This window comes from Clostridium sp. D43t1_170807_H7 (assembly GCF_015555905.1).
Classification (GTDB): domain Bacteria; phylum Bacillota; class Clostridia; order Clostridiales; family Clostridiaceae; genus Clostridium.
In genome coordinates, this window is sequence record NZ_JADNLK010000007.1 from 1 (window position 1) to 115,343 (window position 115,343).

The following is a 115,343-nucleotide window of genomic DNA, read 5'->3' on the forward strand; positions in this document are numbered from 1 at the left end:
CTACTATTAGCTCTATGCTTTTTGGCATACTATAAATTAAATTCCCGAAGGGAGCGTGGCGAAAGCCACTTTTTTTACTATATAGAATAAATATGATAAGATTAAAATAAACTAAAAGCAAATCGATAAAAAATGGAGGTAAATATGTTTAATTTATATACATTAGATAATGGCTTAAGGGTTGTAACAGAATATATTGAGCATGTTAATTCTATAAGTGTAGGAATAATGGTTCAAAATGGTTCAAGAAATGAAAGTAAAGATGTTAATGGTATTTCACATTTTATAGAGCATATGTTTTTTAAGGGGACAGATAAAAGAAGTGCAAAGGAAATAGTACAAGAAATAGAAAATATAGGTGGACAAATTAATGCTTATACAAGTAAAGAAACTACTTGTTATTATATAAAAGCATTAAATACTCATGTTGATTTATGTCTAGACGTAATTTCTGATATGATATTAAATTCAAAATTCGATGAAGAAGAAATTGAAAAAGAAAAAGGTGTAGTTATTGAAGAAATAAATATGAGTCAAGATAATCCAGAAGATGTATTAGATGAAATACATTCAGAAGCTATCTTCGGAGATAATTCTTTATCATATCCTATTTTAGGTACACCTGATAGAATAAGATCATTTACTAGAAAGAAGATTAAAGATTATATTAGAACACATTATACGCCTTATAACTCTGTACTTAGTATTTGTGGAAAGTTTGATGAAAAGGAATTAAGAAAGCTTATTGAAGAGTATTTTGGAAAGTGGAGTAAAGATGATATATATAATCCAACATATGAATCTATTATATTAAAGCATGATAGTAAGTATACAGAAAAACAAATAGAGCAAGTTCATATAAATCTAGGTTTAAATGGATTACCATATGCTGATGATAAATCTTATTCATTAGTATTATTAAATAATATATTTGGTGGCGGTGCATCATCAATACTTTTCCAAAAGGTTAGAGAAGAATTAGGATTATGTTATAGTGTTTATTCTTATATGCAACCTTATCTAGGTGTTGGAACAATGAATATATACACAGGATTAAGTAATAAGTATTGTGATAAGGCCATAAGTGTTATTAATGAGCATTTACATGATTTTGCTAATAAAGGTATAAGTAAAGAATTATTAGAAATTAATAAAGAAAAAATTAAAGCAAGTTATATATTAGGTTTAGAAAGCACTTCATCTAGAATGTTTGCTAATGCAAAATGTTTCTTATTACAAAATAAAATTAAAACACAAGAAGATGTAATTAAGAGAATTAACAAAATAGATAATGATGACATAAACTATGTATTGGAGAGATGCTTTAAGCCAGGAATAATAAGCACTGCTTTTGTTGGGCAAGGTATAGAAGCTGATAAATTAAATTCAATTATAAATAACTCTAAAGTTGCATATAAGAGTTCTACTGATGAAAAATTTATATTGTAAGTTTGGCCTATAGTTGATATATTATTTAAGGAGAGGAAAGCGCTAGTTGGATTTTTATAGTATATGTAAAGTAATATATTACTTATTGAATGCATAATATTATGTATAACAAGGAGGTAATTATTATGAAGGATTTTGAATATTACGAAAAAAAGCCAGAAAGTCAACTTAGAAACTTAAGTGAGTTAGAAAGATATGAAATTTTTAACTTAGAAAGTGCAGAAAAGTATGATAGCGCTCAAAATATTGATTTTATAATTGACGAAGAAGGATATCTTAAATTCCTGGTTGTTGGTATTAGTGCAAATAAGTTTAGCTTCTTTGGTAGCAAAGAATATGTTGAAATACCATGGGAATGTGTAACAAAAGTTGGAACTAATGTCATAGTAATCTCTGCTGAGGAAGGAAAGATAAAAAGAGCGAGAGCTTAAAAAACTTAAGGGGGAGATTCCTTGAATATAATAGTGCAAAAGTTCGGAGGAACATCTGTATCTACAGAGGAAAGAAGAAAACAAGTAATAAAAAAAATAGGGAAAGCAATTGAAAGTGGATTAAAACCAGTAGTAGTAGTTTCAGCTATGGGAAGAATGGGAGAGCCATATGCAACAGATACCCTATTATCACTTGTAGATAATAATTTTAAAAATAATAACAAAAGTGCTCAAGATTTATTAATGTGTTGTGGAGAAATAATAAGTTCAGTAGTATTATGTAATGATTTATATAAGCATGGAATAACTGCAGTTCCGCTAACTGGAGGTCAAGCAGGAATTATAACAAATAGTGTCCACACTGATGCACAAGCTATTGATGTAGATACTCATAATATAATAAAAATTCTAGAGTCAGGAAAAGTACCAGTAGTAACAGGATTCCAAGGAGTTACTAAAGATGGTTTTTTCACAACTTTAGGAAGAGGTGGAAGTGATACTTCTGCATGTATATTAGGAGTTGCATTAAAGGCCAAAGAAATAGATATATATACTGATGTTGATGGTATAATGACAGCAGATCCAAGAATGGTAGAGGATGCATCTCTTATAAATGAAATGACATATAATGAGGTATTCCAATTAGCGGATCAAGGCGCAAAGGTTATTCATCCAAAAGCTGTTGATTTAGCTAAAAAGGGAAATGTACCATTAGTTATTAAGAATACTATGAATGATTCAAAGGGTACTATGATTAAGAGTAATGTTTCAGAAGAAGAAAAGAGATTGATTTCTGGAATAACTCATTTAAATAATAGAATTCAGGTAAGAGTAAGATTATCCGATAATAAAGGTAAAGGATCTTATAGAAATCTTTTAGAATTATTAGCTAAAAATCATATAAGTTTAGATTTAATAAACATTTTCCCAGAACATCAAATGTTCACTATTGATGCTACTGAAAAAGATAAACTTTCAGAGATAATGAGTAAAGCTGAAATTAAGTATACAACTATTGAAGATTGTAGTACTATAGCTATTGTTGGTGCTGGAATGAATGGAGTTCCAGGGGTTATGGCAAGAATAATAAATACTCTAACAAGTAATGATATTGAAGTATTACAAACAACAGATTCAAATATGACTATTTGGTGTTTAATTAATACTAAAAAAGTTCCTGAAGCAGTAAGATTACTTCATAGTGAATTTGGTTTAGGTAAATAGTGAATAAGAAAAGGCTCTTTAGTAAAGTATAATTTATTTTATTAAGGGGTCTTTACTTTTATACATAGTTTATATTTTAATTATATTAATAAATAGTTATAGTGTTTTAATATATAATAATTTCATATATAATATAAAATATATTTATTTTATGTAAAAAGGAGTAGTATCATGGAATTAAAGTTTGATGAAAAAGCAAAAAAAGCTCTAAAAGATTTAGTAAATGAAAGTTCGGAAGAGTATATAAGAATAAAGGTTTTCTATGGTTGTGGTAGACCAGCTTATGAATTATATTGTGATTTTAAGAGTGATGAAGACGTTGAAGAGGTAATAGAAGGAATTAAGTTTGTTGTAAATAAAAAAGATGTTAGAGCTTGTAATAACCTTCAAATTAAGTATGATAAAGAAGTTTATAATAAGGGATTTTATATCAAAGATTTAGATTAATTTAAAAGCTATGCAAAATATTTTGCATAGCTTTTAAGTTTTTATAAATATTATTTTCAAAAATGGGAAAAATAATGTAAAAAGGTTAGAGGTGATAAAAATGAGTGAAAAAATAGTTAAAGAATTAAATAAGTTTCTAACAGGAATTCATATGGGAGGGGCTACCTTTAAGGATTATTTAGATAAAGCACAAAATTTAGAACTTAAAGGTAAATTAAGAGAAATTATAGAGTCATTTAAGATACATGAAGAAGCCATAACTCATAGAATAGAAAAGTTAGGAGGAAATGCAAGTGATTCACTAGGTATAAGGGGAAATATAGCAGAAGCCTTTGAAAGAATAAAACTTATACCTGTTGATACTGATGCTGAAGTGTGCGAACATGCAATAAAAGCTATGAATATGGGAATAAAAAATGCAAATAAATTTATGGAAGAAAATAAAAATATGGAAGAAAGCATAATGAATGATATAAGGGGTGTAATAAAAGATTATGATAATCATTTAGAGGTTTTAAACAATTTGAAAACTAAGTTATGCAAATATTGATGAAATTTTTAAAATATGATATATACTTATTAAGAGAAATTATAGATTGTGAGGAAATTTTATGAAGAAAATATTTGGAATTTTAAGTATTTTATCGATTTTTGCTTTTTTATCTTTGGGATGTACTAAGAAGGTTGAAATGGTTAGAGCAAATACACCAGAAGAGGCAATTAATTTATTTAATACCTATAACTTAGAGAATAATGTAGAAGAAATGGTTAAGTTATATTCAAATGAATATATAGATTATATTGGATATGATGCAAATCAAATAATAAAGGTAATGAAAAAAAATAGAAAAGATTTAAATATAAAATCTTCAACAGTAAAAAGTATAGAAGATGTAAATGAAAATTTAAAAAAAGCAGTAGTAACTATTTCAGCGGTAGTAGATGATGAGGATACTACAGAAGATTATGTATATGCATTAATAAAAGAAGATAATGGATGGTCGGTTTCACCAGATGGTATTACTGAGTGTATAGAATTTGATGTTCCAATGAGTAAAGAAAAAGAATTGAATTTAAATTTAGCTAAAGAGGCAGTTCAATTTGATGGAGCACTAATAAGAGTTAATTTATATAATGATACTAGTAATTCATATGTTTTTGGTACAACAGACGAAAAAACTGAAATTATAGTAGAGACAACAGAAGGAACATTTACAAGTATAGTAGAAGAGCCACAAAAAATAGAGAAAAAGGCAAGAAATTATTTTATAGCAAAGATAGAAAATTTAAAGGGTGACATAACAAAGGTTACAGTAACATCATTATTTGATCTTGATAAAGATGGAAATGCAATTTTAGATACAAAGAAAGATATAACAGCATATAGTAAATAAAATAAATACCAGTAGCTTTTTAGCTACTGGTATTTATTTTGTTATTTTCTATGGCAGGTATTTTATTTAAAATTTCATAGTATTTATTGATCATTCCTAAGTTTATTACATTATCAATAATGCTATAATGTTTTTTAAAAGGAATAGCCTTAAGAAAATCACTGCAATTTACAAGACAATTTGAAATATAGAAATCAATTTCATTAATGCATGATAAAATTAATTCATCAAAGTTTAATGAATTTAAATTGAATAATACATTATAAGGATTGAAATTATTAGTGTTAAGATCATCTTTCAAATCATCAAGGGCATCTATTAAATAAATCCATTTTCCAATAAAATATCCAAGGCTATATAGATTTTCACGTAATATATCAGAATCCTCTTCAAATTTATAAGGGAAGTTACTTAAAATACTTCCCATTATATCACTAAAAGGATGTGTGATTTCGTCTAAAGAAGAAAATTTTTTTGACTTCTCAAGATTTGATAAGATGTCTATATTATTTGATATTTTATTGGAGATATTTTCTAATTCAAGTAAGCTTTTTTTGGAAGATGAAGAAAGGAGAAATTTAAAAAGTTTACTTTTTACACTTTTGTCATCCTTTATGTTATCTTTTAGTTTATAATCAAAAAGAAGTACACTTAAATTAGAGCAATAATTTAAAGCATTTGTCTGCTTTGTTATTATAATGTTCCTATTAGGGTGTCTTAAGCATTTAATGGAGTCAAAGATTAGTGGATTACTGTAAAGTCCATCTAATAAAAATCCTATAAAGGTTAAATCGTAATTTAAACAAAATCTTGGAATATTACCATATTCTCTTTTAATTTCATTGCATAATCCACAATAATAGCTTCTAAAGTATTCAAATTCCTTAAACTTCAGTTCGCTTTTAAGAGGTGTAACATAGCCAAACATTAAACTTCTCCTTTATTAAGATAAAAGTATTTAAACAGATACTAGCACATTCCGCCGCCACCAGAATTACCACACATATTCATTCCGTTTCCGCCGCCCATTAAGCTTTGCATAAGCAAGTTTTGCATAGGATTTCCACCACCCATCATATTAGCAATATTGCCCATAGGATTAGCATTGTTAGCAGCATTATTTGCAGCGTTCATTCCATTAGTAGAGTTAGTACTAGCACCACTCATAGGATTAGCACCACCCATAGGATTACCACCATTAGCGTTCATAAACATATTTAAAATGTTAGGATCTATTCCACCACCGTTGCCAGAACCGCCACACATGTTGTTTGTTTGGCCACCACCACCACACATATTATTGTTATTATTAGCACTGTTATATTGCATTGTTCTAGCATAATTTGCTTTCATCTTTCTAACCTTTTTGACAAGTACCATTAAAGCTTCTTGATACTCCTCATTATTAGGGTTTAATTCTGCAGCTGTCTTTAAATGATTTACGCCAGCTTGAAACCATCCTTTTTTTAATAATACAAAACCTTTTAGATAATTCCATTCAGGTGAAGTTTTATCAGATATTAGATTAAGCTGTGTTTCTGCTGATAAAAATTGTTTGTTTTCAATTAGGTTTCTTATATCTTTATACTTAAAATTGTTACTTAATATTGTATAAGCTTCGTTTATTTCTGAAAGTTTATCCTCTGCAAGTGGTTCTTCAGGAGAACCATTAAAATCATTTATACTATAGGTGTTTGCCAATGATTCATAAGCATCTTTAATTTCATCCAATGAAGCATTTGGTCTTATGCCAAGCACTTTATAAGGGTTCATAAACAAATCTCCTTAGAAAAGATTATTGAATTATTATAATATATTCAGAGTACTTTAAATAAGTGATTCATATGAATTAATAGAATTGAATATTAAATACAATCAATTAAATCTCCACCCATACATTCACAGCATTGATCTAAACATATTAAATCGCAGCAGCTAAAGTTACCACAGTCACAACAACAGTCATCACAGCAACAACAAGCACAACCACGATTACGTCTTCTGTAACCATTATTATAATAGTCATCAGAGTAGTGTCTATGTCTACGCATTAAAGTGATTAAGCTTTCTTTATATAAAGTATTATTAGGAGAAAGAGAAACTGCTATTTTTAGATGATTTAAAGATTCATCAAACCAAGCCTTTTTTTCTAATAGGAGGCTATAAAGATAATGATAATCAGCATTTTTATCTATATAGGAATTTAATAAGCTTTCGGCTGAGGAAAAATCTCTTTTATTTATTAAATTACTAATAGTAGTAAATGAATTATTGTTAATAGAATATGAATTATTCATAATACTCACTCCCTTAAGTTATAATATATAAATATATTACTATAAAAGTAATATTGTATTTATTATATACAATATTAAAAAATAAATCATTATTTAGAAAAATTTATGGGATAATATTTACTATTACATAATAATTATGATAGAATTATAAAAAATAATTTAAAAGGAGATAATTATGGAAAAATTATTTTTACAATATCCTAAATGTACTACTTGTAGAAAAGCTAAGAAGTTTTTACAAGAAAATAATGTAACCTTTAATGATAGAGACATAACTATAGATAATCCTACAGTAGAAGAATTAGAAAAGTGGATAGATTTAAGTGGATTAGAAATTAAAAAATTCTTTAATACTTCAGGTGTTTTATATAAAGAAATGAAGCTAAAAGATAAAATTAAAGATATGTCTAGAGAAGAAATGATAAAACTACTTGCTACAGATGGAAAGCTTGTTAAAAGACCACTTTTAATATGTGAAGACAAAGTATTAGTAGGATTCAAGGAAGAACAATATAAGGAAATATTATAAATTTGAAAAAATAGAGATAAAAATAATCTATTGGGTAATATTAATTCAATAGATTATTTTTTTGTTTTAAGATTTGTTTTAAGAAGAATAGATTATTGTGGTAAAATACTTATTAGTGGCTTTTTTGCTAATAGCTTAAATTTGCTTATAAAAAGCTAAGAAGATATATTTATAAAATAAATAGTTTCATTTAATGAGGTGGAAAAATTGGACGTAACACAGTTAAATACTTTAATAATAAAAAAGGATATAAATAACCGTCTACACAGAGGGATGAGGTGTTATAAGGAAGCATTAGTATTAGATGTTAAGTCTATGGCGGATAGAGAATATGGCTCTTTAGATATTTATGGCAAAGTAATGTCAGAAAGTGATATTAGTGTTTATAATACAAACCTATCTTTTGACATAAAAAAAGGTGATTTAATTTATACAGAATGTAATTGTAGTGACTTTGAAAATAACTGTGATTTTAACTCTACATACATATGTAAGCATATTGGTGCTACATTTTATAAATTTGCAGAAGCTGTAGAAGAAAAGAAGAAATTAAAAAATGATTGTTGTAAAAACATAGCTGAGAATGAAGAGATAGATTATTCTGAAGTTATTTTAAAAGAAATAGATAAAATTATTAGACATAAAAAGGAGAAAGTTAATTTAAAAATAAATATTAGTAAAAAAAGTCTGAGTAAAAGTAATTTTTATTATGAATTAGATTTAAGGATAGGAACAAAGAGATACTATGTTGTAAAGAATATAGTAGATTTAATAAATGCTAGAAAAAATAATAAAATATTGTCTTATGGAAAAGAATTTAAATATGATCCTACAATACATTATTTTTCAGATGATGATGAGAGAGTTCTAAATTTTATCGAAGAGTATGTATCTCTAAATGAACCATTTGAAAAGGAGTATTCGATACAAAGAATTACTAATAATGTTTTTGGAAGTAATAAAACATTATTTATTCCGCAGAGTGCATTAAGAAGATTTTTAAATAATATTAAAAATGAAAGTATTTCATTAACTGATGATGATGATGTAATTGAAGGTGTTGATATATTAAGAGAAGATTTACCTATAAAATTTAATATAAAAGAAGAAGATAATGAAATAAAGCTATCATCTACTAAGGAGTTACCAAAACCTATGACTTATAAAGGTGATGTTTATTTATATAATAGTAAATTATATCTTCCTACTTTTAAACAAATAAAATATTATAAGTCAATAAATGATATTTTAAGTAAGGAAAGTAGTATTTCATTTAAAAATAAGAATAAACAAAAGGTAATAAACAAGGTAATACCATTATTAGAACTTATAAGTGATGATATATATATTGATGAAGATTTAAATAGAAATATAATTAGAGAAGATTTAAAATTAGAAGTTTATTTTGATAGGGAAAGAAATAAAACTTGGGCAGAGGTTAAGGCGAGTTATGGAGATATAAGCTTTAATATGTTAAAAGGTCCTAAAGATGATGAATATGTAATTAGAAATATAAATGAAGAAGAGAAAATTGAAAATGTGCTAAATAATCTATCATTTTATAGAAATAATGATAAGTTTATTTTTAATGGTAATGATGAAAAACTTTTTGAGTTGCTTTCTGAAGATTTAACGGACTTAAAAGAAAAAGCTACTATATTTTATTCAGATAGATTTAAGGAAAGAAGAATTTATGGAGCTACATCTATTAATGCAGCAATTTCAGAAGGTAGTGGAAATTATTTAGATTTTACTTTTAATATTGAAAATGTAAATGAAGATGAATATAAGAAGATAATTGAAGCCTTTAAAGAGAATAGAAAATTCTTTAAATTAAAAGATGAGAGTTTTATTGATTTTAGAGATGAAGAGGTTAGGAATTTATTTAATCTTGTTGATAGTTTAAGTGATGATACTAATGTAAAATCTAATGAAATAAAAGTTCATAAGAGCAAATCTATATTTTTAAATGAGTGTTTAAAAGATAATAGTTTATTATTTATTGAAGGAAAAGATATTGTAAAACATATTGCAAATAAGATAGAGAATTTAGAAGAAATAGATTATCAAGTTCCTAAAGAATTAAAAGCAACCTTAAGAGATTATCAATTAACTGGATTTAAGTGGTTTAAAACATTAAGCCATTATGAGTTTGGTGGTATATTAGCTGATGAGATGGGATTAGGAAAAACAATACAAACTATTGCATTTTTATTATCAGAAAAAAATAAAAAAAGTATTATAGTTACTCCAACATCATTAATATACAATTGGAGAAGTGAATTTGAAAAATTTGCACCTACTATGAAAATAAAGGTTGTTCATGGAAATAAAGAAGAGAGAGAATTTACTAAAGAGGAAATAAAAGATATAGATGTATTAATAACTACTTATGGAACATTGAGAAATGATTACAATCTATATGATGATATAACTTTTGATTTTTGTATAATAGATGAAGGACAAAATATTAAAAATCCATTATCTCAAAGTAGTGAGGTAGTTAAAGAGTTAAAAGCAAAAGTAAAATTTGCATTAACAGGTACGCCAATCGAAAATAATTTAATTGAGTTATGGTCGTTATTTGATTACATTTTACCAGGATACTTATATTCTAAGAGAAAGTTCCAAGATAAGTTTATAAAGGTTAATAAAGGTTCTGAAGAACTAAAAAAACTTATTAGACCATTTATATTAAGAAGATTAAAAAATTATGTAATGAGTGAGTTGCCAGAGAAGATTGAAAAGAGATTCTTAATTGAAATGACAAAAGAACAGAAGAAAGTATATAAGGCATATGTAGATGATGTTAAGGTAAAAATGAAAGAAAAAGACTTTACAACTGATAAAATAACTATTTTTTCTTATTTAACTAAATTAAGGCAGCTTACATTAGATCCATCTATACTAATAGAAGGATATACCGGAGGTAGTGGTAAAATAGATGTTGCTGTAGATCTTATACAAAACTTTATTAAAGAAAAGCATAAAATGCTTTTATTTTCACAATTTACATCTGTACTGGATAGTATAAAAAAAGTATTAGAAGCAGAGGGAATAGAGTATTTCTATTTAGATGGTTCAACTAAGGCATCTGAAAGAGTACAGTTAGTTAATGAATTTAATGAATCAGATAAGATAAAAATATTCTTAATTTCATTAAAGGCTGGGGGAACAGGTCTTAACTTAACATCAGCTGATGTAGTAATTCATTTTGATCCATGGTGGAATCCTGCAATTGAAGACCAAGCAACGGATAGAGCACATAGATTTGGTCAAAAAAATGTTGTGGAAGTAATTAAGCTTATTGCAAAAGGAAGTATAGAGGAAAAGATAATAAAACTTCAGGAAAGTAAGAAGGAAATAATAAATAAAATAATGAGTGGAAATTATACTAATGGTGGATTCTTAAGTTCACTAAGTGCTGATGAAATCAAAGAACTCTTTAATTAAAAATAGGATACACATCAAATGTGTATCCTATTTGTTTATTATTCAACTGTTACTGATTTTGCAAGATTTCTTGGTTTATCAACATCGCAACCTTTTTGTTTTGCAATATAGTAAGAAATTAATTGAAGAGGAACAACACTTACAAGTGGAGTTAATATATCAATAGTTTTTGGAATATAAACTATTGAATCAACAACTTCTTTTGAAGTAGTATCACCTTCATTTACAACTGCAAATATATTTCCACCTCTTGTAGAAACTTCTCTTACGTTACTAATCATTTTGTCTTTTAAAGCTTCTTGAGTTAAAAGAGTAATTACAGCTGTATTCTTTTCTATTAAAGCAATAGGTCCATGCTTTAATTCTCCACCAGCATAAGCATCACAATGGATATAAGATATCTCTTTAAGTTTTAAAGAACCTTCCATAGCTACTGCATAATCAAGACCTCTTCCTAAGAAGTACATATCTTTATGATTATAGTGAGAAGAAGCAAATTTTTGAAGCTCATCCTTCATTCCTAAAGCTTTCTCAATTTTATTTGGTATTTCTAATAATTCACCTTTAATTTCTTCAATTTCATCCTTTGACATAGTACCCTTTAATGAAGCAAAATATAATCCTAAAATATAAAATGCAGCTAATTGAGTAACATATGCTTTTGTTGAAGCAACTGCAATTTCAGGACCTGCTAAAGTATAAAATACATCATCAGCTTCTCTTGAAACAGAAGAACCAACAACGTTAGTAATAGCTAAAACTCTAGCACCTTGATTCTTAGCATCTCTAAGAACAGCTAAAGTATCAGCAGTTTCTCCAGATTGAGATACAACTATTAATAAAGTTTTATTTGTTATCATAGGATTTCTATATCTGAATTCAGATGCTATATCAATTTCAACTGGGATTTTAGCAAACTTTTCGATTACTGTTTTACCAACAACTCCAGCATGATAAGCAGTACCACAAGCTACTACATAGATTTTATCAAAGTTTTCTAACTGTTCTTTAGTAAATGAAATATTATCTATTGTTATTTCTTTTCCTAATGCTATTTTACCAGATAGAGTATCTTTAACGGCTTTTGGTTGTTCATGAATTTCTTTTAACATGAAATCTTCAAATCCACCTTTTTCAGCTGCATCTATATTCCAAGTAACATGATAAATTTGTTTTTCTATTTTTTCACCTTCTTCATTTCTAAGTTCAACACCATTTTCAGTAAGAATTGCAAATTCTTTATCTTCTAAAAGATACACTTCTCTAGTATGGTTTAAAACTGCAGGAATGTCTGAAGCTATAAAACTTTCATCTTCTCCAAGACCAACAATAAGAGGGCTATCCTTTCTAACTGCAACTATTTTGTCAGGTTCATTTTTAGCAACAACTCCAATAGCAAAACTTCCTTCAAGTTTAGAAGTTGCTTTAACTACAGCTTCAAATAAATCTCCTTCATAATAATAATCAACTAAGTTTGGTATAACTTCAGTATCAGTTTCAGAGAAGAATGTATAACCTTTTGAAGTTAACCATTCTCTTAATTTCATATAGTTTTCTATAATACCATTGTGAACAACACTAATAGTAGCATTTTCTGTAGTATGAGGATGTGAATTAACATCTGATGGTTCACCGTGAGTAGCCCATCTAGTATGACCAATTCCTATATGACCTTCAATAGGAGCTTCATTTAAGCTATTAGCTAAATTATTTAAACGACCTTTAAATTTTCTAACATTAATTCCATTATTAAGAATTGCAACTCCAGCAGAGTCGTAACCTCTATATTCTAATTTTGATAAACCTTCTACTAATAAAGTAGACGCTTGTCTTTTTCCAACATAACCAACTATTCCGCACATAATAAATCTTCCTTCCAATTTTAAAATTATTTTTTTATTTAATCTCTATTGTGACAAGATATTCTAGCATTAAAAAAGGTATACTAATACTAGGACATCAAAAAACACAATGAAGGTTTTAACACCAAACTAGGATTGTCCTATAAATCACTTTATAGTTTTACTAGTCGTTAACGGTAGTGCGATACCGTGGGGCACCCGCCGAAGAATTCGATTCTCCCCATCCTCGTCAACTTAAGTGAGACCCCAAATCTTCGATTTGGTTGGTCGAACTTACTCCTACGTCTAGTAGGAGTTTCCTTTTTACCAATAATCTTCGATTTGGTTGGTCGAACTTACTCCTACGTCTAGTAGGAGTTTCCTTTTTACCAATAATCTTCGATTTGGTTGGTCGAACTTACTCCTACGTCTAGTAGGAGTTTCCTTTTTACCAATAATCTTCGATTTGGTTGGTCGAACTTACTCCTACGTCTGGTAGGAGTTTTCCTTTTACTTAAGTTCTGGCGCTTTTATGAAATTATTATCTGGCATTTTACTATAAGAATCACTTCCTTTACTAATTATTTAGTATACCACTACATTATTTTATCATAAAAATAAAATTTGTCTATATCTTAATGCAAAAAATGTAATTTAATACTTATATTGTAATATAAGATAATATTATTATATGCAAATATAAAATTAAAGTAGATAAAAATAATAAAAGTATGAAATTTGTATAGGTTATACCATATAAGAATTTTTTGAAAAAACAATATTTTTATGGATAAGGTGTAAATCAAATGTATAAATTCAATAATATCTGTCAAAAATACATAAGAGAATTTTAAAATTATAGGAGGTAATGTGAAGTGTCAAATTTAGAAATGAATAAAAGACTTATAGATGTTCCAAATAGTGCAAAAAAAGCAAGAAGAAATGGTAAGGTTCCAGGTGTATTATACGGTAAGAAAATTAATAACTTATTATTTGAAGTTGGAGAATTAGAATTATGCCATGAAATAGCTGTTAATGGAGAACATGGTGTATTAGAATTTAATTTAGATGGAGAAACTCATAAGGGGTTAATAAAGGAAGTACAAAGAGACCCTGTTACTAATAAAATAATTCACTTAGATTTAGAAGAATTAAAAGGAAAGAATAAGATAGTTTCATCAGTTCCTATTCACTATATAGGAGAAGAGTATCTAAATAAAAAGGGAATTGTATTGCAAAAGGAGAAGGATAGTGTAAAGGTAGAATGTTCAGTAGAAGCATTACCTAAATACATTGACTTTAATATTGGAACAGGAAATGTTGGATCAGTTTATAAATTTGGTGATTTAGAAGTTGCATCTGAAATATCTGTTTTAGATGATTTAAATTCTGTTATTGCTTCAGTAAGTTATGAACGTAAAACAGTTGAAGAAAATAATGAATTAGCTCAAGAAGACGATGCAAAAGAAGTAGCACAATAATAAAAATAAACTAAAAATAATAGATATAGATAAATTTTCTTATATCTATTATTTTTTTATTTAAATTTTTTTTAGTTTGGTATATAATAACTAAAGTGTAGACTATTGAAAATGTTTAGGAGGGATAATATGGATTATAAAGAGAGATACAATGAGTGGTTAAACTCGAAGGTAATATCAGAAACAATAAAAGATGAATTAAGAAATATTAGTGATGAAAAGGAAATAGAAGATAGATTTTATAAGGAATTAGATTTTGGTACTGGTGGACTAAGAGGAGTAATAGGTGCCGGAACTAACAGAATGAATGTATATACAGTTTCAAAAGCAACACAAGGGTTTGCGAACTATTTAAATAAATCTTTTGAATCACCAAAGGTAGCTATTGCCTATGATTCAAGAAATATGTCAAAGGAATTTGCAGAAGCTGCTGCATTAACTCTTTGTGCAAATAATATAAAAGTATTTTTATTTGAAAGCTTAAGACCAACTCCAATGCTTTCATTTACAGCTAGACATTTAAATTGTCAAGGTGGAATAGTAATAACTGCATCACATAATCCAAAGATATATAATGGATATAAAGTTTATGATGAATTTGGTGGTCAAGTTACAGACGAAAAGGCTGGAATTATTATAGGTGAAGTTAATAGTATAGTAAACTATGAAGATATAAAAACTATTTCTGTAGAAGATGCTTTAAAAGATAACCTTTTAGAGTATATTGGAGAAGAAGTAGATAAAGCTTATATTGAAGAAGTTAAAGGGCTTACAATAAGAACTGAATTAGTAAAAGAAAATGCTAAAGATTTAAAAGTTATATATACTCCAATACATGGAAGTGGTAATATGCCAGTAAGAAGAGTATTAGCTGAATTAGGATATGAAAACGTAGAAGTAGTTAAAGAGCAAGAAATGCCAGATGGTAACTTCCCAACAGCTTCTTATCCAAATCCAGAGAACCCACAAGTTTTTGAGTTAGCTCTTGATATGGCTAAAACAAGCAATCCAGATATTATTTTTGGGACAGACCCAGACTGTGATAGAATTGGTGTTGTAGTAAAAGAAAATAGTGGAGAGTATAAAGTTTTAACTGGTAACCAAACAGGTCTTTTATTAACAGATTATATATTATCAGCTCTTAAGGAAGAAGGAAAATTACCTTCAAATGGAGTTATAATTAAGACTATAGTAACAACAGAAGGTGCTAGAGCAATAGCTGATTACTATGGTGTTGAAATCATGGATGTATTAACAGGATTTAAATACATTGGTGAAAAAATTAGACAATTCCAAGAAGCTGGAGATAAGAAATACTTATTCGGATTTGAAGAAAGTTATGGTTATTTAGCTGGTGAATTCGTTAGGGATAAGGATGCTGTAATAGCTTCAATGTTAATAGCTGAAATGACTCTTTACTACAAAGAACAAGGTAAGAGCCTTTATGAAGCATTAATCGAACTTTACAATAGAATTGGATTCTTCAAGGAAGATTTAATTTCAATTGAATTACAAGGAAAAGAAGGTCAAGAAAAGATAGGTAAGTGTTTAGATTCTTTAAGAAGTACTGCATTAACAGAAGTTGATGGAGTTAAGGTTGTAACAAAACTTGACTATAAGTTAAGTAAAGAAGAAAACTTAACTAATAATACAGAAAGTGTTATTAACTTACCTAAGTCTAATGTATTAAAATATATATTAGAAGATGGTTCTTCATTTGTTGTTAGACCTTCAGGTACTGAGCCAAAAATGAAAATTTACTCAGCTGTTAAAGGTGAAAGCTTAGTAAATGCTGAAGAAAAGCTAGCAAGATTCAATGAAAAAGTTATGGAAATAATTAACGAAAAGTTAGCATAATATAAGAAAAAGCTATCGGGAAACTGATATGCTCCCTTTATAGTAGACAGTTAAAATAATAAAAACTGTTACTATGAAGGGAGCATTTTATTATTTTAGTATTTAATTTGAAAGTTTCATGTTAATACTGTATTATGAATAATGAAATAATTTACTAAAGGAGTGTAACTTATGGATTATAAGGTAAAAATTAAAGAAAGATTAGGTAAGTTATTATTTTTAGAAATGAATAAAGATGGATTTAAAGAAAATATAGGAATACCATCATATGTAACTTTTAAAAATAAAGATTTATATTTGCCAATAAGTTCTGAATATATTAGTTCTAATATAAATGATGAAATAAAAATTAAGAATCTTCCAATATATTATTTTATAGAAGGTATGTTTATTGCTATAGGAAGTGATGAAAATTTAAGATTTAATGATGATTATGAACTTATATTAGATTATATAAAGGATACTGAAAGTTGCATTAAGTCACTTATAAGCAAGAGAATAGAAGAAAAAAGATACTTAGATGCATATCTTTTATTAAAAGGATATTATACATATTCTAAAGACCTAGAGGTTATGAAAAAAATATTACTTGTAGGGGAAACTATTAAGGAAGAAGAAAGTAGCTTTAAAGATATATTACTTGAAGATATAGATTATTGTATATCAAATAAGCTAAAAATAGCTGAACCATATTTATATAAAGCTATAGTTTTAAAAGATGAAGGTGATTTTAAAGGCGCTAAGGTTGCTATAAATGAGTATTTTAACAATGGTGGAAAAGTAACTCCAGAAGTTGAAATAATAAATAATGATATAAATAATATATCAGATTATGAAAATGCTATAGAATTATTAGCTGAAGATCCAGCTAAAAGTATAGAAATATTACTTAGACTAGGTGAAGAATTTGAAGAAAATCCACTTATTTATTATTATTTAGGAATTGCTTTTAGAAAATTAGAGAATTATCATAAGGCTATTTACTATTTAAAAGAAAGTGTAAAGAGAGAAAGTGGAATACTTGAAGTTATAGTTGAACTTGGATTAAACTATGCATGTATTGGTGAATTTGAAGAGGCAATTAAATACTTTAAAAAAGCATTTGAAGCATCAAGAGATGTTGAGATATGCACTAATATTATAATGTGTTATTTAAATCTTAATGATTTAGAAAATGCTAAATTACATTTAGATATAGCAAAAAATTTAAATCCGGAAGATGAAATAGTTAAACAATTAGATACTATGATAAATAAAGGATAATGAAGGATGAGTTTATATGGGGAAAAAAGATAACTTCAAAAGTATAGATATATTAGGATATAATATTTTTTCTGAAGATATAGAAAAGTGTGTAAAGACAGTATTTTCTTATGATAAGGTTCATATAGTATCTGGAAATCCAGAGGTTTTATATACAGGGTTAAATAATAAGGAGTTATTTGATAATTTTACATCTAAATCTTCTTTAATAATACCTGATGGTGTTGGAACACAAATTAGTGGAAAAATTTTAAAAACTCCTGTACAAGAGAAAATTGCTGGAATTGAACTTATGAAAAAAATAATTGCTGAGTGTGAAAAGAATGGAGAAGGTATTTATTTATTAGGAGCAAGTGAAGAGAATTTAAAGGATTGTGCTGCTAATATAATGAGGGACTATCCTAAAATTAATATTGTTGGATATCATAATGGATTTTTTGACTTAGATAATCCAAAAGAAATATTAGAAGATATAAAAAGTAAAAAACCACTAGCATTATTTGTTGCAATGGGATGTCCAAGACAAGAAAGATTTATTATAAAGTATATGGATCAGCTTCCATGTAAAATATATATGGGAGTTGGAGGAAGCTTTGATGTAATTGCTGAGAAGGTAAATAGAGCTCCAAAGTGGATGATTAATATAGGAATGGAATGGGCTTATAGAGTTGCCAAAGAACCTTGGAGAATTAAAAGACTTGGAAGTATTCCTAAGTTTATATGGACTGTTGCAAAGAGTAGAGGTAATAAATAATGAAAGGTAACAAAATATTTAAAGCAGCCTTTTTAGTTATGATAATTAGCATTCTAAGTAGATTTTTAGGGCTATTTAGAGATATGTTAGTTGGATATCAGTTTGGTGTTAGTATTTACACTGATGCTTATAAAGCGGCGGTATCTGTGCCAGAAACTGTTTTTACTATTATAGGGCTTGCAATATCAACAGTATTTATTCCAATGCTTAGTAAAGTTAAGTATGAGAAGAATAAAGATGAAATGTTTAAGTTTTCTAATAATATTATTTCTATATTATTAGTTATTTCAATAATTGCTTTTGCTTTAGGGTTTGTATTTACAGAACAAATAGTTGCTTTTATGTTTAATGGATTTAGTGAAGAAAAATTTACTCTTACAGTTTTTTTAACAAGAATAACTTTATTTAACCTTTTATTTCTATCAATAAATGCATGTTATACTGCAATGCTACAGGTATGTGAGGATTTTGTTATTCCTTCAATTTTAGGTATGTTCTTTAATGCACCAATGATAATTTACTTATTATGCTTTAATGATATTAGTATTGTTGGCTTAACTATTGCAAATGTTATTGGAAACTTTTTAAGAGTTGCAGTTCAGCTTCCAGTTTTATATAAGCATGGATATAGATTTAAATTATTTATTAATCTTAAGGATGATAGAATAAAGAAAATATTAATATTAATTATACCTGTAATAATTGGTTCAGGTGCAAATTCATTAAATATGGTAGTTGATATGAAAGTTGCATCATCTTTAGGAGATGGAGCTGTTAGTGGTTTAGATTTTGCACAAAAGATAATAGTTTTTGCAAATACTGCAATAACAACATCTATCGTATCTGTTATGTATCCTCTTATGGCCAATAAATTAAATGAAGGGGATAACAAAGGATTTTCTCTGTATTTAACAAAGTCTATTTCTATAATTGCTTTGTTGTTAGTACCTATTTCTATTGGATTTATATTATTAAACAAAGAAATTATAAGTGCTTTTTATGAGAGAGGTAAATTTAATGATGTAGCTGTAGGAATTACAGCAAGTGCGTTTTTAGGTTATTCTTTGGTACTGCCATTTACAGGCGTAAGAGATATTTTAAATTCATCATTATTTTCAATGCAAAAAACTAAGATAACAACAATTAATGGAGTAATTGGAGTAGTTGTAAATATTATTTTAAGTATTACTTTATCAAAAGTATTTGGTATATTTGGTGTAGCAATAGCTTCCACAATATAGTCAATGGTAACAGCAATATTATTATTTATTTCTACTAGAAAGTTTGTTGGACATTTTGATGTTTTTCCGCTGATAATAAAATTATTAAAAATATTATTATCAGCAATAATAATGCTTCTCGTGCTTACATTATTAAATAATATGATTAATTTAAACAATGCAATATTAACTATTTTAATTAATGGTGTAGTAGGAGCTATTATTTATTTTATAGCTTGTAAAATATTAAAAATTGAAGAATTTAATGAAGTAATAGATATGATAAAAAACAAAGTATCTAAAAAAGGGATTTAGGAGGGAAATATGAAAATATTATTTATAGCGTGCTATTCACCATTAATTAATAACTCAGCATCTATTGAAACTTTACAATACTTAAATAATTTAGCTAAGATTGATGGAAATGAGGTTCATCTTTTAACTGTAAATTTCCCTAAAAATTCAATTTATTATGATGAGTATATATTAAGTATGTTAGATAAAAAAATTAAGATGCATATAATTTCTGGTGGGAAAATATTTGAAAAAATAATGCCTAAGAAATCTCTTAACACAGAAGTAGTCAATGTAGCTAAAAGCAATAAAAGTTTTGTAAAAACCTTACTTAAAAAGGGTAAGTCAATTGTAGCTGTACCAGATATGTATTTTAATTGGGCTAAGTCTGCAAGTAAATATGGTATTGAATTGATAAAAAGAGAAAATTTTGATGTTATGTTTTCAATGCATGAACCACCATCAAGTCATATTTGTGCTCTTAAGATTAAAGAAGAATTTAAAGATTTACCATGGGTTACTTATTGGAGCGATCCATGGCTTAAAGATTCAACTAGAGCTAATATAAGTAAGGCAAGAAGAAAATTTGAAGGTTCATTTGAAAAGAAAATTGTTGAACTTAGTGATAGATTTATTTTTGTGACTAAAGCAAATAGAGATGATTATGTAAGTTCATATAATATTCCTATGGAGAAAACTTTCATAGTAACAAGAGGTTATGATGAAAAGCAATATAGTGAAATTAAAAAATATGCTAAACCTAAGCTTATAAATAAAGATAAAATTAATTTTGTTTATGCAGGAGAAATTTTCTCGAAGCTTAGAGATGTTAATCCTTTTATAGGAGCATTAAATAATATTAAAGAAAATAATATTGAGCTATATAATAAATTAAATGTTATGTTCTTTGGGAATATTGATGATGAAGAAATAAAAAATAAGTTAATGAATGTTGAAAATGTTAATGTTTCGCCTAGAATTCCTTATGATGAAGCATTAGGATACATGCTTAATAGTGAAGTATTATTATTATTTGGAAATAAAAATTCAAAACAAATTCCAGCTAAAATCTATGATTATTTTGGAGCAGATGGTCTTATTTTTGTTATTCTTGGAGATGAAAATGATCCTATAAAAGATGTAGTAGAAAATAAGGAAAAATGTATTGTTGTAAATAATAATGTTGATGAGATTGTAAATGGAATTAATAAAATAGTTTCTATGATTGAAAATGATGAAAAGTATGGACCTATTAAAGAATATAAATGGCAATATATTTCTAAAAGACTTAACGATATTTTAAAGGGGTAATTATTATGCACGTAATGTTTATACCTTCTTGGTATGATAATAATAGAAATAAAGTTCATGGTAGTTTTTTTAGGGAGCAAGCAACAAAGCTTCAAGAAAGTGGAGTAAAGGTTACAGTTGCATATAATGAAATTTGGCCATTGACATTAATGGGAAAAGTAAAAGAGAAAAGTGGTTTATCTTTTAATGTTGAAAAAGGATTAAGAACTTATAGATATAAAAATTATAACTTTATACCTAAACATCCTTTAATGTTTAATATTTTTGATAAAAGAATGGAGAAATTATATAAAGAAGTTGTTAAAAATGAAGGAAAAGTTGATGTTATACATGCACAATCATCACTATGGGGTGGAATAAGTGCAGCTTATGTAGCAAAAAAATATAATATTCCTTTAGTTATTACTGAACATTCTTCTGTAAAAAGAGGCCAGTATGTTAGAGAAAGTTATTATAAAAGAATAGTTAATTCTTATAAAAGTGCAGATACTATAATAGCAGTTGGAAATGGACTTAAAAAAGAAATAGAAGAATTAACATATAGAAAAGATATAAAGGTCATAGGTAATTTGGTTGATTTATCCCTTTTTAATATAAGAGATATTAAAAAAGATAGTGATGAATTTATATTCTTTAGCGTTGCATTTTTAGAGGGAGAAAAAGGATTTGATACTTTGATTAAGGCCTTTTCAAAAAAGTTTAAAGGTGAAAATGTAAGGTTAGTTATTGGCGGAGATGGAAGTCAAAGAGAGTGGCTAGAAGGTATAGTAAAAAGTGAAAATATAGAAGAACAAGTGACATTTACAGGTGCATTATCTAGAGAAGAGGTAGCAAATTGGATGAATAAGTGCGATGCTTTTGTTTTACCTTCAAGGTATGAAACTTTTGGAGTAGTATATATTGAAGCATTGGCTAGTGGAAAGCCTGTAATAGGAACATTTAATGGTGGAGCAGAGGATATAGTAAATCAAGATGTCGGGATATTAGTTGAGATAGATAATATAAAAGACCTAAGTGATGCTATGGAATATATGAGAAAAAATAATAAAGGGTATAAACCAGAGAAATTAAGAAAATATTGTACTGAAAAGTTTAGTGCAAATGTTATAATAAAAAAAATAATAAATGTCTATAAAGAAGTAATAAAATAAAGGGGTGTTAGAATGGATTTTAAAGATTATTCAATAGACAAGTTTTTATATGAATTAAAGACAGATTTATCATCGCCAGGAGGTGGAAGTACTGCAGCGTTAGTTTCTGCTTTAGCAGGAGCATTAAATTCTATGGTATACTCATTTACTGTAGATAAAAAAGCTTTTGAAAAGCTAGATGACAATAACAAAGAAAAAATGATAAAATTAAAAGAAAAATGTGATCAGTTTATAAGCAAAAGTGTTTCTTATATGGAAGCTGATAGAGATACCTTTACAGCGTTAATGGATACATTTAAATTACCAAAAGATACTGATGAAGAAAAAAGATATAGATCACAAATGATTAAAGAAAGAACAATAGCGGCAATGGAGTCACCATTAAATTTAGCTAAGGATTCTTTAGAATTTTATGATAATATAAATTTTGCAATCGAATTTGGAAATAAAAATTTAACTTCAGATGCTATAGTTGCAGCGATACTTCTACATGGTGCTATAGAAAGTGCTATAGTAAATGTATTTGTTAATTTTAATAGTTTAGGAAACAAAGAAGGATATGAAAATATACCTACTGAGTGTAAAGAAATAATAGAATCATCACTTGTTAAAAAGACAGAGATAGTAAAATCTTTTGGAATATAAAAGATAAAAGTCATAATAAATAAGTTTTTTACATCTTATTTATTATGACTTTTTTATTTGAAATACTTAGGATAATCATACAGTAAATAGATTATTGATAGTCTGGAAGTTCATCAAGTGATTTGAATTCATAACCATCAGCTTTGATTTGTTCTATTACAGTTTTTAAAACAGCGGTATTAGTTTTAGAAACTGCATGTATAAGCATTATACAACCAGGATGGACACCATTTGTAATCTTTTTGATTGCTTCCTCCTCGCTAGGTTGATTATCTATAATCCAATCTTTATATGCAAAACTCCAAAAAATTGTTTTATAGCCTAAATCTTTAGTTTTCTTTAGAGAGTTTACTGAATATTTTCCCATAGGAGGTCTAAAGAACTTAGGCATATCACTACCAACTATTTCTTTATAAGCTGCTTCAACATCTGTAAATTCAAGTTTAAATTTTTCAGGATCAGTTATAGTTGCCATTGATGGATGATGATTTGAGTGATTACACACTAAGTGACCTTCAGCAGCCATTCTTTTTATAATCTCTGGATTTTGAGTTATATAAGGTTTAACTACAAAGAAGGCTGCTGGAACATTTTCCTCTTTTAAAACATCTAATATTTTTGGTGTATAACCATTTTCATAGCCTTCATCAAAAGTTAAATAAATAACCTTTTCGTTAGTATCACCTAAATAATAAGCATCATATTTAGATAAAAGTCCTGTAGCTTCTTTAGGGCATTCTGGTAAGGTATCTTTACCTCTGTTCACAAAATACCAATTTAATTCTGAATCGTCTGAGGTTGAAGCTAAAGAGTGGCTAAAAGCGATTGAAGAGAAACAGCTTATTGACAAAATTAAAGCTAGCATGAAAACAAATAACTTATTTTTTCTCATTCTAAATCCTCCCTTTCATAAGTTATATTAATATGTTTTGTATATGAAGAAATATTACACGTGGAAAAAAGAGGGGATTTATATGAAAAATATTGAAGGAAAGTAAAGGGAAAATATTGACAAATGGAAACAATAGGAATATACTGGTAAAAGAATAAATTATTTAGGAGGTAGGAATATGTTAAATATTAAATTTAGAAATTATAAAGAAAATAAAATAAATAAGAATAACCCTATCTCTATAGTTTTATATAACTAAAAATAGTTTGTATAAAATTAAATAAAATTTTTTTACTTAGTAAATAGAGGTCGTGGTTATTAGCTATGGCCTTTTTGTATATTTTTGTAAAAGTATATTTAATCATATTATGATGATAAAAAGCCATGGTATATCCATGGCTTTTTTTATTATAAAAGGAGGTAAAACTATGGAAAATGGAGATTTAAAAAGTGGATGACCGTTAAATTTAAAACTAAAGGGGGAGTCAGTAATGACTAAGGTATTTAAGTACGTATTAAAGTATAAGGGCACATTGATTTTTGGAACTATATCAATGCTTATTGTTATTGGTGTTGATTTATTAATTCCATATATGCAACAAATATTTATAGATGATGGAATTATTGCTGGAAATGAAAAAAGCATATTTTTTGTTCTAGGAGAGATATTATGTATTTCAGTAATTAAAGCAATATTTGGGTATAATAAAGAGTTTAAATATGACCTATTGAGTACTTGGGTTCATCAAGATATTAAAAATGATCTTTTTACTCATATTCAAAAATTAGAATTTAAATATTTTGATGAAATGAATACAGGAGAGCTGATGTCAAGAATTGGAGAAGATGCAGAAAACATATGGCAAACTATAGGTTATGGACTAAGGCTTTTCGTTGAAAATATAATTTATTTTGTTATATCAACAATAATCTTATTTTATCTAAATTGGAAATTAGCTTTGGCATGTTTTATAGTTATGATTCCAATTGGATTAATTGCAGTACAACTTGAAAAGAAATTTGGTAAATGTTATGAAGAAATAAGTGATAAGACTGCTGAAATAAATACTACTGCACAAGAGGATATAGCAGGTATAAAGCTAGTTAAAGCCTTTTCAAGAGAAAAATATGAGATAAGTAGATTTTTAAAATTAAATAAATCTTACTATGATTTAAATATGAATCAAGCAAAAGTAATAGGAAAATATTTTCCTAAGATGGAGTTTCTAACTAATATTTCATTAGTAATAATGATAGTTTTAGGTGGATATTTAGTTATGAATGAAGAGATGTCAGTTGGAGTTTTAGCAGCTTTTGGTGGATATATATGGAACCTTATATGGCCCATGAGAATGCTAGGAGAACTTATAGATTTAATCTCAAGAAACTTAGCTTCTGCTAAAAAGATATTTGAAATTATAGAAAGAGAGCCTGAAATAAAAAACGGTTCGTCAAAGGATACAAATATTAAGGGTGATATTAAATTTGAAAATGTTAGCTTTAGCTATAATGAAGAATTAGTATTAAAAAATATTAATTTAGATATTAAGGCAGGAAGTACTGTAGCTATAATGGGAACTACTGGTTCGGGAAAATCAACTTTATTAAATCTTATAGGAAGATATTATGATGTAAAAGAAGGTAGTATAAAAGTTGATGATGTAGATATTAAAAATTATGATTTAGAAGTTTTAAGAAGTAGTATGGCCATTGTACCACAAGATACTTTCTTATTTTCAGATTCTATCTTAAATAATATAAAGTTTAGTAATGAAAATGCAAATGTAGATGAAGTAAAAAAATACTCTAAATTAGCATGTTCTTTAGATTTTATAGAAGCTTTAGATGAAGGTTTTAATACTGAAATAGGAGAAAGAGGAATAGGACTTTCAGGAGGACAAAAGCAAAGAATATCTATTTCTAGAGCTTTAATAAGAAATTCCTCAATTTTAATTTTAGATGATTCAACTTCAGCTTTAGATATGGAAACAGAGCAAGAACTATTAAGAAATTTATCTGGAATGGAAAAACAAAGTACAACTTTTATAGTTGCTCATAGAATTTCAGCAGTTAAAAATTCAGATTTAATAGTTTATTTAGAAGATGGTGAAATAAAAGAAAAAGGAACTCATGAAGAGTTATTAAAATTAAAAGGTGCTTACTATGATATTTATTGTGAGCAGTTTAAAGATTTTAATGTTTTAGAAAAGGAGGTTATATAAGATGCAGAACAATATAAATAAAGATGAAGAAGTTATGAGACGTAGCAAAAGTGAAATAACAATTAAGTTATTAACCTATCTTAAGCCATATAAATTAAAATCTTTTTTAGTAGTGCTATTAATGATATTTGTAATGATATGTGAAATAGTAAATCCATTATTATTAAAGATTGCTATAGATGATTACGTAGGTAGTAGAAAGGTTAATGGTTTGATAGTAATAGGAGTTTCATTATTATCATTAAATTTAGTAGCTTGGGAATTATCCAAAATAAGATGGAATATGATAACTAGCATAACTAATAATATTTTAGTCAATATAAGACATGAGTTATACAGTCATATCCAATATTTATCTTTTGATTTTTTTGATAGTAGACCAGTAGGAAAAATACTTGCAAGAGTTGTTGGAGATGTTAATGCTTTAAAAAATTTATTTTCTCAAGCAATACAGTCTTTTATTCCACAAATAATTAATTTGTTTTGTGTTGCAGTAATAATGTTTGTGCTTAATGTTAAATTAGCTTTAGCTTCAATTGCATTACTTCCTTTATTAGGATTTGCAATGTTTTGGATAGAAATTTATTCAAGAAGAAGATGGGAAATTTATAGAAATAAACGTTCTAATTTAAATGGTTTTACTCATGAAGATTTTTCAGGAATAAAAGTTGTACAAGGTTTTGCTAGAGAAAAGGGAACAGAAAATAATTTTAAAGATATGGTAGGAGAATTAAGTGATTCATTTATAAAAGCAGTAAGATTAAATGATTGCTTTTGGCCATTAGTAGAATTATCTTGGGGTGTAGGAACTCTTGTAGTTTTTGCTGTAGGATACTTTTTAATAAAAAGTGGTGAAATAGAAATAGGTACTTTAATAGCATTTTCAATGTATGTTGGTATGTTCTGGAGACCTATTATGAATCTTTCAAGTTTTTATAATACTTTAATTACAAATTTTTCAGCAGCAGATAGAATTTTTGACATATTAGATGTAGAACCTGTTATAAAAAATTATTTAAATGCTAAACCAATTGGAAGAATTCAAGGTAATGTAGAATTTAAAAATGTTACTTTTTCTTATGATGATGAAAATGAAGTGTTGAAAAATGTAAGTTTTAAAGTTTCAAAAGGAGAAAAGATTGCTTTAGTTGGTCCTACAGGGGCTGGTAAGAGTACAATAGTTTCATTATTAAGTAGATTTTATGATCCAACTAAAGGAAAAATTTTAGTAGATGGAAAAGATATTAAAAATGTTGACTTAGAGAGTTTGAGAAGTCAAATGGGAATTATGCTTCAGGATACATTCTTATTTTCTGATTCAATTATGGAAAATATAAGGTATGGAAGACTTGATGCTACTGATGAAGAGGTTATTAATGCAGCTAAGGCTGTAAATGCTCATAAATTTATTATGGAATTAGAAAAAGGGTATGATACCGAAGTTAATGAAAGAGGTTCAAGGCTTTCTTTAGGACAAAGGCAACTTATATCTTTTGCAAGAGCACTTCTTGCAAATCCAAGAATATTAATTTTAGACGAAGCAACTTCTAATATTGACACTCAGACAGAGAAGTTAGTTCAGGAAGGAATAGAAAAGATTCTCCATGGAAGAACTTCATTTGTAGTAGCTCATAGACTTTCTACTATTAGAGATTGTGATAAGATTATGGTCATAAATGATGGCGAAATTGAAGAGGTTGGAAATCATGAAGAACTTCTAAAGAAAAAAGGAAGTTATTATGAGCTTTATATGGCACAATATAACTTCTTAAGTGAAGGAGCTTAGATAGTTAGGAATTAAAAATTAGAGTTAGCTTGTTGATGGTGAGAAGTTAAGAGTGTGGTCTTAGTATGATATTCTTAGCTTTTCACTTAACTAAGGAGCTCAAATTAGGGAGGTGTGGAATATGAATATACCAGATAATATAAAGAGGTTTATAGGTAATAAAAGTTTTGAAGTTGACACTGTTGGAATGTCTGATTCAAAGGTGATTTGTTTTCATGATATGGTTCTTAAAATAGAAAATCAGTGTGAAGAATCAGAGAAGGAAAGTAAAATGATGCAGTGGCTTGCTGATAAGCTTCCAGTTCCTAAAGTTATATGCTCAGAAAAGTTGAATAATAAAAATTATTTGCTTATGAGCAAAGTAAGAGGAAGTATGTCTTGTGGATCAGAATTTTTAAGAAAGCCAGAGTTATTAGTAAAGGTATTGGTAGAAGGTTTAAAAATGCTTTGGGCAGTAGATATATCAGATTGCCCTTGTGATAGTTCAATAGACAATAAATTAAAATTTGCACAAGAACGTGTTTTAAGTAACCTTTGCTCTATGGATAATGTAGAACAAGACACTTATGGAGAAAATGGATTTAGTTCACCACAGGAGTTATTAAAATGGCTAAAGGATAATAAACCTAATGAAAGTTATGTGCTATCTCATGGTGATTATTGTTTGCCTAATATCTTTATTGATAACAATAAGATAAGTGGTTTTATTGATTTGGGGAGATGTGGAATAGGTGATAAATATCAGGATATAGCATTGTGCTATAGAAGTTTAGTTCATAATTTTGAGGGTAGGTATGGTGGAGAAGTTTATGAAGGATTTAATGCAGATATTCTTTTTCATGAATTGGGAATTGAACCAAATTGGGATAAGATTAGATACTATATACTTTTAGATGAATTATTTTAGGAGAGGTGGAAATGATGGGATATGAAATAATACATTTAGAAAAAGAAAAATGGAAGGGGTATATTCTCGTTTAAGAATTACTGAGCTTTGGGTGGCAGAAGACTATCAGAAGCAAGGAATAGGGCATGCATTGGTGAACATGAATACTATCCTAGAATAGGTTTTAAGACTTGTGATCATTTTAATATTACAACTGTAGATTGTGAAAACTTTGATACATTTATGGCATATGAGCTAAAAAAAGACAGCATGAGAAGAAGAGTTATATCCATTAGGCATATATGATAGTGATAAAATGGTGGGATTTTTAGTTAAATTCATTTGAATATAAAATGAAAGAAAAAATATATAGGGAATTTAGAATGATTAAAGAAAAGTGGTAAATTTCAATGGATTATAGCATTTTTGAAAAGTATGGAGAATAAACGAATATTTTATCGTTGAAATTAAATTAGTTCTAGAGTATAATCTTAGAAGTATTAGTAAGGTCGAAAGGATGTTATATAGATGAGATTAGGGATTGTAGGACTACCAAACGTAGGAAAAAGTACATTATTTAATGCTATAACAAAGGCAGGAGCAGAATCAGCAAACTACCCATTCTGTACAATAGAACCAAACGTTGGTGTTGTTAGTGTACCAGATAAGAGATTAGACGTATTAGAAAAAATGTATGGTACAAAGAGAAAAGTTTATACTGCTGTAGAATTTTATGATATTGCAGGATTAGTTAAAGGAGCTTCAAAAGGTGAAGGATTAGGAAATAAATTCTTATCACATATCAGAGAAGTAGAAGCTATAGTACATGCAGTTAGATGTTTTGAAGATGAAAATGTAGTTCATGTTGAAGGTTCAGTAGACCCAATTAGAGATATAGAAACTATTAACTTAGAGCTTATATTTGCAGACTTAGAAGTTTTAGAAAGAAGAATGGAAAAAGGCGTAAAGCTTGCTAGATCTGGTGATAAGAAAGCTAAAGCAGAATATGAAATAATGGAAAAGGTTAAAGCTCATTTAGAAGCTAATAAGCCAATTAGAACATTAGAATTAAATGAAGATGAAGAAGCTTTTGTTAAATCTTTATTCATGATAACTTCTAAGCCAGTATTATATTCTTGTAATATATCAGAAGATGATATGATGAGTGGAAATCTTGAAAATAAATATGTTAAGATGGTTAAAGAATATGCAGCAAATGAAAATTCAGGAGTAGTTGTTGTATGTGCTAAACTTGAAGAAGAATTATCAGGATTAGATGAAGAAGAAAAAGCTGAAATGCTAGAAGAGTATGGAATAGAAGAATCAGGGTTAGATAAGCTAATAAGAGCATCTTATAGATTATTAGGATTAATAAGTTATTTAACAGCTGGTGTTCAAGAAGTTAGAGCTTGGACTATAAAAGAAGGTACTAAGGCTCCAGCAGCAGCAGGTAAAATCCACTCTGACATAGAAAGAGGATTTATAAGAGCAGAAGTTGTAGCTTATGATGATTTGGTTGAATGTGGTTCAGAAGCGGCAGCTAAAGAAAAAGGATTATACAGACTTGAAGGTAAAGAATACGTAATGAAAGATGGAGATGTAGTAAACTTCAGATTTAACGTATAATGGATATTTATAAAATAGGAACTGTTTTAGCAGTTCCTATTTTTGTGAAAAAATATACAACAAATAAAAAGAAAAAAAGACTAATATCGCCACTTATTTCCATAAAATGGAACAAAAATAAGGGGTGTTATTACTTATACTTTAAAATAGCTGAAACTATTGATTTTTCTACGTTTAGCATAAGAAAAAAATACTATTTTACGTAAATATATCTTGAAGGAAAGCGAATAATTTTATAGAATATATATATAGTGGTGTAAAGTGGTTAAAAGTAGTTTAGTATTACTTAATGGAGGTTCAAAATGTTTATTGGCAAATATTCACATAGTTTGGATAGCGCAAATAGAATGATTGTACCAGCAAAATTAAGAGATGAACTAGGGGGAAGGTTCGTAATTACTAAAGGGATTGATGGATGTCTTTACACTTACCCGGAAAACGAATGGAAAATACTTGAGGAAAAACTTAAAAAGTTACCACTTACTAATAAAGATGCACGAGCATTTGTAAGATTTATCTTTTCAGGTGCATGTGAAGTGGAAACTGACAAACAAGGAAGAGATTAATTCCATTAAACCTAAAAGAATATGCAAGGATAGAAAAGGATATAGTAAGTATAGGAGCCTTAACTAGAGTAGAGATATAGAGCAAGGAAAAATGGCAAGAATATAATGAGTCCAATATAGATTTTAATTCAATTGCTGAAAAAAATGGGCGATTTAGGAATATAAGGAGTTAGAAAGAATGGAATTTAATCACATATCAGTTTTACTGAATGAATGTTTAGAAGCACTTAATATTAAAGAAAATGGTATTTATGTTGATGGTACATTAGGAGGAGCAGGTCATTCTTCTGAGATTCTAAAAAGATTATCAACTGAAGGAAGACTTATAGGTATAGACCAAGATAAAGATGCATTAAAGGCAGCAGGTAAAAGGTTACAGAATTATTCAAATGTTACTTTTGTACATAACAATTTTCATAATATAGGAGCAATCTTAGAAGGGCTTGAAATTGAAAAAGTAGATGGTATTCTAATGGACTTAGGAGTTTCCTCCTATCAATTAGATGAAGGTGAAAGAGGCTTTAGTTATATGAAAGATGCCCCTTTGGATATGAGAATGAATAGAGAAAATAGTTTTTCTGCCTATGAAGTTGTTAACGAGTATAGTGAAGAAGAACTATATAGAATCATAAGAGATTATGGTGAAGAGAAGTTTGCTAAGAGAATAGCTAGTTTTATTGTAATTAGAAGAAGTGAAAAAAATATAGAAACTACATTAGAGCTAGTTGACATAATAAAGGATGCAATTCCAGCAAAGGCGAGAAGAGAAGGACCTCACCCAGCAAAAAGAACTTTTCAAGCTATTAGAATTGAAGTAAATAGTGAATTATCAATTCTAAATAAAGCAATAGAAGATGGTGTTAATAAACTAAATAAAGGTGGAAGAATGGCTATAATCACTTTCCATTCTCTGGAGGATAGAATAGTTAAAAATAAATTTAGAGATTTAGCCGTATCTTGTAGATGTCCAAAGGAATTTCCAATTTGTGTTTGTGGAGAAAAAGCAAAAGTAAAAGTTATAACAAGAAAAGCAATAGAGCCTTCAAAAGAAGAAGTTGAAATGAATCCAAGAAGTAGAAGTGCAAAATTAAGAGTAGTAGAAAAAATATAAATATTATGAAAGTTGGCAGGGATGTGAATAAAATGGGAGTTAGGGAATATGATTATATAAGAGGAAATACAGCTTTAGCACCAGAGAGAAAAGTTAAGGAACAAGATAAAAAAAGAGATATACAAAGAAAAGAGAGAGAACGACAAGCTTATCAAAAGAGAAAAAATCTTTTAGTTAGTGGCTTAACAATTGCTACAGTTATGTTTGCATTAGGAGCTACAACTTTATATCTAGATGGAAAGATACATGATCTTCAAAAGCAATTATTAATTTTAGAAGGTAATATGAAAGAAGAAGAGGATGTAAATGCAGCAATTAATGTAGATATGCTAAAGTTTGCATCATTCGATAAAATAAAAAGCACAGCAGAAAATGAATTAGGAATGGTTTATCCAAGTTCTGAAAGTACTATAAGTATTGATATGTCAAAAGAATACTTTTCACATTTAAAAAATGAGGAAAGCAAGAAGAGTGGTTTACTACAAAAAATTATAGCAGCATTTAATTAATGGATAATTTATAGAAATGTAGACTCAAGGTATATCTTAGTAGTAGTATTTTAAACTCTAATTATTCATTAATTAAGTGTTCCTTGGAGGAATTTAATATGAATAAGAAAGGGTTTAAGGATAGAGCAGTCATGCGTAAAAGGATGGTGTTGGCTCTATGGTTTATTACTGCTGTGTTTGCCTTGCTAATTATTAGGTTATCCTATATTATGATTGTTAAAAGAGAAGATTACTCTAGTAGAGCCGAAGAGCAATGGACAAGTGAAGTTAGAATAGATGCAAGAAGAGGTAGAATTTTAGATAGAAATGGTAATGAATTAGCTGTGTCAGCTAATGTTTACAGAATAGATTTTGACTTGAATTCTATTAGACAATATTTAAAGAAGAATGAAAAGACTACTGATGATATTGCACCTTTAATTGCAGAAGCAGTAGATATGGATACTACTAAAGTTAAGGAGAAACTTGAAACTAAGCTTGCAAATGGTAGTGATGCAGGTTCAGCTACTTTAGTAAGAAGAATAGATAAGGACTTGGCTGATAAAGTTAATGAGTTAAATATTCAAGGTGTTATAGTATCTCCAGATACTCAAAGATATTATCCAGAAGGACAATTCTTATCACATGTATTAGGAAGTACAAATAGTGATGGACAAGGATTAACAGGTGTAGAACTTCAATATAATGAATATCTTTCAGGGGTTCCAGGAATAAGGATTACTGAGTTAGATAGAAATAGCGAGGCCTTAGATTATACAATATCAAACTTTACTGCACCTATTGATGGTAAAGATGTAACATTAACTATAGATAAAAATTTACACGCTATAGCTGAAAAAGTAGCTGAAAAAGGTCTTGTTGATAATAAAGCAAAAAGAGTTTCTATACTTATAATGAATCCACAAAATGGAGAGATATTAGCTATGGTTAACGAACCAGACTTTGATCCTAATAATCCATTTGAAGGATATGAAGATTTCACAGGTGAAACTGATGCTGAAAAACTTCAAAAGATGTGGAGAAATAGTTTGGTTAATGATACATTTGAACCAGGATCAATATTTAAGGTAATTACTATGTCAACAGCTATAGAGGAAGGACTAGTTTCAGAATCTGATACTTTTGAGTGTGGGGGTAGTTTACAAGTAGGGCCACATACTATTCATTGTTGGAAAAGATCAGGACATGGAAGTCAAATCTTGCCTGAAATTCTTCAAAATTCATGTAACGTTGGGTTTATGAAATTGGGAGAAAAAATTGGTGCAGAAAAACTTGTTGAATATATTAAAAAATTTGGATTCGGACAAGTTTCTGGAGTCGATTTACCAGGAGAAGCAAGGGGAATAATAAAATCAGCAGAGAATATGAATGATGCTGACCTTGCAACAATATCTTTCGGTCAAACAAATACAGTTAATGCTGTTCAATATATGACAGCATTCAATGCAATAGTTAATGGTGGAACATTGATACAACCCCATGTAATGAAATCCATTAGTCATGTAGATAGTAATGGAAATACAATAGTTGATGAAGTATTTGAACCAAAGACTACAGAAAATGTAATTTCTGAAGAGACAGCTGCTACTTTAAGAGATTATTTAGAAAGAACAGTAAATCAAGGTGGATCTAATAAAGCTTATATAGAAGGATATCATATTGGAGCTAAAACAGGTACTGCACAAAAGGTTAATCCTTTAACAGGATCTTATGAATCAGGAAAGTATATATCATCTATGGCAGGATTTGCAACAGTTGAAAATCCTCAAATAACTGTATTTTTAAGTATAGATGAGCCAAGTAATGGTGCATACTATGCTGGTACAGTAACAGCTCCTTTAGGTAAAATCTTATTAGAGGATATATTTAATTATTTAGATAGTGAGTTTTCACAAGATGAAAACATAATATTAAAAGATATAGTTATTCCAGAGTTAAGGGGATTATCAGTTTCAGAGGCCAAAGATTTACTAAAAGAATATAGTTTAGAGTGTACTGTAGAGGGAGATGGGGAAACAATAACAAACATGCAACCTTATCCAGGATATACAATAAAGGAAGGGTCTACAATAAATCTTTACACAGATGAAAATGCAACATATAATAAAGATGTTGTCATGCCTGATGTAAAAGGTTATTCAAAAGAATCAGCTGTAGAGCTTTTAGAGAGCTTAGGAATAAAATATACACTTCAAGGAGATGGAGTAGTAATAAATCAAAATATTCCTAGTGGGGAACTAATTTCAGAAGGTACTACTGTAAAGTTAACATTGAGTGCTGAGTATGGAGATTAAGATTTTATTTTTTAGCATGTGGTAGATTCACATGCTAAATTTGTGTATAGATGAAATATTTTTCTTTTAGAATAAGAAGATATATGAATGTCTATAATTAAAAGAAGCATACTTAGTAAATAGAAAAATAATATTTGAAAGATGAAGGTAGAGTGATTATTATGGAAATGACTTTTAAGGAAATGCTAAATGCAATAGACGGAGAAGTTATTGTACAGAAGGAAGAGATTAATTTTAATAAGTTATGTATTGACACAAGAAAAATAGAGAAAAATAATGTTTTCTTAGCAATTAAGGGAGCTAATTTTAATGGAAATGATTTTGCAATGAAGGCTTTAGAAAATGGAGCATCTGTTGTAATAATAGATGAAGTTAAATTTGACTTAAAAGAAGCGGAAAATAAAGGTGCTATAATAAAAGTAAAAGATACGAGAGAAGCATTATTGAATTTAGCTAAGTTTTATAGACAAAAATTAGGGCTTAAGGTTGTTGGAGTTACTGGTTCAACAGGAAAAACATCAACTAAAGATTTAATAGCAGCTCTTCTAAGTGATAAGTATAAAGTGTTTAAGACAAAAGGAAATTTCAATAATGATATAGGACTACCACTTATGATATTAGAGCTAACTTCAGAATTTGATGTAGCTGTATTAGAAATGGGAATGAGTTCTTTAGGTGAGATAGAATTACTTGCAAGTGTTGCTAGACCTGATCTTGCCGTTATAACTAACATTGGATTATCACATATAGAGAATTTAAAGACACAAGAAAATATTTTAAAAGCAAAAATGGAAATTTCTACTTTCTTTGATGAGGGAAATACATTAATTGTCAATGGTGAAGATAAACTATTACAAAATATTTCATCAAATGTATTTAAAGTTAAAAAAATTGGTTATAATCATGAATATGATGTTTACGCATCTAATATTATATTAAGAGAAGAGGAAACAGAGTTTTTAGCTCATGCTTTTGGTGAAGAAGCTGTATTTAATCTACCAATGGCAGGTAAGCATAATGTATTAAATACAATGCTTGCAATTGAAGTTGCAAAGTGTTTAAATGTTTCTTTTAAACAAATGGTTAAAGGACTTGAAAATTTAGAAGCTACTTCAATGAGATTACAAGTTATAAAAAAAGAAGGACTTACAATAATAAATGATTGCTATAATGCAAGTCCTGATTCGATGAGGTCTTCTTTAGACGTACTTTCAGCTTATAAAAATTGTAGAAAGGTTGCAATTTTAGGTGATATGTACGAATTAGGAGATGAATCAGAAAGAGCTCATTTTGAAGTAGGAGAATATGCAAAAGATAAAGTTGATATCTTAATAGTTATAGGTAGATATATTAAAAACTTTAAAGATGGATTTAACAATGATAATATAATTATGTATAACACTAAAGAGGAATGCATAAAAGAGTTGAAAAATATTGTTAAACTAGATGACGTAGTATTAATTAAGGCATCTAGAGGTGTTAAACTAGAAGATGTTGTTAAAAAATTAGAAGAGATGTAATTCAACGAAGGAGGTGAACTGCTAATTATAGCAGTAAAAGATGGGGGATAGTACTATGAACATATTACCAGGAGAGATAACAAAAATATTAATATTAACTTTTGTAATAGGGGTTATTATAGCTTTAATACTTGGCCCAATTACAATACCACTTTTAAGAAGATTAAAGTTTGGTCAAAACATTAGAGAAGAAGGTCCTAAAAGTCACTTAAAGAAAGCAGGTACTCCTACAATGGGAGGAGTAATGTTTATTCTTTCAACAACAATAGTAATGTTTGTTATGAGTGATAGTTTTAGTGAAAAAGGAATGGTAGCACTATATTCACTTATTGCATTTGGATTTATTGGATTTTTAGATGATCTTTTAAAGATATTAAAAAAGCAAAGTGAAGGATTAAAAGCATGGCAAAAAATGCTTCTATTATTAATTGTTTCAGGAGCTTTTGGTTACTATAGCTATGTTAATTTACCACATGATATTGTAATACCATTTACTAGCTTTAAGCTTCCTTTAGGTGTGTTATATGTTCCATTTGTTATATTTGTTTATGCAGCTATGACAAATGCTGTTAATTTAACAGATGGATTAGATGGATTAGCATCAACAGTATCAGTTTTAGTTTTAACATTTTTTGGAGTTTTAACATTTATAATTAAAGATTACTCATTAACTATATTTTCAGTTGCATTAATAGCAGGTTTAATTGGTTTCTTAAAATTCAATGCATATCCTGCAAAAGTGTTTATGGGAGACACAGGATCTTTAGCAATTGGTGGAGCTATTACTACAATAGCAATAATAAGTGGTTATCCTCTATTAATAGTAATAGTTGGAGGAATTTATGTTGTAGAAGCTTTATCAGTAATAATACAAGTTACTTCCTTTAAATTAACTGGAAAAAGAGTATTTAAAATGGCTCCAATCCATCATCATTTTGAACAATGTGGATGGAATGAAGTAAAAGTAGTTACAGTATTTTCAATAATAACAGTAGTTTTATGTATAATAGGGTTTTTTGCAATTTAGTAATTAAATTGGAGGAATGTCTATGAGTTTTTATAAGCCCAAAGAAAAAAAAGAAATGGGGCAAATTGATTACGGTATATTTTATACCTTATGTATACTATTATCAATAGGAGTTGTTATGGTATACTCAACAAGTTCTTTTTATGCTATGTTTCATAATAATGATAGTATGTATTTCTTTAAAAGACAATTGATTTGGGCAATAATAGGTGTAATATCAATGACTGTAATGATGTCTATAGATTATCATAAGTTGAAGAAGATAACACCGAAATTACTTTTATTAACAATACCACTATTAATTGCTGTATTTTTCTTTCCAGCAATTAATGGTGCAAAAAGATGGATTTCATTAGGTCCATTATCTTTTCAACCGTCAGAATTAACAAAGTATGCAGTTGTAATGTTTTTAGCCCTTAGTATAGATATTAAAGGCGATAAGGTTAAAGATTTTTGGCATGGGTTAGTACCATATTTATGTGTATCAGGTTTCTTTGCAGCTCTTATTTTAGCAGAACATAATATGAGTATAGCTTCTATTATTATGATAGTTACCTTTATAATGCTTTTTGTAGCAGGAGGTAAAATTAAGCATTTGTTTGGAATAATTATGCCAGCAATGCTGAGCTTAGCAATATTCTTTATTTTTAGTTCTGACTATAGAAGAGAAAGAATGTTAAACTTTATAGATCCATGGAAAGATGCAGCTGATGCTGGATATCAGTTAATACAATCTTTCTTAGCACTAGGCTCAGGTGGACTTACAGGACTAGGTCTGGGGCAATCAAGACAAAAGACCTTATATATGCCTGAACCTCACAATGATTTTATCTTTTCTATAATAGGAGAAGAAGTAGGGTTAATTGGATGTTTGGTTATTATAAGTCTATTCTTAATATTTATATGGAGAGGTGTTAGGGTGGCTATGAATGCTAAAGATACCTATGGTAAACTTTTAGCTATGGGTATTACATCTATCATAGCAGTTCAAGCCATTATTAATATAGCTGTTGTTACTGGATCTATGCCGGTTACTGGAGTACCTATGCCATTTATTAGTTATGGTGGAACCTCCCTTGTAATAAATTTGACGGCAATGGGAATATTATTAAATATATCAAGGCAAGTTGAAAAGAAAATAGTTTAAAAAGTTTTAAGAGCTTCTTTTATAGGAAGCTCTTAATTTTTGTGTACAATATAAAAAGAATAATGTAAAATAATTATAAAAAATTACAAGTTTTATGGTAAAATTATAGTAAAAGATAGAAATTAAAAAGGAATAAGGTAACTAATGAAAGATGTAAAAAAGTTTATAAAAGCGAAAAAAAGAAAAAAATTAATAAAAAAATTAATATTAATGACAATAGTTGTTGCTGTGGGAGGGTTTATTTTTATTACAAAAGCTCCAATATTTAATATTAAATCTATTGCTTTAAAAGGAAATGTTACAATTGCAGATGAAGTTCTTTTAAGTGGAATTAGTGATAGAATAGGATTAAATATATTTACAGTAAATCAAAAACAGATAAAAGAGGAGATTTTAAAAAATAGATACGTAAGCACTGTTGAGATTAAAAGAAAAGGTATAAATACATTAGAAATTAATATTACAGAGGAAGCTCCTGTATATTATATTGATAATGGCGTTGAATTATTAATTATCAATAATGATTTACAAGTATTAGAGGAAGTAGATAATATTGATGGAAGAAATTTAGTTGAGGTTAAGGGAATTGATATTAGTGCTAAAGATGATGAAAATAGAGTTGATGAGTTTAATTCATATAAAAGTATTTTATCAAATTTTTATCCCTTTATTTCTAAAAATAGAGAGTCTATATATCTTTCAAGTTTAGATATAAGCAATATAGTTAATATTATTGGTTATATTGGTAATGTAGAGATATTCTTTGGTGATGATAGTGACTTATATAATAAAATGGAAAATGTATATAGAATTATGTTGGATGATAATATAAACATTGCAAAAGGATATATAAATGTTAGTTTTAATGGATCTCCTGTAGTAAAGATTGAAGAAGTAAAAGAAGAATCTAGTGGGGAAGAAGAAGGTATAATAGAAGAAGAACTAATAGAAGATAATGATACAACAGAAGAGGAACCAGAAGTAGATGTAGAACCAATTGAATAGGAGGCGGAATATGAAAAAAGTATTATCTCAATTAGTTGTAGCGATAGTATGTGCATTTTTAGGATTTTTATTAACATATCAATTTAAACAATTAAGTGTAGCAAATAGTGGGGATATAGATTATGATAGTGCAGATATATTATCAGAAATAGAGATTTTAAAAAAAGAAAAAGAAGATCTTCAAAAAAATAATGAAATATTATCTGAAGAATTAAAACAACTTGAAGATGCAGCAGCAAGAGAAGGGGAAATTGAAGGAGAAATAAAAAAGCAACTTGATAATGTAAGAATGCAAATAGGGCTTTTAGATGTTAAAGGTCCTGGGGTTGTAATAACATTAGCACTTAAGAATTCAGTTTTTGGGACAAATGGAACTCAAACTGTAAATACCGTAAGTGAAGAAGAAATTATAAACTTAATAAACTCTTTATGGTATGCTGGTGCAGAAGCAATTTCAATAAATGAGATGAGAATTACGCCACAAACAGGAATAAAAATGGCCGGAAGTTCAATTTCTATTGGATCAGCAGGAAGAGTAGATCCTAATAGTGAGATTGTTATAAAAGCAATAGGAGATAAAAATAAGTTAAATCTTGCAGTAAACTTTCCAGGAGTATTAGATTACGGTGCTTTAAAAAGCTATAGTAGTGATGTTAAGCAAATAGATGATATAACAATAGTTAAAACAACACAATCATTAAGATATGAATATATAAAGCCAGTTCAATAAAGGAGGAAGAGTTGTGATAGCATTTATTGGTTTATTATTAGGAGTACTTTTAGGATTAATATTTGATGTAAATATACCGGAAAAATTTTCTCCTTATATGTCTGTGGCAATACTGGCATGTTTGGATTCTGCATTTGGTGCATTTAGAGCAACACTTAACAAAAAATTTAAGCCAGATATATTTATATCAGGTTTTTTTGGGAATGCATTACTGGCAGCCGCTCTTGCTTATCTAGGGGATAAATTAGGAATCCCTATATATATTGCAGCTGTAATTGTATTTGGTGGAAGAATATTTGATAACTTTGGATCAATTAGAAGAATTTTATTGGGAAAATATAATAATAGGCAAAGGGGTGATTAGGTGAAAAACTATAGAAATAAGTTTTTTATTTTAATTGCCACAATATTACTTGGATTTTTAATTGTAACTAATATAGGTATAAATGAAACTACTGGTTTTCTTAATTTGAATTCAATTGAATATAGGGATGCTATAGAAGAGAGAAATAAGTTGTACGATGAGATAACTGCATTAAGTGATGATAACTATGAATTATCTAAAAAGATTTCAAGCCTTGATATTAATGATGAAGATAATGATGAAAATAATGAAAGGGTAATTGAACATATGAAAGAACAATTATCTTCTTATGCAGATCTTGCAGGTATAGTTGAAATTAAGGGGCCTGGTATAATTTTAACTATTTATGATGGAGAATATGATGTAAATAAAGATGATCAATTAGAAGTAGATAGAAGAACGCTACATTCAGCAGATGCAGCAATGGTTCTTAATGATTTAAGAACTGCAGGAGCAGAAGGAATAGCTATTAATAATTATAGAATTTTAAACACTACAGGGCTTGTATGCGCATGGGCATTTATAAGGTTTGAGGAAAATGCAAATGAGATGGAGGGTAGTCCCTTTAAATTTTATGCTATAGGAGATCCAGATCAATTGGAAGCTTCATTATTAACAGAAGGTAGTTATATAAATCGATTAATAATTAGAAAGTTAAATATAACTATAGAAAAGTTTGATGAAATTATATTACCAGAAGCAAAGAAATCAATAGAACCAAAATTTATGGAGAGAGCAGATAATTAAATTAAAAAAAGTATTAAAAAATTTCTAGAAAAATGTTATAATTAAAAGGGAGGGTAGAAGGGAATTTTATACTTTTGAAGAATAATAATCTTATGTAGACAATTAACTCTTTCAAAGGGGGGGATCAATATTAGTGTTGCAGAAAAAACAATGGAAATTTTAAAAGATATACCTAATGATGTTACTTTAGTAGCCGTATCTAAGACTAAGCCAGTAGAAATGATAATTGATTCATATAATATTGGACAAAGAGACTTTGGAGAGAATAAGGTTCAAGAGCTAATCTCTAAGAAAGAGATGTTGCCAAATGATATAAGATGGCATTTTATAGGTAAACTTCAAACTAATAAAGTTAAGTATTTAGTGAATAATGTGTACTTAATACATTCTTTATCTAGTATAAAACTATTAGAGAAGATAGAGAATGAATTTGGTAAAAACAATTTATGTGCTAGTGTACTTATTCAAATAAATATAGGTAAAGAAGAAAGTAAAAGCGGAATATATGAGGAAGAATTAGAGGATATGATTTCAGCTGTTGAAAAGTGTAAGCACGTAAAGGCTAAAGGAATTATGGTTATAATACCTAAGGGTAATGAGGAAGAAAATAGATATTATTTTAGCAGAACGAAACAAATCTTTGATAAATTAAAGGAAAGAGAGTTTAAAAATATATCTATGGAGATTTTATCTATGGGAATGACAAATGATTATAAAATTGCAATTCAAGAAGGTGCTAATTTAGTTAGAATTGGTTCCGGTATATTTGGATTAAGAGAAAAATAGGAGGATGTAATAAAATGAGTAATATGTTTGGGAAGTTTAAAGAAATAATAGGTCTTGGAGAATATGATGATGAGGATTTCGAAGATTTAGAAGAAGTTGAAGAAGAAGAAGAGGTTGAAGAAGTGGAACCTATAATTTCGAAGCAAAGAGGTAATAAAGTGGTTAATATTCATAATTCAGCATGTGCTAAAGTTATGGTTGTTAAACCAGGATCATATGATGAAGCAAGAGAAATTTCAGATGCTATAAAAAATAGAAAAATAGTTGTGGTTAATACAACTGCAATGGAAACAAAAACAGCTCAAAGATTAGTAGATTTTATTAGTGGAGCATGTTGTGTATTAGGAGCACAGCTTCAAGAAGTTGAGCAAAGAGTATATTTACTTTCACCATCTAATGTGGAAGTTAGCAATGAGTTAAGAAGTGAAATAAGTTCAAAAGCACTATTTAATTGGAATAAATAGGAGGTGATTCCAATAGGAATCATAAGTAGTTTTTTATATTTATTATTTACTTTATTAGACATAAGTATTTTAGCAGAAGTAATACTTTCTTACGTACCTGATATCAGAGAAAGTAGTTTTTATAAAATTTTAGTATCTTTTAATAATCCAATTTTGACACCATTTAGAATGCTACAAGAAAAACTGTTTGGAAATATGATGATAGACTTTGCACCACTATTAGCTATCATAGTATTAAATTTTATTAGTGGTATATTATTATAAAATGTTATCAAAAGAAGATGTTTTAAAAAATTTTTTAAAAGAAGATACTGAAGATGTTATAAAAGTTTATCAATGTATGAGCCTAGCTTATAATAAAGGTATACCAACGTTCACTAAGTTTTTTTGCAAGCCTAATATTTGGATTTATTTTACTAAGAACTTTAATGCGAATAATTTTTTAGTAGAGGCAAAGGGGGCTTTTGAAGAATGCGATAGAAGAATATTAGCATTTAATAATATTTATTCTACTCCTTTTCCATATAGAATTATTAAGATTACCAATAAGTCTAAATTTAGTAATCTTTCACATAAAGATTATTTGGGTGCTATTATGGCCTTAGGAATAGAAAGAGAAAAACTTGGAGATTTACGAGTAATTGATGATTATGCAATAGTTCCTATATATGAAGAAGTAGCAGACTATATTTTATATGAACTAAGGAGTGTAGGTAGAGCACCTGTATCAATACAAGAGATACAGGAAGATAATTTGCCGAAGAGCAACTTTTTAGAAGGTATGATAATAGTTCCTTCACTTAGATTAGATAATATAGTTGCTAAATTAGCTAATATATCTAGGGGAAAAGCTGTCGAGATTATTGATAGTGGTAAAGTACTAATAGATTATTCTAAATCTATAGATAAAAGTAAAGAAATAAAAGATGGCCAAAGAATAACGATTTCTGGGGTAGGAAAATTTATAATAGGGGAAATTGTTGGGAATACAAAAAGTGGAAGATATAAAGTTAAAATGAACAAATTTATATAGAAGAGGTGGATGGAATGAAATTAGCTCCTATAGATATAAACAATAAGGAATTTAAAAAGGGAATAAGAGGGTATTCTGTTGAAGAAGTAGATGAATTCCTAGATGAAGTTGTTGAAAGCTTTGAAGAGGTTTATAAAGAGAATGCTAGATTAAAGGAAAGCTTAAGCAGAGTAAATGAAAAGCTTGAGCATTATGAAAAACTAGAAGCAACTATACAAAATACTTTATTATTAGCACAAAATGCTGCTGATCAAACTAAGGAAAGCTCAGAAAAGCAAGCAGAATTAATTATTGGTAATGCTAATGAAACTGCTCAAAGAATATTAGATAAAGCCCATGGAGATGTTGTAGCTATAAATGATGAATATGAAAGAGTGAAGGAAGAGTTTATAAAATTTAGGGCTAAGTTTAGAGGGTTTATGAATACTCAGCTTCAGACTTTTGATGAGTTAGAAAAAGATTTAACAAAAAATTATAATGTAGCACAACCTGTGGAACAATATGAATTACATGAAAAAGAAGCAGAGATTTATAATGCAGGAGAAAAGGAAGAGTTTAAGGTTGAAGACCTAAACGATGATATAGATGCTGTAAAAAAATTCTATTCAAATAACTAATACATATAGGAGACCGAAATTTTGGTCTCCTTTAGTTAATTTATTTGCTTTTAAGAATACTACTATTGAGAATCATTTATTTATATATTATAATGTCAAAAGAAACTGATTCTTCTAGAATATATAATAAGTATACAAAGCATAACTTTAATTAACTAAATCATAGATTTAGTTAATTAAAGTTTGAAGTTTCAGTGGAATTTGATTAGATAAATTAAAGTTTAGAATGTCACTATAAGAATATAAATAAACGGAGTAAAATATATGGAAAATTTAAGTTTTAATATTAACAGTGAAGAAGAAGGGCAAAGAATAGATAAATACTTATCTACAATGATAGAAGGTAAATCAAGGTCATTTGTCCAAGGGTTAATAGATGAAAAAAAGGTTAAAGCTAATAGTAAAGTAATTAAGAGTAATTATAAGCTTAAAAAAGGTGACTTTATTGAAGTAGAATTTCCAGAGCCAATTGAGCTTAATGTTTCTGCAGAAGAAATGCATTTAGATATTGTTTATGAGGATGAAGATGTATTAGTTGTTAATAAGGAAAAAGGGATAGTGGTTCATCCTGCTCCAGGAAATTATACTGGAACTTTAGTGAATGGCATATTACATCATTGTAGTGATTTATCAGGAATTAATGGTGTTATAAGACCAGGAATTGTACATAGAATAGATAAAGATACTTCTGGAATCCTAGTTATTGCAAAAAATGATGAAGCACATAATGATTTAGCAGCTCAATTTAAAGAACATTCAATAAAGAGAGAATATTATGCCTTAGTAGAAGGTAAGTTTAGTAAAGTAAGTGGTACTGTTGATAAGCCTATTAGTAGAGATAAAAAAGAAAGAATAAAGATGGCAATTAACTCAGATGGAAAAAGAGCGGTAACACATTATGAAGTATTAGAACAGTATGATAAGGGCGTATCACTTGTTAAATGTACTTTAGAAACGGGAAGAACACATCAAATTAGGGTGCATATGGCCTCTATAGGTCATCCTTTAGTTGGTGATTTAGTTTATGGCTATAAAAGACAGAAGTTTAACATAGAAGGGCAAGCACTTCATGCTAAGACTTTAGGTTTTATACATCCTAGAACTAAGGAATATATGGAGTTTACATCTGAATTACCTAATTACTTCAAAGAGTTACTAGAAAAATTAAGAAAAATGTAAGGAGTTTATGTTTATGAAGTTAAAAGCTAACTTATTAGATGATAATGCAATTAGAAGAAGTTTAATTAGAATTTCTCATGAAATTATTGAAAAAAACAAAGGTGTAGAAGATATAGTATTAATAGGAATAAAGAGAAGAGGATATCCATTAGCTAAGAGAATAGCTGAAAATATTGAGAAAATAGAAGGTGTTTCTGTTGAAGTTGGATATGTTGATATAAGCCTTTATAGAGATGACATTACAGAAATTAAGGAAAGTCCTAAATTAAATTCTGTTGATTTAGGAGCTGAGGTAAAAGGTAAAAAGGTTATACTAGTAGATGATGTATTATTTACTTGTAGAACAGTTAGAGCAGCTATTGAAGCTGTTATAGATGGAGGAAGACCATTATCAATTCAACTTGCAGTTCTTATTGATAGAGGACATAAAGAACTACCGATTAGAGCGGATTATGTTGGTAAAAATATACCAACATCAAAGACAGAAATAGTAGCAGTAGAAATAAAGGAAATAGACGGAAATGATTCAGTTAAGATATACGAATCATAAAAGGAGACAATAAACAATGGAATATAATTTAGTAGCAACAACTACTTTTGGATTAGAAGGAATTACAGCCAAAGAACTTAAAGCATTAGGATATGAAGATCTAAAAGTTGAAAATGGTAAAGTACATTTTGAAGGTGATGAAATGGATATTGCCATTGCTAATGTACATTTAAGAACAGCAGATAGAGTATTTATAAAGATGGCAGAATTTGAAGCAAGAAGTTTTGAAGAGCTTTTCCAAGGAACTAAAAAAGTTAAATGGAGTGAAATTATTCCACAGGATGGAGTGATGCATGTAGTAGGTAAATCTGTTAAATCAACTCTTTTCAGTGTACCAGATTGCCAATCAATTGTTAAAAAAGCAATAGTAACAAGCATGAGCGAAGATTATGGAGTAACTCACTTTAGTGAAGATGGTCCAGTTTATAAAATTGAAGTATCAATATTAAAGGATGTAGTAACATTATCTATTGATACTAGTGGTGTAGGATTACATAAAAGAGGATATAGAGAAGAAGCCGGTATAGCACCATTAAAAGAAACTTTAGCAGCTGCTTTAGTTTTAATTTCTAGATGGAAAGAAGATTATACTTTAGTTGATCCTTTCTGTGGATCAGGGACTATATTAATAGAAGCAGCTATGATAATGCAAAATATAGCTCCGGGGCTTTTCAGAAACTTTGTATCAGAAACATGGCCAACTATAGGTTCAGATATTTATGAGCAAGTTAAAGAAGGAGCAGAAAGATCTATAAAGAATAAGGATATAAAGCTTATAGGTTATGATATAGATGGACGAATGCTTAAAATTGCAAGAAGTAACTCTCAAAAAGCTGGAGTTGCTAAATATATTGAATTCCAAAAGAGAGACTTTAAACAATTCTCAAGCAGTGAGAAAAATGCCTTTATTATAACTAATCCTCCATATGGAGAAAGATTAGGAGAAAAGAAAGAGGTTGAAGAACTTTACAAGTATTTAGGAATGAATAAGAGAAAGCTTGATACTTGGGATTTTAATATTTTAACTTCATATGAAGGCTTTGAAACACCATTTGGAAGAAAGGCTACTAAAAATAGAAAATTATATAATGGTAAGTTAAAATGTTATTATTATCAATATTTTGATAATGAGAAAATAAAGAATCATGGAGATATGGTTGTTAATCACATTTAAATTGGTTAGTAATTAGGAGTTAGTGGTTAAAAGAGGTGAAATTACAAAGCAATTTCACCTCTTTTTATATTATTTTTTCTCGATATTTAAATTGTTAAGTTCAGAAGGCTCTACATACATTGTATAGTTAGTATGGTAGATAACCATTCCTGGATTTGCTCCGTTTGGTTTTTTTAGATTTTTAACTAAAGTATAATCAACTGGAACTTTTGAAGAGTCCTTAGCTTTACTATAATGTGCGGCTAAAGTAGCTCCTTCCACTAATGTGTTGTCTGGAACATCATTTGAGCAGATGATAACATGTGAACCGGGTATATTCTTTGTATGAAGCCACATAAAGTTTTTATTTGCAAACTTTAAAGAAAGATAATCATTTTGAATATTATTCTTACCAACAAAAATATCTATACCATCTGATGAAATATAGTGTAATGGCTTTGAAGCTTTAGATTTTTTTGAATTCTTTCCATTAGCTTTTCTTTTTCTTACATATCCTGTAGAAATTAACTCTTCTTTTATGTCATCAATTTCTGTATAACTTTCACAATTCTCTATATTAGTTAATACAGAATATAGATATTGTAATTCCTCATGATTTTTCTCAAGTTGTTCTATGGCTGACTCTTCAGATTTTTTTAGTTTATTATATTTTTTATAATAGCTTTGCACATTTTCAGATGGTGTTCTATTTTCATCTAAAGGTATTGTAATTTCTTCGCCATCTTCACTAAAGAAGTTAACTGTAGTAAAGTCTTTATCACCTTTTTTTATACTATATATATATGATGTTAATAAATCACCTTTAATTTTAAAGTCATCTTTATCTTCACATTTTTTTAGAAGAGCATTTAATTTATTTTCTTTTTTAATACATCTATCTATATTTGTGGTAACAAGTTTTTGCAAGTTTACAGAACGACCTTTAATACGTTCTTGTTTATCCTTTTCTAAATAATATTTATCCATTAACTCATGAATATCTTCTAATACTTCAGAAGAAAACTCTTCTTCTAATTGAACTAGTGGTGTAACATAAAAGTCTACATAGTCGCCATTTATATCTTTATAAATTTTAAATGTTTCATTATCTAAAAGAGTATTTAAAAATTTATTAATAAAAGTACAAATGTTGTTTGCAGAAAAATCTGTGTATTGTTTAGTATATTCAATGAATAAATGCTCTGATAATGGTTTACTTATGCCGGTAAAACAAGAAACAAAGAAATTTTTGTTAAAAATTACTGAATTTTTATTCACAAACTCCTGTAAAGTGGTATCATTAAAAGAGAACGGATTAATCTTTGTTGATTCTGGAGGATATTTATAAGTTATCCCAGGATATAAAACTCTATAACTATTCATAGAAGGCGCTATGTGTTTTATACATTCCATTATTTTATTATCTCTTTCTCTAACAAGAGTAATATTACTGTGCCTTCCCATTACTTCAACGATTAAAGTATAAACACTATTAAAACCTAGTTCATCAGAAGCTTCAATTAAGAATTTAACTATTCTATCTCCTTCTTGTTGAACAATATCTATAATTTTACCGCCAATTAAATATTTTCTAAGAACCATAGTAAACATAGGTGCTTGAAGAGGATTAGACTTAACAACTGAAGTTAAGTTAAATCTTGGATATTTTGGTGATGCAGATATTAAAAGTTTTAAGTTTTTTCGTTCTTTTCTTAATGTTATTATTATTTCATCCTTTTCAGGTTGATTTATTTTATCAATTTTAGAATTTAATATTGATTTTTTTAAATCTTGCACTAAACTATATAAGTAGATACCGTCTATTGCCATAAATGTCATCCTTTCTTTAGTATTAATTAAAGTAAGTATATCATTAATTTATGTATTAGTAAAACGGTTGTAAAATGGAGGAGAAAGTTATGGAATTTATAAAAATGCATGGTACAGGAAATGATTTTATTTTTTTATTAGATTTAGACAATAAATATATTGGACAAGAAAGTAATTTAGCCAAAAAGCTTTGTCATAGAAGATTTGGTATTGGAGCTGATGGAATAGTTTTAGTTAGAAAATCAGACATAGCAGATGTGAAAATGGTAATAGTAAATAGTGATGGTTCAGCTGCAAATATGTGTGGAAATGCCATTAGATGTTTTGGAAAATATGTTTTTGAAAATGATATTATAAATAAAGAGATAATTACTGTTGAAACTGGAGATGGAGTAAAAGAGTTAGAGTTAAAGATAAATAGTGATAGAAAAGTTGAAACAGTAAAAGTATATATGGGAGAAATATCTTTTGATGGTTCATTGATACCATTAAAAAATAAAGATAAATTAATAGATGAAGATATAGTTGTTAATGGCAAAAATTATAGAGTTTCGTCTATATTAGTGGGTGTGCCACATACAGTTATTTTTGTAGATGATGAAAACTATGATGTTACAGAAGGTAAATATATAGAAAAATATGAGCTTTTTGAAGAAGGTACAAATGTTAATTTTGTTAAAATAATTGATGATGAAAATATTTTAGTTAAGACATGGGAAAGAGGTGCTGGAGCAACTTATTCATGTGGAACAGGATGTTCAGCATCTGTTGTAATATGCAATAAATTAAATTTAACTAAAGACAAAGTCAATGTTAGAGTTCCAGGTGGTCAATTAAGAATAGAGTTAGAGGGAACTTCTATTTATATGATTGGAGATGCAGAGTTTATTTGTAGTGGTAAAGCGTATTAATAAAGAGGAAAAAAGTAAATGGCAAAAAGAAAATTTAGAAGATTAATGATTATAATTCAGCTTATGATTACTACTGTATTTTTTCTAGGTTGCAATAATGAAAGCATAGAAGAAGTAAGTAAAATAAACTTAAATAAAGGTGCTTTTGTAGATGAAAGCACCAGTTATGAAACTTTTAATTTTAATTCAGAAAATACATATGAAGAAATAGATACGAAAGATAGGGTAATAACTAACTTTAATATAGAATCTAATACATATACATTTTATAAAGATAATAGTTTTTATGTAAATTACAATTCTAAAGATATAAAGATAGAGCATAATAAAATAGCAAATTTAAACATTTCACCAGAAGGAAATTATGTATTTTATTTTATAAATGATGAGTATTTAGAGCCAGCAGTTATGGATTTAAAAAGTGAAAAAGAAATACTTTTAGAAAATAAGGCTGTAATTTCAGGTCAGTTTATTGATTGGATAACAGACACTAAGTTAGCTTATTATGGAGTTGATACTGAAGGAAAAACTAGTGGTATTTTTACTTATGATGTAAAAACAAAAAAGGAAGAGAATCTTTACAAAATAAGTAATGGATATGTAAAGTTTTTAAAACATATAGATGATGGATTAGCTTTAGTAGAAGAGCATTACGGAGAAGATACAGTTCTTAATATCATTAATGTAAATGGAGAGGTAACTGAAATTTCAAGAGAAGTTATAGATATTAATGATATAAAGTCTGTTAATAATAAGCTATACTTATTAGGACGAGTAAAAAATAATAACTATTCTATTTATGAACTGAATAATGGAGTAGTAAGAAGATTATTATTTGATTTTCCAAGTGTGCTTTATGCAGAAAAAGGATTATCAGTTAATGAAGCTGGAGAAATATTATTTGTAGGAAGTAACTCAAATGGACAATCAGAGCATGTATATAAATATTCTGATGGAAGTGTAGTTTTAGTTAGTGATGATATAACAAACTGTAATTTTATAAATATTAATTAAAAAGAATTTAGAAGAATTTCTAAGTTCTTTTTTTTTATAAAAAGATTTTATATTGTTAAAAATTACAAAAACACAATGATTTAAAAGAAAATAGTATAAAACCAAGCGGAATGGAGAGTTTTATTAAGGGTGATTTAGAAATGGTAAGAAGTGAATTAATCAAGAGTATAGACATTTCAGTGGTAAGAAAGATAAATGAACAAAAAGCAAAAAAGATAAGATCATTTCCATTTAAAGAAAGTAGGACAGAAGTTTATATTTATGCAAGTAATAACAAGAAAGCTATAGTGGATGAATTTGAGTTTATATTTAGAAAAAATGTTGAAGTAGTAATGGTAAGTGAAGAGGAGTTTGAGTACTTACTTAAAATCGTATATCTAGGAAATAGAAAAGATGCTGATTATGAGGTTTTTAAGGAAGCTATAAATTTAAAGGCATCTGATATACATTTTGAACCATATAAAGATTCTATATTAAGTTAGATTTAGAATTGATGGATTATTAAGAAGTATGTTTATATTTGAGAATAAGGAGTATATAGCTATTTTATCGAAAATGAAAATAAGTTCAAATTTAGATATAACAGAAAAAAGAAAACCACAAGATGGAAAAATAACGTTTAGGTATAGTGAAAAGGATTATGATCTACGAATATCTATAATACCCATTGTATATGGAGAAAAGGCAGTTATAAGAATTTTATATGGAAATGTATTTAACTATTCTATAGACAAGTTAAATTTAACTCATAATCAGAAGAAGAAATTAAAATATATTATGAAAGTTAATACTGGATTAACAATTGTAAATGGACCAACAGGTTCAGGTAAATCCACAACTCTTTATTGTATGTTACAAGAACTAAATAAAGATGAAGTAAATATATCTAGTTTGGAGGATCCAATTGAGGCAGTAATACCTGGAATAAATCAAATGAACTTAAATAAAACACTGAATATTGGTTTTGCAGAGGGGCTTAGAAGTTTGCTAAGACAAGATCCTGATATAGTCATGTTAGGAGAAATTAGGGATGAAGAAACAGCGGAAATGGCAGTAAGAGCAGCTTTAACAGGGCATAAGGTTTATTCTACTATTCATACTCGAGATCCAAGAGAAGTATATTTCAGACTAGAAGATATGGGGGTGGAAAAATATTTAATAAGAGATTCTCTTGTTGGCATAATATCTCAGAGGCTTATTAGATTATTATGCAATAAATGTAAAAGTAAAATAGGAGAGAAAATTATAGATAAGGAAAAGAGAGAGGTTTTTAAAAGATGTGGATGTATGGAATGTAATTATACTGGATATTCTGGAAGAGCATTAGTAGCAGCTATACATGTAATTGATAATAAAATGAAAAATGATATTAAAAATATTTATAACAATACAGATATATTATCAAATATTGAAATGATAGAAAATTTAAATGACTTATTAAAAAATGGAGATATATCTATAGAAGATTATGAAAACTTCATAGAAATGGAGGGGATTGATTGCAGCTATGAAGAAGAAAGCTAGTTATAGAGATTTGGCTCTTATTGCAGGAAATATAGGAAAATTATATGATGAAGGAATTTCTTTACTAAATATATTAAATTTAATTGATGAACTACCACTAAAGAAAGAATATAAAGTGATGTTAAAGGAAATGGAAGGAATCATTAAAGAGGGAGGAAGTTTAAGTGAGGGATTTAAAAGGGGTGGTGCACTTATTCCAAGTTTTTTTAACTCTATGGTAGATATAGGAGAGAGAACTGGAAAAATAGTTTATGTATTAATGGGATTAGAAACATTTTATAGCAAATTATATTATGTTAAAAAATCTATTATAGGTGCATTAACATATCCTATGATTTTACTAGGTGCATTAGTTCTTTTGGGAATTTTCGTTATATGCTTTTTTATACCAAATATGAGTAATATTTATTCAGCTATGGGAAAAGATATCCCTTTAGCATATTCCAATATAATAATATTTAAACAAAGACTTTTTAATAATCCTATAATAGTAATTATACAATTAACTATTATATTTGTAATACTTCCTTATTTTATTATTAAAAACTTTTTAAGGCAGTATTTAGATATGTTGGTTGAAAAAATACCTATATATAACCTAATTAATGAATATATAGCTATAGTTTTAATGTCTGTAGTAATTAATAGTGGAATTAATATAGCAATAGGGTTGCAATATTGTTGTGAAAGTGAGCTTGGGAAAACTATAAATAAAAATATTAAAAAGATAAATAATGATATTACAGCAGGAAGAATGTTATCACAATCAATGAGTGAAACAGAAATGTTTTCTAAGTACACATTGGCACATATAAAGCTTGGTGAAGAAAGTGGTTCATTAGATAAGAGGCTTCAGTTGTTAGAGGAAGAGGTTTTCAAAAGTTTAACTGTAAAAATAAATAAATTAACTAAGATGATACAGCCTTTTCTAATATTGTTTATAGGAGTGATAATTGTAACTTTTATTATTAAATTTATAATGCCACTTTTAGATATGGTATTAATATGAGGTGTTAAAAATGAAAAGAGGATATACATTAATAGAACTTATAATTGTTTTAGCAATAATTGCAATATTAATGTTACCAACATTAAATATATCAAAATCTTATAGAGAAGTAATAGGAAGAGTTAAGGGAAAAAGCATTATGAATGAAATAAGTAATTTACTTAGTTATAGTAAATATTATTGTAGACATTATGATAGTTATGGAGTAATTGAAATTAATAGCAATGAAGGAAAAATAACATTTAAAGATACATCAGAAAAAAGCAAAATAATAAAAACTATATTACTAGAAGAGGGATTTAAATTTACTAGTAATAATAGTTTTGACGTAAGCAAAATAGGTCATATACTAAAATCCGATACTATAAGAATCATAGATAAAGAAGGAAAAGTATATAGAGTAACTATTTCAACTGGAGTAGATACAGTTAATATTTATGAAGGAGAATAAAATATAAAAGTGAGAAAAAAAGGAAGTATTTTTATAGAGACTATAGTTGGAGTTAATATTATTTTATCTATGTTTTTAGTAGTTGCATTATTAATAGGTGAAAATATAAAAAGCTCATTTAGGCGTGAAGAAATAGAAGAATCCAATAGGATAATTTACTGTATAATGCAAGAAATAAAATATAATACCACATTAGAAGAGATATTATATTTAACTAATACAGGCAATCTGGAATTAGAGAATTATGATGAGTTTTTAGTAGATTTATCAAGTTATGATTTAGAAGAAATGCAAAAAGGTAATGATATAGTAATTAAAGCAACTCCTACAGAAGATAAAAATAAAATAAAGATTGAGATAAAACTTAACTTAATTTCTAAGGATGAAAGTTTAGAGAGAAGTTTTTTTAAATATAGGTGGATGGATTATTATGAGTAAGCGTAAAGAGGGATATACCTTAATAGAGGTAATTATAGTTTTAGCTATAGTACTCTTACTTGGAGGTGTAACAATAACACTTTCTTATGAAACTATAGGAGACTATTTTATTAATATTGATAGATGTTATAGCGAGGATAAATTTGATAATGCATTATTAAATATAGATGCTATATGCAATAGTAATGGAATTATTTCTATAGATGAAAACAAAGCATTTACAGATAAATTAACTAATGATATTAAATCTAATAATATAGTTGTTACTTTCAAGGATATAAATGAAAAAGTAAAGGTAAAAATAATTTATTTAAAGAATGAAAAATTGATGATTAGGACTTTAAGTTACGATGAAGATACGGTGACAGTTGGAGATAATGCCATATTAGATAAGGTTAAGAGTTTCCAAGTTAAGAGAAAGAAAAATTTAGTTTACTACTATATAGAAAATAAAGAATCTAAAGTGAGAGGAAGGTGTATATGAAGAAAAAACAAGGGGTAGTAATGTTAGAAGTATTGATACTATTGAATATTCTAATTGTATTAATAGTTTACAACTCCAAGAGTATAATAGCTAATTTAAGTAAAACTGATCTTTATGAGATAAAAGAGGATATATTTTATTTAAATGAATCTGAGTATGATTTACTAAAGGAAGTAGAGGATTTAATTAAAAATGATGAAGAAATATTTAGTTTTATTAGTTTATATAAAGATGATTTAAATATAAATTACGAACATATTTTTAGTAAAAATGAAAATTTAAGGTTTGTTATATATGAAGGTAAATTATATTTAAAGGAAGTATTACAGGGTAAAACGGAAAGCATAAGAGAAATTGATGTGGTGTTTATTGATGAGGGTGAAGAAGCGGTAGAAGTTATTTTTAGACCTAAATTATATAAGATATTTTATATGGTATAGGAAGGAGAGAATATATGAAAGATGTTATAGTTTCTACTAAAGATGATTTTATATTTAAAAATAAACTATATGATGAAATTGCAATAAAAAGTGTTGTTAAAAAGGAAATTAATTTATTTATATTTGAAGAAAATATATTAATTAAAGAGTTTGAAAATATAAAAAAAGCTAAGGAAGATATTGTTGGAAAAATAGTAAGAGAAGAATATGGTGATGAAAATGATATTATGATTCATTATGAACACGATAAAAAAAGAAAAAAATTATATTTATACTCAATGGGAAATGGGAAAAAGGTTAAAAATATCATCAATGAAGCCAAGGTTGTTAGGGTAAGACCAATTCAATTTTATATAAAGACTATAGTAGAAAGTAAAATAAAAAAATTAAGAGATTACATTATAATTATGGAGCTAAGAGAAATTATATATTTATTATATATAAAAGAAAATTTTATTGTAAAAAGTTTTTTGAAAAATAAAAATGATTTTATTTTAAGTAATGAAGTAAATGATTTAGAAGAGGGATCAGTTGTGATAATAAGTAAAGAAGATGAAAATATAATTCCAGAGGAAATAAAATATAAAGTACATATTATATCCCTTGAAATAGGAGAAATAATAAATGAAAAAATATTTAAAGTATAAAGATTTTATTCCTAAAGAGTTTGTTGAAAAAAAGCAACTTAAAGAAAGTGAAGAAAATAGAAGAGGATATAAAATATTATTATTATTAAATATAATTTTATTATTGTTTAATATAGAGAGTATATCTAAAAAAACAGATGATAATGAGTATATTCCTGAACCTAAACAGACGTATATTGAAAAGGAAGAAATATTTAAGTGGATAAATTTATATGATGAAGATAGTATTGACTTTAAGATTATAAATGATGTTGCTGAAATAACATATGAAAAAAATAAAGATATTAAAAAACTAGAAGATTTAGGAGTTCAAGTAAAAAAGGTTACTAATTATGATGATAAAAAGGTAGTGAAGGTAGTATATGAGTAGTGTTAAAGTAAGTTTAAGCCAATATAAACAACCTATATTAGTAATTATAACTATTATTCAAGTTATAATTATGCTTTATTATTTTAAAATAGAAAATAGTATTCAAGATGTTAAAGAAGTAAACTATGCTGTGCCAACAAAATTAACATTTAATGAAATAAGTAATGACATAAATATAGATAAAAATATTGAAATATTAGAAGTTGAAGATTTAGGAGAAAAGTGGTATGTTAAAATAATGCTAAATGGCAATAACAAAAAAATAAAAGAAATAATCAATAAATTGGAAAAATTTGAAATATATAATTATGATATTAGTGGAAAAGATAATATTTTAACTGTAATATTGGAGTTATATAGATAAAATTATTAAAAATTTTGATGTTCTTAACGAAATAATTGCATTTCTTTAGTAATTTTGATAGAATGTTTTTGTTGTGTCATTAAACGACAAAGCGTATTATGATTATTTATTAAAAATATAGGTCATAATAACTATGAATTCAAGTGATTTGGAGGGAATTTTTTTATGATATCAGCAGGTGATTTAAGAAAAGGTACAACTTTTGAGTATGACGGACAAGTGTATACAGTAATAGACTTCTTACACGTTAAACCTGGTAAAGGGGCTGCTTTCGTTAGAACTAAACTTAGAAACGTTATTTCAGGTGGGGTTACAGATACAACTTTTAACCCAACTACAAAATTACAAGAAGCAGTAATTGAAAGAAAAGAAATGCAATATTTATATTCTGATGGAGAATTATACTACTTCATGGATCAAGAAACTTATGAGCAAATTCCACTAAACTATGAAAAAGTTGAAGATGCTATAAAGTTCATCAAAGAAAACATGTTTGCAGTAATTAAATTCTACAAAGGTGATGCATTCTCAGTTGAAGCACCAAACTTTGTTGAATTATTAATAACTCAAGCTGACCCAGGAGTAAAAGGTAACACAGCTACAAACGCTATGAAACCAGCTACATTAGAAACAGGAGCAGTTGTTAACGTACCTATGTTTGTTAACGAAGGTGATACTATAAGAGTTGACACTAGAACTGGGGAATACATGGAAAGAGTTTAATCTTAAAGTAAATGCTAGGTTTTTAAACTTAGCATTTGTTTTTTTAAGCGAGAATCTAAATCTTTGATTTAGTTATTCGAGCTTACACCTACGAGCGGATGTGAGTAGTGTGTTTCATATATTGAATCTAAATCTTTGATTTAGTTATTCGAGCTTACACCTACGAGCGGATGTGAGTAGTGTGTTTCATATATTGAATCTAAATCTTTGATTTAGTTATTGAAGCTTATATAAGTGTGTTCCTAGTTTCTCTTTTAAAGATTAGAAAATAAGGGTATAATCATATATATAATAATTTCTTCAAAGGAAGTGAAAGTATGAGAGAAATATATACTAAAATAGATCAAGTGAAAAATAAGATAAATGATATAAAAGATGAAAAATATGCAGATATATTTAATTCTTTAAGTGATATATTACTAGATTTATCTTCAAAGGTTGAGGATTTAAATTCAAGACAAGAATATTTAGAAGAAAATATAGAGTATATAGATAATGATTTAACAGATATACAAGATGAACTATTTGAAGAAGTAACATTTGATGATTTAAACGGATTAGAAGATGAATATGTTGAAATCAATTGTGAAAAGTGTAGTAAACCTTTATTTGTAGAACAACAAGCATTAAATAATAATAATGCTATTCCTTGCCCATTTTGTGGTGGAATGGCTAGAGATTAATACATAGTATATATTTATTAATATTTAATTCATTTAAAGAGCATAGGCTATTGCAATTAATTGCAATAGCCTATGTTTTTTTAATTAAATTTATGGAATTTATATGTCAGCAAATAAATATATTATTATAGATATTTATTTTGCATATGATTCAAAAGAAATATTTTACATATTTTTTTTATAGTATGAATAATTCGTTATTATGTGAAATAAAAATTAAAGAGAAGGGTAATTAAGGAAGTGATAATATGAAATATGATGAAGTTTATAAGATACTTCCAGAAAGTATAGGGAATAGTATTAAAGAATTTTTAATGAGTGATGGAATACAAGAAATAAGGATTAAAATAGGAAAACCTATAATACTAAATTTATCCTTTGAAGAAAAGGTATTAGATTATATTCCTACAAAAGATGATTTAAGGTATATGATAGCTAAAATTTCTAATTATTCACTATATGCCTTTGAAGAGGAAATTAAGCAAGGATATATTACATTAAAGGGGGGACATAGAGTTGGACTTGCTGGAGAGTGTGTAATGTCAAAGGGGGAAGTTAGGACAATAAAGAATATTTCATCATTGAATATAAGAATATGTAAAGAGATTATAGGGGCCTCTAATAAAGTTATGAAGCTAATTACAGAAAATAATAGAGTATATAATACATTAATAGTATCTCCTCCTAAGTGTGGGAAAACAACCATATTAAGGGATATGGCTAAAAATTTATCTAATGGAATGTATCAAATAAATCTAAAAGGAAAAAAAGTAACAATAGTAGATGAAAGAAGTGAAATTGCGGCCTGTTATAATGGTGTACCACAAATGAATGTAGGAATCAGAACTGATATTTTAGATAATTGTTTAAAAAAATCAGGAATGATTATGGCAATAAGAAGTCTTTCACCAGAAGTGTTAATATGTGATGAGATAGGAACAGAAGGTGATTTAGAAGCATTAAATATGGCTTTTAATTCTGGGGTCAACGTTATAGTTACAGTACATGGTTATGATGTAAATGATGTTTACAATAGAAAGGTCTTTAAGGAGTTAATAGATAATTGCGTACTAGAAAGAATTATATTATTAAGCAATCGAAGGGGGGCTGGAACTATAGAAAGGGTTTATAAGGTAAGTAGAGAGAAGGGGTTACAATGTTTAGAAGTTTAATGATTTTTTTTATGTTTCTAATTTGTACATTTATAGGTTTCTTTTGGGGAGAGAACTATAAAAGAAGAAGTAGTCAATTAAAAGAATTTCAAAAGGGATTTTTATTATTGAGTAATGAGATTATATATGCTAATACTCCATTGCCTGATGCATTATTGGAAATTAGTAAAAAGGTTTCTGAGCCTGTTTCAGAAATTTTTAGTGATATGTCATTTACATTAGAAAATGGTTATACAGGTACTATATATGAAAGTTTTGAAAGTGCTTATATGAAATCAAAAGAGAAGATGAATTTATCTGATGATGATCATAAGATTATAAGTGATTTTTTTAAAACTTTAGGTTCATCAGGAGTAACAGGGCAAGATAAGATTTTTAAGATTGTATTAGATAATATAGATATAAATTATAAAGAGGCTAGAAAATTTGAAAAAGAAAATATTAAATTATATAGAACGTTGGGATTGTCTATTGGTGCGATGCTAGCAATATTTTTTATCTAAGGGGGAGTATAATTTATTATGTTTGATGTAAGTTTGCTGTTTAAGATTGGAGCAATGGGAGTTTTGCTTATGGTTATTGAAAAAGTATTAGAGGGAAATGGGAAAAAGGAATTTGCAGTATTAGCCAATTTAGCAGGGATGGTTATTATTTTAGTTACTATTATTGGGATGATATCAAATCTTTTTGATACTGTAAAAACTATGTTTACTTTTTAGGTGGGTTTTATGGAGATAATTAAAATTGCATTTTTTGCATTTACTGCTTTATTCATATTCCTTTTATTAAAAGATAAAAAATCCGAAATAGGATTACTTGTAGTACTTTCTGCTGGAATAGGAATATTCCTTTACATGATAGGTCAATTAGCTGATGTAATAGAGTTTATTAAAGAGATTGCCAATAAAGCTAATATAGATACAGTTTATATTGGAATTGTGTTAAAAATTCTTGCAATTGCCTATATAACATCTTTTTGCAGCGAAATATGTAAGGATTCAGGAGCTGGGAGTATAGGAAGCAAGGTTGAGTTTGCTGGAAAAATTATAATACTAGGATTAGCAATTCCAATTTTAATGGCTGTATTGAATTCAATTCTTCAAATATTGTAGGTGAGAAAATGAGAAACTATATTTTAAAGATAATTTGGTCTTTGATAATTATAAGTATTATAGAATTTAGTGGAGTTTCAATATTCCATAATAAAATTGTTTATGCTGAGGAACTTACTACTATAACTAATGATGAAGAAGTAGAATCAAAGCTTAATAGTCTATATGATTATATAAATACAATGAAAAGTGATGTAGAGCTTATTAATGAATTAGATCCAATAAGTTATATACAAAGTTATATAGAAACTGGTGAAGGAAATTTATCTTTCTCAACAATTTTGAATGCTGTTATAAGTTTATTTTTTAGAGAAGTAAAAACTATATTATCATTGGCATTTTCAATTGTTGCAATAGGAATAATATGTTCATTATTTAAGAATATACAATCCTCTTTCTCAAGTGAAGGAGTATCACAGGTAGCTTTTTATGCTTGTTATGCCATTTTAATAATATTATTATCAAAAACTTTTATTATATCAATATCATTGGCGAAAGATGTAATTGTTCAAATTACAGACTTTATGGATAAAGTTCTGCCAGTTTTAGTACTTATGTTAGCTGCAGCAGGAGGGTTAACTCAAGCAGCTACTATGGATCCAATAATACTTGGAGCTACAATATTAATTCCTAAAATATATATGAATGTAATAATACCATTAATTTTAATAACTTTTGTATTACAGTTTACAAATAATATCTCAACGGAATCAAAGTTATCTAATTTATGCGGAATGATAAAAAAATCTACTGTATGGTTACAAGGGATTATTCTTACTATTTTTATAGGAATATTAACTATTAGAGGTATAACTTCTTCTACTATAGATGCAGTTACATTAAAAACTACTAAATTTGCTGTTGATAATTTTATACCAATAGTAGGAAAGTCTTTTTCAGATGCTATATCATCTGTAGCTGGATATTCATTAATTATAAAAAATGCAATTGGATCTATCGGGTTAATAGTTATAATTTTAATAATTTTATATCCAATTATTAAGATAATACTATCATCACTTATTTTTAAACTTTCAGCAGCATTACTAGAACCAATAACAGATAAGAGAATCACAAGCTCTATAGCTGCTGCAGGTGAATCTTTAGTATTAATAATGTCATGTGTTTTAAGTGTAAGTATAATGTTCTTTATTCTTATAGCAATTATGATATCAGCAGGAAAATTTGTTATAGGAGGGTAAGACAAATGGAATATATAAATAATTTTGTTATAACTTTAGTTGCTACAATGATATTCATGACAGCGGTAGAGATAATTTCTCCAGATAATTCTATGAAGAAATATATAAAATTTGTCTTAGGATTAATACTTATTTCAGTAATGATAAATCCAATAGTAAAGTTCTTTAATGGTGGTGAGCAAGAATTAGTAAACATTATAAAAAGTTATGAAGGTATGCTTTATGAAGGTACAACTAATGAAAGCGAAGAGAGTATAAGTAAAAGTCAAATAGAATCATTTAAAAATAACTTAAATAGTAATTGTGATAGTTTACTTAAAGAAGAATTTTCAGACAAAGATTTTAAATCAAATGTTAAATGTGAAATAGATTTAGAAAATATGACTTACAGCATAGAGAGCTTAGAAGTAGGAGTAAAAGATGGAGGAGTAAAATTAGTTGATAGTATTAAAATTAATATAGATGAAGAAAGTGAAGAAGCAGTATCAAATGAGGAAACAGTGGATAATGAAGAAGAAATTAAGAATTACTTATCAGAAGTTTTCAAAATACCAACAGAAAAAATAAAGTTATATAGCATGGGAGAATAATAAAGAATAGGAGGGTGAAGAGAGGTATGGATAAAGATAAATTAAATGAAGAGATGAATAAACTTATGCAAAACAAAAAATTTGTTAATTGCTTAATAGTATTACTTGTAATTATATTTTTATGGCTTGCAGTTAGTAATTTTATGGGAGATGATGCTAATCTAACTAAAGGAAATAACAATAATACACCTAGTGGAGCTCAAGAAGTTGCAGGTGAGGAAGGTGTTACTACATCTAAAGAACTATTAGATTATGAAACAGAACAAAAAGAAAAGTTGGAGGAGATACTTTCTAAAATTGATGGGGTAGGAGAAGTAGTTGTTAATATTTATTTTGAAAGTAGTGAAGTAAAAGTACCAGCAACAAATTCAAGTACTCAAACATCAGAGACACAAGAAGAAGACACTAATGGAGGAACAAGAGTAACAAAACAAGAAACAGAGGGAGCAACGGTAGTAATGCAAAGTGATTCAAATACAAGTGAGCCCTTTATAACTAAGACATATAAACCACAAATTACAGGGGTGTTAATTGTTGCAGAGGGTGCTAAGAGCAGTAAGATAACATATGATATACAAAAGGCTGTTTCAAGTTTATATAATTTAAGTTTGGATAAGGTTAATGTATATCCGATGGGAAGCTAGCATATATATGTTATATAAAAAGAATGGGAGGAATTAAAAATGACAAAAAAACAATTTGGGATTATTTTTACACTAATGGCTTTAATAGTATGTGTTGGAGTATTATCTATGAAGCTAAATGAAAATGGTTATAACGATCCAACAAGTTTGGAGGCAGTATTAAAGCAAAATACTGATGATACTAAAACTGATACAGCTACAGAAGAAACTTTAAGTACAACAGAATATTTCTATAGTATGAGGTTAACTAAAGAGCAACAAGATGAAAAGTATGTAGATGATATGAAAGCTATTACAGAAGATGCAAATGCATCACAAGAATCAAAGGATATAGCAAATAATGCATTAGTTGAAAAAGCTAAAATGAAAGACCAAGAAAGTAGAGTAGAATCAGAAATTAGAAATAAAGGCTATGAAGATGCTCTTTGCATGATCAGTGATAACAAAACTGTAAAAGTTTATGTAAAAGTAGATGATGTTTTATCAGAGGAAAATGCAGCTGTAATAAAGAAGGTTGTTGAAGATATTACTACTTTAACTGATGTAGATATAACATCAATGAAATAATTCATTGTAATATAAAGGCTCTTTTGCTATAATGAACATAAGGAAAAGTAGGTTTATATAATAAACCTTAAGGAGGTTAAGGCATGGAAAATGTAAACAATGAATCTACTGTAGGAATTGTTAAAATTTCTGATGAAGTAGTAAGTGTTATAGCAGAAATAGCAGCAGATGAAATTCAAGGAATAGTTGAAGTTCAACATGGAGTTTCAAGTAACATATCACAAATATTAAAAGGCAAAAAAGTTTCTAATGGGAAGAGTGTAAAGGTTACATTAGAAGAGGATAAAGCTATAATTGAATTAAATGTAGCTGTAGAGTATGGTATGAAGATTCCAGAGGTAGTAAGTGCAGTTCAAGAAAATGTTAAAAAGACTGTTGAGGCTATGACTGGCTTAAAGGTTGACAAAGTTAATGTCAATGTTCAAAACATATATGTTCCAAAACAAGAACAATAAGAAGCACTAGAAGTATAGTAAAAAACCCTCTGTAAAACAGAGGGTTTCTCATTGTAATAGAAAAAAATATAAGGTTTACATAAAAAATTAGATAGTAAATTTTAAAAAAATTATTTATAATAGTAGAAGTTGATTCGTAAAAGATTATTTTTATGGACAGAAATAAGATAATATTGTAATATACATATGTTTAATTAATGTAATATAAGTTTATAATACAAATAAAGAGATTAATGTATATTATATATACTCAGGAGGAAGTTATGAAAAGACAGAAATCAAGAGAAAAAGCAATGGAGTTGCTTTTTAGCATGGAACTTAGCAAAAATACTTATGAGGAAACAATAGAAAACTTCATAGAAGATTATGAGATGGATTTAAATACTATAGACGTAGAATATATAAAAAATGTTGTAAAAACAGTTACTGATAATGTAGAAGTTATTGATAAAAAGATTGTGGAATCTTTAGTTAACTGGAAGTTAGATAGAATTTCTAAAGTTAATCTTACAATATTAAGATTAGCAGTAGGAGAAATGATGTTTGTTGAAGATGTTCCAGGAAGTGTAGCAATAAATGAAGCAGTTGAATTAACTAAAAAATATTCAGATGAAAAAAGCTGTTCATTTGTTAACGGAGTATTAGATAAGGTTTTAAAAAGTTTATAATTAAAAAAAGAGTATTTTCGATAGAGTTAGAGGGGGCAAAAAAATGGGTGATAGAATAGATGGTAAGGCTATAGCTTTAGGAGTTAAGGATAACATAAAAAACTTTATAGAAACTAGAAAGTTAAATGGGATGAATATACCTAAAGTTGCATCTATATTAGTTGGTAATGATGGTGGATCATTATTTTATTTGAATAATCAAGAAAAAGTAGCAATTTCACTAGGATTGGAATTCGAAAAAATTCATTTAGGTGATGATGTAACAGAATATGAGTTAATTAAAAAAATAGAGGAACTAAATAATGATAATAGTGTAAATGGTATAATACTTCAATTACCATTACCTAAAAATATGGATGAAAAGAAAATAATATCATCAATATCTCCAGAAAAAGATATAGATTGTTTAACCTTTGTTAATCAAGGAAAGCTATACATGGGGGAAGAAACTTTTATGCCGTGTACACCTAAATCTGTATTAACAATATTAAAAAGCTTAAATATAAATTTAGAAGGAATGGAAGTAGTTGTAGTTGGAAGAAGTAATATAGTAGGAAAACCAGCTGCAGCATTAATGCTTAAAGAAAATTGTACAGTTACAATTTGTCATTCAAGGACTAAAAACTTAAAAGAAGTATGTAAGAGAGCAGATATTTTAATTGTTGCTATAGGAAAAGCTAAGTTTATAGATGATAGCTATGTAAAAGAAGATGCAATAGTTATCGATGTAGGAACTAATTCTGTGGAAGGAAAAATTACAGGTGATGTTGACTTTGAAAAAGTTATAAATAAAGCAGCTTTTGTTACTCCTGTACCAGGTGGTGTTGGAGCTCTTACAACAACTCTTTTAATGAAGAATGTATGTGAGGCTTTAGAAAAGTATGAAAATTAAAACTTTAACAGTATCGGAAGTTAATAATTATATAAAAAAAATATTAGATAATGATTTTATATTAAATAACCTTTCTGTAAGGGGAGAAATTTCAAATTTAAAATATCATTCAAGTGGTCATATCTATTTTTCATTAAAAGATGAGAATAGTAAGATTAATTGTATTATGTTTAAAAGTAAAAGCTTTGATTTAGATATTGTATTACAAGAAGGAATGTCTGTAGTAGTATCGGGAAGAGCATCTGTATATTCAGCAAATGGAACATTTCAGATATACTGTGATAAGATAGAACAAGAAGGTTTAGGAGAACTTCACATAAAATTTGAAAAATTAAAGGAAAAGTTAAGCAGGGAGGGGTATTTTGAAGAAGAGTTTAAAAAACCCCTTCCTAAAAATCCTTACAGAGTAGGAGTAGTAACTTCAGAGACAGGTGCAGCAATACAGGATATAATTAATGTTGTAAGAAGAAGAAATACAAAAGTTGATATTATTCTTTATCCAGCTTTAGTGCAAGGTGATGGAGCATATAAAACAGTAATTGAAGGTATAGAATATTTTAATAAAAAGAAAAGTGTAGATGTTATTATAATAGGTAGAGGTGGAGGTTCCATGGAAGAACTATGGAATTTCAACGAAGAACCATTAGCATATGCTATTTTTAAATCAGTAATACCTATTGTATCAGCAGTAGGACATGAAGTGGACTTTACTATATCTGATTTTGTAGCAGATTTTAGAGCAGCAACACCTTCACAAGCAGCTGAAGTAGTTGTTCCTTTAGAAGAAAATCAGTATAAGCAAATTAGTGATTATGAAGGCAGATTAGACTTTATAATAAGTGATAGACTTAGAGAAGAAAAACAAAGAGTTAAAAACTTAGAAAAAATATTAAGTCTAAATTCACCAAGTAATAGAATTGCAAATGCGTATTTAGAAATTGATAATCTAAAGGAAAAAATAGAAAAAATAATAGAATTTAAAATAAAGAGTAATAAAGAAAAGATATTTTCATTAAATAATATATTAAATGCACATAATCCTTTGAATATTTTAGCAAAAGGTTATGCTATAATAGAAGATGAAACTGGTAAAGTAGTTAAAAGCAAAGAATTTTTTGAAGGAACTACTGAAATAAAAATTTCTATGGAAGATGGGTATGTAAAAGGAAATTTTACTCCCATGGAAAAAGGGGGATTTTATCATGGCAAAGAAGGAAAGCTATAATGATATGTTAAATAATTTAGAAGTTATTTTATCTACATTGGAAAACGATGAGTTAAGTTTGGAAGATGCTATGAAAGAATATGAAAAGGGAAGTAAAATCATTAATAAGTTATATAAGACATTAGACACGTTAGAGGGAAAGTTCTTAACAATTAAAGATAATGCTGAAGTGGTGAAAGAAAATGAAGTTTAATGAAATGAAGAAAGAAATAAATGAATTTTTAGTAGCTTACTTTAGTAATAAAGGGACTTATAATAAAGTTATTTATGATTCAGCAAGTTACAGTCTTAATATAGGGGGAAAGAGAATAAGACCTATATTAATGCTTTTAACATATAGTATGTATAAAGATAATTGGAGAGATATATTAGAGTTTTCTTCAGCTATTGAAATGATTCATACTTATTCTTTAATACATGACGATTTACCTTGTATGGATAATGATGATTTAAGAAGAGGTAAGCCTACTAATCATAAAGTATATGGTGAAAATATAGCAGTACTTGCAGGAGATACACTTTTAAATGAAGCTATGAATTTAATGATGAGATTTTCATTGAAAAATGGAGAAAAATCATTAGTAGCAGCTGAAATGATTGCTTCTGCAGCAGGACCTGAAGGTATGATAGGCGGTCAAGTGGTAGATATCATAAATGAAGGTAAAAAAATAAGTGAAGATGAACTTAAATATATGCATATGAATAAGACTGGAGCACTTATTAAAGTTTCAATAGTGTCAGGAGCTATACTTGGGGAAGCACCAGAAGATGATGTTAGAAAGCTAGAAAAGTTTGGTGAAAATTTAGGATTAGCTTTTCAAATAAAGGACGATATTTTAGACGTGATAGGTAGCACAGAAAAATTAGGGAAAAATGTGTTAAGTGATGAAGAAAGTAATAAAACTAACTTTATTACAATGCATGGTTTAGAATATTGCATTAAAGAATGTGAAAGGCTAACAAAAGATAGCATTGAGATATTAGATAGTTTATCTGTAGATACTAAGGATTTAAAGGTTTTAACTAAAGAACTTTTAGACAGAGAAAACTAAACGAAGGAATGATAAATATGTCAAAATTATTAGAGGATATAAACTATCCACGAGATGTTAAAACTTTGACTAATAAGGAACTTTATAAGCTTAGTGATGAAATAAGAGAATTTTTAATAGAACAAGTATCAAAAACTGGAGGTCATTTATCCTCGAATTTAGGTGTAGTTGAGCTAACACTTAGTTTATATAAAACATTTAACTTTGAAAAAGATAAAATAGTATGGGATGTTGGACATCAAACTTATGTTCATAAGATATTAACTGGACGTAAGGATAAGTTTGATACATTGAGAAAATATAAAGGTTTATGTGGATTTCCTAAAATAAGTGAAAGTAAGTATGATGCTTTTGGTGTAGGGCATAGTAGTACATCAATATCAGCAGCTTTAGGTATAGCAAGAGCTAGGGATATTAAACATGAAGATTATAATGTTATTGCAGTAATAGGAGATGGAGCATTAACTGGAGGAATGGCATTAGAAGCATTAAATGATGTTGGTTTTAATAAAACTAATATGATTATAGTTTTAAATGATAATCAGATGTCAATTTCAAAAAATGTAGGTGGATTATCAAATCATTTAAATAAATTAAGATTAGATCATAGTTATAATAAATTAAAGGAAGATATAAATTCTACTTTAAGTAATAGTAATGCTGGTAAAACAGTAGTTCAATGTTTACATAGAGTAAAAGATAGTTTAAAGCATTTATTAGTACCCTCTATGCTGTTTGAAAATATGGGTATTAAATATATTGGGCCTATTGATGGGCATGATATTGAGTTAATGAATGAAGTATTTAATAAAGCTCAAGAAATTAATGGACCTGTAATAATTCATACAGTAACTCAGAAAGGAAAAGGGTATGAATTTGCAGAGAAAAATCCAAATAAATTTCATGGAGTTTCACCATTTGATTTGGAAAGTGGTGAAAGTTATATACCTGCAAAAAAAACATATTCTAAAGTATTTGGAGATACTATGTTAGAGCTAGCTGAAAAAAATAGCAACATAGTTGCGATTACTGCAGCTATGCCAGATGGTACAGGCTTAAAAGAGTTTGCTCAAAAATATAGTAATAGATTTTTTGATGTTGGAATAGCAGAAGAGCATGCTACTACCCTTGCAGCAGGGATGGCAAGTACTGGTTTAAGACCGGTTTTTGCAGTTTATTCAACGTTTTTACAAAGAGCTTTTGATCAAGTTATACATGATGTTTGTATTCAAAATCTACCTGTAGTTTTTGCTATAGATAGAGCTGGAATTGTAGGTGATGATGGAGAAACACATCAAGGAGTATTTGATTTATCTTATTTATGTGCAGTACCTAATATGGTAGTTTTAGCACCTAAGCATTTAGAAGAATTATCTATAATGTTAAAGTGGGCTTTGAATCAAAATGGACCTGTTGCAATAAGATATCCAAGAGGAGCAGATTGTTGTGAAGATCTAACTGCACTTAAAGAAATAAAATACGGAAAATGGGAAAAGATAATTAATGGAGAGAAAGTTGCTATAATAGCTGTAGGAAAAATGGTACAGCATGCAATGATTGCAAGAAAATCATTAATTAAAAAAGGAATTAATCCTACGATTATAGGAGCAACTTTTGTAAAGCCTATAGATACTGAAATGTTAAAAGAGCTGGTTGATGAAGGATATAGCATTATAACTATTGAGGATAATGTTATAAATGGCGGATTTGGAAGCTATGTATTAATGGAATTAAGTAAGCTTAATTTTAAGAGTAAATTTAAATCTTTAGGATTTGATGATAAATTTGTTCCACATGGAGATATTAACTTACTATATAAAGATGCAGGTCTTGATGCAGAAGCTATAGAAAAATGTGTTATAAACATTTTAAGATAAAGGAGAAAAATATGGCATCTAAGAAAGAAAGATTAGATATATTATTAGTTGAAAAAGGAATTTGTGAATCAAGAGAGAAAGCAAAGACTAATATTATGGCAGGGCTTATATTTGTTGATGGGCAAAGAGTAGATAAAGCAGGAGAAAAAGTTAAAGTTGATGCTGATATAGTATTTAAGGGAGAAAAACTTAAGTACGTAAGTCGTGGAGGCTTAAAATTAGAGAAAGCAATGAATACTTTTGGAATTGACCTTACAAATAAAGTATGCATGGATATAGGAGCATCAACAGGTGGATTTACAGATTGTATGCTTCAAAATAATGCATCTAAAGTATTTGCTGTAGATGTAGGATATGGGCAATTTGCTTGGAAGCTTAGAACTGATGAAAGAGTTGTTTGTATGGAGAAAACAAACATTAGATATGTAACTCCAGAAGACATTGGTGTGGCTTTAGATTTTGCATCTATAGATGTATCATTCATTTCATTAAGAACAATAATGCCAGCTGTAAAGGCATTATTAGGAGATAAAGGTGAAGTTGTAGCATTAATAAAGCCACAGTTTGAAGCTGGAAGAGATAAGGTTGGTAAAAAAGGTGTTGTAAGAGATAAAGAAGTACATTTAGAAGTTATAAATACAATAATAAACTTTTTAATAGAAAATGAATTAAATGTACTAGGATTAAGTTACTCACCAATTAAAGGCCCAGAAGGAAATAGAGAATATCTTGTTTACTTTACTAAAGATAAAGAACGAGAAGGAAGTTTTGAGTTAAGTCAAATTGAAGATATTGTAAATGAATCTCATAGCCAGCTTTAAAAGCTGGCTATAGGTATATAAGGATAGTAAAGGGAGTTAATATGAAGAATATTGTAATAGCATTAAATCCTTCAAAAGACACTGATGGAAAGATATTATATTTAGTTATTGAAAAAATTACAAATATATTTAAGAACCCTAAAATAACTGTACTAAATAGTTATGAAATAAATAAATATAAATTTGATGATAAGTTAGATTTGCTTATAGTATTAGGGGGAGACGGAACTTTACTTGGTATAGCTAGAGATATTAATGGAAAATATGATGTTCCTATTCTAGGAATAAATATAGGAAATTTAGGATTTTTGTCAAGTATAGAAATACAAGATTTAGGCGAAGCTTTAAATAAGATAAAAAATGGACAATACACTATTCAAAATAGAATACTTTTAGAATGTAAAAGTGATGATGAAAATGAAAATATTAATAGTAAAGCTTTAAATGATGTTGTAATAGCTAGAGGAACATTATCGAGAATGGCAAAATTTGAAGTGTATATAGATAAAAAATTATATTATACCTTCAAAGGAGATGGATTAATAGTTGCAACTCCTACAGGTTCTACAGCATACTCATTTTCAGCAGGAGGACCTTTTGTATATCCAGATGTGGAAGTTATAACATTAACACCTATTTGTCCACATACTAGAGGAATGCAGCCAATTGTATTAAAGAGTAGTAGTGAGATTTTAATTAAGGCTGAAAATTATAATGGTGAGATCTATTTAACTTTTGATGGTCAAGAAGCTAGAAAGATTAAAGATAATACTTCTATAATAATTAAAAAAGCCAAAGATGTTGCAAAGATTTTATTATTTGATAATTATGATTATTTTAATGTTTTAAGGAAAAAAATATTAGATAACTAGAAAGTTTTTTGATAATTAATATAAATAGAATTTTAATATAAAAAGTAATTTTTGTACTGATGAGTGTACATTTATTAAGGAATTGAGAAGGTGATTAAAATGAAATCAAAAAGACATAGTAAGATACTAGAGATTATTAACAATAATGATATAGAAACACAAGAAGAATTAGCAGAAGCTCTTAAAGATGCAGGATATGATGTAACTCAAGCAACTGTATCAAGAGATATAAAATTATTAAAATTAGTAAAAATGCAAAGTGAATCAGGAAAATATAAATATATATCTTCAGCAAAAGAAGAGCGTGATATAAATGATAAACTTTATAGCATATTAAAAAATGCAGCTATAGGAGTAGAACAAGTTGATAAATTTGTTGTAATAAAAACATTAACAGGTGCTGCATCAGCTGCCGCAGAAGCAATTGATACTTTATATGCAAATGATGTTGCAGGAACAATAGCAGGAGACAATACTATTTTTGTATTAGTTAGAACTGATGAAAAAGCTTTAGAGTTAATTTCTAAAGTTAGAAAGATGATTTCTTAATTTTATAAAGGTGGGGTATAATGCTAATTGAATTAAATATTAAAAATTTTGCATTAATTCAAGAGTTATCTGTTGAATTTGGAGCAGGATTTAATATATTATCAGGAGAAACTGGTGCAGGTAAATCAATACTTATAGATACCATAGATTATGTATTAGGTGGAAAATTCTCTAAAGATCAAATAAGATATGGAGAAGATAAAACCATAGTAGAAGCCATATTTTCTATTGAAAATGATGAAATTTATGAAGTATTAGAAGAATTGGGCATAGAGAAAGACGAAATGCTAATAATAGGTAGAGAAACTACATTACATGGTAAAAGCTTAATAAAAGTAAATAATAGAAGTATCGTATTATCACAATTAAAAAAAATAAGAGAGAAGTTATTAGATATTCATGGGCAACATCAAAATCAAAATTTATTAAATAAAGGTACTCATATTTTATATGTTGATGAATTTTATTATGATAAAATAAAAGATTTACTTAAAGAGTATGGAGTATTAAGAGATAATTATTTGGAAAATGTTGAAAAGATAAATAGCCTAACAGGAAATGAAGATGGAGAAAAATTAGCTGATTATATTAAATTTCAAATAGAAGATATAGAAAAAGCAAATTTAAAAGTTAATGAAGAAGAAGATCTAAAAGATGAATTTAATATGTTATCAAATGCAGAGAAAATATCAAATAGCTTAGTAAAATCTTATGGATATTTAAATTCATCAAATGAAGGAATTTCAGTATTAGAAGGATTATCAAAAGTTATTTCTGAACTATCATTAGTTGAAAACCACTCTGAAATAATAAGAGAGAAGAAAAGTCAAATAGAAGAAGCATTTTATAATTTAGAAGAAGTAACAAGGGAAATTCGTGATATAGGTAGTGAAATACAATATGATGAAGATAGATTGGCACAAATAAATGAGAGAATATATACTATAAGTTTATATAAGAAAAAATATGGAAACTCAATACAAGAGATTTTAGATAATTTAAAAAATTTAAAAGAAAAATATAATGAGTTAGTAAACGCTGAAGAGATAGTAAATAAGTTAAAAGAAGAACTTATTATTATTGAAGAAAAAATGAAGGTTATAGGTAAAAAGCTTCATGATTTAAGAGTTGAGGCAGCGGAAATATTAGAAGTAAACATTAAAAAAGAATTATCTTATGTTGGTCTAGAAAAAGCAATAATAAAAATTGAAGTTAGTTTAACTGATGAAATGAATTCAAGAGGTTATGATGAAGTTCAATTTTTAGTATCAGCAAATCCAGGTGAACCTTTAAAACCATTAGAAAAAGTATTATCTGGTGGAGAACTATCAAGAATAATGCTTGCTTTAAAATGTGTGTTTGTAGATAAAGATAAAATACCAACACTTATTTTTGATGAAATAGATACTGGAATTAGTGGAACTATTGGAAAGCGTGTTGGAGAAAAAATGTATGAAGTTTCATTAAAACATCAAGTATTGTGTATAACTCATTTACCACAAATTGCAGCACTTTCAGACAATCATTATTTTGTATCTAAGCATGTTTTAGAAGGAAAGACATTTACAGGAATACGAATGTTAACGAGAGAAGATAAAATTAGAGAAATTGCTAAAATGGTTGGCGGAGATGAAATAAGTGATGTTACTATCGAAAATGCATCAGAAATGGTGAAATTTGCCGAAATAAAAAAGAAAGAAATGAAAAATATTTAAGAAAAACATACATAAGGCTTAGCAATACGGTAAAGAATAAAATCATGGTAATTTAGCATGGTTTTATTTTTTTTATACAAAATTTATTTAGTTATTAATTTTTAACTGTGTTAACAATGTTAATACAGCATATAAAAAAACAATACAGGGAAAATTAATGTCAGAAGCAAGGGAGGAGATAAAATGTTAAAAAAAATATTAAAGTATTTTAGTATAATTACTGCTCCAATAGCTATTTTGGCATTAATAGCATATTTTAGTGTTTTAAAATTGCCAGAAAAAATATATATCAATGATAGTATGGAAGTATCAGATATATCTATGTATAATCAAGGTGTATTTAATACTGTAAAACTATCAAAGGATAAGGTTAACATTGATTTTTTAGGGTTAATTCCTATAAAATCAGTGGCTGTACAAAAATTAGATGATATAAAATTATATCCTGGAGGAACAAGTGTAGGAATAAAGTTATCTACTGAAGGTGTTTTGGTTGTTGGTTTTTCAGATGTTGAAACTAGAGCAGGAACTGAAAGTAGTCCAGCAAAAGTAGCTGGATTGCAATTAGGGGATGTATTACTTAAAATAAATGGAAAAGAGATTCAAGGAGCTAAAGAGTTAGGATCTTTAATAAAAGAAAATGATAGTAATATAGTAAATGTAGAATTTATGCGTGAAGGATGCAAGTTTAATAAGGATATTGAACTTGTTAAAGAAGGTGAAGGTTATAAATTAGGTTTATGGGTAAGAGATTCAACTGCAGGTATAGGAACATTAACTTTCTATGATGAAGGCACTGATACCTTTGGAGCTTTAGGTCATCCTATTACAGATGGTGATACTAACACTACCTTTACAATTAAAGATGGTGATTTATTATCAGCATCAATATTAAGTGTGCGTAAAGGAGAAAAAGGTATTCCAGGTGAATTAAGAGGATTATTTGTAAATGAAAAAAGTTCTATAGGAACAATAGAAAGTAATTCATCATCAGGGATATTTGGAAATACTAATAAACCTTTAGTAAATCCTATATTTAGTGAACCAATGTCTGTTGGATTTAGAAATGAAGTTGTAGAAGGTCCTGCTACTATAATTACTACAGTAGATGAAGAAGGACCAAAAGAGTATGATATAGAAATTGTTAAGTTATTACAACAAGATAAATGTGGACCTAAGAGTATGATAATTAGAGTTACAGATGAAGAACTTTTAAGCAAAACAGGTGGAATAGTTCAAGGAATGAGTGGTAGTCCAATTATTCAAAACAATAAAATTGTAGGTGCTGTTACCCACGTTTTAATTAATAAGCCAGACATTGGATATGGAATATATATCGAATGGATGCTTGAAGAAGCAGGGATAATAAATTAAAATAAATTTAGAAAATTATCAACAAGATATAGCTAAAATAACAAGTAGAAAATGCTATATCTTGTTGTTTTAAAAGGGATATATCATCCAACACAAAATTTTTCAAAAATTTCCTAAAAAAATTTCAAAATAATGTAAAATTAACTATTATTATTTTAAAATTTATGTTATAATATACTCAATGAAGTTAAAAAACAACTAAATATAACTTAATTTAAAATATAGAATTTAATAATGTTAAATAAGTTATGTGGGAAAATAGAAGTTTGAAATTTTCAAATAATTATATTATATTGGGTAGAAAGGGAGAGAAAACATGGATGGAAACAAAATTTCACTAATTATTGCTGATGATAACAAAGAATTTTGCAGTATTTTAAATGATTATCTTTTAAATCAAAGAGATATAGTCGTAACAGGAATTGCAAAAGACGGTAGGGAAGCTTTAACATTAATTGAGGAGAAACAACCAGATTTAGTGGTTTTAGATATAATTATGCCTCATTTAGATGGATTAGGTGTTTTAGAAAGATTAAATTCAATGAATTTAGAAAAATTTCCTAGAATAGTTGTTTTATCTGCAGTTGGACAAGATAAAATAACACAAAGAGCTATAACTTTAGGTGCGGATTATTATGTTGTAAAACCTTTTGATATGGATATTTTCACTAAACGTATAAGAGATATGTTTAATGATACAATATCAATAGAAAATGAACCTGTTAAAAAACAAGTTGCAATGACAACAAGTGAAATAATAAGCACAAATAATAGAGGACCTGTAGATTTAGAAACTGAAATTACAAACATAATTCATGAAATTGGTGTACCAGCACATATTAAAGGGTATATGTATTTAAGAGAGGCTATTACAATGGTTGTTAATGATATGGAATTATTATCAGCTGTAACTAAGGAGTTATATCCTTCAATTGCTAAGAAATACAATACAACTGCTTCAAGAGTTGAAAGAGCTATAAGACATGCAATCGAAGTTGCTTGGGGAAGAGGACAAATTGAAGCTATTAATAAGTTATTTGGCTATACTGTTCACAATGATAAAGGTAAGCCAACAAATAGTGAATTCATAGCAATCATTGCAGACAAGCTAAGACTTAAGAATAAAGTATCTTAATTGGCGTAATTATGCGATTTATGAAAAATAATTTTAGTCTATGACAACGAATAAATGATTAAAATTTATTAGAGTATGACAATAAATAGCATATAATAATGTTATGTAAACACTTTTGTTTATTGATATAAAAATCAGTAAATGGAGGTGTTTTTAACGTATAGAAAAGAATTTATATTTAGATAAAATAGTTATAAATAAGTAAAAATCTAAGGGGTAATTTGAAATTATTGAGAACTAAATTGATTCTTGAAAATTTAATAATATACTATTTAAAACTTATATGGGCATTATATACAATTTAGTGTATGATTGCATTATAATATTCGTAAGTAGATAGCTAAAAGGGGGAAAACAAATGAATATTCGTAGATGTGAACTTAATGATGCTGACAATATGTTAAAAAACATAATAAAAAGATACCAACTAATTAATTATAAAATTACTTGGTATCTTTTTTAGCTTCTTCTATCTTCATTTCTTTCTCTAATACAAATGTCATAATTATTCTTATAATAAAAACTGATGCTAATATTATAAGTTCATCCTTGCTTTTTATAGTTACAGTTTTTAATATTTCTGCAGCTAATTTAAAATCTAAAGTTGTAATCATAACATCTGCAAATTCATATTTAATATTAACATCCTTCTTAAAAAATCTTTTTTGAATATAATGATAAAAGGCTGTAAAAACCCCCAATGTTAATATTAAAATTCCCATAAGTTCAAATAAATGAATAAGTATAGGTAAATATTTATTAAATAATTCTTCCAAAACAACTACACCTCAAATAAATAATATATTTAAGTTACCCTAAAATTAAATATATTATTACAAATAAAATAATAAAGTATTATAAAAATAATTTGTTTTAAAATAGTACAATGTAGGGAAACTAATTATAAAATAAAATATTAAAAAAATAAAAAAAGGAGGAAACCATGGAGGTAAATAGATTAAGAAAAATACAAGATAATTTACTTATCTATAATAAACCATCAACATATTTAGAAGAAATAAAACCTTCTCTAAAAAATACTCCCTTAGAACCATTAATAAATTTAGAGAAAGTAGAACAAAATAAAAAGTATCATCCAGAGGGCAATGTATGGAGTCATTTAAAACAAGTTGTTGATATAGCAGCTAAAGTAAAAGAATATGCTAATGATAAAGGAACTTTTATGTTAGGGGCTTTATTACATGATTTAGGAAAAGGAACTACAACTAAAAAAAATAAACAAGGTAGAATAATATCATATAATCATGATATTGAAGGAGAAAAAATAGTAGATAAAATATTAACATATTATGGTTATGAAAAGTGTGAAAAACAAAGAATTTTAAATTTAGTAAAATATCATATGCATCATCTTTATATAATTAAAAATTTACCATTTGCTAGAACAAGTGAATTAGTAAAAGAGGTAGATTTAAATGATATGATTTTAATGTTTGTAAGCGATAGATTAGGAAGAGGTCAAGTTGAAAAAGAAAACAAGTTAAGTGAAATTGAAGATATTCAAGAAGTTATAAGAATATTAGAGAGAAATTATAGTTTAGATTTAAATGAAATAAAAGAAAAAATTAAAAAAATAAAAAAAATTATATAAAAGTATAATTTACATATATTCAATTATGAATATACTTGAAAATTCCATCATATTATTAACATATAACAATATGGAGGTGTTTTCAGTGAATATAATAAGTAAATTAAGCTTAAATAAAAAGGAAAATAAGTTTTTTTATTTAATGGTTTTTATATTTTTCTGTGTAGGAATAGCATTAGGTACATATATAGTGAAATATATGAATGCAAATGATGCAAGTGATCTTACAAGCTATTTTTCTACATTTACAGAGAGCATTGTTAAAGAGCCGGTAAATAGTAAAGCATTGTTATTAAATGTACTTAAGAAAAATTTAATACTAATAACAATAATAATAGCATTATCATTTACGGTATTTGGTACACCTGTAATTTTACTTGTAGATCTTATTAAAGGATTTACATTAGGGTATACCTTTAGTTTTCTAATTTCAACCTTTGAAGGAAAAGGATTATGGCTTGCTTTAGCCTCCACAATACCACAGAATATTATTTATATTCCTTGTTTTATTGCATTAAGTATAGTTGGAATTGAATTTTCTTCAACAAAACTTAAAGAAAGGTTCTTTAATAAAGGTAAAGTAAATACAATAGTAGAGAGAGAACTAATTTTTAAGATAGGGGTATTTGCATGTATATTTATTATTGGTACTTTTATTGAAGCATATATTTGTCCAAATATCATTAAGTTCGTAGTAACAAATGTTTATAAAGTTGTTTAATAAATAGATAATTATAAAAGGAAATTAAAAGCAAGTGTCGAATAATAATAAATAAGGTGGGAATGGGGAGAATTATGAAAGAAATAGTAAATGAATATAGGGAGTCATTACTTGAAAGTCATAAAAGTGATAATACTGTTTATGCTTATGTAACTGATGTTAATTTGTATATTAAATATCTAAATAGTAAAGATATATATTTAGATGAAACTGATAATGTAACATTTAAAAATTATATAGATCATCTTTTAGAAGAGGGAAAATCTGAAAGGTCTATAAGTAGAATTGTTATTAGTTTAAGAAGTTTTTATAATTATTTAAAAGAGCAAAAAATAATTCGAGATATACCAAAGATATATTATAAGAGTACGGATCAATCTAAAAAGCTTCCAGAAATATTAACTGTGGAGGAAGTAGATAAGATAATTAAAATAGTTGATAAAGATTGTAATAAGGGCATAAGAGACAATGCTTTATTAGAGTTAATGTATGCAACTGGTATGAAAGTTTCAGAAATAATTAATCTATCAGTAGAGGATGTAAACCTTGATTTGCTCTATGTTAGATGTCATGATAATAAAAATTATGAAAGACTTATACCAATAGGTAGAAGTGCAGAAGCCGCATTAAAGGATTATTTGGCTATAAGAGATATGATTGCTTCAGCTGGAGTACCAAATTTATTTGTAAATTTAAATGGTAATCAGTTAACTAGGCAAGGTGTTTGGAGAATAGTAAAAGAGTATTCTCATAAAGCTGGAATAAATAAGGATGTTAATTTAAATACCTTTAGACATTCTTTTGCAGTACATTTATTACAAAATGGAGCAAATGTAAGGGCAGTACAAAAGCTTTTAGGAAATCAAGTATTAACTTATATGGATACTTACTATGAGATAATAAATAATGATAAAATAAACTTAGTTTATAAGAACTCCCATCCAAGAGCTTAAGGGCTTTGAAAAAAGGGGCTTTATGTACGAAAGGAGAAAACAATATGAAAAGAGCTATATTAGTTGTATTAGATAGTGTTGGAGTTGGAGAATTAAAAGATGCAAAGATTTATGGCGACGAAGGAAGTCATACATTAGATAATGTATATAAATCATGTAAAGGTCTTGAAATAAATGAATTAGAAAAATTAGGAATAGGTAATATAGAAGGTGTAAATGCTCCTAAAAAATGTGATAAGGCAATAGGAGCCTTTGGTAGATGTGAAGAAGCATCAAAAGGAAAAGATACAGTAACAGGACACTGGGAAATAAGTGGAGTTATACTTGAAGAACCTTTAAATACTTATCCACAAGGATTTTCTGATGATATAATAAATGAATTTAAGAAAAGAGCAAATGTTGAAGGTATATTAGGAAATATAGTAGCTTCAGGAACTCAAATAATTGAAGATTTGGGAGAAGAGCATGTAAAGACTGGATACCCTATTATATATACTTCTGCAGATAGTGTATTCCAAATTGCTGCACATGAAGATGTTATTCCGGTTGAAAAATTATATGAAATGTGTGAAATAGCAAGAAATATGCTTGTTGATAAATGGGCGGTAGGAAGAGTTATTGCAAGACCTTTCGTTGGTGAAGCTCCAAACTTTAAAAGAACTTCAAACAGAAGAGATTATGCATTAGATCCATTTAATAAAACTATGCTTGAATATTTAAAGGATGCAAATTATGAAGTTGCAGCCGTTGGTAAGATAGAAGACATTTACAACAAAAAGGGTATTACAAGTGCAGTTCATACTAAGAGTAATATGGATGGTGTAGATAAGACTTTAGAATATATGGACACTGTAAAAGAAGGACTTATCTTTACAAATTTAGTTGACTTTGATATGTTGTATGGACATAGAAATGATCCAGCGGGATATGGAAAAGCGCTTGAAGATTTTGATAATAGATTACAAGAAATCTATAGTAAAATGGGCGAAGAAGATATCCTTATAATTACAGCAGACCACGGCTGCGATCCAACTACTAGCAGCACAGATCACTCAAGAGAACACATACCAGTTCTTATATATGGTAAAAATGTTAAACCAGGTGTTAACATTGGAACAAGAGAAACATTCGCTGATATAGGAAAAACTATATTAGATTTCTTTAATGTACAAAATGAATTAGTAGGTAAAAGTTTCTTGAAGGATATAGTAAAGTAGCTGGAGGAGGAAAGACTTATGAGAATGTATGATCTAATTATGAAGAAAAGAAAAGGTGAAGAATTAACAACAGAAGAAATAAACTTTTTTGTTGATGGATTTACTAAAGGAGAAATACCTGATTATCAAGCATCAGCAATGCTTATGGCAATTTTCTTCAATAAGATGAATAAGAGAGAAACAGCAGATTTAACTAATGCTATGGTTGAGTCTGGAGATAAAATAGATTTAAGCAATATAAAAGGTATAAAAGTAGATAAACACTCTACAGGTGGAGTTGGAGATAAAACTTCAATTTCTTTAACTCCTTTAGTAGCATCACTTGGGATTCCAGTTGCTAAAATGTCAGGAAGAGGCCTTGGGCACACTGGAGGAACTATTGATAAGCTAGAAACATTTAAAGGATTTTCAGTTGAACTAACAGAAGAGCAATTTATGGAAAATGTTAATAAAATTAATATTGCTATAATGGGGCAAAGTGGAAACTTAGTTCCTGCAGATAAGAAATTATATGCATTAAGAGATGTTACGGCAACAGTTGATAATATGTCTTTAATTGCATCAAGCATAATGAGTAAAAAATTAGCTTCAGGAGCAGATGCAATAGTTTTAGATGTTAAAGTTGGTGATGGTGCATTTATGAAAACACCAGAAACAGCTAAAGAATTAGCACAAGAAATGGTTGATATAGGAAAGCATTTAGGAAGAGAAACTATTGGAGTTATATCTGATATGGATCAACCTTTAGGATATGCTATTGGAAATAGCTTAGAAGTTATAGAAGCTATAGAATTATTAAAAGGTAATGGGCCTAAGGACCTTTTAGAATTAACATTAACAATTGGTTCAAATATGTTACTTTGTGCTAAAATGGCAGAAAGTGAAGAAGAAGCAAGAAAAATGCTTATGGAAAATATAGAAAATGGAAAAGGATTAGAAAAGCTTAAGGACTTTGTTAAGGCACAAGGTGGAGATATTAGCCCAATTGATGACTATAGCAAGTTCCCTCAAGCAAAATATGTAGAGAAAGTTACTTCACCTGTAGATGGTTATATAACAAAAATTCATGCAGAAGCATTTGGCCTTATAGCAATGGAATTAGGAGCAGGTCGTGCAACTAAAGAAAGTGAAATTGATTTAGCTGTAGGAATTGTTTTAAATAAAAAAAGAGGCGAAAAAGTTAATAAAGGAGATGTTCTAGCATACATACATTCAAATAGTGAAGAGAAAATTGAAAAGGCTAGAAAAAGCATCTTAGAGAATATAGTTATTGAAGATAGCTATGATTTAAATATACCATTAATATATGATATAGTAAGATAATTTTATTAGTTAATTTTTAAGCTTAGCTTAGGATTGTTAGAGGGGATTCCGGTAATCCAAGTGAGTTTTAGAATAACTTAATATTTATAAAATATGATAAAAAGAATTTAATATTCTCTTTATCATATTTTTATTTTTTTAGGAAATAATAAGCTTAAAAGGAGGAGAACAAATGAAAAAGAAAATATTTAACAAAATCTCTATTATTCTTTTATGTTTATTATGTTTAAATACAGTTATTCCAATTGCTGCAGTTAAAGAAAACTCAGAAGAAGTATATCCAAATGAGATTTATACTGCTTGTTTAGAGGAAGGAATGAATGTAGATGCAAAATCTGCATTGCTTATTGAGCCTATAAGTGGAGCAGTATTGTATGAAAAGAATCCAGACGAAAAGTTTGCACCAGCATCTGTTACAAAGATAATGACAATGTTACTTGCAATGGAAGCTGTTGATAGTGGAAAAATAAGTTTGGATGATAAAATTATTTGTAGTGAAAATGCTAAAAAAATGGGCGGAAGCACTATGCTTCTTGATGTAGGCGAAGTAAGAACAGTAGAAGAAATCCTAAAAGGTATAGCTATTGCTTCAGGAAACGACGCTGCTGTTGCTATGGCAGAATTTCTAAGTGGATCAACAGATGAGTTTGTAAAAGCTATGAATGAACGTGCTAAAGAATTAGGTATGACAAATACAACATTTAAAAATTGTAATGGTTTGCCAGAAGAGGGACATGTGACAACTGCAAGAGATATTTCTATAATGTCATTAGAACTATTAAAACACCCTACAATATTAAAATATAGTGGTACATATATGGAAACTATATCTGAAGGAAGAAAGAGCCCAATAGAATTAGTGAACCATAATAAATTAGTTCGTTTCTTTGATGGTTGTGATGGATTAAAAACAGGATTTACACAAGAAGCTAAGTACTGTATAAGCGCTACAGCTGTTAGAAATAATGTTAGAATGCTTGCAGTAATAATGGGAGCTCCAACATATAAAGTTAGAAACCGTGATGCAAGTATGCTTATGAATTATGGATTCTCTAAATACGAAGGCAAGAAATTATTTAATAAAGATGATGATGTAGAAACTGTTTATTTAGGCAAGAGCAATGATAGATTCTTTATAGCTAAAGCAAAGGATGATTTAATTATTGTTACTTTAAAAGGTAGTGATGGAGAACCAATAAATAAAATAGTATTAGATGAAATGAAAGATAGTTACACAGAAGGTGAAGTTATAGGAAAGTGTGAAGTATATCTAGATGATCAAAAGGTTGGAGAAGTTGAACTATATTGTGATAGAGATGTTGAAAAAGGCGGATTCATAGATAATTTAAAGAATAATATGAAAAATTTATTTAAAAAAGGTGTTTAAAGAAAATTAACATATTTAAAGAGATTAAAACATTTATATAATGGATTAATCTCTTTTTTTATATTAAAATGTAAATGTGGGAAGGTGAGTGTTTTGAATAAAAAGATAATATGCGCTATTATTATGCTAGGATTATTAACTGGTTGTTCAAGTAATAATAATGATGTAAATAGCAATAATAATACAAATAATGAAATTGTAGAAGTTGAAAATATAGTAGAAGAGCCTAAAGTTTATACACAATTTACAGCCCTTGGGAAAACATATGAATCTAGTAAAGATATAAATACACTAAATGATGGAGATTTAATATATCATGATTATGGAGATATTCCATATGTTGAAGGTGAATATAATGAAGTTGATTTTGGATTAAATTTACTAACAGAATATTTAGCTAAAAATCAAGGAGTATATGATTTTATTGTAAGTGACTGGGATAGCACAAGTGATGAAGTTGAACTTATTTCAGGTGAAGAAAAAGAAAGCATTATGCAAAATGTATATTTTTTAGGTGAGCAATTTGAAGTAGGGGAAGATGACCCTATTTACTTTAAAGTAGATAAAGTAATTTTACAAGAGAAATTAGAAGATCAAGTAACATTAGAGTTTAGAGGATACTTATCTGCTACTAATGGGAATTTTAGACCATTAGGAACATTTACTGTTACTGTATATACAAAAGAAGATAAATTATATGGATCAATATTATAGGGCTATAAAAATAGCTTTTTTTTCTATTAGCATATAGTTAAAAATTATATATAATAAAAAAATAATGGATTTTGTTTTCAGTTAAATAATGGTAGAATATAGTTGTATAAATAAATGTTATGAATTTAGGAGGAATATATATGTCAATATTAAAAAGATTTACTGATATAATGTCATCTAACATTAATGCTTTATTAGATAAAGCTGAAGATCCAGTTAAAATGATAGATCAATTAATGAGAAATTTAAATGATGACTTAAATAAGGTTAAAGCAGAAACTGCATCAATTATGGCAGAGGAAACTAGAGCTAAAAGAGAAGTTGATGAATGTCAAAGTGATGTAAACAAGATGTTAGACTATGCAAAAAGAGCTGTAGAGGCAGGGAATGATGATGATGCAAGACAATTCTTAGCTAAAAAAGCATCATTAACAGAAAAGTTAACAGTACTTAATACTAAATATGAAGCAGCAAAAGCTAATTCTGAAAAGATGAAGCAAATGTATAATAAATTAAGTAGGCAAATAGAAGAGCTTAATGAAAGAAGAAGTACAATTAAAGCAAAAATGGCAACTGCAAAAATGCAAGAAAGAATTAATAAAATGGGTTCTTCAATTAACAACTCTGCTTCAAGTATAGATTCTTTTAGTAGAATGGAAGAAAAGGCTAATAGAATGTTAGATGAAGCTAATGCAATGGCTGAATTAAATTCAAAACTAACAGATAGTATAGATGATTTAATGAGTAAATATGACACTAATAATTCTTCAGTAGAAGATGAACTAGCAGCTCTAAAAGGCTCTAGCAATAATGTAATTGAAGATGAATTAGCTAAACTTAAAGAAGATAAATAATAAGTCAATGCTAGTATAAATAGCAGGAGGGATAATCAATGGGATTATTTAGTAATCAATTGTTAGATGTAATTGAATGGAATGAAACAAGAAATGACGTTATTTTTTGGAAATGGAAAAATAGCGAAATAAAAAAGAATAGTAGATTGATTATAAGACCAGGTCAAGATGCTATATTTATGCATAATGGAAAAGTTGAAGGTGTTTTTACAGAAGAGGGTAATTACGAAATTGAAACAGAGATACTTCCATTTTTATCAACATTAAAGGGATTTAAGTTTGGGTTTAAATCAGGTCTTAAGGCTGAAGTTTTATTTATAAATACTAAAGAATTTTTAGTAAAATGGGGTACTAAAAGTCCAATTAATATTCAAGCACCAGGAATGCCAGGAGGAATGCCAATAAGAGCTTTTGGTTCATTTAATGTTAAAATAAGTGATCATATGGTTTTAATTGATAAAATTGCAGGAATTAAAAGCCAATTTACTGTAGATGATGTGAAGCAAAGAGCTTTAGCTGTAGTTGATCAACTTTTAATGAAGTGGATTGTTAGAGAAGGAAAGGATATGTTTAATTTACAAGCAAATTCCTTTGAAATAGCAAAAGGTATAAAAGCAGATTTAGACATGGAAATGATAAAAATAGGTCTAACTGTAACAACATTAAATATTGAAAACTTTAGCTATCCTGATTCAGTACAAAATATGATTAATAAAAATGCCGCATATGGAATGGTAGGTAATATAGGACATTATCAAAATGTGGCTATGACTGAAGCTATGGAGAAAAATCCCAATAGTAGTATGGCTAATATGGCTCAAGCTGGTATGGGAATGCAAATGGGAATTAATATGATGAATCAAATGAAAAAAAATATGGAATCAAGTTCATCATTAAATAGTAATAAGAATACTTGTAAAAACTGTGGAGAAGGTTTAAGTGAAGGAGCAAAATTCTGTAGTAATTGTGGAACAAAGGTTGTGGCCAGCGAAAATACAGAAAAGAAAAATAAATTCTGTAGTGAATGTGGTGCAGTAATTAAGAGTGACTCAAAGTTCTGTGGTGAATGCGGAGCAAAGGTTAAATAAGGAAGTATTTTAATTGCTATTATAAGAAATACTATTAAATATAATATAGCTTTATTTAAATTTAGGAGAAACAAATGATTATAAGTAAAGAGTTTTATAATAGAAGTGCCCTAGATGTTGCACAAGATTTACTTGGGAAAGTACTAGTTAGAGAAGTTGATGGGAAAATTTTAAAAGGAAAGATTGTTGAAACAGAAGCTTATATAGGAGCAATAGATAAAGCTTGTCATGCATATAATGGTCGTAGAACTAAGCGTACAGAAATACTATATGAGGATGCAGGAGTTTCATATATTTATTTTATATATGGATTATACCATTGCTTTAATGTTGTTACTAATAAAAAGGATGTGGCTGAAGCTGTTTTAATTAGAGCTCTTGAACCAATTAACGAGTTCGATTATATTTCTAAGATTAGGTATGATAAAAAATATGACCAACTTACAAAAACTCAATTAAAAAATTTAACTAACGGTCCATCAAAGTTATGTTTAGCTTATTTATTAAATAAGGATTTAAATGCAGTAAAGCTTTATGAAAAAGGTGCTGTATATATTACAGATGGAAATAGTGAAAATTTTGAGATTGTTGAAAGTAAGAGAATAGGAATAGATTATGCTGAAGAAGCAAAAGACTTCCTATGGAGATTTTATATAAAAGATAATAAGTATGTTTCTAAAAAATAATTTAGTTAAAAATTTTAATTTATATAAAGTTTAGTAGAAGAGGGAGAAAATATAGATGAGAGTAGCATTAATTGCACATGATAAGAAAAAAGATGAAATGGTCAATTTTGCAAAAGTAAATGAGGAAAGATTATCTAAATTAGAGCTTTATGCAACAGGAACTACTGGTTTAAGAATAATGGAAAATACTAATTTAGAGATTCATAGATTAAAAAGTGGTCCACTTGGTGGAGACCAACAAATAGGTGCATTAGTTTCTGAGCAAAAATTAGATTTAGTTATATTCTTAAGAGATCCATTAACATCACAACCACATGAACCAGATGTTAATGCATTGTTAAGGCTGTGTGATGTATATGCAATACCACTTGCAACAAATGTTTCTACAGCTCAATTAGTTTTAGATGCTTTACACAAATAAAAATAATAAAAGATAATTTAAAAAGGAGTTGCTAAAATAGCAGCTCCTTTTTGTTGTATAACGTTCACAATTTGGTGATACATTTACAATATTATTATATGTATAAGATACTGTTAATATTCAAAAAGCACTTATGAAATAAAATCTGCATAAATGTTAGATATAAATCATAGAATTTTTTGAGAATAATAATAAGGGAAAGTAATAGATTATGAGTGTTAAAGTAGAGATTTTTTCTGGATTTCTTGGAGCTGGAAAAACACAGTTAATTAAAAAGCTTATAGAAGAAGGTTATTATAAAGAGAAAATTGCTATTATTGAAAATGAATTTGGAGAAGTAAGTATTGATGGTGTGATTTTAAAAAGAACAAACACTTTAGTAAAGGAAATAAACGCTGGATGTATTTGTTGTCAAGTTACAGGAGATTTTAAAGAGTCAATACTAGATGTTGTGGAGAATTGTAATGTAGATAGACTCTTAGTTGAACCAACAGGAGTTGCAAAATTAAGTGACATAAAAAAAGTATTTAATGAAAAAGAATTAAAGGGTATAGCAGAAGTGGAAAAAGCTATAACTGTGGTAGATGCAGAGAAATTTGATTTGTACTTAACTAATTTTAAGAGCTTTTTTATTAATCAAATAAAAAATGCAGATATTATAATTTTAAGTAGAACGCAAAATGTTAGTAATGAAGAGGTGAAAAGATTACAAGATGAAATTAATAAATTAAACTCTAAAGCAATAATAATGGGAAGACAATGGAATAATACAAAATCAGAAGAATTAATTCCAAAGGTATTTTTAGCAAAGGATAAAGGTAATACAAAAGAAAAAGTTAATTTTAGAAAGAGTAATCTTAATGTTGGAAATATTAAAAAAGAAAAAAGTGAAGAGAATTTATTTGAAAGTTTTGCTTTAAAAATAGATAGAGATGTATCTAAGGAGGAATTATTAAGTAAATTCAATTTTATAAAAAACAGCTTTGAATTTGGTGAAATAATTAGGGCAAAGGGAATTGTTAATACTAAAAATGGTAAAGAGCAATTTGATTACACCTTATCTGAAATAAATATGCAAAAGATAGCATATAGAGGAGATACTATTATTTCATTTATTGGAACTAATTTAAATAAAGAGAAAATTAAGAAGTTTTTTAGTTAAGAAGGTGGATCGATGAAGGTTGGCGTAGAGGTAGTTACTGGATTTTTAGGGGCTGGTAAGTCAGCCTTTATTAATTCATTAATAAATAAAACTATTGCAGATAAAGAAAAAATAGTTATTGTTACTTGTGAAAGTGGAAATATCCAAATAAATGAGTTTAATGAAAATGGACAAAGTGTAAAACATATTAATTTTATGGGGGAGAGTTTAGAGCTTAATAACGAAATTTATAACATAGTAAAGAAATATAAGCCTCATAGAATAATTATAGAGTATAACGGAACAGATACATTAGAGCATTTATATAAATGTGTATTTGATAATGAAACAGGAAAGCTCATAAAACTTTCTACTATTTATTTTATTTGTGATGGAAGAAATATTGAGTTTTACGTTATGAATATGGGAGAAATATTGCTACCATTTATACAAAATAGTGATGTAATTGTAATTAATAACTGTAATAGAGAAAAAAAATTAGAAGTAGAAAAAGGTATTAAATTATTGGAAAGCTTGAATCATAAAGCACAAATAATCAGATCAGAAAATAACGATAAATTTAATTTAGCATTAGAAAATAGTAAATTACTAGAAGATAAGTTAGTAAGAAATATGAGGGTAAAATTAATAGAGTATATGAGAAAGCAAGATAGCAGGTGAGAAAGTGAGTATAAGTAAATTTGAATCATGGATGTGGAGTTACCTAGGAATTATCGTTGAAGCATTACCGTTTCTATTAATAGGAGCGGTATTATCAGCTTTAATTCAAATTTACGTATCAGATGAATTAATAAAGAAAATAATTCCTAAAAATAGTATCATAGGATACTTTATAGCTGCTATATCAGGAATATTTTTTCCAGTATGTGAGTGTGCAATAGTTCCAATTACAAGAAGTTTAATGAAAAAGGGCTTACCTACAGGAGTTGGAATAACATTTATGTTGTCAGTACCCATAGTTAATCCAGTTGTAATTATGTCTACATATTATGCATTTCCTAATGATATTAATATTGTTATATATAGAACAATAGATGGGGTAATAGGAGCTTTAATAGTTGGAATGATTATTGGATTTATTTATGATAAAAAGAAAAATACAGAATTTTTAAAAAGTGAAGAAGTTGCTCTTTACTGTGATTGTTGTACTTTTAGTAATAATTATTATATTTCATTAAAAGGTAAAATCAAAAATTTAGTTTTAAATGCATCTAATGAGTTTTTAAATATTAGTATTTATTTTATTTTTGGTGCACTTCTTTCAAGTATATTTGTAGTATTCCTTCAAGATAGCTTAATTAATGATATGACCTCAGGAAAGATAGTAGGAATAGCAATAATGATGCTATTAGGATTTTTATTGTCATTATGTTCAGAAGCAGATGCATTTGTTGCAAAAGGATTTATGGACAACTTTGGAGTTCCAGGGGTTATAGCATTTTTGATATTAGGGCCAATGATGGATTTGAAGAATTTAATATTATCCTTTGGATTTTTCAAAAAGAGGTTTGTATTACAATTGCTTTTAATAATTTGTATAGTTGTATTTGGAATATGTTTAGCAGTAGTATAATTTCAAAAAAATTATTGGATACTTAAGTTTTTTACTTTTTAACTAATATAAGAGGTGTGTATGAAGAAATTTAATATTGATGAGTTAATATGGTTTATTATATTGATATTATTAGACTTATCTATACTATTTTTAATAAGAAGTGGAAATATAACTAACTTTGTAAGTAGTGATATGATTATTTATTTTTATTTGAGTATAATAATATTAAGTATTTTTGCTTTATTTCAATTTGGTAGAATTTTTACAATAAAAAGAAGAGTAGAAGTTACAAATAAATTTATTCCTTTAACATTTACGTTATGTATTGGAGTAATTTTATTATATCTTTTCCCATTATTAAAGGGAAATGAAAATATAAATGAAAATTTATTGCTTAAAAATCACACTGATGCAATAATTATAAATAGTGATAATTATGATATATTAAATAAAATTGCAGAGCATAAGGACGAATATGAGGGGAAAGAGATATTATTTTTAGGATATATTGATAAAGGTAAAGAAGGTTCAGATTTTACAATTATAGCTAGACAAATGGTAAAATGCTGTCAAGCTGATAAGGAAAAAATACAAATAAAAGCAAAGGGAATAGAATCTAATTTAGAAGAAGGACAATGGATTAATATTTATGGTAAGATATGCTTTGATAATGATTTTTATATTTTAGTAGAGGATTACATGCTACAAGATGAGCCTAATGATATATATTTTCATGAGCATCTTTAAGGCTTGTTCTTTTAAAAGAAAATTGTTATTATATAAGTTATGAAACCCTTAAAAGGAGCATAATAAAAACACAAAGGCGGGATGAATTAATGGAATTGCCAAAGATTAAAGTGGCAGATTTTGAAGGACCTTTTGATTTATTACTGCATCTTATAAAGAAGAATAAGATGGATATATATAATGTAGAAATATATAAAGTTACAAATCAATATTTAGAGTATCTTAATACAAGAAAAGTTATGGATCTTGAGATAACATCAGAATTTATTGTTGTTGCAGCTACATTAATAGAGATAAAATCAAAAAATCTTCTTCCTAAGATAAAAGTAGAAGAGGAAGAAAATGAAGAAGATATTGAAAAGAGATTAATGGAAAAATTAATTGAGTACAAGAAGATAAAATCAGTATCTGAATTCTTTAAAGAGCGATATATAAATCAAGGTGATGTTTATAGTAAGAAGCCAGAAATAATTGAGGAAGTTAAAAGTGAACCAGTTAATAATGTTGACATATTTAAAAATATAACATTATTAGATTTATATAATATTTATAATAAAATATTAGAAAACTATAGAGAAAAACAAAATAAATTTAATGTAGTACAAAAGAAAATATACGTAGATAAGTATAAAGTTGAAGACAAAATGAATGAGCTTTTAGAGAGAGTTAATTCAAATAAGGTAATTGAATTTGAAGACTTAATGAAAGAAAGTTCTTGCAAACTTGAAACTGTAGTCACATTCTTAGCGTTACTTGAACTTATAAAAATTAGAACTATTAATGTTTATCAAGATGAAAGTTTCGGAAATATACTTATCAAGAGGAGGAGAGATAGTGAGTAACATTGATGTTAAGCAGTATGAATTTAAAGAGCTATCTAGAAAAGATAATATAAAATCAGCTATAGAATCAATGCTATTTGTAAGTGGTGAACCTTTATCATTAAGAGATTTAAGTAATAATTTAGAGATTAAAGATAAGGTTGTTGAAGAAATAATAAAAGAAATGATGAGTGAATATGAAGAGGAAAGCAGAGGAATTAGATTAATAAGCATAAATGGATCTTATCAATTAGTTACTAAAAGCGAAAATTCAGATTATATTCAAAAGTTATTAAAGAAAAATAAAAGACATTCACTTTCACAAGCATCTATAGAAAGTTTAGCTATTATAGCATATAAACAACCAATTACACGTATTGATATAGATGAAATAAGAGGTGTTAAGTCAGAATCAGCTATCCAAAAGCTTGTGGAAAAGGGACTAATAAAGGATATAGGAAGATTAGAAGTTCCAGGAAGACCTATACTTTATGGAACTACAGATGAATTTTTAAGACAATTTGGGCTAGAAACATTAAAAGAGTTACCATCACTTGATTTATATAGTGATAAAGAGGCTAAGAGCTCTATGGATGTTCTAAACCAAGCTCTTAAAGATATGAACTCTGAAGATGCTAATAATGAAATAAAAGTTGAAAATAATGAAAATCATATAGATGATGTAGAAGTTGCATCAGATGAAGAACTTTAAAAATTAATATAAAAGATATAGCTACTGAATAATTTTTCAGTAGCTATATCTTTTATAGGTTATCGTTATTATCAACTTTTTTATCATTAAAGAAGCCTTTTACTAATTCAATAACTTGAGGAATAGAGTCAACTAGTCTATCAACAGTATTATCATAATCTACTGGTTGTAATCTTACCATTCCATCTTTAACAATTAAGAAAGCAATAGGTTTAACACTAACTCCAGCACCAGATCCACCACCAAAAGGGTATTTTTCCTCTTCTTTTCTTAGAGAGGTATGATTACCAAATTCACTTCCACCAGATGCAAAACCAAAAGAAACTTTAGAAATTGGAACAATTGAAGTACCATCACTAGTTTCTACAACATCTCCAATTACAGTATTAACATCTATTATATCACGTAAGTTTTCCATAGTGCTTCTCATTAAATTTTCTAATTCATGCTTATCAGTCATAATAATCCCTATATTCAGGGAGTCACCTCCTATTTTTACGAATAGATTTATAAATAATAAAGAATATATAAATAATTTGAGCTAAATTAAAGGTAATTATACTACTTATTGTAAGTTCAAATAGTATTTTGTCTTTAAATATTGGCTTAAAATCATTCTTTAATAATTTAACCTTAAATAATATAGAAAAAATATAAAGTAAAAATGGGTTAATATTATAAAATAGACCCAAACATATAGCAGTTCTACTTGCATCTCCTAGAGAATAAATAGTATCACTAGAAAATTTTATTGATGGTTTAAATCTATTTCCTTTTAGATTCATATAAAGAGTTTTTATAAGAAGCTTTAAATTTAATTTTTTTTCCTTAAAATCAATATTAGTATCACTTTTAGGTGGTGTATGATTTATTTTTGACTCCTTTATAGTCTTATCTTTTTTCTCTTTCTTATCTAAAAGTTTTTTTAGAATACCACCATCATTAGATATTATATTAATATTATAAAATTTTACGTAATACCTATCTTTAGAATAATGAAGATTAAACTTTAAAGGGATAGGTATAAATAAAATTAATATTAAAGCAACAATAATTATAAAAAAAAGCATAATTAACCTCCCCTAGCTTTTTATAGTATTTCCACAAAAATAAAATATAAATCATAAAAATTTATTATTTAGGTTTAAAATTTTTATAAATGAAAATACTACATGTGTAAGGAGAAAATAGGAGTGATACTAATGATGAAATTTAAAATCATAGGAATAACTTTGAGTTTATTTTTAATAATTTCCCAATTATTAAGCAATTGTGTATATGCTCAATGTTTTGAAGAGGATGATGATGATAATAACATAGCAATACTTGAAGATGATGAAATAGATGATGTAGATATGAATAATATACTAAATAATATTAGAGTCTCAGCAAGAAATGCAATAGCATTAGATAGTAAGACAAAGCAAGTTTTGTTTGAACAAAATGCTGACGAAATAGTACCAATGGCCAGCACAACAAAAATCCTTACAGCTTTAGTTGCAATAACCCATGGAGACTTAGATAGAGAAGTTACTATAAGTAAAAATGCAGCATCTATTAGAGGATCAAAAGTAGGATATGTAGCAGGAGAAAAAATAAAATTAAGAGAATTACTATATGGATTAATGTATAAATCAGGTAATGATGCAGCAATAGCAATTGCTGAAGATATAGGAGGAAGTATTGAAGGTTTTGCAAAGATAATGAATGATTATGCTATTAGTTTAGGATTAATAAATTCACACTTTGAAAGTCCACATGGCTTAGATAGCCCTAAACATTATACATGTGCATATGATTTAGCTCTTTTAACTACAAAAGCAATGGAAAGTGATTTATTTTGTCAAATTTGTGGAACAAAAACTATAACTAAAGATACTTCTAATTTTACAAGAGATTACAACAATATAAATAAAATTTTATATAAAATTCCAGAAGCAAATGGAGTTAAAACTGGATATACAGGTCAAGCTGGAAAGTGTTTGGTATCTTCAATAAAACATGAAGGAAGAAATATAATTATAGTTGTCTTAAATTGTAGTGATAGATGGAATGTTACAGAAAAGATATATAAGTATGTTACAGATAATTATTGCTTTAAGAGTGATAATATAAAGGATATTACAAAATCATCAGAATTTATTAGCCTAGGAAGTATTATTGAAGATTGTGATTTTGAATATGGATTTAAAGGTGAAGGCGCTATAGAAGTAGAAGTTTTTAATACAATAAATAAAAATTCTGGAGATATAATAGGTAAAGTTGCTTTAAATAATCAAGGAGAAGAATTATTGAAAAAAGCATTGATTTGTGGAAAAGATATGTCACAAAATGAGTTTGACAAAATTGTTAATAAAGGAAGCACTAATTATTAGTGCTTTTTTCTTTTATTGTATGAATTTATGTTATAAAATATAATATATAAGTTATAATAATAAAGCTACTTTTAAGGTAGTATTATAAAAAATATATATGGATACAGGATAAAATGAAGGAGAATATTAAAATGAAAAATAAAGTACAAAACCTAGAAACATTAGTACAAACTAAATTTTTAAGTCTGTATAATGCAAATTATACTAATAAAGATGGAAATAAAAAAACATGGACTATTGCCACTAGAAAAAGTAAAGAAGCATTAGAGGAACAATTTTTTAATGGAAAAGAAGATAAAGTTGATGCAGTTGTTATATTGGCATATCATAAAGATGAAAAGAAGTTAGTTGCAATAAAACAATTTAGAATACCTCTAAATAATTATGTTTATGAATTACCAGCTGGTTTAATAGATAATAATGATGATATTATATCAACAGTAAAAAGAGAGCTAAAGGAAGAAACAGGATTAGATTTAGAAGAAGTTATAAAAGATAAAATTGGACAAAAATTATACTTATCACCAGGAATGACAGATGAATCAGTTTCTTTAGTTTATTGTACATGTTCAGGAAAAATATCAGATGAAAATTTAGAAGATGATGAAGACATAGAAACTATACTATTATCTAAAGAAGATGCTATTAAAATATTAAATAGTGGTGAAAGATGCGATATAAAATTCTTTATGGCTTTACAAAGTTTTGTTCAAATGGGTGAGGAAATTTTTAAATAATATTATAATAGTTTGTTAAAAGTATCTAAAGAAAACGAATAAAATAAAAAAAATACAATGTAATATTTACTAAAGCAAAGTTTCATGATATATTAATAAAAACCTAGCAGATAATAGAAAGATTCACCTTTGTTTTCATAGGAGATGAAAGGTGAAAATAAAATTTATTCTTAAGAAAAAGTTATGAAAAAACATTGGGGGGAAAAACATGAAGAAAAACGAATATGGATTATTTACAGCCATAGCTATGATAGTTGGTATAGTTATAGGATCTGGAATATTCTTTAAAAGTGACAATATACTAGTGGCCACAGGGGGAAGTATTGCCCTAGGAGTATTAGTATTTTGTATAGCGGCTATTGCAATAATATTTGGAAGTTTAACAATATCACAACTTGCTTCTAGAAGTTCACAATCAGGTGGATTAATAGCATATGCTGAAGAAAATTATAATAAATCATTAGCATGTGCATTTGGATGGTTCCAAACATTTTTATATTTCCCTACTCTAATAGCAGTTGTTTCTTGGGTTGCAGGAATATACATATGTATGTTATTTGGAGTGGAAGGTACATTAGAAGTACAAATGTTAATAGGATTTGCTGTTATGGCATTCTTATTTGTAATGAATACTTTATCTGCAAAGTTAGGTGGATTATTCCAAAATGCATCTACTATTATAAAATTAATACCATTAGCTTTAATTGCAATTGCAGGTTTAATTTTTGGTGATGTAAGTAATATCTCATTAAGCCATGTGACATCAATGCAATCAGTTGGATGGATTGCTGCTATAGCACCAATTGCTTTTTCATTTGATGGATGGGTAGTTGCTACATCTATAGGTCATGAAATAAAAGATTCAAAAAGAAATTTACCAAAGGCTTTAATAATAGCACCTATATTTATTTTAATTGTGTACGTATTATACTTTGTTGGAATAAGCATTTACATAGGACCAGAAACAATTATGGCTCTTGGTGATGCTCACGTTGATTTAGCAGCTACTAACTTATTAGGTCCATGGGGAGCTAAAATAGTAGTAGTATTTGTAGTAATATCTATAATAGGAACAATTAATGGATTAACTTTAGGGATGATAAGATTACCACATTCTTTAGCAGAAAGAAATATGTTCCCTAATTCAGAGTTTGTTTCTAAAGTAAATGAAAAAGTACTAATGCCTGTAAATTCTGCTTTAGTTGCATTTACAATATGTACAGTATGGTTTGTTGTTCATTATATAACAACTAAGTTTGGAGTTCTTCCAAATTCTGATATATCAGAAATATCAATTACAATGAGTTACACTTTATATATTATTTTATACTTCAAGGTATTCCAATTAGGAAGAAGTAGAGAAATAAAAGGAATTTGGAATTCTATAATAAATCCAACACTAGCTATAATAGGATCATTAATAATTCTATTTGGTAGTATGGGGAACCAGTTATTCTGGGTATATGCAGGATTCTGCTTATTAGTAATAATATCTGCAGTAGTATTCTGGAAAAGTAAAGAAAGAGTAATTGCAGGAAATTTAGTTGAAGATTAAAAGATAGGTTTTGCCGCAACATATATAAGATAGGAAACTATTTTATATATGTTGTGGCTTTTTATATTTCTATATTATATTCATTGTCTAGGTAAGTGGTTATTAAATATATAATAATTTTATTTATTAAAAAATAGTAGAATATTTTATATATCAGGCGACTTATAGTAACAAAAAGAAATTTTTGAAATAATCTATATAGTGTATAGTATTACTTTAGGAGTCTAAATGTTTAAGGAGACAATTGATTGTATAGATGCAGGAACTGAGTTTTGCCCATGTCATTTAGCTGAAAGTGGTGAATGTATTCTTTGTTCTCAATTGCAAGGAGGTCATTTTTGTGATTGTTTAAACTGGAAGGGAGTATGTATATATCAAGAATTTCATGACAATGGAAATAAGGCGAAAGAGCAAAGGAAAACTTATACTTGCAAAGTATGTGAAAAAATATTATATCCAGATAATGTATTATTAATTAAATTTGAAGCACCACATAAGCTTGTAATAGATTTAGCAAGGCCTGGTAGCTTTATTTTTGTTAGAAGTGAAGAAAATGTGTATTTTGATGTCCCTATTTCTATTTTAGAGTCAAATATTGAAACTAATATAATTTCAATAATGATAGAAGTAAGAGGAATTAAAACTAAGCAGTTATTAAATATAGAATCTGGAGGAAGTATAACAATAAGAGGTCCTTATTGGAACGGAGTATTTGGATTAAAAAACATAAGAAAACAAAAAAATAATGAGACTTTAGTTATTGCTAGAGGTATTGGTATGGCACCTATGATGCCGGTAATTGACAGGTTGGTGGAAAATGGTAATACAGTAACACTTATATTAGATAAGCAACCTTTTAGGGATATATATGTTTCGGAGTGGTTAGATAAATTAAATATAGTACCTCAGGAGATGAATTTGATAGAAAAAGGAGAGTTATCACCAGAGGGTAAGGTTGCTATAAAATCTATTGTCAAATATAATAATATATCTTTAATCCATATAGCTGGAGCAGATATATTAACTTATAGTGTTATTGATTTTTTAGATTCCTTGGAAAGACAAGATATAGATTTATCATGCTGTAACAATTTTAAGATGTGTTGTGGTGAAGGTGTATGTGGAAGTTGTACAGCTAGATTTGCAGGTCATAGAGTAAAGAGATTTTGTAAAGTACAAGCTAGTCCAAGAGGTATTTTTGAGGGGAGGAGATTAATATGAAGGTAGTAGTTGTTGGTGGGGGCTGGTCAGGCTGTGCTGCTGCAATAACAGCAAAGAAAGCTGGAGCAGAAGTTCATTTATATGAAAAGACGGACCTTTTACTTGGGCTTGGTAATGTTGGCGGTATAATGAGGAATAATGGTCGTTATACTGCATCAGAAGAACTTATAGCTTTAGGTGGAGGAGATTTAATAAAATTAACAGATAAGTGTGCAAGGCATGCTAATATAGAATTCCCTGGTCATAAACATGCAACTCTTTATGATGTAAATATTATTGAAGGTGTAGTAAGGGATCATTTAAAATCATTAGGAATACATCTTCATTTAGAGAGTCGTGTTAAAGATGTTGATGTTGAAAATAAAAAAATAAGGGGAATATTATTAAGTGATGACACTTATGTTAAAGGTGATGTATTTATTGAAACAACGGGCTCAACAGGGCCTATGGGTAATTGTTTAAGATATGGTAATGGATGTTCTATGTGTATTTTACGTTGTCCTGCTTTTGGACCAAGATTAAGTATAAGTGCTAGGTGTGGAGTTTCTGATATTCAAGGTGAAAGAAATGGTGATGCCCTTGGAGCATTTTCTGGATCTTGTAAGCTTGCAAAGGAAAGTTTATCTAATGAAATCAGGGAACAATTAGACAAAACAGGTGTTGTTGTTTTAAAGGTTCCTGCAGAGGATGTAAACTATGGTAAGCTTAGTACAAAGGTATGTCAACAATATGCACTTAAAGAGTTTGCAGAGAATATAGTTTTACTTGATACTGGTCATGCTAAGCTTATGACAACTTATTATCCACTTGAAAAGCTAAGAAAGATTCCAGGTCTTGAATATGCTAAGTATGTTGATCCTTATGCAGGAAGTAAGGGTAACTCTATAAGGTATTTATCTGTGGCACCAAGGACTAATGATATGAAGGTTGTTGGTGTTGATAATCTTTTATGTGCTGGTGAAAAGGCTGGACTTTTTGTTGGTCATACTGAAGCTATATGTACAGGTAGCTTAGCAGGTCATAATGCTGTAAGGTTAATGATGGGAATGCCATTATTGATTTTACCTTCTTCTATAGCTATAGGTGATTTGATTTCTTTTGCTAATGAAAAGGCTGAAACTAGGGAGGGCAGAAAGGATAGGTATACTTTTGCTGGAGCTAGTTATTTTAAGAGAATGCAAGAGTTAGGTCTTTATACCACTGATAAGGATGAAATTAATGATAGGATTAAGAAGGTTAATTTAGATAACATTTTTGAACAAAAATTAGTTTAGAAATAGATGCCCTAAATGGTTGTTATACAATGATTTAGGGTTTTTAAAAAAAGTTAATACTTTAAAATAATATACTCGTAAATGATATAAATAAAAGAATAAGAGAATTAGTGTTAACTATTTTTCATTATTAAAATAGATTTTATAATTCGAGGTTTTAAGAAGTATGCTAACTTGGCTTAGAATTGAGTTTCAGTTTTATTGAATGTAATAGGAAGAGGTAACTATGGTTGAATTAAAAACTTTAGGAAGAAGAATGGATTTAGCGAGCTAAAATATATATCAGTTTTAGAATATAGGGAAGCTACAGATTATAAAAGAACAAAAACAAGAATCCACCACCATATTAATGATTATAAGTATTCAAATAAAAAATTATATGAACTATCACAAAACCAAGGAGAAAGAGAAGTCTTTGAGAAGCTTTATCCATGGTTTATTTATACTGGCCATGATGTTGTATTTAATGATGTTGATGGAGGTATTTATGTTTATATAAAAATGAGAAGGTTAGAGTAGTACAAATTATACAGTAAAACAAAAAAAGGAATTTTATTTATTGTATAGAATTTACATATATAGGATATATTATAAATTTATTTAGGTTATATAAAAATAATATTAACTGAGTATAAACAATAAGGCTAAATATAAATATTTTTATAAGGGGGATATATAGTGTGATAAAATTAAAAAAAATTAATATTTCAAAACGCAGTATAGTAATGATAGCACTATTATTAATATCACTATTATCTATTTTTGTTGTGTCAAAAATAGTAACACAACCAGATTTTAATGCATCAACAGTACAGTCATTGAATGATAAAGAATCTTTAGTTATGAAGCTTGCAGCAGCTGCAGCAGCAGCTTCGACAGCTTTATCACTTATACCTGGAGATGCTTCAATGCCAATTGCTAATCAAATTGCGGAATTAGCTCCTTATTTCATTTTAATTTTAGGTTCAATTTTATTGGAAAAGATGTTAGTTTCAGTAGTTGGTTATATATCATTTACTTATATTATTCCTTTTGCTTGTGTGTTGGGAATTTTTTATTTGTATACAAAGAAGGAGGTAATGAGAACACTTGCAATAAAATTAGCAATATTCGGGGTGATTCTGTTTATAGCAATTCCATCAAGCATTAAAGTTAGCGACTTAATATATAATTCTTATCAAACCTCAATAGAGCAGACAGTTAAAACTGCAGAACAAAACAAAGAATATATTGAAGAAAAGAAAGAAGATCTTTCTGAAGAAGATCAAAATTGGATGGATAAAGTGGGAGACTATTTATCAAATTTAACTTCTAAAATAGGAAGTGGAATATCTGAAATTATTAAAAAGGGAGAAGATACACTTATATCATTTTTAGATGCTATTGCAATTATGATTATTACCTCTTGTGTTATTCCAATAGGTACAATACTAATTTTTGGTTTAGTCATTAAAATTTTATTCAGCTTTGATAGTAATAGAGGAGCAAGAAAGTTTCAAAAAAATATAGAAAAAGAAAGTTCTATGAAAGAGAAAATATTAACTACTCCAGTTTTAAATGATAATGAAATTAATGGAAATATATCCCTATAAGAAAAAATTCATATTATTTCTAACCAAAGTAAAAATACAGACATATGATTTGTTTATGTAAACTTATGAATTATTAGTTATATTTAGATAAATAATATATTATATAAATTTATCACAGATAAGAAGTCATTATATATTAATTGGCTTCTTATTTTTATAAATACTGAAATATAAGTGTTTGTAATTACTATAGAATACGTATCATAAACGAATTATATTTATGTCTTGAGTCAAGTAACTGAAATTGAATAATCAGGTATTGAAATAAATATAAATGATTTTATGTTTCATGTATAATTAAATTATTTGGTAAGAGAAAATTAAATTTATAAAGAGGGATTTTGATAGATGAGTGAAAAAGAAAAGAAAACAGTTATAGCACAGGAAGATGTAATGAAAATTTTAGATTCTTGTTATGAAAAATGTTTAAATGGTATTCCAAAAGTTAGTCCTAGTGTAGAAGAAATGGCTAACGATTATTTGAAAAAATATAAAACCAAAGAAGAAGCTTGTAAAGCAATGATACGAAATCAAATTACGAAATGTGCAACATCTGGGTTTATTACTGGATTTGGTGGATTCATTACTATGCCTGTAACTCTTCCTGCAAATATTACTAGCGTAATTTATGTGCAAATGCGTATGATAGCTTGTACTTCATATATGGCTGGCTTTGACCTTGATAGTGACCAAACTCAAACACTTGTATATGCTTGTCTTGCTGGTGTTGCAGTCAATAACGTGATAAAACAGGCTGGTATTAAATTTGGTGTTAAATTTGCAAATGGATTGATAAAGAAAATACCAGGTAAAGTCCTAACTAAAATAAATCAAAAAGTTGGCTTTCGTTTTATAACAAAATTTGGAACAAAAGGAGTTGTAAATTTAGGGAAACTTATTCCAGGAGTAGGGGCAGTTATTGGTGGTGGACTAGATTTAGTTGAAACTAAAATAATTGCAAAACGTTCTTATAAATGGTTTTTTGAACATGATTTTTCTGTTAATAAAAAGGATAATGAAGAGGAGATTGAAGTCTACGAAAGTGATTATGAAGAAGTTCCTAAAGAATAAAATATACTGAATTTAATTAGCAAAATATAAAATTCTTTGAGTTACAAAAAGGCATTGGATTTCAAATCCAATGCCTTTTGACTAGTTAAGATCCCATTTTGTAACTTCTCTTTGTACAACTTGAGCGCTGTATTTACTAATTAATGCACCTTTACTTGTTGCAAAGATATTACTTGCGATAATGGTGTCCATTAGGGCTATTACATCTGTGTTTGTAAGTCCAGATTTTACTTCAGATATTGTAATTGAACTTTTTTCACCACTCTCACATAGAAAGACCATTTGTAATGAGTATTCCATGTTTTCTCCTCCTTTCTATGAGATTTGAATTAATAAAGTTAAGCGTTAGCTTCTAGTGCAGATATTTCATTAACTAAGGTGTCTCTAGTTTGGTTAGCTAAGACTAACTTAATTGCATCTGCAACGGTTACTAGAGATTCTGGTGTAGCATCTCCTTTAATACCTGAAAAATTCTTTTTCTTATATGATGGATTACCATCTTTATCAATACCACTTTGCACTTCAATACTTAAAGTAGTTGTTCTTAATTCTTTTGAAATTGCCATTTGTTTCACCTCCTTGTAGCTTGGTATTTAATATATATGGTTTAAAAAGAAGAAATCAAAAGTTAATAGTAAAATATAAAAAAATCTGATAAACTTTTTGGTCTATCAGATTTTTTATATTATGCTGCAATGTCTTTTTCATCTTTTACAACAGCACCTAATTTTACTGAAACAATAGTATTTAATGTATTTATACTATTTGATAGTGAAGTAAGTTGCTTTTCTAGTCTAATCAATAGATAGGCTGTAATAGCTATTGGGAAGCCAGTGTTTCCTATTAATGATATAAGATCTAAATGTTCCATAATATCACCTCCAAATAATATATATGGTTTTGAAGAGAGAAGTACAGGTTCTTTGTTTATAAAAAAATAAATCAGTAAGTTTTCATACTGATTTATTCGCTATCATAGAGACAGTGGAAGTAATGATTAATTCTGTTGTAGATGGAGGTACAGATGCAAAATTTACTGTCTCATTTGTAAATGAAAAACCTTGAACTAAGTTACCTTTTATATCACCAGGTGCTTCAAGACCTATTTCTTCACATTCTTCTTCATAACATATATCGCTTGGATCTATAATTAATCCTTTTTTTCTTCTCACTTAAAACACTCCCTTCGTACTTAATATATATGGGAATATAAGAATGGTTATATAGATATTCTTATATTCCCATATATAAAAGAATATAAGAATAAAAGAATATGCGGGAAACATCAGAGGTTAAGAGTTTTTTTAATAAAAAAGATCCTTTGAATTTGTATTAATACTTTATAAACCATATATCTTTAATGAGAAAAATTTAAGGAGTGTGGGTTTTATGATATCTAATAAAATTAAAATCACTGAAGAGGGAGAATCTTATGATAGAAAGGAAATTGCTTTAGCAATTAGAAATTCAACATATAATGATGAGCTTAAGTGTTCACTAGTGGAGCAAAATATAATTAAGAACTGTGATACCTGTAGCTTAAAGTTTATTTGTGATGGCATTGATGGGTTGGCAGATGATTATATTAAAAAGACAACTAAGGTTGTTAGTAGCTTTACACTATAACCTTGAGAGGAATGTCACAATATAAATACTAGCTATGAAATTTCAGCTTAACAATAATTCAATTTTTGTTTAAGCTAGAATAATCTTGGTGTATAATAGTAAGAGAAAAATAATAAATATTTATTTGAGGTGTTGGCTATGGATACATTTATTCCTAGATATAGATATAAATTTAAAGAGGAATTACCACATGGAGATAAAAGATATATTTTAACTTATGTTAAGCAGATGATTAGTGAGTTTGTTTATGATATGGGAAATTTGGAAAATAATCCATTTACTTTCCCAGAGGTACAAACATTACTTGATGGCATTACTGTTGGTGGCCATAAGTTAAGTGATCAAAATCAAATACTAAATATAAAGTCATCATGGGATTATGTTGTTAATTTGAGTAGAACAAATTCTTTAGAGTTAAACAAAGAAGTTATTTGTGATATTCATAGTAAAGTTGCTAAAGATGAGGCATTAATAGTAGGTGACTTTAGAAAGGGTAACATTGGAATTGCAGGTACTGTTGAATATAAGTGCATTAATTATGAGGATTTAGAGGAAGTATTTAAAGCTGATATAGATAAAATAAATTCTATAGATAATTTACTTGAAAAAGCTATTATACTTAATCTATGGTTATCTTACTGTCAGTTTTTTTATGATGGAAATAAGAGAACAGCTAGACTTTCATCAAACCTTATCCTGTTATCAAATGATATAGGAGTACTTTCTATACCAGCTAGATATAAGGTTGAGTATAATAAATTAATGCTAGATTTTTATGAAACTTTAGAAGCTGATGAAGTAATAAAGTTTATATTAGAAAAATGTATAACGTTTTTCGATGGATTTAATTATAAAAAATATAATGAATTAATCTAAGGTGTTAAAATAAATCCTCTCATATGCAGTTAAGCTGCAAAAGAGAGGATTTATTTTTAAAAAGGAAACCTTAATCTTTAATTCATTTATCTCTAATCCAGAAACCATTCTCATACTTTTACCTATATTCAATATTGCAAATTAAATTTTTCTATACATGAATAAACGAATTAATTATTAAGCTCTGAATTTATAGCCTGCGGCAGCAAGGAAATCTTGATTACATTAAGCTATTTTAATATAAAAAGGCTCTGCCCTTAAACCTTACTCATAATCTATATATGTTAATTATATTTAATAAAACAATTACATCATAATACTAAAAGCTACCGTTCCTTTCACTCACTTATGCTTTTGCATTCTGATGCATTAGTTTTATTATCTTATCAATTAAATTTTTCTTTTTCATAGCTCCTATAGGCTCCATAAAGATTATCTTACATGAAATAAGATTTTTGTAGGTATTCCTTTTGAGTAGTAAAAATCATATTTCATTCCAGGTAATCATTATTCCGCTTATGGGAAGGAAACCTTTAAAAATAATTCATTTATTATTATCTTGAAATCTATTCTTTTCTTTATTTAATAAAAACATATCTACCATTAATTATCTCTGAACGTATAAAAGAATTTTTTTAAAGCTCTAAAATATAGTCCTACGGACAGTAGCAGTCCACTTTTTCAAAGTTGGCAGAGTGGAAGTTTGGCTTACGCCAAACCACTAAAACCAAAGTGCTAACGCACCTCTCATGTTTATAATAATATATTGTTTTTCTTTGTTATGTTATTTACTATTAAATACTCTTTAGAAGAATTATTCCTACTACTATTACGGTTAGTGCTGTTATTACTATTGCTGCTATTAGTATACTGTAAATTGATGCTTTGGGCCCTTATCCACCACCCGAAATAGTACAGGATATTACCTTTACTCTCTAAGGCAATATAAGTCTCTTAAAATGAAGCGAGCCTTATATTATCTAAGATAGTAATAGGATCAATCTAGTCTTATTTAGGGTACCCGGTGGGAGCTATTATTTAATCTGAAACCTTCCATGTTGGAAGCTCTAAATAAATATAATGGGGCTCTGCCCAAGCTCTGGATCCTAATCTATCTATGTTAATTCTAACTATTTTTAATCACGAAACTTCGCCCCTTTGGACAGCTAGGACAGGTATTCCTCAATTATATATTTTAATGACAGGTAGCCTTACTATTCCTAAAAATATACAACTCCAAAATACTAGTCCTACTAGTCCACCTTAGACAGGTAAAAAAATCTTACTACTTAAATGATTTTTGGGTACAGGTTGCCTAACTAGTACGCCAAAAGTCATCAGTGCAAAATAGAGAATTTTAAAATAGGAGGTGTAAAGATTAATTATTGGTAAAAATGTTTAAATATTGATGTTATTTATGTATAATTAAATATATAAGTTAATAAATATTAGAATATTTTACGAGGTAGGTTATTTTTTTAATGCTTGATAAATTTGAATTTTATGATTAGTTTAAGTTAAATGAAATTATTATCAAAAGTAAACTAAATGTTTTTTATTGTATGGAGGTACTATGGAACAGATTATTGAAGCTAAGTCACTACTGAAAACTAAAGACTTATTGTCAATTCTTGCTGAAAGTATCTATAACCCTACAGAGGAAAGGTTAAATAATCGAGCAGATAAGTACATTACAGATTCGAATACAGCAATATTTGCAATTAAAAATAATGATACATATAAAGGTATTATTATTTTAGATATCAGTAATATTAAAGAAATTATAATACTTCAAATTGCAGTTACTAAGAGTTGTCAAAAATCAGGTATTGGTAGTTCTTTGATTAATTATTGTATTAAGACATTTCAACCTAATAAAATTGTAGCTGAAACAGATGATGATGCTATTGGATTTTATAAAAATTTTGGTTTCGATATATTATCCTTAGGTGATAAATATAGCTTGGGTATAACAAGATATAGATGTATTTTAAAATGCAAACAGAAAAAATAGTTACTTAATAATCTTAATTTATTTTGAGCGTTAAATTCTAATTTGTAAAGTAGATTTTGTAAACAATTTCAATAAATAACGAACTAAAAGGGTCAACAATTTATCTTATGAAATTTAGAGATAAAATAACAAAATATATTTAAGCATATGAGAACTGTATTGAAATATTAAGTTATCTGTTAAAGAGCGAATATAAGTTATTTATAATATCCAATGGTCAAAGAATTTATAGTGAATATGAATTAAGGAAAATTGGATTAATTGAATATTTTAGAGATATATTTTTTTATTCAGATGTAGGATACTTTGAACCCCATGAAAGAATATACGATGAAGCTTTTAAAAAATTTAATATTAAAGCGTGTGAAACAGTATTTATAGGGAATGAGTGGAATACGGATATTAAAGGTGCTTTAAAGTACAATATTGATGCTATCTACATTCATAGTAATCTGTCAAAGGATTATGAAAGGGATGAAAGTGTTAAATATATTTTAGATGAGAATTTACTGGAGTTAAAAAATATTTATATATAAAAAGAAAACTAAAAAGTAGAATTAGTTCAAAATGTATATAAAGTAATTTATAATAAGTAAGTTTAATTGTATTAAGAGTTTATATATTTTGAATTATGTATAAGGTATTCAAAGTACAAAATAAATATAAATAAAAGAGTAAGAGAGGTTAAAAAGATGAACAAAATTTTAGTATCAGGATTAATTAATATTGAAACAACATTAAAGGTTAAAGGATTTCCAATTGATTATTTTCCAATAGATTATCCTTTTTTCGGAATAAACTCATCGGTATCTGGTGTTGGTGTTAATATCCCTAAAGCTTTAAGTACTCTAAATGAAGAGGTTAAAGTAGTGTCTTTAATAGCTAGAGATGATGATGGAGAGAGAGTAATAAATACTTTTAAAAAAGAAGGCTGGAGTACTGAGTATATAAGTACTGATTTAAAAAGTACACCACAATCTATAGTTTTATATGACCAAACAGGGAAGAGATCGATTTATTGTGATTTAAAAGATATTCAAGATAAAACATTGGATGAAGAAGTGCTAGAAAAGGCAGTCGAAGATTGCTCTGTAGTAATAGCGTGTAATATAAATTTCTCAAGACCTTTATTAAAAGTAGCAAAAAAGAAAGGTGTATTAATCGCTACAGATGTACATGTTTTAAGTAATATAGAAGATGAATATAATAGGGATTTTATGGAGAATGCAGATATTTTGTTTTTAAGTGATGAACAAATTCCTTGTGAAAGCAAGAAGTTTATAACGCAATTAAAGAATAAATTTAATGCTAAAATAATTGTTATGGGACAAGGTAAAAAAGGTGCTATGATGTATGTTCGTGAAGAAGATAAGTTATACACAATTGATGCAGTGGATACAAGAGAAGTTGTAAATACAGTAGGAGCTGGAGATGCATTATTTAGTTCATTTATTCACTATTATATAAAGGGAAATAGCCCAATTGAAGCATTAAAGAGAGCTGAAGTGTTTGCGTCATATAAAATAGGAGAAGATGGTGCTGCAAATGGATTTACTACAGAAGAAAATATAGAAAAAATGTATAAAGAGTTAAGATTCAATATTGAAATAGAGTAATTTTAAAATATGACATCTATAATTAGTTTAAAGTAAATGGTACCCTATCACTATAGAAATTTAATAGTGGAGGGTATTTATTTGTAAGCGTAAAAAAATTAACTAACACACAAATAGTAATTAGGGGGATAGAAATTTGTTTTCTGAAAGAAGAGAATTGAAAGTACTTCTTGTAATTGGGATATTTGTTATTCAACAATTAACAAGTAAATTTGCTGGATTTATAGCAAATTTATTCAATTATAATACAATAGATAAAGATGGTGTATTTGCATGGATTTCTGTTCATCATATTATACAATTGCTTGTTGGATTGGTTATAATAATATTCTTATCTAGGAAATTAAATCTAGATTTTAATTTAAAAATTGGAAGTATAAAGATTGGTGTAAAATATATTTTAATATTTTCATCAATAATGTTTATATATGTAATACTTACTTATATAAGTGGATATTATTTTAATAAAATTGCCTCATATAACTATAAATTAAATACAAAAAATATTATTTGTACTTTAGGGTTTCAATTTTTTTTATCTGGTACATCAGAGGAAATATTATTTAGAGCATTGCCTATAACATTATTAATATTTATATTTGGTAGCAATAAAAAGATTAGTATAAAAACTTGGAATATTCCATTAGAAATAATTATCTCAGCATTATTTTTCTCCGTTGCACATATAAGTTGGTCTTTATATCCATTTATTATAAACCTAGATTTATTTCAATTAATTTATGCTTTTGTTCTAGGTATAGCCTATGGTTATGCATACATACGAAGCCAGAGTATAGTTTATCCTATATTAATGCATAGTATAAGTAATGTATTAATGGTAGGTATAGGATATATTTTTGCATCTTTATAATGAAAAAATGTGTAATTAAATAAAATTTTTATTAAATGATAGTAAAAATCTAAGTTAGCGAATAGATTTGAAATAATATAATGTTAAAGGTCACTTTCATAACAATCTTTAAGTTAATCTAAATATACACATTATTATATTTAATCCCTAGCACCGTCTTTTGGTGATATTTACTGGTGCTAATGAGGACTAGAAAGGCGTCCTGTCCTCTAATTAGCAACTAAGGAAATGTTACTAAAAGTGTCCCTGCTGAAAAAAGTGGAGGAGCATATCATTACTATTTGTCCACTTTTATTCTAAATCTTAATAAATTAAAATTGTTTATCAAATTAAATCTATAAATTAAACTTAATATCCCCAGGTTTTAAGTTTCCAGTTTATATCTCCTTTGTTACGAACTAAAATCCATTGCCAGTCGCTATAAGTATCATTAGGATTTAAGCTACCATCGCCACCTGATGAACCTACATCAAAATTTGATAATAAAACTATCGCCTCATCAGCATTATATTGACTTGCCCACGAACTTGCTGATGATAGGTTAATATCATCGTCATACCATAAATCCGTTAATTTGCAGCCTCTAAAACCAAATTTAAATTGACGTTTAGCAGTTATCATTGCTTTTTCAATATCTTTTTTACTATATACTTCGGATTCATTGATAATCTGATTAACATTTTTTATATTTCCAAACATGAAAGTATTAATGAGATATAATACTAAAATACCTATACTCATTATCAAAATTAAACTTATAAATTTTCTTTTTTTATTCATTGCTCCCTCCCCAATACTAAGTGTAAAATAATTTAATACTATTAGTAATTAGTTTATATTTTTATTATACTGGAATTATATATCGTAATTCCAATATAATATGTAAATAAAAACACCTTTATACAAATATTGGTTTAACACTTTTAAAATCCTTTATTTTAGTATAATTAAATAGATAAACGAATTAATTATTAAGCTTTGAATTTATAGCCTGTTGTAGTAAAAATAACTTCGATGTTGAAATGCAGCAAATAGAGACTGGTAAATATAAAAAGAAGATATATCATATGCAACATATAAATGCCTACCATAGTAGATTAAACAATTTATATTTAATAGTAAATAATGTTTAATATTTACCATTATTTATGTATAATTAAATAAGAAAGTAGTGCCTAATTGTGTTAAATTATTCATCAAATGGAGAGGGTTATGGGAAAATTACTTTTGATTAAAGGGTGGGATTACTTTAAATTTACGATACTTATTTTTGCAAGTTTGTGTATTGAATTATTATATGGTGTATTACTTGAGCCATTGATATATGGAGTACAAATGCAAAAGTGGAGACCAGAACAAATGATAATTCATTGGACTTTAACTTGCATATCTTGGAGTATAGCACTATATTTTATTTTGCTATATGCACAAAGAAAAGTAGAATTTTCTATTAAGGGTAATAGTAAAAAAGTAGAGGTATGGAGGTGGAGTGTAATTATTGTATGTATTATAATTTGCATTGTATCATCCTATATTTTATGGAATGGATTTAAACCAGTTAAAGAATTTATTAATTTAGGTTTGATTAGGTTTGTTTTTCAGTATTTATATTACTTTTTCGAAACTTGTATGTTTACTGAAATTATTATATTTGGATAACTTGCTTTTGAAAAATGGTTTAAAAACCCTAATATTCCGTATGGAGGCATATTATGTGCGTTAACATGGGGGCAGGACACTTTGCAACAAAAGGAGATATTGTTACAGGTATATTATCAATGGTTTTAGGATTTATATTTGGATCCTCATATCTATTATTGAAAAGAGATGCTATTAAAACTGTGATAGTATTGTTTTTAATGTTTATATTATAGGAATTAGAATTTTAATAGTATGTAAGTTAGTCATTATATAATTAATAAAAAAATACAAATTTAATGAGTGAATTTTTAGGAATAATTTTAGTAAATTTAAAAAAATTAATAAATATTAGTAATATTATGAGAGCTAATATTTTTCGGGAGGATATATGGGAGCAGAAGATAAATCAGAAAAAGCTTATGATAAAAAAGCTGATAATTATAATAATACTTTTGATGGAAGATTTACAGAAAAATTCAAACAGATTTTACAAAATGAAGTTGTTTTACAAAAAAATTATAAGCTTTTAGATGTCGCTTGTGGCAACGGAGAATTGGTAAGCAGATTTTTAAAAAATAATGATATTAAAGGCTTTGGTATAGATATTTCAGGTAATATGATAAAAAATGCCAAACTACTATGTCCACAGGGAAGTTTTAAAAAAAGCAATTGCGAGCACACTGGATTTGAGAGAAATTTTTTTGATGTAATAACAGTAAGTGCAGCTTATCATCACTTCCCTAATGTACATTTATTTGCAAAAGAATGTCATAGGATATTAAAAAAAGACGGTCGTTTATATATAGCAGAAGTTTATTTACCTAATGTTTTGAGACTACTTATAAACCCCTTTATTAAGTTGTCTAAAGAAGGAGATGTTAAGATTTATTCGACTTTAGATATCATAAGTAATTTTGAAGAAGTTGGTTTCGTTTGTAGTAAAAAAACATTTAAAGGATTTGTCCAATTATTAGAGCTTCAAAAGAAATAATATTATACGTATAATTAATATAATACGAGAAGGAAAAAGAACGACTATTAATTTTTTATAGACGTTATTTTTTCTGTGAATACATGTGAGATTTTAAGTATGAAAAGCTATGGGATTTTTAGTTTTTTACCTTTAAACGGAACCCGTTGACAATTTATAGGTTCTTTTTAAATATATCATTTTCAATATTATTCTTAAACATAGCTTAAATTAATATAAGTTAAAATAAATCCTCTGATATGCAGTTAAGCTGAAAAAGAGAGGATTTATTTTTTTCTTTGTTTAAAAAGTTATGAAAATTTTCCAGTTGATTTATTAGATGTAATAAAACATTGTATTATTTTGTTAGTGTTAAAAGAAGTTTTAAAGATTTGTTTTAAAAGAATAATTGAGTTTGGAGGAGTGAGATGAAATATAGTATTGAACAGGACGGTTTTTATGGTATAAAATTCTGTCCTGAAGACAATAAATATCCTGATAAAATCATAATTAGTTTTACAGGTAGTGATGGAAATTTCAAATTAGCTTGTAAAATGGCTGAATACTTTAATGGAATAGGCATAACAAGTATCGCAATTGCTTATTGGAAATTTAAAGGGTTACCTAAAAAGTTTGTTAAAGTACCATTAGAAACTATAGAAAATGTAGTAAAACATATGAAGCAGGAAGGATATAAAAAAATAGCACTATGTGGTATATCCAAGGGAGGAGAACTTGCTTTATTAAGTGGTAGCATGTTTAAGCAAATTAATGGTGTAATCGCAATATCACCTATTCATGTAAGTGCTATTGGATTTAGTGGAATGAAAAAAGTTCAAGAATCTTCTTGGTCTTATTGTTATACGGCGAATTATTCTATACCATAAAAGTCAGATTAAATTATCTTAATTACACTAGTTTTTAATAAGATTATTTAATCTGACTTATGTTTTTTAGCTCAAAAATGCAGATTATTTAATCTTAATTTTTTAATAATAAAAAGGGACTAGAAACAGTCCCTAAGTGATAATTATTCATTTATATATTTAATTGCTGTCGCTACCGGTTACCCCATCTTAATTTTTTATAATAATATGTAAATTACGTACAAATCCTTAATTACTAATAATACTTACTTCTTTGTGAGCGTTAAAAATATCTTCTTTAGTTATAAATTTGTTTTCTTTTGAAGCAGCTGAAATTAAACACATTCTACATATTGAATTAATTTCTCTTGGATGTCCATTTGTCATAGAATAAAGTAAATCAAAGCAATCATCAGCAAATAGTGGCTCATTACAACCGGCTGCGCTTAGGCGACTTACAATATAATCTTTAATTTCATTAGCACCTAAACCTTCTAGATGATAATTAACAGAAATACGTTGTCTTAAGGCTTCATGATTTGATCTATTAATTTGATTAATAAAATTTGTTTGACCTGCTAATACTATAATAGCAAGATCTTTAGAATCCATCTGAAAGTTAAAAATTATTCTTAGGTCATCTAAGACTGAGTTTTTAAGAAATTGTGCTTCATCTAAAATAATTATAGGAGTAATGTTTTTATTAGTAGCATAATTAAAGATGGATTCTTGAATTTGCTTGAAAATAGTAACTTTCTTATTAGCAGGCTCAACTCCTAATCCATCACATAATGCTCTATAAAAATCCATAACAGTTAATGTAGATAAAGGAATATATACACACTTAAATAAATTGGGGTTTAAGCTCTCTTTAAAATATCTAAGCAATGATGATTTGCCAGCACCTGGCTCACCGGTAATTAATCCGAAGCCTTTATTTTGTTTTAAAAAGTCTAATCTACTTAGACCTTGATTAAATTGATATGATTTATAAAAATTTTTAGTATTAACTTCTTTAGTAAATGGGTCAAAAGTTAACCCATAATAAGCTCTATACATTTTTAATTTACCTCCTTGTTATCAGAAAATGGTGAAAAATCAACAGCTTCTTTTTTACTACCACGCTTTAATTTTGAATTATCTATTTTATTCACTTTAACTATTCTTTCTAATCGCTCTCCATTTTCGGAGAAAATGAAGGCTTCTTCATTATTTGTAGGATCGTATCTTATATAAAGTTTACTTCCAATATATTTACTAGGTACTTCATAAATTTCTTTATCAATAGACACAGTAGAATCATTTTTAACCTTTCTTTCTACTCTATAAAGAAAAACATTCCTTAACTCTTGCTCTGTAAATCTTTTTATATTATCTATATTAGCTAAAAATTTATTTATAGGTTTATCTTTTATACCATTATGGTATGCACGATTATAATTAAGCTCTACATATTCATTTAAGGATTTATTTAGTTCATCTATAGATTGAAAAGAACTAGTGTCTATTAATTGTTGCCATTGTTTTTGAAGTGTCTGAAACCATCTTTCTATTTTTCCTTTTGATTGTGGCGAATATGGCTCTGCAAAGCAGAGTGCGCAGCCTAGCGAAGCACAAATAAGCTCCATTTGACCCGATCTATAAACTTTGCCATTATCAAAAAATACCTTTTTAGGAACACCTCGAGTAGCTACAGCATCTTTAAATACTTCTAATACTGAAAGAAGATTATCACTTTTAAATGCCTTACAACTAACAATTAATCTTGAAGCATCATCTAAAAAAGCTACTATATAAGTTTTATGCTTAACACCATTAATAGTTAAGTATGGTCCAACTGAAATATCCGATTGCCAACAATCGTTGGCGTTTTCAAATTCAAAAGCTCTTCTATCCTTTATATTGGAATCTGTGCTTAAATCCAAGTTCTTAATATATCTTTGTACAGTAGAAAGCGATAGTTCAAAAGGTTTTACCTTTGTAGTAATAATAATTTCTTGATAAATAGATTTAGCTGTTCTTTTAGGGTTTGCTTTCTTTAAACTAATAACTAACTCCTTAACTTCAGCTTTTAATTTTCTAGACTCACCTTTGTCACTTCGATTTTTAGGGTATAATCCATCAATTCCTTTAGTTTTGTAAAGTCTTAGCCATTCTTTAATTGTTGATGGTGCATATTCTTTTTTTAGCCCTAAAGGGCTGTCGTAAACTTTTGCACAAATTTCTTCTAAATAATCTTTTACTGTTTTATTCGGATAAGTATTATTTAAAATTGGTGCAATTAGAGAAAATCTAAATAATGCTATTTCTCTTCTTAATTTTTCGTCCATTTAACTAAACTCCTTTCTTAATATATAAAAGGATATGACAATTTTATTAATTTAATCCCTACAAAGTTGTGTGGGGTTGGATAAAAAGGTGAAATTTACATTTGGAAAGATAAGGATTTTAATTTTAAAATAGATATATTTCTATTAACTTGCATAACGAATAGAGGTAATGACTAAGCTAGTTTTACTTTGGATAAAAAATATCTGTTCATTTTATTAAAATAATCTTTATTAAAAATTTTAAATTGTAATTCTAATAATTTATTAATTACTTCAGCTACGCTAGCGGTAGGCTCAAGGAAAATATTACAGAAAACTCTAAAAAAATAAGCTATATTATTTAAGTTACTTTTAAAACGTCTTATATATAAGTTTATATGAGCTGATGAAAAACTTAGATTAAACATTCTATAAACGGTAAGTGATTGAGAATAAGATGCTTTTTTAGATATTATAAATTCTAATAGTCTTATTATTGTTTCTAATGTATGTTGAAAATATGGAATTAAATCAGATGGAATTATGGCATGTGTTTTTTTGCAGTTTGGACAAATAACCCTTTGTATTCTAACTCTTGCAGTTATTTCTTTACATATAATAGTTCTATGATAACTGGCATGCCTATGAAGATTACCAGCATAACCGCAGTGGCGGCAGCCATGAACAATAT

125 protein-coding genes and 1 pseudogene (1 of these 126 running past the window's edge) are annotated in these 115,343 nt (G+C 27.6%); 109 read left to right on the top strand and 17 right to left on the bottom strand.

Annotation, left to right across the window (positions count from 1 at the left end; genetic code table 11):
• The first annotated feature begins 144 nt into the window (after nucleotides 1–144).
• The 6 genes from I2E98_RS05695 to I2E98_RS05720 all read left to right on the top strand — a co-directional run bounded on the left by I2E98_RS05695 (nucleotide 145) and on the right by I2E98_RS05720 (nucleotide 4,945).
• Nucleotides 145–1,449, top strand: a complete 1,305-nt coding sequence (locus I2E98_RS05695) for a pitrilysin family protein (RefSeq protein ID WP_195468003.1) — start codon at nucleotides 145–147, stop codon at nucleotides 1,447–1,449.
• Nucleotides 1,450–1,574: 125 nt separating this feature from the next.
• Nucleotides 1,575–1,880, top strand: coding sequence for a YlmC/YmxH family sporulation protein (locus tag I2E98_RS05700; protein ID WP_195468004.1), 306 nt, complete (start codon nucleotides 1,575–1,577; stop codon nucleotides 1,878–1,880).
• A 21-nt stretch (nucleotides 1,881–1,901) separates the two neighbouring features.
• Nucleotides 1,902–3,104 (top strand): aspartate kinase, encoded by a 1,203-nt coding sequence (dapG, locus tag I2E98_RS05705; protein ID WP_195468005.1) that lies wholly within the window; start codon nucleotides 1,902–1,904, stop codon nucleotides 3,102–3,104.
• Nucleotides 3,105–3,275: 171 nt separating this feature from the next.
• Nucleotides 3,276–3,551, top strand: a complete 276-nt coding sequence (locus tag I2E98_RS05710) for a hypothetical protein (RefSeq protein ID WP_195468006.1) — start codon at nucleotides 3,276–3,278, stop codon at nucleotides 3,549–3,551.
• 100 nt (nucleotides 3,552–3,651) lie between these two features.
• Nucleotides 3,652–4,101 carry a DUF2383 domain-containing protein gene (locus tag I2E98_RS05715; RefSeq protein WP_195468007.1) on the top strand — a complete coding sequence of 150 codons (450 nt, stop codon included), beginning with the start codon at nucleotides 3,652–3,654 and terminating at the stop codon, nucleotides 4,099–4,101.
• A 61-nt stretch (nucleotides 4,102–4,162) separates the two neighbouring features.
• Nucleotides 4,163–4,945: a hypothetical protein gene (locus I2E98_RS05720; protein ID WP_195468008.1), complete on the top strand. Its 783-nt coding sequence runs from the start codon at nucleotides 4,163–4,165 to the stop codon at nucleotides 4,943–4,945.
• 19 nt (nucleotides 4,946–4,964) lie between these two features.
• Here I2E98_RS05720 and I2E98_RS05725 read toward each other — a convergent pair whose 3' ends face one another.
• The 3 genes from I2E98_RS05725 to I2E98_RS05735 all read right to left on the bottom strand — a co-directional run bounded on the left by I2E98_RS05725 (nucleotide 4,965) and on the right by I2E98_RS05735 (nucleotide 7,242).
• Nucleotides 4,965–5,873: a DUF5685 family protein gene (locus I2E98_RS05725; protein WP_195468009.1), complete on the bottom strand. Its 909-nt coding sequence runs from the start codon at nucleotides 5,871–5,873 to the stop codon at nucleotides 4,965–4,967.
• A gap of 41 nt (nucleotides 5,874–5,914) precedes the next feature.
• Nucleotides 5,915–6,718 (bottom strand): J domain-containing protein, encoded by an 804-nt coding sequence (locus tag I2E98_RS05730; RefSeq protein WP_195468010.1) that lies wholly within the window; start codon nucleotides 6,716–6,718, stop codon nucleotides 5,915–5,917.
• Between the two features lie 92 nt (nucleotides 6,719–6,810).
• A complete protein-coding gene (locus I2E98_RS05735) occupies nucleotides 6,811–7,242 on the bottom strand; it encodes a molecular chaperone DnaJ (RefSeq protein ID WP_195468011.1) in 432 nt (143 codons plus the stop codon).
• Between the two features lie 175 nt (nucleotides 7,243–7,417).
• On the opposite strand from I2E98_RS05735, the gene I2E98_RS05740 reads away from it, so the two are divergent.
• Both I2E98_RS05740 and I2E98_RS05745 read left to right on the top strand, forming a co-directional pair.
• Nucleotides 7,418–7,771, top strand: coding sequence for an arsenate reductase family protein (locus I2E98_RS05740; RefSeq protein ID WP_195468012.1), 354 nt, complete (start codon nucleotides 7,418–7,420; stop codon nucleotides 7,769–7,771).
• 273 nt (nucleotides 7,772–8,044) lie between these two features.
• The gene (locus tag I2E98_RS05745; protein WP_195468013.1) at nucleotides 8,045–11,224 is read left to right on the top strand and encodes a DEAD/DEAH box helicase; all 3,180 of its coding nucleotides are present in this window, start codon (nucleotides 8,045–8,047) and stop codon (nucleotides 11,222–11,224) included.
• Nucleotides 11,225–11,262: 38 nt separating this feature from the next.
• On the opposite strand, the gene glmS is transcribed toward I2E98_RS05745, so the two are convergent.
• On the bottom strand, nucleotides 11,263–13,086 hold the full coding sequence (glmS, locus tag I2E98_RS05750; RefSeq protein WP_195468014.1) for a glutamine--fructose-6-phosphate transaminase (isomerizing): 1,824 nt from the start codon (nucleotides 13,084–13,086) through the stop codon (nucleotides 11,263–11,265).
• An 854-nt stretch (nucleotides 13,087–13,940) separates the two neighbouring features.
• Here glmS and I2E98_RS05755 point away from each other — a divergent pair.
• The 9 genes from I2E98_RS05755 to I2E98_RS05790 all read left to right on the top strand — a co-directional run bounded on the left by I2E98_RS05755 (nucleotide 13,941) and on the right by I2E98_RS05790 (nucleotide 23,041).
• Nucleotides 13,941–14,546: a 50S ribosomal protein L25 gene (locus I2E98_RS05755; RefSeq protein WP_195468015.1), complete on the top strand. Its 606-nt coding sequence runs from the start codon at nucleotides 13,941–13,943 to the stop codon at nucleotides 14,544–14,546.
• A gap of 129 nt (nucleotides 14,547–14,675) precedes the next feature.
• Nucleotides 14,676–16,403, top strand: a complete 1,728-nt coding sequence (locus I2E98_RS05760; protein ID WP_195468016.1) for a phospho-sugar mutase — start codon at nucleotides 14,676–14,678, stop codon at nucleotides 16,401–16,403.
• A 171-nt stretch (nucleotides 16,404–16,574) separates the two neighbouring features.
• Nucleotides 16,575–17,666 carry a hypothetical protein gene (locus I2E98_RS05765; protein WP_195468017.1) on the top strand — a complete coding sequence of 364 codons (1,092 nt, stop codon included), beginning with the start codon at nucleotides 16,575–16,577 and terminating at the stop codon, nucleotides 17,664–17,666.
• Nucleotides 17,667–17,682: 16 nt separating this feature from the next.
• On the top strand, nucleotides 17,683–18,420 hold the full coding sequence (locus tag I2E98_RS05770; protein ID WP_195468018.1) for a WecB/TagA/CpsF family glycosyltransferase: 738 nt from the start codon (nucleotides 17,683–17,685) through the stop codon (nucleotides 18,418–18,420).
• The gene (murJ, locus tag I2E98_RS05775; RefSeq protein ID WP_347708015.1) at nucleotides 18,420–19,661 is read left to right on the top strand and encodes a murein biosynthesis integral membrane protein MurJ; all 1,242 of its coding nucleotides are present in this window, start codon (nucleotides 18,420–18,422) and stop codon (nucleotides 19,659–19,661) included. The genes I2E98_RS05770 and murJ overlap by 1 nt, the downstream gene beginning before the upstream one ends.
• A 3-nt stretch (nucleotides 19,662–19,664) precedes the next feature.
• Nucleotides 19,665–19,955, top strand: a complete 291-nt coding sequence (locus I2E98_RS16300) for a hypothetical protein (protein ID WP_347708016.1) — start codon at nucleotides 19,665–19,667, stop codon at nucleotides 19,953–19,955.
• A 9-nt stretch (nucleotides 19,956–19,964) separates the two neighbouring features.
• Entirely contained in the window at nucleotides 19,965–21,245 is a 1,281-nt protein-coding gene (locus I2E98_RS05780) for a glycosyltransferase (RefSeq protein WP_195468019.1), read from the top strand.
• Nucleotides 21,246–21,250: 5 nt separating this feature from the next.
• A complete protein-coding gene (locus tag I2E98_RS05785) occupies nucleotides 21,251–22,396 on the top strand; it encodes a glycosyltransferase (RefSeq protein WP_195468020.1) in 1,146 nt (381 codons plus the stop codon).
• 12 nt (nucleotides 22,397–22,408) lie between these two features.
• Nucleotides 22,409–23,041 (top strand): cyclodeaminase/cyclohydrolase family protein, encoded by a 633-nt coding sequence (locus I2E98_RS05790; protein ID WP_195468021.1) that lies wholly within the window; start codon nucleotides 22,409–22,411, stop codon nucleotides 23,039–23,041.
• A gap of 91 nt (nucleotides 23,042–23,132) precedes the next feature.
• Here the strand turns inward: I2E98_RS05790 and pdaA are convergent, their stop codons facing one another.
• Nucleotides 23,133–23,933, bottom strand: coding sequence for a delta-lactam-biosynthetic de-N-acetylase (gene pdaA, locus I2E98_RS05795; RefSeq protein WP_195468022.1), 801 nt, complete (start codon nucleotides 23,931–23,933; stop codon nucleotides 23,133–23,135).
• 491 nt (nucleotides 23,934–24,424) lie between these two features.
• Between pdaA and I2E98_RS05800 the strand changes: the two genes are divergently transcribed.
• The 24 genes and pseudogenes from I2E98_RS05800 (at nucleotide 24,425) to I2E98_RS05915 (ending at nucleotide 47,276) form a co-directional block, all read left to right on the top strand.
• A complete protein-coding gene (locus I2E98_RS05800) occupies nucleotides 24,425–26,155 on the top strand; it encodes an ABC transporter ATP-binding protein (protein ID WP_195468023.1) in 1,731 nt (576 codons plus the stop codon).
• 1 nt (nucleotide 26,156) lies between these two features.
• Nucleotides 26,157–27,941, top strand: a complete 1,785-nt coding sequence (locus I2E98_RS05805; protein WP_195468024.1) for an ABC transporter ATP-binding protein — start codon at nucleotides 26,157–26,159, stop codon at nucleotides 27,939–27,941.
• Nucleotides 27,942–28,062: 121 nt separating this feature from the next.
• Complete coding sequence (locus tag I2E98_RS05810; RefSeq protein ID WP_195468025.1) at nucleotides 28,063–28,848, top strand: APH(3') family aminoglycoside O-phosphotransferase; 786 nt, start codon at nucleotides 28,063–28,065, stop codon at nucleotides 28,846–28,848.
• A gap of 87 nt (nucleotides 28,849–28,935) precedes the next feature.
• Nucleotides 28,936–29,133: a hypothetical protein gene (locus tag I2E98_RS05815; RefSeq protein ID WP_195468026.1), complete on the top strand. Its 198-nt coding sequence runs from the start codon at nucleotides 28,936–28,938 to the stop codon at nucleotides 29,131–29,133.
• A gap of 222 nt (nucleotides 29,134–29,355) precedes the next feature.
• Entirely contained in the window at nucleotides 29,356–30,453 is a 1,098-nt protein-coding gene (gene ychF / locus I2E98_RS05820) for a redox-regulated ATPase YchF (protein ID WP_195468027.1), read from the top strand.
• 302 nt (nucleotides 30,454–30,755) lie between these two features.
• Nucleotides 30,756–31,192, top strand: a pseudogene (gene mraZ / locus I2E98_RS05825) (division/cell wall cluster transcriptional repressor MraZ).
• A 5-nt stretch (nucleotides 31,193–31,197) separates the two neighbouring features.
• A complete protein-coding gene (gene rsmH / locus I2E98_RS05830; protein ID WP_195468028.1) occupies nucleotides 31,198–32,130 on the top strand; it encodes a 16S rRNA (cytosine(1402)-N(4))-methyltransferase RsmH in 933 nt (310 codons plus the stop codon).
• Between the two features lie 32 nt (nucleotides 32,131–32,162).
• Nucleotides 32,163–32,639, top strand: a complete 477-nt coding sequence (locus I2E98_RS05835; RefSeq protein ID WP_195468029.1) for a hypothetical protein — start codon at nucleotides 32,163–32,165, stop codon at nucleotides 32,637–32,639.
• 98 nt (nucleotides 32,640–32,737) lie between these two features.
• On the top strand, nucleotides 32,738–34,933 hold the full coding sequence (locus I2E98_RS05840) for a stage V sporulation protein D (RefSeq protein WP_195468030.1): 2,196 nt from the start codon (nucleotides 32,738–32,740) through the stop codon (nucleotides 34,931–34,933).
• Between the two features lie 161 nt (nucleotides 34,934–35,094).
• The gene (gene murF / locus I2E98_RS05845) at nucleotides 35,095–36,453 is read left to right on the top strand and encodes a UDP-N-acetylmuramoyl-tripeptide--D-alanyl-D-alanine ligase (protein ID WP_195468031.1); all 1,359 of its coding nucleotides are present in this window, start codon (nucleotides 35,095–35,097) and stop codon (nucleotides 36,451–36,453) included.
• A 40-nt stretch (nucleotides 36,454–36,493) separates the two neighbouring features.
• On the top strand, nucleotides 36,494–37,480 hold the full coding sequence (mraY, locus tag I2E98_RS05850) for a phospho-N-acetylmuramoyl-pentapeptide-transferase (protein WP_195468032.1): 987 nt from the start codon (nucleotides 36,494–36,496) through the stop codon (nucleotides 37,478–37,480).
• 22 nt (nucleotides 37,481–37,502) lie between these two features.
• Nucleotides 37,503–38,627, top strand: a complete 1,125-nt coding sequence (spoVE, locus tag I2E98_RS05855) for a stage V sporulation protein E (protein WP_195468033.1) — start codon at nucleotides 37,503–37,505, stop codon at nucleotides 38,625–38,627.
• Between the two features lie 144 nt (nucleotides 38,628–38,771).
• Nucleotides 38,772–39,632, top strand: a complete 861-nt coding sequence (locus I2E98_RS05860; RefSeq protein ID WP_195468034.1) for an FtsQ-type POTRA domain-containing protein — start codon at nucleotides 38,772–38,774, stop codon at nucleotides 39,630–39,632.
• A 10-nt stretch (nucleotides 39,633–39,642) separates the two neighbouring features.
• The gene (locus tag I2E98_RS05865; RefSeq protein ID WP_195468035.1) at nucleotides 39,643–40,362 is read left to right on the top strand and encodes a DUF881 domain-containing protein; all 720 of its coding nucleotides are present in this window, start codon (nucleotides 39,643–39,645) and stop codon (nucleotides 40,360–40,362) included.
• A 13-nt stretch (nucleotides 40,363–40,375) separates the two neighbouring features.
• Nucleotides 40,376–40,726 carry a small basic family protein gene (locus I2E98_RS05870; RefSeq protein WP_195468036.1) on the top strand — a complete coding sequence of 117 codons (351 nt, stop codon included), beginning with the start codon at nucleotides 40,376–40,378 and terminating at the stop codon, nucleotides 40,724–40,726.
• Complete coding sequence (locus tag I2E98_RS16305; protein ID WP_195468037.1) at nucleotides 40,727–41,473, top strand: DUF881 domain-containing protein; 747 nt, start codon at nucleotides 40,727–40,729, stop codon at nucleotides 41,471–41,473.
• Between the two features lie 150 nt (nucleotides 41,474–41,623).
• A complete protein-coding gene (locus I2E98_RS05880) occupies nucleotides 41,624–42,259 on the top strand; it encodes a YggS family pyridoxal phosphate-dependent enzyme (RefSeq protein WP_195468038.1) in 636 nt (211 codons plus the stop codon).
• A gap of 14 nt (nucleotides 42,260–42,273) precedes the next feature.
• Nucleotides 42,274–42,723 (top strand): cell division protein SepF, encoded by a 450-nt coding sequence (gene sepF / locus I2E98_RS05885; RefSeq protein WP_195468039.1) that lies wholly within the window; start codon nucleotides 42,274–42,276, stop codon nucleotides 42,721–42,723.
• 3 nt (nucleotides 42,724–42,726) lie between these two features.
• Nucleotides 42,727–42,987: a YggT family protein gene (locus I2E98_RS15980; RefSeq protein WP_195468040.1), complete on the top strand. Its 261-nt coding sequence runs from the start codon at nucleotides 42,727–42,729 to the stop codon at nucleotides 42,985–42,987.
• A 1-nt stretch (nucleotide 42,988) separates the two neighbouring features.
• Nucleotides 42,989–43,756: a YlmH/Sll1252 family protein gene (locus I2E98_RS05895; protein WP_195468041.1), complete on the top strand. Its 768-nt coding sequence runs from the start codon at nucleotides 42,989–42,991 to the stop codon at nucleotides 43,754–43,756.
• 14 nt (nucleotides 43,757–43,770) lie between these two features.
• On the top strand, nucleotides 43,771–44,373 hold the full coding sequence (locus I2E98_RS05900) for a DivIVA domain-containing protein (protein WP_195468042.1): 603 nt from the start codon (nucleotides 43,771–43,773) through the stop codon (nucleotides 44,371–44,373).
• Between the two features lie 264 nt (nucleotides 44,374–44,637).
• Nucleotides 44,638–45,552 (top strand): RluA family pseudouridine synthase, encoded by a 915-nt coding sequence (locus tag I2E98_RS05905; RefSeq protein ID WP_195468043.1) that lies wholly within the window; start codon nucleotides 44,638–44,640, stop codon nucleotides 45,550–45,552.
• A 13-nt stretch (nucleotides 45,553–45,565) separates the two neighbouring features.
• Nucleotides 45,566–46,102 carry a bifunctional pyr operon transcriptional regulator/uracil phosphoribosyltransferase PyrR gene (pyrR, locus tag I2E98_RS05910; protein ID WP_195468044.1) on the top strand — a complete coding sequence of 179 codons (537 nt, stop codon included), beginning with the start codon at nucleotides 45,566–45,568 and terminating at the stop codon, nucleotides 46,100–46,102.
• Nucleotides 46,103–46,118: 16 nt separating this feature from the next.
• On the top strand, nucleotides 46,119–47,276 hold the full coding sequence (locus I2E98_RS05915; protein ID WP_195468045.1) for a class I SAM-dependent RNA methyltransferase: 1,158 nt from the start codon (nucleotides 46,119–46,121) through the stop codon (nucleotides 47,274–47,276).
• 69 nt (nucleotides 47,277–47,345) lie between these two features.
• Here the strand turns inward: I2E98_RS05915 and I2E98_RS05920 are convergent, their stop codons facing one another.
• On the bottom strand, nucleotides 47,346–49,085 hold the full coding sequence (locus tag I2E98_RS05920; protein WP_195468046.1) for an NFACT RNA binding domain-containing protein: 1,740 nt from the start codon (nucleotides 49,083–49,085) through the stop codon (nucleotides 47,346–47,348).
• A gap of 89 nt (nucleotides 49,086–49,174) precedes the next feature.
• Here I2E98_RS05920 and dapF point away from each other — a divergent pair, with 89 nt between their 5' ends.
• The 35 genes from dapF to spo0A all read left to right on the top strand — a co-directional run bounded on the left by dapF (nucleotide 49,175) and on the right by spo0A (nucleotide 76,065).
• Nucleotides 49,175–49,996, top strand: coding sequence for a diaminopimelate epimerase (gene dapF / locus I2E98_RS05925; RefSeq protein ID WP_195468047.1), 822 nt, complete (start codon nucleotides 49,175–49,177; stop codon nucleotides 49,994–49,996).
• Between the two features lie 18 nt (nucleotides 49,997–50,014).
• The gene (locus I2E98_RS05930) at nucleotides 50,015–51,010 is read left to right on the top strand and encodes a hypothetical protein (protein WP_195468048.1); all 996 of its coding nucleotides are present in this window, start codon (nucleotides 50,015–50,017) and stop codon (nucleotides 51,008–51,010) included.
• Nucleotides 51,011–51,150: 140 nt separating this feature from the next.
• Entirely contained in the window at nucleotides 51,151–51,492 is a 342-nt protein-coding gene (locus I2E98_RS15985) for a hypothetical protein (RefSeq protein ID WP_243250970.1), read from the top strand.
• Nucleotides 51,493–51,520: 28 nt separating this feature from the next.
• Complete coding sequence (locus I2E98_RS05935) at nucleotides 51,521–52,534, top strand: GspE/PulE family protein (protein ID WP_243250973.1); 1,014 nt, start codon at nucleotides 51,521–51,523, stop codon at nucleotides 52,532–52,534.
• On the top strand, nucleotides 52,518–53,543 hold the full coding sequence (locus tag I2E98_RS05940; protein ID WP_195468049.1) for a type II secretion system F family protein: 1,026 nt from the start codon (nucleotides 52,518–52,520) through the stop codon (nucleotides 53,541–53,543). Before I2E98_RS05935 ends, I2E98_RS05940 begins: the two co-directional genes overlap by 17 nt.
• 10 nt (nucleotides 53,544–53,553) lie before the next feature.
• Complete coding sequence (locus I2E98_RS05945; RefSeq protein ID WP_195468050.1) at nucleotides 53,554–53,994, top strand: prepilin-type N-terminal cleavage/methylation domain-containing protein; 441 nt, start codon at nucleotides 53,554–53,556, stop codon at nucleotides 53,992–53,994.
• Nucleotides 53,995–54,003: 9 nt separating this feature from the next.
• A complete protein-coding gene (locus I2E98_RS05950; RefSeq protein WP_195468051.1) occupies nucleotides 54,004–54,432 on the top strand; it encodes a hypothetical protein in 429 nt (142 codons plus the stop codon).
• Complete coding sequence (locus tag I2E98_RS05955) at nucleotides 54,425–54,916, top strand: type II secretion system protein (protein ID WP_195468052.1); 492 nt, start codon at nucleotides 54,425–54,427, stop codon at nucleotides 54,914–54,916. Before I2E98_RS05950 ends, I2E98_RS05955 begins: the two co-directional genes overlap by 8 nt.
• A complete protein-coding gene (locus tag I2E98_RS05960) occupies nucleotides 54,913–55,356 on the top strand; it encodes a hypothetical protein (protein ID WP_195468053.1) in 444 nt (147 codons plus the stop codon). The genes I2E98_RS05955 and I2E98_RS05960 overlap by 4 nt, the downstream gene beginning before the upstream one ends.
• A 14-nt stretch (nucleotides 55,357–55,370) precedes the next feature.
• Nucleotides 55,371–56,003: a hypothetical protein gene (locus tag I2E98_RS05965; protein WP_195468054.1), complete on the top strand. Its 633-nt coding sequence runs from the start codon at nucleotides 55,371–55,373 to the stop codon at nucleotides 56,001–56,003.
• Nucleotides 55,981–56,373, top strand: a complete 393-nt coding sequence (locus I2E98_RS05970) for a hypothetical protein (protein WP_195468055.1) — start codon at nucleotides 55,981–55,983, stop codon at nucleotides 56,371–56,373. The genes I2E98_RS05965 and I2E98_RS05970 overlap by 23 nt, the downstream gene beginning before the upstream one ends.
• Nucleotides 56,366–56,737: a hypothetical protein gene (locus I2E98_RS05975; RefSeq protein WP_195468056.1), complete on the top strand. Its 372-nt coding sequence runs from the start codon at nucleotides 56,366–56,368 to the stop codon at nucleotides 56,735–56,737. Before I2E98_RS05970 ends, I2E98_RS05975 begins: the two co-directional genes overlap by 8 nt.
• 165 nt (nucleotides 56,738–56,902) lie before the next feature.
• A complete protein-coding gene (efp, locus tag I2E98_RS05980; RefSeq protein WP_133016754.1) occupies nucleotides 56,903–57,460 on the top strand; it encodes an elongation factor P in 558 nt (185 codons plus the stop codon).
• A gap of 317 nt (nucleotides 57,461–57,777) precedes the next feature.
• A complete protein-coding gene (locus tag I2E98_RS05985; RefSeq protein ID WP_195468057.1) occupies nucleotides 57,778–58,143 on the top strand; it encodes a CD1247 N-terminal domain-containing protein in 366 nt (121 codons plus the stop codon).
• 248 nt (nucleotides 58,144–58,391) lie between these two features.
• Nucleotides 58,392–59,315 carry a stage III sporulation protein AA gene (gene spoIIIAA, locus I2E98_RS05990; protein ID WP_195468058.1) on the top strand — a complete coding sequence of 308 codons (924 nt, stop codon included), beginning with the start codon at nucleotides 58,392–58,394 and terminating at the stop codon, nucleotides 59,313–59,315.
• A complete protein-coding gene (gene spoIIIAB / locus I2E98_RS05995; protein ID WP_195468059.1) occupies nucleotides 59,300–59,818 on the top strand; it encodes a stage III sporulation protein SpoIIIAB in 519 nt (172 codons plus the stop codon). The genes spoIIIAA and spoIIIAB overlap by 16 nt, the downstream gene beginning before the upstream one ends.
• A gap of 18 nt (nucleotides 59,819–59,836) precedes the next feature.
• Nucleotides 59,837–60,034, top strand: coding sequence for a stage III sporulation protein AC (gene spoIIIAC, locus I2E98_RS06000; protein WP_195468060.1), 198 nt, complete (start codon nucleotides 59,837–59,839; stop codon nucleotides 60,032–60,034).
• A 9-nt stretch (nucleotides 60,035–60,043) separates the two neighbouring features.
• Nucleotides 60,044–60,427, top strand: coding sequence for a stage III sporulation protein AD (gene spoIIIAD / locus I2E98_RS06005; RefSeq protein WP_195468061.1), 384 nt, complete (start codon nucleotides 60,044–60,046; stop codon nucleotides 60,425–60,427).
• An 8-nt stretch (nucleotides 60,428–60,435) separates the two neighbouring features.
• Nucleotides 60,436–61,629, top strand: a complete 1,194-nt coding sequence (gene spoIIIAE / locus I2E98_RS06010; RefSeq protein WP_195468062.1) for a stage III sporulation protein AE — start codon at nucleotides 60,436–60,438, stop codon at nucleotides 61,627–61,629.
• Nucleotides 61,630–61,634: 5 nt separating this feature from the next.
• Nucleotides 61,635–62,219 carry a stage III sporulation protein AF gene (gene spoIIIAF, locus I2E98_RS06015; RefSeq protein WP_195468063.1) on the top strand — a complete coding sequence of 195 codons (585 nt, stop codon included), beginning with the start codon at nucleotides 61,635–61,637 and terminating at the stop codon, nucleotides 62,217–62,219.
• A 26-nt stretch (nucleotides 62,220–62,245) separates the two neighbouring features.
• Entirely contained in the window at nucleotides 62,246–62,863 is a 618-nt protein-coding gene (gene spoIIIAG, locus I2E98_RS06020; RefSeq protein WP_243250975.1) for a stage III sporulation protein AG, read from the top strand.
• Between the two features lie 39 nt (nucleotides 62,864–62,902).
• Nucleotides 62,903–63,430, top strand: a complete 528-nt coding sequence (locus I2E98_RS06025) for a SpoIIIAH-like family protein (protein ID WP_195468064.1) — start codon at nucleotides 62,903–62,905, stop codon at nucleotides 63,428–63,430.
• A gap of 83 nt (nucleotides 63,431–63,513) precedes the next feature.
• Nucleotides 63,514–63,885 (top strand): Asp23/Gls24 family envelope stress response protein, encoded by a 372-nt coding sequence (locus tag I2E98_RS06030; RefSeq protein WP_195468065.1) that lies wholly within the window; start codon nucleotides 63,514–63,516, stop codon nucleotides 63,883–63,885.
• Between the two features lie 263 nt (nucleotides 63,886–64,148).
• Nucleotides 64,149–64,553: a transcription antitermination factor NusB gene (gene nusB, locus I2E98_RS06035; protein WP_195468066.1), complete on the top strand. Its 405-nt coding sequence runs from the start codon at nucleotides 64,149–64,151 to the stop codon at nucleotides 64,551–64,553.
• A gap of 43 nt (nucleotides 64,554–64,596) precedes the next feature.
• Entirely contained in the window at nucleotides 64,597–65,445 is an 849-nt protein-coding gene (locus I2E98_RS06040; RefSeq protein ID WP_195468067.1) for a tetrahydrofolate dehydrogenase/cyclohydrolase catalytic domain-containing protein, read from the top strand.
• Nucleotides 65,435–66,670, top strand: coding sequence for an exodeoxyribonuclease VII large subunit (gene xseA / locus I2E98_RS06045; RefSeq protein WP_195468068.1), 1,236 nt, complete (start codon nucleotides 65,435–65,437; stop codon nucleotides 66,668–66,670). The genes I2E98_RS06040 and xseA overlap by 11 nt, the downstream gene beginning before the upstream one ends.
• Entirely contained in the window at nucleotides 66,648–66,863 is a 216-nt protein-coding gene (gene xseB / locus I2E98_RS06050) for an exodeoxyribonuclease VII small subunit (RefSeq protein ID WP_195468069.1), read from the top strand. The genes xseA and xseB overlap by 23 nt, the downstream gene beginning before the upstream one ends.
• On the top strand, nucleotides 66,853–67,722 hold the full coding sequence (locus I2E98_RS06055) for a polyprenyl synthetase family protein (RefSeq protein ID WP_195468070.1): 870 nt from the start codon (nucleotides 66,853–66,855) through the stop codon (nucleotides 67,720–67,722). Before xseB ends, I2E98_RS06055 begins: the two co-directional genes overlap by 11 nt.
• A gap of 17 nt (nucleotides 67,723–67,739) precedes the next feature.
• Entirely contained in the window at nucleotides 67,740–69,599 is a 1,860-nt protein-coding gene (gene dxs / locus I2E98_RS06060; RefSeq protein ID WP_195468071.1) for a 1-deoxy-D-xylulose-5-phosphate synthase, read from the top strand.
• A gap of 11 nt (nucleotides 69,600–69,610) precedes the next feature.
• Nucleotides 69,611–70,420: a TlyA family RNA methyltransferase gene (locus I2E98_RS06065; protein WP_195468072.1), complete on the top strand. Its 810-nt coding sequence runs from the start codon at nucleotides 69,611–69,613 to the stop codon at nucleotides 70,418–70,420.
• A gap of 41 nt (nucleotides 70,421–70,461) precedes the next feature.
• Complete coding sequence (locus I2E98_RS06070; protein WP_195468073.1) at nucleotides 70,462–71,292, top strand: NAD(+)/NADH kinase; 831 nt, start codon at nucleotides 70,462–70,464, stop codon at nucleotides 71,290–71,292.
• Between the two features lie 99 nt (nucleotides 71,293–71,391).
• Entirely contained in the window at nucleotides 71,392–71,841 is a 450-nt protein-coding gene (locus I2E98_RS06075; RefSeq protein WP_195468074.1) for an arginine repressor, read from the top strand.
• Between the two features lie 20 nt (nucleotides 71,842–71,861).
• The gene (gene recN / locus I2E98_RS06080; protein WP_195468075.1) at nucleotides 71,862–73,556 is read left to right on the top strand and encodes a DNA repair protein RecN; all 1,695 of its coding nucleotides are present in this window, start codon (nucleotides 71,862–71,864) and stop codon (nucleotides 73,554–73,556) included.
• A 183-nt stretch (nucleotides 73,557–73,739) separates the two neighbouring features.
• Nucleotides 73,740–74,930, top strand: coding sequence for a SpoIVB peptidase (spoIVB, locus tag I2E98_RS06085; RefSeq protein WP_195468076.1), 1,191 nt, complete (start codon nucleotides 73,740–73,742; stop codon nucleotides 74,928–74,930).
• A 316-nt stretch (nucleotides 74,931–75,246) separates the two neighbouring features.
• Nucleotides 75,247–76,065, top strand: a complete 819-nt coding sequence (gene spo0A, locus I2E98_RS06090) for a sporulation transcription factor Spo0A (RefSeq protein WP_195468077.1) — start codon at nucleotides 75,247–75,249, stop codon at nucleotides 76,063–76,065.
• A gap of 443 nt (nucleotides 76,066–76,508) precedes the next feature.
• Here spo0A and I2E98_RS06095 read toward each other — a convergent pair whose 3' ends face one another.
• Nucleotides 76,509–76,841, bottom strand: coding sequence for a DUF1622 domain-containing protein (locus I2E98_RS06095; protein ID WP_243250978.1), 333 nt, complete (start codon nucleotides 76,839–76,841; stop codon nucleotides 76,509–76,511).
• Nucleotides 76,842–77,008: 167 nt separating this feature from the next.
• Here I2E98_RS06095 and I2E98_RS06100 point away from each other — a divergent pair, with 167 nt between their 5' ends.
• The 17 genes from I2E98_RS06100 to scpB all read left to right on the top strand — a co-directional run bounded on the left by I2E98_RS06100 (nucleotide 77,009) and on the right by scpB (nucleotide 92,038).
• Nucleotides 77,009–77,677, top strand: a complete 669-nt coding sequence (locus tag I2E98_RS06100) for an HD domain-containing protein (protein WP_195468078.1) — start codon at nucleotides 77,009–77,011, stop codon at nucleotides 77,675–77,677.
• An 85-nt stretch (nucleotides 77,678–77,762) separates the two neighbouring features.
• Nucleotides 77,763–78,398: a stage II sporulation protein M gene (gene spoIIM / locus I2E98_RS06105; RefSeq protein ID WP_195468079.1), complete on the top strand. Its 636-nt coding sequence runs from the start codon at nucleotides 77,763–77,765 to the stop codon at nucleotides 78,396–78,398.
• 74 nt (nucleotides 78,399–78,472) lie between these two features.
• Complete coding sequence (locus tag I2E98_RS06110) at nucleotides 78,473–79,351, top strand: tyrosine-type recombinase/integrase (RefSeq protein ID WP_195468080.1); 879 nt, start codon at nucleotides 78,473–78,475, stop codon at nucleotides 79,349–79,351.
• A 44-nt stretch (nucleotides 79,352–79,395) separates the two neighbouring features.
• Entirely contained in the window at nucleotides 79,396–80,568 is a 1,173-nt protein-coding gene (locus I2E98_RS06115; RefSeq protein WP_195468081.1) for a phosphopentomutase, read from the top strand.
• An 18-nt stretch (nucleotides 80,569–80,586) separates the two neighbouring features.
• Nucleotides 80,587–81,891, top strand: a complete 1,305-nt coding sequence (locus tag I2E98_RS06120) for a pyrimidine-nucleoside phosphorylase (RefSeq protein WP_195468082.1) — start codon at nucleotides 80,587–80,589, stop codon at nucleotides 81,889–81,891.
• Nucleotides 81,892–82,063: 172 nt separating this feature from the next.
• On the top strand, nucleotides 82,064–83,278 hold the full coding sequence (locus I2E98_RS06125) for a D-alanyl-D-alanine carboxypeptidase family protein (RefSeq protein WP_195468083.1): 1,215 nt from the start codon (nucleotides 82,064–82,066) through the stop codon (nucleotides 83,276–83,278).
• A 93-nt stretch (nucleotides 83,279–83,371) separates the two neighbouring features.
• Nucleotides 83,372–83,992: a hypothetical protein gene (locus I2E98_RS06130; RefSeq protein WP_195468084.1), complete on the top strand. Its 621-nt coding sequence runs from the start codon at nucleotides 83,372–83,374 to the stop codon at nucleotides 83,990–83,992.
• Between the two features lie 140 nt (nucleotides 83,993–84,132).
• Nucleotides 84,133–84,846, top strand: a complete 714-nt coding sequence (locus I2E98_RS06135) for a PspA/IM30 family protein (RefSeq protein WP_195468085.1) — start codon at nucleotides 84,133–84,135, stop codon at nucleotides 84,844–84,846.
• Nucleotides 84,847–84,884: 38 nt separating this feature from the next.
• Entirely contained in the window at nucleotides 84,885–85,934 is a 1,050-nt protein-coding gene (locus I2E98_RS06140; RefSeq protein WP_195468086.1) for an SPFH domain-containing protein, read from the top strand.
• 74 nt (nucleotides 85,935–86,008) lie between these two features.
• Nucleotides 86,009–86,620 (top strand): DNA-3-methyladenine glycosylase, encoded by a 612-nt coding sequence (locus tag I2E98_RS06145; protein ID WP_195468087.1) that lies wholly within the window; start codon nucleotides 86,009–86,011, stop codon nucleotides 86,618–86,620.
• A gap of 55 nt (nucleotides 86,621–86,675) precedes the next feature.
• Nucleotides 86,676–87,041: a methylglyoxal synthase gene (locus tag I2E98_RS06150; RefSeq protein WP_148322453.1), complete on the top strand. Its 366-nt coding sequence runs from the start codon at nucleotides 86,676–86,678 to the stop codon at nucleotides 87,039–87,041.
• 211 nt (nucleotides 87,042–87,252) lie between these two features.
• Nucleotides 87,253–88,203 carry a GTP-binding protein gene (locus I2E98_RS06155; RefSeq protein ID WP_195468088.1) on the top strand — a complete coding sequence of 317 codons (951 nt, stop codon included), beginning with the start codon at nucleotides 87,253–87,255 and terminating at the stop codon, nucleotides 88,201–88,203.
• A 12-nt stretch (nucleotides 88,204–88,215) separates the two neighbouring features.
• Nucleotides 88,216–88,863: a GTP-binding protein gene (locus I2E98_RS06160; protein ID WP_195468089.1), complete on the top strand. Its 648-nt coding sequence runs from the start codon at nucleotides 88,216–88,218 to the stop codon at nucleotides 88,861–88,863.
• A gap of 4 nt (nucleotides 88,864–88,867) precedes the next feature.
• Entirely contained in the window at nucleotides 88,868–89,776 is a 909-nt protein-coding gene (locus I2E98_RS06165) for a permease (protein WP_195468090.1), read from the top strand.
• 60 nt (nucleotides 89,777–89,836) lie between these two features.
• Nucleotides 89,837–90,505: a hypothetical protein gene (locus tag I2E98_RS06170; RefSeq protein WP_195468091.1), complete on the top strand. Its 669-nt coding sequence runs from the start codon at nucleotides 89,837–89,839 to the stop codon at nucleotides 90,503–90,505.
• Nucleotides 90,506–90,594: 89 nt separating this feature from the next.
• Nucleotides 90,595–91,347 (top strand): segregation/condensation protein A, encoded by a 753-nt coding sequence (locus I2E98_RS06175; RefSeq protein ID WP_195468092.1) that lies wholly within the window; start codon nucleotides 90,595–90,597, stop codon nucleotides 91,345–91,347.
• Complete coding sequence (gene scpB, locus I2E98_RS06180) at nucleotides 91,340–92,038, top strand: SMC-Scp complex subunit ScpB (RefSeq protein WP_291658468.1); 699 nt, start codon at nucleotides 91,340–91,342, stop codon at nucleotides 92,036–92,038. Before I2E98_RS06175 ends, scpB begins: the two co-directional genes overlap by 8 nt.
• 52 nt (nucleotides 92,039–92,090) lie before the next feature.
• Here scpB and ytfJ read toward each other — a convergent pair whose 3' ends face one another.
• Together ytfJ and I2E98_RS06190 are read right to left on the bottom strand one after the other, a co-directional pair.
• On the bottom strand, nucleotides 92,091–92,498 hold the full coding sequence (gene ytfJ, locus I2E98_RS06185; protein ID WP_195468094.1) for a GerW family sporulation protein: 408 nt from the start codon (nucleotides 92,496–92,498) through the stop codon (nucleotides 92,091–92,093).
• Nucleotides 92,499–92,520: 22 nt separating this feature from the next.
• Nucleotides 92,521–93,108: a DUF2953 domain-containing protein gene (locus tag I2E98_RS06190; protein WP_195468095.1), complete on the bottom strand. Its 588-nt coding sequence runs from the start codon at nucleotides 93,106–93,108 to the stop codon at nucleotides 92,521–92,523.
• Between the two features lie 135 nt (nucleotides 93,109–93,243).
• Between I2E98_RS06190 and I2E98_RS06195 the strand changes: the two genes are divergently transcribed.
• The 7 genes from I2E98_RS06195 (at nucleotide 93,244) to I2E98_RS06225 (ending at nucleotide 101,863) form a co-directional block, all read left to right on the top strand.
• Nucleotides 93,244–94,413, top strand: coding sequence for a D-alanyl-D-alanine carboxypeptidase family protein (locus I2E98_RS06195; RefSeq protein WP_195468144.1), 1,170 nt, complete (start codon nucleotides 93,244–93,246; stop codon nucleotides 94,411–94,413).
• A 131-nt stretch (nucleotides 94,414–94,544) separates the two neighbouring features.
• A complete protein-coding gene (locus I2E98_RS06200; protein WP_195468096.1) occupies nucleotides 94,545–95,150 on the top strand; it encodes an NUDIX hydrolase in 606 nt (201 codons plus the stop codon).
• Nucleotides 95,151–95,358: 208 nt separating this feature from the next.
• Nucleotides 95,359–96,705 (top strand): APC family permease, encoded by a 1,347-nt coding sequence (locus I2E98_RS06205; protein ID WP_195468097.1) that lies wholly within the window; start codon nucleotides 95,359–95,361, stop codon nucleotides 96,703–96,705.
• Nucleotides 96,706–96,933: 228 nt separating this feature from the next.
• A complete protein-coding gene (locus I2E98_RS06210) occupies nucleotides 96,934–97,926 on the top strand; it encodes a sulfide/dihydroorotate dehydrogenase-like FAD/NAD-binding protein (RefSeq protein WP_195468098.1) in 993 nt (330 codons plus the stop codon).
• Entirely contained in the window at nucleotides 97,923–99,200 is a 1,278-nt protein-coding gene (locus I2E98_RS06215; protein WP_195468099.1) for an FAD-dependent oxidoreductase, read from the top strand. Before I2E98_RS06210 ends, I2E98_RS06215 begins: the two co-directional genes overlap by 4 nt.
• 680 nt (nucleotides 99,201–99,880) lie before the next feature.
• A complete protein-coding gene (locus I2E98_RS06220) occupies nucleotides 99,881–100,792 on the top strand; it encodes a hypothetical protein (protein ID WP_195468100.1) in 912 nt (303 codons plus the stop codon).
• Between the two features lie 348 nt (nucleotides 100,793–101,140).
• The gene (locus I2E98_RS06225; protein WP_195468101.1) at nucleotides 101,141–101,863 is read left to right on the top strand and encodes an EcsC family protein; all 723 of its coding nucleotides are present in this window, start codon (nucleotides 101,141–101,143) and stop codon (nucleotides 101,861–101,863) included.
• 81 nt (nucleotides 101,864–101,944) lie between these two features.
• Here I2E98_RS06225 and I2E98_RS06230 read toward each other — a convergent pair whose 3' ends face one another.
• The 4 genes from I2E98_RS06230 to I2E98_RS06245 all read right to left on the bottom strand — a co-directional run bounded on the left by I2E98_RS06230 (nucleotide 101,945) and on the right by I2E98_RS06245 (nucleotide 103,035).
• Nucleotides 101,945–102,163: a DUF2922 domain-containing protein gene (locus tag I2E98_RS06230; RefSeq protein WP_195468102.1), complete on the bottom strand. Its 219-nt coding sequence runs from the start codon at nucleotides 102,161–102,163 to the stop codon at nucleotides 101,945–101,947.
• A gap of 38 nt (nucleotides 102,164–102,201) precedes the next feature.
• Nucleotides 102,202–102,429 (bottom strand): DUF1659 domain-containing protein, encoded by a 228-nt coding sequence (locus I2E98_RS06235; protein WP_195468103.1) that lies wholly within the window; start codon nucleotides 102,427–102,429, stop codon nucleotides 102,202–102,204.
• A 119-nt stretch (nucleotides 102,430–102,548) separates the two neighbouring features.
• A complete protein-coding gene (locus I2E98_RS06240) occupies nucleotides 102,549–102,734 on the bottom strand; it encodes a YvrJ family protein (protein WP_195468104.1) in 186 nt (61 codons plus the stop codon).
• Between the two features lie 82 nt (nucleotides 102,735–102,816).
• The gene (locus I2E98_RS06245) at nucleotides 102,817–103,035 is read right to left on the bottom strand and encodes a hypothetical protein (protein ID WP_195468105.1); all 219 of its coding nucleotides are present in this window, start codon (nucleotides 103,033–103,035) and stop codon (nucleotides 102,817–102,819) included.
• Nucleotides 103,036–103,252: 217 nt separating this feature from the next.
• On the opposite strand from I2E98_RS06245, the gene I2E98_RS06250 reads away from it, so the two are divergent.
• From I2E98_RS06250 to I2E98_RS06275, 5 genes are all read left to right on the top strand, one after another.
• Nucleotides 103,253–103,489 carry a hypothetical protein gene (locus I2E98_RS06250; RefSeq protein ID WP_195468106.1) on the top strand — a complete coding sequence of 79 codons (237 nt, stop codon included), beginning with the start codon at nucleotides 103,253–103,255 and terminating at the stop codon, nucleotides 103,487–103,489.
• Between the two features lie 138 nt (nucleotides 103,490–103,627).
• On the top strand, nucleotides 103,628–104,365 hold the full coding sequence (locus tag I2E98_RS06255) for a Fic family protein (protein ID WP_195468107.1): 738 nt from the start codon (nucleotides 103,628–103,630) through the stop codon (nucleotides 104,363–104,365).
• Between the two features lie 1,573 nt (nucleotides 104,366–105,938).
• Nucleotides 105,939–106,379, top strand: a complete 441-nt coding sequence (locus tag I2E98_RS06260) for a GNAT family N-acetyltransferase (RefSeq protein ID WP_195468108.1) — start codon at nucleotides 105,939–105,941, stop codon at nucleotides 106,377–106,379.
• A 692-nt stretch (nucleotides 106,380–107,071) separates the two neighbouring features.
• Entirely contained in the window at nucleotides 107,072–107,995 is a 924-nt protein-coding gene (locus I2E98_RS06270) for a carbohydrate kinase family protein (RefSeq protein ID WP_195468109.1), read from the top strand.
• A gap of 136 nt (nucleotides 107,996–108,131) precedes the next feature.
• Nucleotides 108,132–108,866 carry a CPBP family intramembrane glutamic endopeptidase gene (locus tag I2E98_RS06275; protein ID WP_195468110.1) on the top strand — a complete coding sequence of 245 codons (735 nt, stop codon included), beginning with the start codon at nucleotides 108,132–108,134 and terminating at the stop codon, nucleotides 108,864–108,866.
• A 348-nt stretch (nucleotides 108,867–109,214) separates the two neighbouring features.
• On the opposite strand, the gene I2E98_RS06280 is transcribed toward I2E98_RS06275, so the two are convergent.
• Entirely contained in the window at nucleotides 109,215–109,646 is a 432-nt protein-coding gene (locus I2E98_RS06280) for a hypothetical protein (protein ID WP_243250980.1), read from the bottom strand.
• A 432-nt stretch (nucleotides 109,647–110,078) separates the two neighbouring features.
• On the opposite strand from I2E98_RS06280, the gene I2E98_RS06285 reads away from it, so the two are divergent.
• From I2E98_RS06285 to I2E98_RS06300, 4 genes are all read left to right on the top strand, one after another.
• Complete coding sequence (locus I2E98_RS06285; protein WP_195468111.1) at nucleotides 110,079–110,525, top strand: hypothetical protein; 447 nt, start codon at nucleotides 110,079–110,081, stop codon at nucleotides 110,523–110,525.
• A 53-nt stretch (nucleotides 110,526–110,578) separates the two neighbouring features.
• Nucleotides 110,579–110,740 (top strand): hypothetical protein, encoded by a 162-nt coding sequence (locus I2E98_RS06290; protein ID WP_195468112.1) that lies wholly within the window; start codon nucleotides 110,579–110,581, stop codon nucleotides 110,738–110,740.
• 155 nt (nucleotides 110,741–110,895) lie between these two features.
• Nucleotides 110,896–111,498: a class I SAM-dependent methyltransferase gene (locus tag I2E98_RS06295; protein WP_195468113.1), complete on the top strand. Its 603-nt coding sequence runs from the start codon at nucleotides 110,896–110,898 to the stop codon at nucleotides 111,496–111,498.
• Between the two features lie 407 nt (nucleotides 111,499–111,905).
• Nucleotides 111,906–112,364 (top strand): acyl-CoA thioester hydrolase/BAAT C-terminal domain-containing protein, encoded by a 459-nt coding sequence (locus tag I2E98_RS06300; RefSeq protein WP_195468114.1) that lies wholly within the window; start codon nucleotides 111,906–111,908, stop codon nucleotides 112,362–112,364.
• A 228-nt stretch (nucleotides 112,365–112,592) separates the two neighbouring features.
• Here the strand turns inward: I2E98_RS06300 and I2E98_RS06305 are convergent, their stop codons facing one another.
• From I2E98_RS06305 to I2E98_RS06315, 3 genes are all read right to left on the bottom strand, one after another.
• A complete protein-coding gene (locus I2E98_RS06305; RefSeq protein ID WP_195468115.1) occupies nucleotides 112,593–113,402 on the bottom strand; it encodes an AAA family ATPase in 810 nt (269 codons plus the stop codon).
• Between the two features lie 2 nt (nucleotides 113,403–113,404).
• Complete coding sequence (locus I2E98_RS06310) at nucleotides 113,405–114,673, bottom strand: DDE-type integrase/transposase/recombinase (RefSeq protein ID WP_195468116.1); 1,269 nt, start codon at nucleotides 114,671–114,673, stop codon at nucleotides 113,405–113,407.
• A gap of 173 nt (nucleotides 114,674–114,846) precedes the next feature.
• On the bottom strand, nucleotides 114,847–115,343 hold the 3' portion of the coding sequence (locus I2E98_RS06315) for a DUF6431 domain-containing protein (protein WP_195468117.1). 67 nt of this gene lie beyond the right edge of the window; the window shows 497 of its 564 coding nt (coding positions 68–564); its start codon lies off the right edge, out of view — the gene reads right to left on this strand; it ends in the stop codon at nucleotides 114,847–114,849.

Excerpts from the sequence above, each read along its gene's own strand:
- I2E98_RS05695 (WP_195468003.1), top strand. The coding sequence starts at position 145 with ATGTTTAATTTATATACATTAGATAATGGCTTAAGGGTTGTAACAGAA.
- I2E98_RS05700 (WP_195468004.1), top strand. The coding sequence starts at position 1,575 with ATGAAGGATTTTGAATATTACGAAAAAAAGCCAGAAAGTCAACTTAGA.
- I2E98_RS05710 (WP_195468006.1), top strand. The coding sequence starts at position 3,276 with ATGGAATTAAAGTTTGATGAAAAAGCAAAAAAAGCTCTAAAAGATTTA.
- I2E98_RS05715 (WP_195468007.1), top strand. The coding sequence starts at position 3,652 with ATGAGTGAAAAAATAGTTAAAGAATTAAATAAGTTTCTAACAGGAATT.
- I2E98_RS05720 (WP_195468008.1), top strand. The coding sequence starts at position 4,163 with ATGAAGAAAATATTTGGAATTTTAAGTATTTTATCGATTTTTGCTTTT.
- I2E98_RS05725 (WP_195468009.1), bottom strand. The coding sequence starts at position 5,873 with ATGTTTGGCTATGTTACACCTCTTAAAAGCGAACTGAAGTTTAAGGAA.
- I2E98_RS05730 (WP_195468010.1), bottom strand. The coding sequence starts at position 6,718 with ATGAACCCTTATAAAGTGCTTGGCATAAGACCAAATGCTTCATTGGAT.
- I2E98_RS05735 (WP_195468011.1), bottom strand. The coding sequence starts at position 7,242 with ATGAATAATTCATATTCTATTAACAATAATTCATTTACTACTATTAGT.
- I2E98_RS05740 (WP_195468012.1), top strand. The coding sequence starts at position 7,418 with ATGGAAAAATTATTTTTACAATATCCTAAATGTACTACTTGTAGAAAA.
- I2E98_RS05745 (WP_195468013.1), top strand. The coding sequence starts at position 8,045 with ATGAGGTGTTATAAGGAAGCATTAGTATTAGATGTTAAGTCTATGGCG.
- glmS (WP_195468014.1), bottom strand. The coding sequence starts at position 13,086 with ATGTGCGGAATAGTTGGTTATGTTGGAAAAAGACAAGCGTCTACTTTA.
- I2E98_RS05760 (WP_195468016.1), top strand. The coding sequence starts at position 14,676 with ATGGATTATAAAGAGAGATACAATGAGTGGTTAAACTCGAAGGTAATA.
- I2E98_RS05765 (WP_195468017.1), top strand. The coding sequence starts at position 16,575 with ATGGATTATAAGGTAAAAATTAAAGAAAGATTAGGTAAGTTATTATTT.
- I2E98_RS05770 (WP_195468018.1), top strand. The coding sequence starts at position 17,683 with ATGGGGAAAAAAGATAACTTCAAAAGTATAGATATATTAGGATATAAT.
- murJ (WP_347708015.1), top strand. The coding sequence starts at position 18,420 with ATGAAAGGTAACAAAATATTTAAAGCAGCCTTTTTAGTTATGATAATT.
- I2E98_RS16300 (WP_347708016.1), top strand. The coding sequence starts at position 19,665 with ATGGTAACAGCAATATTATTATTTATTTCTACTAGAAAGTTTGTTGGA.
- I2E98_RS05780 (WP_195468019.1), top strand. The coding sequence starts at position 19,965 with ATGAAAATATTATTTATAGCGTGCTATTCACCATTAATTAATAACTCA.
- I2E98_RS05785 (WP_195468020.1), top strand. The coding sequence starts at position 21,251 with ATGCACGTAATGTTTATACCTTCTTGGTATGATAATAATAGAAATAAA.
- I2E98_RS05790 (WP_195468021.1), top strand. The coding sequence starts at position 22,409 with ATGGATTTTAAAGATTATTCAATAGACAAGTTTTTATATGAATTAAAG.
- pdaA (WP_195468022.1), bottom strand. The coding sequence starts at position 23,933 with ATGAGAAAAAATAAGTTATTTGTTTTCATGCTAGCTTTAATTTTGTCA.
- I2E98_RS05800 (WP_195468023.1), top strand. The coding sequence starts at position 24,425 with ATGACTAAGGTATTTAAGTACGTATTAAAGTATAAGGGCACATTGATT.
- I2E98_RS05805 (WP_195468024.1), top strand. The coding sequence starts at position 26,157 with ATGCAGAACAATATAAATAAAGATGAAGAAGTTATGAGACGTAGCAAA.
- I2E98_RS05810 (WP_195468025.1), top strand. The coding sequence starts at position 28,063 with ATGAATATACCAGATAATATAAAGAGGTTTATAGGTAATAAAAGTTTT.
- ychF (WP_195468027.1), top strand. The coding sequence starts at position 29,356 with ATGAGATTAGGGATTGTAGGACTACCAAACGTAGGAAAAAGTACATTA.
- rsmH (WP_195468028.1), top strand. The coding sequence starts at position 31,198 with ATGGAATTTAATCACATATCAGTTTTACTGAATGAATGTTTAGAAGCA.
- I2E98_RS05835 (WP_195468029.1), top strand. The coding sequence starts at position 32,163 with ATGGGAGTTAGGGAATATGATTATATAAGAGGAAATACAGCTTTAGCA.
- I2E98_RS05840 (WP_195468030.1), top strand. The coding sequence starts at position 32,738 with ATGAATAAGAAAGGGTTTAAGGATAGAGCAGTCATGCGTAAAAGGATG.
- murF (WP_195468031.1), top strand. The coding sequence starts at position 35,095 with ATGGAAATGACTTTTAAGGAAATGCTAAATGCAATAGACGGAGAAGTT.
- mraY (WP_195468032.1), top strand. The coding sequence starts at position 36,494 with ATGGGGGATAGTACTATGAACATATTACCAGGAGAGATAACAAAAATA.
- spoVE (WP_195468033.1), top strand. The coding sequence starts at position 37,503 with ATGAGTTTTTATAAGCCCAAAGAAAAAAAAGAAATGGGGCAAATTGAT.
- I2E98_RS05860 (WP_195468034.1), top strand. The coding sequence starts at position 38,772 with ATGAAAGATGTAAAAAAGTTTATAAAAGCGAAAAAAAGAAAAAAATTA.
- I2E98_RS05865 (WP_195468035.1), top strand. The coding sequence starts at position 39,643 with ATGAAAAAAGTATTATCTCAATTAGTTGTAGCGATAGTATGTGCATTT.
- I2E98_RS05880 (WP_195468038.1), top strand. The coding sequence starts at position 41,624 with ATGGAAATTTTAAAAGATATACCTAATGATGTTACTTTAGTAGCCGTA.
- sepF (WP_195468039.1), top strand. The coding sequence starts at position 42,274 with ATGAGTAATATGTTTGGGAAGTTTAAAGAAATAATAGGTCTTGGAGAA.
- I2E98_RS05895 (WP_195468041.1), top strand. The coding sequence starts at position 42,989 with ATGTTATCAAAAGAAGATGTTTTAAAAAATTTTTTAAAAGAAGATACT.
- I2E98_RS05900 (WP_195468042.1), top strand. The coding sequence starts at position 43,771 with ATGAAATTAGCTCCTATAGATATAAACAATAAGGAATTTAAAAAGGGA.
- I2E98_RS05905 (WP_195468043.1), top strand. The coding sequence starts at position 44,638 with ATGGAAAATTTAAGTTTTAATATTAACAGTGAAGAAGAAGGGCAAAGA.
- pyrR (WP_195468044.1), top strand. The coding sequence starts at position 45,566 with ATGAAGTTAAAAGCTAACTTATTAGATGATAATGCAATTAGAAGAAGT.
- I2E98_RS05915 (WP_195468045.1), top strand. The coding sequence starts at position 46,119 with ATGGAATATAATTTAGTAGCAACAACTACTTTTGGATTAGAAGGAATT.
- I2E98_RS05920 (WP_195468046.1), bottom strand. The coding sequence starts at position 49,085 with ATGGCAATAGACGGTATCTACTTATATAGTTTAGTGCAAGATTTAAAA.
- dapF (WP_195468047.1), top strand. The coding sequence starts at position 49,175 with ATGGAATTTATAAAAATGCATGGTACAGGAAATGATTTTATTTTTTTA.
- I2E98_RS05930 (WP_195468048.1), top strand. The coding sequence starts at position 50,015 with ATGGCAAAAAGAAAATTTAGAAGATTAATGATTATAATTCAGCTTATG.
- I2E98_RS15985 (WP_243250970.1), top strand. The coding sequence starts at position 51,151 with ATGGTAAGAAGTGAATTAATCAAGAGTATAGACATTTCAGTGGTAAGA.
- I2E98_RS05935 (WP_243250973.1), top strand. The coding sequence starts at position 51,521 with ATGTTTATATTTGAGAATAAGGAGTATATAGCTATTTTATCGAAAATG.
- I2E98_RS05940 (WP_195468049.1), top strand. The coding sequence starts at position 52,518 with ATGAAGAAGAAAGCTAGTTATAGAGATTTGGCTCTTATTGCAGGAAAT.
- I2E98_RS05945 (WP_195468050.1), top strand. The coding sequence starts at position 53,554 with ATGAAAAGAGGATATACATTAATAGAACTTATAATTGTTTTAGCAATA.
- I2E98_RS05955 (WP_195468052.1), top strand. The coding sequence starts at position 54,425 with ATGAGTAAGCGTAAAGAGGGATATACCTTAATAGAGGTAATTATAGTT.
- I2E98_RS05960 (WP_195468053.1), top strand. The coding sequence starts at position 54,913 with ATGAAGAAAAAACAAGGGGTAGTAATGTTAGAAGTATTGATACTATTG.
- I2E98_RS05965 (WP_195468054.1), top strand. The coding sequence starts at position 55,371 with ATGAAAGATGTTATAGTTTCTACTAAAGATGATTTTATATTTAAAAAT.
- I2E98_RS05970 (WP_195468055.1), top strand. The coding sequence starts at position 55,981 with ATGAAAAAATATTTAAAGTATAAAGATTTTATTCCTAAAGAGTTTGTT.
- I2E98_RS05975 (WP_195468056.1), top strand. The coding sequence starts at position 56,366 with ATGAGTAGTGTTAAAGTAAGTTTAAGCCAATATAAACAACCTATATTA.
- efp (WP_133016754.1), top strand. The coding sequence starts at position 56,903 with ATGATATCAGCAGGTGATTTAAGAAAAGGTACAACTTTTGAGTATGAC.
- I2E98_RS05985 (WP_195468057.1), top strand. The coding sequence starts at position 57,778 with ATGAGAGAAATATATACTAAAATAGATCAAGTGAAAAATAAGATAAAT.
- spoIIIAA (WP_195468058.1), top strand. The coding sequence starts at position 58,392 with ATGAAATATGATGAAGTTTATAAGATACTTCCAGAAAGTATAGGGAAT.
- spoIIIAB (WP_195468059.1), top strand. The coding sequence starts at position 59,300 with ATGTTTAGAAGTTTAATGATTTTTTTTATGTTTCTAATTTGTACATTT.
- spoIIIAC (WP_195468060.1), top strand. The coding sequence starts at position 59,837 with ATGTTTGATGTAAGTTTGCTGTTTAAGATTGGAGCAATGGGAGTTTTG.
- spoIIIAD (WP_195468061.1), top strand. The coding sequence starts at position 60,044 with ATGGAGATAATTAAAATTGCATTTTTTGCATTTACTGCTTTATTCATA.
- spoIIIAE (WP_195468062.1), top strand. The coding sequence starts at position 60,436 with ATGAGAAACTATATTTTAAAGATAATTTGGTCTTTGATAATTATAAGT.
- spoIIIAF (WP_195468063.1), top strand. The coding sequence starts at position 61,635 with ATGGAATATATAAATAATTTTGTTATAACTTTAGTTGCTACAATGATA.
- spoIIIAG (WP_243250975.1), top strand. The coding sequence starts at position 62,246 with ATGGATAAAGATAAATTAAATGAAGAGATGAATAAACTTATGCAAAAC.
- I2E98_RS06025 (WP_195468064.1), top strand. The coding sequence starts at position 62,903 with ATGACAAAAAAACAATTTGGGATTATTTTTACACTAATGGCTTTAATA.
- I2E98_RS06030 (WP_195468065.1), top strand. The coding sequence starts at position 63,514 with ATGGAAAATGTAAACAATGAATCTACTGTAGGAATTGTTAAAATTTCT.
- nusB (WP_195468066.1), top strand. The coding sequence starts at position 64,149 with ATGAAAAGACAGAAATCAAGAGAAAAAGCAATGGAGTTGCTTTTTAGC.
- I2E98_RS06040 (WP_195468067.1), top strand. The coding sequence starts at position 64,597 with ATGGGTGATAGAATAGATGGTAAGGCTATAGCTTTAGGAGTTAAGGAT.
- xseA (WP_195468068.1), top strand. The coding sequence starts at position 65,435 with ATGAAAATTAAAACTTTAACAGTATCGGAAGTTAATAATTATATAAAA.
- xseB (WP_195468069.1), top strand. The coding sequence starts at position 66,648 with ATGGCAAAGAAGGAAAGCTATAATGATATGTTAAATAATTTAGAAGTT.
- I2E98_RS06055 (WP_195468070.1), top strand. The coding sequence starts at position 66,853 with ATGAAGTTTAATGAAATGAAGAAAGAAATAAATGAATTTTTAGTAGCT.
- dxs (WP_195468071.1), top strand. The coding sequence starts at position 67,740 with ATGTCAAAATTATTAGAGGATATAAACTATCCACGAGATGTTAAAACT.
- I2E98_RS06065 (WP_195468072.1), top strand. The coding sequence starts at position 69,611 with ATGGCATCTAAGAAAGAAAGATTAGATATATTATTAGTTGAAAAAGGA.
- I2E98_RS06070 (WP_195468073.1), top strand. The coding sequence starts at position 70,462 with ATGAAGAATATTGTAATAGCATTAAATCCTTCAAAAGACACTGATGGA.
- I2E98_RS06075 (WP_195468074.1), top strand. The coding sequence starts at position 71,392 with ATGAAATCAAAAAGACATAGTAAGATACTAGAGATTATTAACAATAAT.
- recN (WP_195468075.1), top strand. The coding sequence starts at position 71,862 with ATGCTAATTGAATTAAATATTAAAAATTTTGCATTAATTCAAGAGTTA.
- spoIVB (WP_195468076.1), top strand. The coding sequence starts at position 73,740 with ATGTTAAAAAAAATATTAAAGTATTTTAGTATAATTACTGCTCCAATA.
- spo0A (WP_195468077.1), top strand. The coding sequence starts at position 75,247 with ATGGATGGAAACAAAATTTCACTAATTATTGCTGATGATAACAAAGAA.
- I2E98_RS06100 (WP_195468078.1), top strand. The coding sequence starts at position 77,009 with ATGGAGGTAAATAGATTAAGAAAAATACAAGATAATTTACTTATCTAT.
- I2E98_RS06110 (WP_195468080.1), top strand. The coding sequence starts at position 78,473 with ATGAAAGAAATAGTAAATGAATATAGGGAGTCATTACTTGAAAGTCAT.
- I2E98_RS06115 (WP_195468081.1), top strand. The coding sequence starts at position 79,396 with ATGAAAAGAGCTATATTAGTTGTATTAGATAGTGTTGGAGTTGGAGAA.
- I2E98_RS06120 (WP_195468082.1), top strand. The coding sequence starts at position 80,587 with ATGAGAATGTATGATCTAATTATGAAGAAAAGAAAAGGTGAAGAATTA.
- I2E98_RS06125 (WP_195468083.1), top strand. The coding sequence starts at position 82,064 with ATGAAAAAGAAAATATTTAACAAAATCTCTATTATTCTTTTATGTTTA.
- I2E98_RS06135 (WP_195468085.1), top strand. The coding sequence starts at position 84,133 with ATGTCAATATTAAAAAGATTTACTGATATAATGTCATCTAACATTAAT.
- I2E98_RS06140 (WP_195468086.1), top strand. The coding sequence starts at position 84,885 with ATGGGATTATTTAGTAATCAATTGTTAGATGTAATTGAATGGAATGAA.
- I2E98_RS06145 (WP_195468087.1), top strand. The coding sequence starts at position 86,009 with ATGATTATAAGTAAAGAGTTTTATAATAGAAGTGCCCTAGATGTTGCA.
- I2E98_RS06150 (WP_148322453.1), top strand. The coding sequence starts at position 86,676 with ATGAGAGTAGCATTAATTGCACATGATAAGAAAAAAGATGAAATGGTC.
- I2E98_RS06155 (WP_195468088.1), top strand. The coding sequence starts at position 87,253 with ATGAGTGTTAAAGTAGAGATTTTTTCTGGATTTCTTGGAGCTGGAAAA.
- I2E98_RS06160 (WP_195468089.1), top strand. The coding sequence starts at position 88,216 with ATGAAGGTTGGCGTAGAGGTAGTTACTGGATTTTTAGGGGCTGGTAAG.
- I2E98_RS06170 (WP_195468091.1), top strand. The coding sequence starts at position 89,837 with ATGAAGAAATTTAATATTGATGAGTTAATATGGTTTATTATATTGATA.
- I2E98_RS06175 (WP_195468092.1), top strand. The coding sequence starts at position 90,595 with ATGGAATTGCCAAAGATTAAAGTGGCAGATTTTGAAGGACCTTTTGAT.
- ytfJ (WP_195468094.1), bottom strand. The coding sequence starts at position 92,498 with ATGACTGATAAGCATGAATTAGAAAATTTAATGAGAAGCACTATGGAA.
- I2E98_RS06190 (WP_195468095.1), bottom strand. The coding sequence starts at position 93,108 with ATGCTTTTTTTTATAATTATTGTTGCTTTAATATTAATTTTATTTATA.
- I2E98_RS06195 (WP_195468144.1), top strand. The coding sequence starts at position 93,244 with ATGAAATTTAAAATCATAGGAATAACTTTGAGTTTATTTTTAATAATT.
- I2E98_RS06200 (WP_195468096.1), top strand. The coding sequence starts at position 94,545 with ATGAAAAATAAAGTACAAAACCTAGAAACATTAGTACAAACTAAATTT.
- I2E98_RS06205 (WP_195468097.1), top strand. The coding sequence starts at position 95,359 with ATGAAGAAAAACGAATATGGATTATTTACAGCCATAGCTATGATAGTT.
- I2E98_RS06210 (WP_195468098.1), top strand. The coding sequence starts at position 96,934 with ATGTTTAAGGAGACAATTGATTGTATAGATGCAGGAACTGAGTTTTGC.
- I2E98_RS06215 (WP_195468099.1), top strand. The coding sequence starts at position 97,923 with ATGAAGGTAGTAGTTGTTGGTGGGGGCTGGTCAGGCTGTGCTGCTGCA.
- I2E98_RS06225 (WP_195468101.1), top strand. The coding sequence starts at position 101,141 with ATGAGTGAAAAAGAAAAGAAAACAGTTATAGCACAGGAAGATGTAATG.
- I2E98_RS06230 (WP_195468102.1), bottom strand. The coding sequence starts at position 102,163 with ATGGAATACTCATTACAAATGGTCTTTCTATGTGAGAGTGGTGAAAAA.
- I2E98_RS06235 (WP_195468103.1), bottom strand. The coding sequence starts at position 102,429 with ATGGCAATTTCAAAAGAATTAAGAACAACTACTTTAAGTATTGAAGTG.
- I2E98_RS06240 (WP_195468104.1), bottom strand. The coding sequence starts at position 102,734 with ATGGAACATTTAGATCTTATATCATTAATAGGAAACACTGGCTTCCCA.
- I2E98_RS06250 (WP_195468106.1), top strand. The coding sequence starts at position 103,253 with ATGATATCTAATAAAATTAAAATCACTGAAGAGGGAGAATCTTATGAT.
- I2E98_RS06255 (WP_195468107.1), top strand. The coding sequence starts at position 103,628 with ATGGATACATTTATTCCTAGATATAGATATAAATTTAAAGAGGAATTA.
- I2E98_RS06260 (WP_195468108.1), top strand. The coding sequence starts at position 105,939 with ATGGAACAGATTATTGAAGCTAAGTCACTACTGAAAACTAAAGACTTA.
- I2E98_RS06270 (WP_195468109.1), top strand. The coding sequence starts at position 107,072 with ATGAACAAAATTTTAGTATCAGGATTAATTAATATTGAAACAACATTA.
- I2E98_RS06280 (WP_243250980.1), bottom strand. The coding sequence starts at position 109,646 with ATGAATAAAAAAAGAAAATTTATAAGTTTAATTTTGATAATGAGTATA.
- I2E98_RS06285 (WP_195468111.1), top strand. The coding sequence starts at position 110,079 with ATGGGAAAATTACTTTTGATTAAAGGGTGGGATTACTTTAAATTTACG.
- I2E98_RS06290 (WP_195468112.1), top strand. The coding sequence starts at position 110,579 with ATGTGCGTTAACATGGGGGCAGGACACTTTGCAACAAAAGGAGATATT.
- I2E98_RS06295 (WP_195468113.1), top strand. The coding sequence starts at position 110,896 with ATGGGAGCAGAAGATAAATCAGAAAAAGCTTATGATAAAAAAGCTGAT.
- I2E98_RS06300 (WP_195468114.1), top strand. The coding sequence starts at position 111,906 with ATGAAATATAGTATTGAACAGGACGGTTTTTATGGTATAAAATTCTGT.
- I2E98_RS06305 (WP_195468115.1), bottom strand. The coding sequence starts at position 113,402 with ATGTATAGAGCTTATTATGGGTTAACTTTTGACCCATTTACTAAAGAA.
- I2E98_RS06310 (WP_195468116.1), bottom strand. The coding sequence starts at position 114,673 with ATGGACGAAAAATTAAGAAGAGAAATAGCATTATTTAGATTTTCTCTA.